Source organism: Bacillus sp. NP157 (genome assembly GCA_018889975.1).
Classification (GTDB): domain Bacteria; phylum Pseudomonadota; class Gammaproteobacteria; order Xanthomonadales; family Rhodanobacteraceae; genus Luteibacter.
Window position 1 is genome coordinate 2,238,516 of record CP076546.1, and the last position, 112,892, is coordinate 2,351,407.

A 112,892-nucleotide genomic window follows, 5' to 3' on the forward strand; every position below is an offset into this window, starting at 1 on the left:
CGATACCTTCGCGGCGGCCGGTGAACCCAAGCGTCTCGGTCGTGGTCGCCTTGATGCTGATCCGGTCGATGTCGACGCCAAGGTCGGCGGCGATGTTCTCGCGCATCGCCAGTGCGTGCGGAAGCACCTTGGGCGCCTCGCAGATCACCGTGATATCGGCGTTCCCCAGCACGTACCCGCGCTCGGCGACCAGCTCGCGCACGGCGCGCACGAAGGTACGGCTGTCCGCCCCGCGCCACTGGTCGTCCGAGGGCGGGAAATGCTTGCCGATGTCGCCCAGCGCCAGCGCGCCGAGCAGCGCATCGCACAGCGCATGCAGCACGACGTCGCCGTCGGAATGCGCCAGCACGCCCTGCTTGTGGGCGACGCGCACGCCACCCAGCATCACATGGTCGCCTTCGCCGAACGCGTGGACGTCGAATCCCTGACCGATGCGAATCATCTTGTCCTCCCGAGCAGGAACTCCGCCAGCGCGAAGTCGGCCGGCGTGGTTACCTTGATATTGTCTTCCGATCCCTCGACCAGCAGGGGCGCGATGCCGATGCGCTCCATCGCCATGGCTTCGTCACTGACCACGATACCGTCGGCAACGGCAAGGCGAAGTGCACGGGCCAGCGCCTCGCGCCGGAACATCTGCGGCGTGAAGGCGCGCCAGCGGCCATCGCGGGGCTCGGTCGCCAGGCTGTGACCGCCCTCGCCTGCCCGCTTGAGCGTATCGCGCAAGGGTGCGCCAAGAAGGCCACCCTCCTGCTGCCCGGCCTGCTGGATCAGCCGGGTGATGTCGTCGGCGCGGACACACGGTCGCGCCGCGTCGTGGACGAGGACGAAGGCATCCCCGGCCACGCTGGCCGGCAGGGCGTCGATGCCCGCCAGCACGGAGTAACTGCGTTCGCTGCCACCGACGGTTGTCAGCAGCGGCTTGCCATGGATCGCCTCGACGGCGGCGAAATGCTGGTCATCCGCGGCGATCACGACCATCAGGCCCGCCACCAGCGGATGGGCGGCGAGCCGTTCCAGGGTATGGTCCAGCAAGGGCCGGCCCGCCACGGACTGGTATTGCTTCGGCCGGTCACCACCGGCCCGGACGCCCTTGCCGGCGGCCGGAATCACGCACCACAGGGCATCCATTACTGGCCGCCGGCGGTCACGGGCGGCGGAGGCGGCGGCACGCTGGTCGCGGCCCCCGGCTCCACTACCTGGTAGAAGGTCTCACCCGGCTTGATCAGGCCCAGTTCCTGGCGCGCACGCGCTTCGGTGGCCTGCTCGCCATGCTTGAGGTCTTCCACGTCCGCGCCCAGCGCTTCGTTGCGCTTTTGCAGCACGGCGTTATCGTCGGCCTGCTTCTTGACCGCCGCGCGCAGGGATTCCACCTCGGCCATCCCCCCACCGCCGACCCACAGCTTCAGCTGCAGCGCGATGAGGATGACGACAAGGATCAGGCCGACCCAGCGCAGGAGTGCCGCGTTGCTCAAGGTGCCCCTTTAGCCCGGCAGCTTGGACAGGTTGGGGAACGCATCGCGGCCGGCGTACTTCGCCTTCGCGCCGAGGGCTTCCTCGATGCGCAGCAGCTGGTTGTACTTGGCGACGCGATCGGTACGGCACAACGAACCGGTCTTGATCTGGGTCGCGGTGGTCGCCACGGCGATGTCCGAGATCGTGGTGTCTTCGGTTTCACCCGAGCGATGCGAAACGATCGCCGCGTACTTAGCGCGGTCGGCCATGGCGATGGCTTCCAGCGTCTCGGACAGGGTGCCGATCTGGTTGACCTTGATCAGGATGGCGTTGGCGATCTTCTTGTCGATGCCTTCCTGGAAGATCTTCGGATTGGTCACGAACAGGTCGTCGCCGACCAGCTGGATGCGCCCATCCACCACCTTGGTGAGGTGTGCCCAGCCGTCCCAGTCGCCTTCGGCCATGCCGTCTTCGATGGTGACGATCGGGTACTGCTTCGCCCACGAGGCCAGCGTGTCGACCCACTGTTCCGGGGTGAACACCTTGCCCTCGCCTTCGAGGTCGTACTTGCCGTTCTTGAAGAACTCCGAGCTGGCGACGTCGAGGCCGAGCAGGATGTCGCTACCGACCTTGAAGCCGGCCTTGCCGACCGCTTCGAGGATCGTGTCGAGCGCTTCGACGTTCGACTTCAGGTTCGGCGCGAAGCCGCCCTCGTCGCCCACCGAGGTATTCAGGCCGCGGCCCTTCAGCACCGACTTCAGCGCGTGGAAGATCTCGGCGCCGTAGCGCAGGGCTTCTGCGAAATTCGGCGCGCCGACCGGCAGCACCATGAATTCCTGCACGTCGACGTTATTGTCGGCATGCGCACCGCCGTTGATGATGTTCATCATCGGCACCGGCAGCGAACCGCCGCCGTCGACCATCAGGTACTGCCACAGGGCCTGCTTCTTCGAAGCGGCGACGGCGTGCGCGGCAGCCATGGAAACGCCGAGCAGCGCGTTGGCGCCCAGCTTGCCCTTGTTATCGGTGCCGTCGAGGGCGATCAGCTTCGCATCGAGGCCCTTCTGGTCGGCCGCGTCGTAACCGGCCAGCGCCTTGGCGATGTCGGTGTTGACGTTGGCGACCGCCTTGGTCACGCCCTTGCCGCCGTAGCGCGACTTGTCGCCATCGCGCAGTTCCACCGCTTCGCGCGTGCCGGTGGATGCACCGCTGGGCACGGCCGCACGGCCGAACGAACCGTCCGCCAGGGTAACTTCGGCTTCGAGGGTGGGATTACCGCGCGAATCGAGGATTTCGCGGGCGTGGATTTTGGTGATCGAAGTGGTCATGCGGTTCCCGTTACGAGTTGGAATGACTGAGCGCGGTGCCGATCATCATCATGATGCCGGTACCCAGCAGGATGAAAACATTGAGCCCCAGGCCGATGGCGGCAAACGTGCGCCGGCGATCCTGGCGGCGTAGCGCCACCAGGCTCATCACGACGCCGGCCAGGGCCAGCAGCAGGAAGAATACGAGGATAAGGCCGATCAGGCCGAACAGCGGCATGTGCTCGGCACTGTTGCCTGCCTCGACCAGCAGTGCAGACAGCACGATGCCGCCGAGGACGGCGGCACCGGATAGCAATGCAATGACGAACGACGCGATGCCGAGACCCGACTGTGGCAGCTTCGCCGCAGGCGGCGCGGGCTCGGTCGCGAACGCCGTCACGCGGCGGACTCTTCCGAACGCGTGGCGAGCTTGTCACCCGTGCGGACGGCCTTGTACTCGCGCGCCGCGGTGACGAAACCGATGAACAGCGGATGGCCTTCGCGCGGCGTGGAGGTGAACTCCGGGTGCGCCTGGCAGCCGAGGTACCACGGGTGCACATGGCGCGGCAGTTCCACCACTTCCACCAGCAGGTCGTCCATCGACTTGCCCGAGATCACCAGGCCAAGGTCTTCGAACGTCTGGCGGTAGCGGTTGTTGAACTCATAGCGATGGCGATGGCGCTCACGCACCACGTCTTCGCCGTAAAGCTCGCGGGCCAGGGTACCGGCCTTCAGGCGGCATTCCTGCGCACCCAGGCGCATGGTGCCGCCCAGGTCGGAACGCTCGGTGCGCTGCTCGACTTCGCCGCCGGCGGTGGTCCACTCGGTGATGAGCGCGATGACGGGATCCGGCGTGTTGCGATCGTTCTCGCTCGAGTCCGCCTGCTTCAGGCCAGCGGTGTTACGGGCGAATTCGACCACGGCCGCGTGCATGCCGTAGCAGATGCCGAAATACGGGATGCCCGCTTCGCGCGCGAACTGGGCCGCGAGGATCTTGCCTTCAAAGCCGCGCTTGCCGAAGCCGCCCGGCACGAGGATCGCGTCCGCATTGCCCAGCACGGTACGCGCGCCGCGGGCTTCGACGTCCTCGGAATCCACCCACTCCAGCGTGACCCGGGTCGACTGCTTGATGCCGCCATGGCGCAGGGCTTCACCCAGCGACTTGTAGGCATCCTTGTGTTCGACGTACTTGCCGACGATGGCCACGGTGACTTCGTCGCGCGGATGCTCCACGGCTTCCACCGTGCGCACCCAGCTGGAAAGGTCGGCCGTGCCGGCATCGAGGCCGAGGCGCTTGATGACCAGCTCGTCCAGGCCCTGCTCGTGCAGCCACATCGGCAGCTTATAGATCACGTCGACATCGATCATGCTGATGACGGCGTTCTTCGGCACGTTGGTGAACAGGGCGATCTTGTGGCGCTCCGCATCGGGCAGCGCTTCTTCGGCGCGGCACAGCAGGACGTCGGCCTGGATACCGATCGAGCGCAGCTCCTTCACCGAATGCTGGGTCGGCTTGGTCTTGATCTCACCGGCGGCCTTGATATACGGCACCAGCGTGAGGTGCACGAACATGCACTTCTCCGCGCCGTGCTCGATGCGCAGCTGGCGGATGGCCTCGAGGAACGGCAGCGATTCGATGTCGCCCACGGTGCCGCCCACTTCCACCAGCGCCACGTCGTAACCGCGCGTCGCTTCGTGGATGGAGTGCTTGATCTCGTCGGTGATGTGCGGGATGACCTGCACGGTGGCGCCGAGGTAATCGCCACGGCGCTCCTTGCGGATCACCGACTCGTAGATCTTGCCGGCGGTGATCGAATTCTTGCCGGTAAGGCGAGTGCGGACGAAGCGTTCGTAGTGGCCCAGGTCCAGGTCGGTTTCGGCGCCGTCGTCGGTGACGTACACCTCGCCATGCTGGAAGGGGCTCATCGTGCCCGGATCCACGTTGATGTAGGGATCGAGCTTCATCATGGTCACGGAGAGCCCGCGCGCCTCGAGGATGGAGGCAAGCGACGCCGCCGCGATGCCTTTCCCAAGGGAAGACACCACACCGCCGGTGACGAAAATCAGGGGAGTCATGCGAGCAGCCAGTGCTGGAAATTTGTATTTTACATGAGTAGAGCGGGGGATGGGAGGTGGGTGGCTCTCGTCGTACCATGCGGACATGAGCACACCCGACACCAGCACTCTCCCCGTCTCCCAACGCCTTTCCGCCCTGCGCGCCGCCATGGCCCGCGCAGGCGTCGCGGCAGTCGTCGTACCCAGCGCCGATCCGCACCTCTCCGAGTACCTGCCGCCGCGCTGGCAGGCCCGCGAGTGGTTTTCCGGCTTCACCGGTTCCGCCGGCACGCTGGTCGTCACGGCCAGGGGCGGTGGATTGTGGACGGATTCGCGCTATTTCGCCCAGGCCGAGGCCGAGCTGGCCGGGAGCGGGCTGCCGCTGATGAAACTGAACGTGGCGCACACGCCCGAGCACGTGGCCTGGCTGGCCAGCGAGCTGGCCGATGGCGACACCGTGGCCGTGGCCGGCGACAGCATGTCGGTCTCGGGTGCGGAGAGCCTGGCCCAACGGCTGGCAAGCGGCGGCGCGACCCTGCGCACCGACCTCGACCTGCCCGGCGCCGCATGGGCGGACCGCCCCGCCCGGCCCTCCGCGCCGGTGTTCGCGCACGAGGCGCCGTTTGCCCCGGTGACCCGCGCTGACAAGCTGCAGCAAGTGCGCACGGCCATGCGCCGGGCCGGAGCCACCCATCACCTGGTCTCCAGCCTCGACGACATCGCCTGGCTGACCAACCTGCGTGGCGCCGACGTCGACTACAACCCAGTGTTCCTCGCCCACCTGCTGGTCGAGGACACCCGGGCCACGCTGTTCATCGACGCCGGCAAGCTACCGGCGGCCGTGAAGGCGGCGCTGGCCGCGGACGGCATCGGCGTGGCGGACTACGCCACCGCCGCCTCCGCGCTGGCTGCCCTGCCCGACGACGCCGCCCTGATGTTCGATGCCTCGAAGGTGGTGGTGGCGATCCTCGAAGGCCTGCCGGCCAGCGTGAAGCAGGTCCGCGGCCCGGCGCCGTCGACCGCCGCCAAGGCGCGGAAGACGCCGGAGGAACTCGAGCACATCCGCGAAGCCATGCGCCGCGACGGTGCCGCGCTGGCCCGCGCCTTCCGCCGGATCGAAACCGGCCTGGCCGCCGGCGAGCCGCTGACCGAACTGGACGTGGACACCCTCGTCCGCGAGGCGCGCGCCGCGCAGGATGGCTTCGTCGGCGAGAGCTTCTCCACCATCGCCGGCTACCAGGCCAACGGCGCCCTGCCGCACTACCGGGCCACCGAGGCGGGCTTCAGCCCGCTCGCAGCCAAAGGGCTGCTACTGGTCGATTCCGGTGGCCAGTACCTCGGCGGCACCACCGACATCACGCGCGTGCTCGCGCTGGGGCCGGTGACCGACGAGCAGAAGCGCGATTCGACGCTGGTGCTCAAGGGCATGATCGCGCTGTCGCGGGCACGCTTCCCCAAGGGTGCGAGCGGTCCGCAGCTGGATGCGCTGGCCCGTGCGCCGCTGTGGGCGGCCGGGATGGATTTCGGCCATGGCACCGGTCACGGCGTGGGCTACTTCCTCAACGTGCACGAAGGCCCACACGGCATCCGCCCGCCGGTCGCCGGTGGCGCACTTGTGCCGCTGGAGACCGGGATGATCACCTCGATCGAACCCGGCCTGTACAAGCCTGGCCGCCATGGCATCCGCCACGAAAACCTGGCCGTGGTGACCCAGGCCGACCAGACCGAGTTCGGCGAGTTCTATGCTTTCGAGACCCTGACCCTGTGTCCGTTCGACCGGCGCGGGCTGGAACCCCGGTTGCTGGAGCCATCCGAGCGCGCGTGGCTGGACGATTACCATGCCACGGTGCGCGCGGCGCTGTCGCCACTGCTTGACGGCGACGACCGGGCCTGGCTGGAGTGGCATTGCGCGCCGCTTTGAGTGGCATTGCGCGCCGCTTTGAGTGGCATTGCGCATCGCTTTCAGTGGCCAAGTCATCGCTTCGTGGGCTTTTCGCGCGCGAGCGCGCTCCTACACTCAATCTCGGCGCGTGATACCTGGGTGTGGCAGGCTTGACCGGCTTGCCAGCGTCACCCATCCTGCCCGGCTAACGAGAAACCGACCCGCCTGATGAATACCCGTTACAACGCCTCAGACATCGAAGTCCTCAGCGGCCTTGACCCGGTCAAGCGCCGCCCCGGCATGTATACCGACACCTCGCGGCCGAACCACCTGGCGCAGGAAGTCATCGACAACTCGGTCGACGAGGCGCTCGCTGGCCACGCGAAGAGCATCGACGTCACCGTCTTCAACGACGGCTCGGTCGAGGTCACCGACGACGGCCGCGGCATGCCCGTGGATATCCATCCCGAGGAAAAGGTCCCGGGCATCGAGTTGATCCTCACGCGCCTGCACGCGGGCGGCAAGTTCTCCAACAAGAACTATGCCTTCTCCGGCGGCCTGCACGGCGTGGGCGTCTCGGTGGTGAATGCGCTGTCCACCCGCGTGGATGTCACCATCCGCCGCGAGGGCCAGGAGTTCCGCATGAGCTTCGCCAACGGCGATCGCGCCAGCGAACTCGAAGTGATCGGCACGGTGCCGAAAAAGAAGACCGGCACCACGCTGCGCTTCTGGCCGGATCCGAAGTACTTCGATTCACCGCGCATCCTCGTGTCCAAGCTCAAGCACCTGCTCCGCGCCAAGGCCGTGCTCTGCGCGGGCCTCACCGTGCGCCTGCACGACGAAGCGGCCGGCGAAACCACCGAGTGGTATTTCGAAGACGGCCTGCAGGATTACCTGCGCGCCGAGTTGCAGGGTGCCGAAGCGCTGCCGGCCGACCTGTTCGTCAAGCACTTCGCGCGCGAGACGGACACGGTGGACGTGGCGCTGTGCTGGCTGCCGGAAGGCGAGCTGGTCCAGGAAAGCTACGTCAACCTGATCCCCACCGCGCAGGGCGGCACGCACGTGAACGGCCTGCGTTCGGGCCTCACCAACGCCATCCGCGAATTCTGCGACCTGCGCAACCTGCTCCCGCGCGGCGTGAAGCTCGCACCGGAAGACGTGTGGGAGCGTCTCGCGTTCGTGCTCAGCGTGAAGCTGCAGGATGCGCAGTTCGCCGGCCAGACCAAGGAACGCCTGTCCTCGCGCAACGCCGCCGGCGTGGTCGAGGGCGTGGTGCACGATGCCTTCAGCCTGTGGCTGAACCAGCACGTGGACCTCGGCGAGAAGATCGCCCAGCTCGCCATCGAGCGTGCCAGCGCGCGCCTCAAGGCCGCCAAGCAGGTCGTCCGTAAGAAGATCACCTCGGGCCCCGCCCTGCCCGGCAAGCTCGCCGACTGTGCCTCTACCGACCTGACCCGTACCGAGATCTTCCTCGTCGAGGGTGATTCGGCGGGTGGCTCGGCCAAGCAGGCCCGCGACAAGGATTTCCAGGCGATCATGCCGCTGCGCGGCAAGATCCTGAACACATGGGAAGTGGAATCCACCGCCGTGCTGGCGTCGCAGGAGGTGCACGACCTGGCCGTGGCGATCGGTTGCGATCCGGGCAAGGACGACCTCTCGGGCCTGCGCTACGGCAAGGTGGTGATCCTCGCCGACGCGGACTCCGACGGCCTGCACATCGCCACCCTGCTTTCCGCGCTGTTCCTGCGCCACTTCCCCACGCTGGTCCGCGAGGGCCATGTGTTCGTCGCCATGCCACCGCTGTTCCGCGTCGACGTGGGCAAGCAGGTGTTTTACTGCCTGGACGAAGAAGAGAAGCGCCTGATGCTGGAAAAGGTCGAGCGCGAGAAGATGAAGGGCGCCGTTTCCGTGACCCGCTTCAAGGGCCTGGGCGAGATGAACCCGGGGCAGCTGCGCGAATCCACGGTGCACCCGGATACGCGCCGGCTGGTGCAGCTCACGGTGGAAGCCGACGACGGCACGACCAGGCTGATGGATATGCTGCTGGCCAAGAAGCGCGCAAGCGACCGCAAGCAGTGGCTCGAGGAAAAGGGCGACCTCGCCAGCCTCGAAGTCTGAGCAACACCCATGTAGGAGCGCGCCTGCGCGCGAAATGGGGTACGCGTGAATGGCCTGTGCGCGATGGGAGTTCCAGTGAACCCCATCGCGCGCAGGCGCGCTCCTACAGGTTTTGGTTACCGGCGGTCGCGGATGGCGTTGATCAGGCCCTGCGTCGCCGCATCGAACTGACTCATGTCGCCCGCGTCCTTGTCGTTGCTCAGCGACGGGTAGATCTGCTTGGCGATGAGCTTGCCCAGTTCCACGCCCCACTGGTCGAACGCGTTGATGCCCCACAGGTGGCCGAGCAGGAATACCCTGTGCTCGTACAGCGCGATCAGCGCACCGAGCGAATGCGGCGTGAGCGAGTCCAGCATAAACACCGTACTCGGGCGGTCGCCCTTGAACGTGCGCTGCGCGGCGAGCGCGCGACGCTCTTCCTCGGTGCCGGTCTTCGCTTCGGCCAACGCTTCCTCGAAGGTCTTGCCCAGCGAAAGGGCCGCAGCCTGCGCGAGCAAGTTCGCCGTCAGCACGTCCTGGTTTTCACGCAACGGATGGGCCGGCTTGACCAGGCCGATGAATTCCAGCGGCACGATGTCGGTGCCCTGGTGCAGCGCCTGGAAATAAGCATGCTGCGCATTGGTACCGATGCTGCCCCACACCACCGGCACGGCGGACTGCGTCACCTCGGTACCGTCATCCGGATGCACATGCTTGCCGAGCGATTCCATCTCCAGCTGCTGCAGGTAGGACGGCAGGTCGGCGAGCGCGTCGACGTACGGAATCACCGCGCGGCTCGTGCGGCCGAGGATGTTGCGATTCCAGATTTCGGCGATGGCCAGCAGCACCGGCAGGTTGTCCTGCCATGCGGCCGTGCGGAAATGATCGTCGGCTTCGGCGGCACCGGCGAGCAGGTCGCGGAAACCGTTCATGCCGATCGCGAACGCGATCGACGCGCCGACTGCTGACCACAGCGAGTAACGGCCGCCCACGTAGTCCCACATCGGCAGCACCTGCGAGGCGCCCCACTTGTGCACGGCCTCGACGTTCGAGCTAACGGCGATGAAATGCTTCGCCGTCTTGGTGGCGTCGCCGTTGTTGGCCTTGAGGATCCAGTCGCGGAACACGCCGCCGTTGAGCAAGGTTTCCTGCGTGTTGAAGCTCTTGGACACCAGGATCACCAGCGTATGCGCGGGATCCAGGGAGTTCATCAGGTTGTACGCGGCCTGGCCATCGACGTTGGTCAGGAAGTGGCTCGTGATGCCGTCGACGTGGAACTGTTCGAGCGCGTGCACGGCGAGGCGCGGGCCAAGGTCCGAGCCCCCGATGCCGATGTTCACCACGTCGGTGACCCGACCGATGAGGCCAACCGATTCACCCTCGCCCTTGTGCACCGCGTTGACCAGCTTTTCCATCTGGTCCAGCGCGTCGGCAACGTCCTTGCGGACATCGGCGGGCGCCGCGGGGTGGCGCGAAGCACCGCCGCGCAGCGCGGTGTGCAGCACGGCGCGATCTTCGGAGGTGTTGATGTGCTTGCCTTCGAACATCGCATCGCGCGCGGCTTGCCAGCCGGTGCTTTCGATGTACTGGCCCACGGCGTCGAGCGCTGCGATATCCAGCTTCTGGCGCGTGATGTCGAGGAGGATCGGGCCCATCCGGCGACGCATCCGGTCGCCGCGGGAAGCGTCGTTGACCAGTGCGCGGAGGTTGGTGCCCGCAAGGCGGGAGGCATGCTCTTCGAACGAAGGCAGGGGGGCGTGCTTTGAATCCATGGCTTCCACTTGGCTGCGACGGAGGGAAGCCCCGATCTTACCGCACTGCAACGTAGGTGGATTGTATGGATCGCCGCCGTCGGGCGGCGATCCGGACGTTCTTACGCAGCCTGCTTCGGGATCGAATGGTTGGTATGCGTGATGCGGTTGTTCGCATCGACGTACACCAGGTCCGGCTGGTACTTCGCCATCTCGGCTTCGGACAGGCCGACGAACGCGGCGATGATGACCAGGTCGCCGGTGGAAACGCGGCGAGCGGCACTACCGTTCACGGAGATGATGCCCGAGCCCTCTTCCGCACGCAGCGCGTACGTGACGAACCGTTCGCCGTTGCTGATGTTCCAGGCGTGGATCTGCTCGTACTCGCGAATACCCGCGGCATCCAGCAGGTTGCCGTCGATGGCGATCGAACCTTCGTAGTTCAGCTCGGCGTGAGTCACCGTGGCACGGTGGATCTTGCACTTGAGCATGTTGAGGTGCATGGCGTTCTCTGGGGTCTGGCGGTTACAAAAACGCCCATTCTAGCGGAGGGTGGCCCATACCGTCTCGAAGGGGCTTCCTCGGTTCGAGGCGCTTTATGGGGTACCCGCGCCAGAAACGCAAGTGCCCGTTTGTGAAGGAGTTCAGTCGAAAGGCAGGTTGTCGATCAGGCGGGTGGTGCCCAGCCGGGCGGCAACCAGCGCCACGAGGCCCTCGCGCTCGTCCGGACCCGGCTCAGCGAGGTCCTCCGTACGGCGGATGGCGACGTAATCGGGGACGAACCCGGCCCGCTCCAGACGGGCCCTGGCGGCCTGTTCCAGCGCCTGCCAGGAGTGGCCCTGGCGAAACAGTTCACGCATCTGGCTCAGCGTGGACCAGATCTGCGGCGCCCGCTGGCGCTCCTGCGGCGACAGGTACTGGTTACGCGAACTCTTGGCCAGGCCGTCCTCGTCGCGCAGCGTGGGGCCGGACATGATCTTCACTGGCAGCGACAGATCGCGCACCATCCGCTCGATCACCTTCAGCTGCTGGAAATCCTTCTGGCCGAATACGGCGAAGTCCGGCTGGACCAGGTGGAACAGCTTGGACACCACGGTCGCCACGCCGTCGAAATGGCCGGGGCGGTGGGCACCTTCCAGCGTTTCGGTGACGATCGGCACGTGGATGCTCACGCTGGCCGCGGCACCGAACGGATACAGCGTGGCCACTTCCGGGGCGAACAGCACGTCGCAACCTGCCTCGGCCAGGCCGACCTGGTCCTGTGCCAGCGTGCGCGGGTAGCGCTCGAAATCCTCGCCCGGCCCGAACTGGGTAGGGTTGACGAAGACCGAGGCGACCACGCGGTCGGCGCGGGCGCGAGCCAGCTTCAACAGCGAATGATGACCCTCGTGGAGGTTGCCCATGGTGGGCACGAAGCCCACCGCCTGGCCAGCGGCGCGCCAGCCACGGATGGTGGCGCGCAGTGCGGCGGCGTCGGTTACGGTCTGCATGGCGGTGTCTCAGCTAAAGCTATGTTCAGGGCCGGGGAATGCACCCGAGCGGACGTCAGCGACATAGGCGCCGATCGCTGCCTGGATGGAATCACGTCCGGCGAGGAAATCCTTGGAAAACTTCGGCCGCTTGCCGGGGGTAAGCCCCAGCAGGTCGTACACGACCAGCACCTGGCCATCGCAGTCCACGCCGGCGCCGATGCCGATGACCGGAATCGAAAGCGCCCGGCTGATCCGCTCCGCAAGGGCAGAAGGCACGCACTCCAGCACCAGCAGGTCGGCGCCTGCGGCCTCGACGGCCTGCGCGTCGGCGAACAGCTTGCCGGCAGCGTCTTCCGTCTTGCCCTGCACCTTGTACCCACCGAATTTGTTCACCGACTGCGGAGTAAGGCCGAGGTGGCTGCAGACGGGGATGTCCCGTTCGGCCAGCGCGGCGATCACCTCGCAGATGCGGCCAGCGCCCTCGATCTTGACCATCGCCGCACCACCCTGCCCGACCAGCCGGGCCGCGGCTTCCATCGCCGTGGGCACGTCGCGGTCGCTCATGAAGGGCAGGTCGGCCACGAGCAACGTCGCCGACAGCCCGCGGGCGGTCGCCGCCGTGTGGTAGACCATCTCGTCGACGGTGACCGGCAACGTGCTGGCCCGGCCCTGCACGACCATGCCCAGCGAATCGCCGACCAGGGCCACGTCTACCCCAGCCGATTCCAGTTGCGCAGCGAAACTCGCGTCGTAGGCGGTGAGCATCACGATCTTCCGGCCGTCGGCTTTCATCGCCTTCAAACCCGGCACGGTCACCGGCTTGCGTGCCGGCGCACTCGTCTTTTCCACGTACACGCGGGGTGCCTCGTTGTGTGAAGAGGGGGATTGTTACGCCGTTGGGCGGTGGGGGTAAAGCTCAACCGAACACCCCGCCGTATCGACGGCCGCCAGCAAATCGGCCACCCGCCCCATGCCCGGCAGCAGCACGTCGGCTGCGATGTCGGCCAGGGGCAGCAGCACGAAGGCGCGCTCGGGGATACGAGGGTGCGGCAGGGAGAGCTGTTCGTCGTCCAGCATGGTGTCGGCATAGGCGAGCAGGTCGAGGTCGAGCGTGCGTGGTCCCCAGCGCTCGCCGTCACGGGTGCGGCCGAAGGCGCGCTCGGTGTCCAGCAACGCGGCCAGCAGTGCGTGCGGCTCGAGCGTGGTCTGCACGGCGATCGCGGCGTTGACGAAGTCGGGCTGGTCGACGTTGCCCCAGGGCGGCGTCCGATAGAAGCGCGAGCGGGCGGTCACCTGCACGCCCGGCACGTTGTCGAGGGCGCCGATCGCGGCGTCGAGCCGTGATCGCACATCCCCGAGGTTACCGCCCAGGCCGATCAGTGCGATGACGCTCACGCCCCGCCCGAATCGCCTTTGCCGCGGGTCGGCTTGCGCCGGCGCCGACGCTTGCGGGCGGGCGCCGTAGCGGACACGGTGTTGCCTTCGTGCACGGGCACGCCACCGCCGCCAAGCGCGGCCGCGAGCATTTCCGGCGGCAGCTGCTGGGCGTGGGCCCACCATTCGCCAAGCTCACGCATGCCGGTCGACTCCGGGGCACGCAGCAGCAGGAAGTCGAACGCCGCGCGGAAACGCGGATGCGACATCAGGCGGAACACCCGCTTGCGGTGGATCTGTTCGAAGCGCGGCTGCAGCGCCCAGATTTCTTCCATCGTGAAGGTGAAGCGGCGCGGGATCGCCACGCGCTGGCACTGTTCGCCCACCACGTGCACGGCGGCCCGCTGCCAGGCTTCGTTCATGTCGAAGCCCTGGGCGATCCAGCCATGTGCCTGGTCGCGCACTTCGCCCCACAGGAGCACGGCATAAAGGAAGGCCGGCGTCACCGACTTGCCTTCGGCGATACGCGCGTCGGTATTCGCGAGACCCTGCTCGACGAGCGCACGCAGCGCGTTGTCGCCGCGCTCCAGCGCCCGAGCCGTGGCCGGGAACAGGAACCCCAGCAGGCCGCAGGATTCGAGCATCTTGAAGCTCTTCAGGCCGTGCCCGGCGAGGAAGAGCTTCAGGGATTCGTCGAACAGGCGAGCCGGCGAGGCTTCGCCCAGCAGGTGGCCAAGCGTCTTGAACGGCGCCGAAGCCGCCTTGTCGATGGTGAAACCGAGCTTCGCGGCCAGCCGCGCGGCGCGCAACATGCGCACCGGGTCTTCGCGATAGCGCAGCTCCGGATCGCCGATGAGCCGCATGGTGCGGTCCTCGAGATCCTGCATGCCACCCACGTAGTCGCGGACGCTGAAATCGGCGATGTCGTAATAGAGGGCGTTGACCCGGAAGTCGCGGCGGACCGCATCTTCTTCGATCGAACCCCAGATATTGTCGCGGACGATCCGGCCATCGACGATGTGGCGGTCGCCATCCGAGCGATCGGCGCCCTCCTCCCCGGTCCCGCGGAAGGTGGCCACCTCGATGATCTCCGGGCCGAAGACGACATGGGCCAGCCGGAACCGGCGGCCGATCAGGCGGCAGTTGCGAAACAGCCCCTTGACCTCTTCCGGCGTGGCGTCGGTGGCCACGTCGAAGTCCTTCGGGTGCCCGCCCAGCAGCAGGTCGCGCACGGCACCGCCCACCAGGTACGCGGCGAACCCGGCGTCATGCAGTCGGTAAAGCACGCGCAGCGCGGCTTTGCTGATGTTCTTGCGGGAAATGGAGTGCTGTTCGCGAGGGATGATGCGCAGACCCTGCGGAACGTCGCTCCTGGTTTCGGAATTCAAGCTTTGATGTCCTGGCGGGCGCGTCCGCACCCGGTCAAGTGGCTGCCCCCACCGGCAGCCGGTGTTGGGATGAACGGGCCAAATGTAACGAATTCGACCCAATCCGACGAGCAGGCGGCAAAGTCGTTGCCAGCGGGCGGAATTTGGCTATACTAGCGCGCTTCGTACGTCTCGTACGACCCGCTCCCTTCGTCTAGTGGTCTAGGACACGGCCCTCTCAAGGCTGGAACACGAGTTCGAACCTCGTAGGGAGCACCACTTTCCTCTCCGGCGCTGAACCGTTCGCATGACCTTTGTCGTTACCGACAACTGCATCAAGTGCAAATATACGGACTGTGTCGAGGTTTGCCCGGTCGACGCCTTCCATGAAGGCCCGAACTTCCTGGTGATCAACCCGGACGAGTGCATCGACTGCACCCTTTGCGAGCCGGAATGCCCGATCAATGCGATCTACCCCGAGGACGACGTCCCCGCCGGGCAGGAGCAGTTCGTGGCGCTCAACGCCGACCTCGCGAAGGACTGGCCCGTCATCACCGAACGCAAGGACGGGATGCCGGACGCCAAGGACTGGGAAAACAAGCCCAACAAGATCGAGCTGCTGCAGAAGTAGGAGCGCGCCTGCGCGCGATAGCCCGGCACGAAGCCCCGGCCCGTCTCACGCCGCACCACCCCAACTCCCCCGCAGCGACCCTTACGGCCCGCTGACCGCCTGGTCACCCGGCTGGTAGTCAAAGCTCGCAGCGCCGGCCTGAACGGTCGGAAGCGTCAGCCGGATGATCGGCACCCAGCGCCCCGCCGTCGCCTTGAAATCCTTCTGGATGAACTGCGCGGTCGCCAGGCCCGGGGGCGACGAGCCCAGGTAGAAAAGCGCCTCCAAAGGCACCTTGTCATCCCGCCCCGGCGCCCAGCCATCCAGCACCAGTTCGTTGGGCTTGGAATCGTGCTGCTTCAGGTCGAGGATCGCCTCGGCTTTTATGACCTCTCTAAAGATTGCCGCCGACTCCCCGGCGTGCCGGGCGACGGTGAAGCTGCACTGGCGCTTATAGACACCCCCGGCAACCTCGGTGAAATGTCGCAACCAGGCAGTCGCCGTGGTGATCCCTTGCGGCTGGCACGGTCCGCTAGTGGCGATGCCACCGGACGGACCGCACCCCTTATCGGCGCGTGAGTCGGTGTCCCCATCGATCGGGAATGCACAAAGCACTTCGGGCGAATCGAACCCGTCACGATGGGCGTAGTAATCCGGGTAGAAGATGAGCCCTGCCCGGTAGGTGTAGGCCAGCCGCAACAAGGGTGCGTCACGGCGCAGGTACGAGAACGATACGCCGGGAAACTTTGCACTCCCCGGGTTGACGTCCCAGGAATGATAGTTGGGCGACGCGTCGACGCCGCGCAGCATGATGCCGTTGCAGACGAACGCTGGCGCGTTCGGATTCGCCCCGTCGCACGTACCCACGTCGTCATAGCGGCTTTGCAGGTGCTCGAGCACCGTGGGCCCGTCTTCCTCGAAGGCCGCGGTCGCGTGCGTGCGTACCGGCGGACTCGCGCAGCCGCCGAGAAATGTAACGAGGACCACGAACCAGGCAACGCGCCGGCTATCCATGTCTTGCCTCCCTGGCCACACCTTCCGTGGTGCACAGGCAGTGTGGTTCGTGCGCGAGCGCGGATGCAATCGGCCAACTGGCCGACTCGCCGCGCGCAACGCCAGGTCCATGCCGCCCATACGATCAGGCACCTCCACCAGCGTTGCCGAATCCACGCACGCCGCGCCTACGTCGTCAGGCGTATTTACGCCGTGGCAGGCCCGGGGGATCGTGGCCTCGCCGACGGCGCGAGCCGCGACGCCAGGGAGATCCATCATGAAAGGACGCGTCCACCTGCTGTGTATCGCTGCGACCGCATTGGCGGCTTGCACCACGGCACCTACCCGGCCGCCAGCCCATCAGCCCGCGGCTGCGCGCGAAGACCACAGCGTCGAAGGGCAAGCCGTGGCCGCTGACCTGCAGCTTCGGTTCGATTCCATAAACGACAGTGACCCGATCAACACGACATGCAACGGTCCCCGCATGCCGGTGTTCCTGTGCAGCGGCATCTTGCTGCGCGGCACATCCAATTTCAGCAGCGCCTACCACTCGTGGGACGTCAATCCGAACAGCACGAAGCCTGGCGGAGTTTCGTTTTCCTTCCTGCGCAAAGACGCCTCCTACAGCAAGCTGGCGTATGGCTATAACCACGGCTTCATGTTCTGGCCCGACCTGCACCTGCCGCCGGACAAGATGGAGATCGAGGTGCTGTGTTATTTCCCGATGGACGCGGCGAGCGATATCCGTGCCGACCAGGGGTGCGGTGCCAATCGAAAGTATCCGGAGGACAGCAAGCCTTGCCAGCAGCACGTGCCTCCCATCGTGACGGGTGACGCGTGGCTCCGGCTATACAACAGCGCACCCGAGGGCGAGAGCCAGCGCGAGCACTCCTGCGGCTTCACCATGATCACCGGCACGGCGAACTCCGCGCATATCTTCAAGGAAGCCATCGGCGTGATTGGCAGCGTACGCGGCGCCTTCTTCGAATCGCAGGATGAGGCCGTCCTGCAGGCGTGGCCGATCGGCCTCGGCGAAATGTTGCCGCTACAGAATTTCTTCTATCTGGCCGGCTCGGCTGGCCTCGCGCAGTCGCGGCTCGACCAGCGAGATTTCTACGCTACCACGAACCAGTGGCGGCCAGTGATCCGGGTCACGCTGCCAGGCGCCCGGGGCGCGGAAGCCAGGTTCGAGTACGTCCCCGCAGACCAGGACATACCGTGAGCAAGGAGGTCGGCCACCGTGCCCAACGGCTGGGTGTCGGGGCTGAGGACGCGAACGAAAATGCCGCCCTGGGGCGGCATTTTCACGTTACGGACCTTGCAGGTCCCAGCCGGGCTGGCGGGGACGATCGCGCGCAGGCGCGCTCCTACAGGGTTACTTCACGCCGAGGCGTGCGCGCAGTGCGTCGATCACGCGACGGACGCCGCTGGCGTCGCCCTGGGCGCGTACTTCCGAGCCGGCGCCGCTGGCGTTGACCGTGAGCACCACGGCGCGCTTGCCGCCGCCCTGCTGCGCGGCCTGCGGACCACCTTCGATGGCCTCGTCCGGGTTCTTGCTGCCGCCGCCGAACATGCGCTTGAAGAAGCCGCGATGCTCTTCCGGCGCGCCGGAGGTAGCGGCGATCTGGTAGGTGTGGGTTTCGTCGTCATGGGCGGTGACGGCACCGACATCACCCACGGACAGGACTTCACCGATGCGCTTGTAGGCGGCATCCGGCGCGTCGGCCAGGATGAAACCGTCCGAGACCGGGGCGGCGGCCGCGGCGGCGTCGGACGGAGCCCCACCCGCGCCTGAACCGGCATCGGGGATGACCAGCGCCGCGCTCGTCGACGGCGTATCCAGGCCCGGCGGAATCTCCAGCGGAGCTTCCTGCTTGGCCTTTTCCCACTGTTTCGTGGAGCGGAACGCGCCGCAGCCGGATACGACCAGGACGGACAGGAGCAGTGCCGGGACGACCAGCGCGTACGAGGTTTTCTTCATGAACAAAGGTTCCGTTGGAATCCGTTTTAAGGGGCCGTTCTAATCGGGTAGGTCAGGCGGCAGTCGCCAATGGTGCCAGAGCCGCGAGCGTTTCGCGCACTTTCGCCAGCGCCGGGCCGGGTTCGAGCTCGACCAGGGGCAGGCGGGGTGCCGCCGAGCCCAGCCCCAGCAAGGCCAGGCCGGCCTTTACGGGGATCGGGTTCGGCGCGCAGTTCAGCGCGTCGATCAGCGGTGCCAGCCGCGCCGTGGCGCTGGCCGTGCGCCCTGCGTCGCCCGAACGGGCAGCGTCGCAGAATTCACGGAAAGGCCCCGGCACCAGGTTGGCCACCACCGAGATGGTGCCCGCGGCGCCGGCCAGCATGGCCTGGTGGGCCGAACCGTCGTCGCCGCTGAGGTAGACGAAATCCGCGCGGATAAGTTCCGCCATGGCGCGAATGCGCTCGGCATCGCCGCGGGCCTCCTTGATGCCAAGGATGCCCGGATGCTCGCGCAGGGCCGCCACGGTCTCGGGCGCGATGTCGCTGCCGGTGCGCGGCGGCACATTGTAGAGGATGACCGGCAGGCCGCCTTCGTCCGCCACCGCAAGGAAATGTCGGCGCATGCCTTCCTGGGTGGGACGCACGTAGAACGGCGCCACGACCAGGGCGGCATCGGCACCCAGCGCCTTGGCCAGGCGGGTGGCGGCGATGGTTTTCGCGGTACCGGCCTCACCGGTGCCGGCGATCACCGGGATGCGCTTATCGATGTGTTTCACCGCGAACGCGAGCAGGCGCTCGAATTCGTCATGCTCGAGGAAGTGCGACTCGCCCGTGGAGCCGGCCACGACCACGCCCTGCGTGCCGCCAGCCAGCTGCTGGTCGAGCAGGCGGCCGAACGAAACCAGGTCGAGGGAACCGTCGGCGGCGAAAGGCGTCGCCAGCGCGGTGATGCTTCCGGAGATATCCAAGGTGAAACCCATTGAGGAACCAGCCCTTCGCATGTTACCGGGGCGTTTCCGGCGAGTCCATTCGGGGTGGACGCGCATGCGCGCGCGTCTTGCTACTGCCTCATGGCGCCCGTTAAGCTCGGGCCAACAGCGACGCCCCGCGCCCCGCGGGCCGCGCCATGGGTAGTGAAGGCCTTGAATCGTTCCGTAGCACGCAGCGCCGCCTCTGATAACCAGCTCCTCATCTCGACGCTGTCGCCGGCGCACCGCGCCCCTATCCTCGCCCTCGCCAAGCGCATCGCCGATTCGGGTTGCAACCTCGCCGACGCCCGCGTTTCCACGATCGGCAACGACACCTCGGTGATGCTGCTGGCCTCCGGCGCATGGGATGCCGTGGCCAAGCTGGAAACGGCGCTGGCCAAGCTCGCCCGCGACGAGGAATTGCCGGTGGTGCATTACCGCACCACGCCGCGCGAGCCGACCGCACACCTGCTGCCCTACCTGGTCGAGGTCATCGCCGCCGATCGCCCGGGCATCCTGGTCAAGATCATCGAATTCTTCTCTCGCCGCGACATCAGCGTCGAGCAGCTCACGTCCATGCGTTACCAGGCGATGCAGACCGGCGCCGAGATGTTCCAGGCGCAGATCACCATCGGCATCCCGTCCGAAACCCACATCGCCGCCCTGCGCGACGACTTCCTCGAACTGTGCGATGGCCTCAACCTCGACGCCATCATGGATCCGGTGAAGTTCTGACCCACAAGGATTGAAGCACGAAGCATGATCGGCAAGGGCAAGAAGGTTCCCAAACTCAAGGGCGCGCTCGGCGACGGTTCGACGCTGGCGCTGTCCTCCCTCTCCGGCAAGTGGGTGGTGGTGTTTTTCTATCCGAAGGACAACACCCCAGGCTGCACGAACGAGGCAAAAGACTTCCGCGACCGCTATGCCGATTTCCAGGCACGCAACGCGGAAGTGATCGGCGTCTCGCGCGACTCGGTCCGCTCGCACGCGAATTACGCGGCGAAGCACGAACTCCCCTTCCCACTCGTTTCCGACGCCGACGAATCCTGGTGCCAGGCGTTCGACGTCATCCACGAGAAGGTGCTCTACGGCAAGCGCTACATGGGTGTCGTGCGCAGCACGTTTCTCATCGACCCCGAGGGCAAGCTATTCGCCGAATGGCGAGGCGTGAAGATTCCCGGCCATGCCCAGGCCGTGCTCGAGAGTGTTCCCACCGCGTGACGGACACCGCGCCACGCGGCTCCTTCCCCCGGCCACTGCCGCGTGGCCGGGTTTTGCAACCTCCGCATGAGGTCACTTCCGCATGACCGGAAGCAAGCGCATCTACGCCCTCGACACCAACGTGCTGCTGCACGATCCGACCTCGCTGTTCCGCTTCGAGGAACACGATGTCTTCATACCGATGACGGTGCTGGAGGAACTGGACGAGAAGAAGAAAGGCGGGTCGGAAGTTTCACGCAACGGCCGCCAGGTAAGCCGCTTCATCAATGAGCTGATCGAACGCGGTGGCGGCGATGGATTGAAGAGCGGGCTTGAACTGTCCAACCCCGACGGCGTCAAGCTCAAACGCGGCGCGGTGGGCCGCCTGTTCTTCCAGCAGCGCACCGGCCACGGCAACGGCAAGGCCGACAACCAGATCCTGGCGGCGGTGATCGACCTGCGCGACCAGTATCCGGATCGCCCGGTGATCCTGGTCACCAAGGACATCAACCTCCGCATCAAGGCGTCGATCTACGGCATCACGGCCGAGGACTACGAGAACGATCGCGCGCTCGACGATTTCGCCCTGCTGTTCACGGGCTCCGAGGAGCTGCCCGAGGATTTCTGGACGCGCCATCCGGAGCTCCGCTCGTGGAACGAACGCGGCCGCACCTTCTATGAAGTGGACGTGCGCGAAGACGAGCACTGGTACGCCAACGAGTGCCTGTACATGCCCGGCGAGAACGACGTCGAGCTGCGCGTGGTGGAACTCACGGGCCCTGAAGATGCCCAGCGCGCCAGGCTGGTCCTGCTCGACGACCATACGCATGCGGCACATGGCGTGTGGGGCATCGCAGCGCGCAATCGCGAACAGAACTTCGCAATGAACCTGCTGATGGACCCCGACGTGGATTTCGTCACCCTGCTCGGCACGGCGGGCACCGGCAAGACCCTGCTCGCGCTCGCCGCCGGCCTGGCCCAGGTGATGGATCAGCAGCGTTATCGCGAGATCATCATGACCCGCGCGACGGTGTCGGTCGGCGAAGACATCGGCTTCCTCCCGGGCACGGAGGAAGAGAAGATGACGCCATGGATGGGCGCCCTCACCGATAACCTCGAGGTGCTGGCCAATCCCGAGGAAGGCGGTTCGTGGGGCCGGCAGGCCACCAACGACCTGCTCGCCTCGCGGGTGAAGATCCGCTCGCTCAACTTCATGCGCGGCCGCACCTTCCTCAGCCGCTACCTGATCATCGACGAGGCGCAGAACCTCACGCCGAAGCAGATGAAGACCCTGATCACCCGCGCCGGCCCCGGCACCAAGATCGTTTGCCTGGGCAACGTGGAGCAGATCGATACGCCGTACCTCACCGAGACCACCTCCGGCCTCACCTACGCGGTCGACCGCTTCAAGATGTGGGCCCATTCCGGGCACATCACCCTGCGGCGCGGCGAGCGCTCCAGGCTGGCCGACTTCGCCTCCGAGGCGTTGTAAGCACCACCGCCGGGGCGGTCCGCCGCCCCGGCCACCTTGCCGCACGCGCCCGCCTACCCCATGGGGGTAAACTATCGGCTGTTCCGGGCCGATCGTGCCGCCCGCCCCCTTGAGTGCAACCCCATGAATTTCCTCGGGCCCCGCTTCATCGTCCTGTACGTCCTGGTGCTGTTTTCGCTGTGCGTCCTGCTGGTGCACCTGCGCGGCCGCTCGCGCCTGCGCTTCGATCGCCAGCTGGTCGACCACTCGGCACTGTTCGCGCCCTACAACCTGCTGATGTACGCGTTTTCGGCCGTGCCGGCACGGCCGATCCTCGATCGCCGCGGCTTCCCCCAGCTCGACCTCCTGCAGGACAACTGGCAGGCGATCCGCGAAGAGGCGATGCACCTGTTCGACGAGGGCTATATCCGCTCGGCGGAAAAACACAACGACGCGTCGTTCAACTCGTTTTTCAAACAGGGCTGGAAGCGCTTCTACCTGAAGTGGTACGGCGAGCCGCTCGCATCGGCCGAAACGCTGTGCCCGGAAACGGTCAAGCTGCTCAACTCGATCCCCAGCGTGAAAGCGGCGATGTTCGCCCTGCTTCCGCCGGGCAGTAAGCTCAACCCGCACCGCGACCCGTTCGCTGGCTCGCTGCGCTACCACCTGGGCCTGATCACGCCGAACTCCGACGATTGCCGCATCTTTGTCGATGGGGAAATGCACGCGTGGCGCGACGGTAAGGACGTGGTCTTCGACGAAACCTACGTGCACTGGGCGGAAAACCGCACGGACCAGACCCGCGTCATCCTGTTCGCCGACGTCGAGCGTCCGTTGAAGAACCGGATGATGACGGCGATCAACAAGCGCGTCGGCGCGTTCATGGGTTCGATCACCGCATCGCCCAACAGCGACGATGGCAAGGAGCAGGTCGGCTTCGTCAATCGCATGTTCGCGCTGAACCAGCGCGGCCGCGAGCGGACGCGGAAGTTCAAGAAGGCCAACCCTAAGCTGTTCCGCGCGGTGAAGTATGTCGGCATCGTGCTGATGGTGTGGCTGATCTTCCTGGCGCCGTATCCGTTTTACCGCGGTTAGGCCGGGCGGCCGTCCATCGCCGCTTTTTACGCCGGGACGACGAAAGCGGCGTATGCTCCGGATCGGGGTGGGGCCTGACGGAGATACAGGCATGACACGGTACGGTTTGTTACTGGCTTGGCTCGTTCCCGTGGCGGCGTTCGCGTCGCCCCAACTGCTTACGCCACCCCCGCCGCCCGCCACGCGGGATCTTGGCCCGGTCGTGGCCCGGCTCGTCGACGACACCACGAAGGATCCGGCCAGCCAGGCCCGGGCCTTCCGCACCCTCATGGGCATGGGCCAGGCGGCCGTGCCGTATGTCGTGGCCCACCTGGGCGACGGGCGCAAGCTCGCCGAGCAATCGATCTGGGTCCAGGGCGTCACCGGGCGCGTGGACGTGCAGTACCACCCCTGGTACGTGCATGACGGCCTGCTCGCCGTGCTCAAGGAGATCACCGGCTTCTCGCGCGCGTCGCTGAACGGGCACGCCCTGCCCTCGCAGCGCGAGCGGAACACGCGCAAGTGGGTGTCGTATTGCGAGGAGCGTTACCCGGCCAAGGCTTCCGTGTGCCAGGAAGCGCTGGCGAATATCCCGTAGCGGGGAACGCATCGGCCGCCGCTGGCGACAGGCAAAAAGAAACCCGGCGCAAGGCCGGGTTTCTTTTTTGAATACTGGAGCGGGAAACGAGACTCGAACTCGCGACCCCGACCTTGGCAAGGTCGTGCTCTACCAACTGAGCTATTCCCGCGTCGTGAGCCCGCCATTATAGGGCGCTTTGCGAATAGCGCAAGCCCCTTCAGCCCATCCCGCGCGCAATGCGCATCGCGATCACCAGGGCGCCGATGCCGACGGCCACCGACGCCAGCACATAGGCCAGCGCCAGGCCGGGCTGGCCGCGCTGGTAGAGCACCACGCTTTCCAGCGAGAAGGTCGAGAAGGTGGTGAAGCCACCCAGCACGCCCGTGGCGACGAACAGGCGCACACCCTGCGGCGCGTTGCCATGCACGGCCAGCCAGCCGGTCAGCACGCCCATGCAGGCCGAGCCGACGATGTTGATCAGCAGGGTCGCCCAGGGGAAGTCCGGTCCGAGCGTGCGCATGCCGAGCACGCTGAGCCCGTAACGCGCCATCGAGCCCAGGCCACCGCCGATGAATACCCACAGATAGCCCACGTCGATCCCGCTGATGGCGCGCCAGATGCGATCGAGCCTACCGGCCCGCGGTTGCCCCACGCAACCGGCCGGGATGCCGCCGCGATCAGAACTCGATCCACACGGCGTCTTCGGCCTTCGCCGGCAGCGGGGCCCTGGCGACCGCCTGCGGAGCGGCGGCAGGTCCGTTGCGCGTTGGGGTCGTCGCCTCGACGACGTCCTCGCCGGCGATGCTGAAGAACGCGACGTGCCGCATCAGCTCCTCGGCCAGATCGAGCATCTGGCGGCTGGCGGCGCTGGCCTCTTCCACCAGCGCGGCGTTCTGCTGGGTGACCTCGTCCAAAGCCGTGACGGCGCCGTTGACCTGCTCGATGCCGGCGGACTGCTGCAGCGATGCCGCGGCGATGTTGCCGACGATGCCCGACACCTTCGTGGCGCCCTGGCCGATCAGCGCCAGTGCTTCGCCGGTGCGGGTGACCAGCACCGAACCGGTATCCACGCGCTCGGACGCATCGGCGATCAGCCGCTTGATGTCGCGCGCGGCAGTGGCGCTGCGCTGCGCCAGCGAACGCACCTCGCCAGCGACGACTGCAAAGCCGCGCCCCTGCTCCCCGGCACGCGCCGCTTCCACGGCGGCGTTCAGTGCGAGCAGATTGGTCTGGAAGGCGATCTCGTCGATCAATACCGCGATCTCGGCGACGCTGCGGCTGCTGCTGGTGATCGCCGCCATGGCGGTGATGGCTTCGTCCGCCACCGTGCGCCCGGAGACGGCATCGCCATGCAACGTGCTGGTGAGGTTGCGGGCCATCTCGGCGCCGTCGGCGTTTTCGCGCACGGTCGCCGTCATCTCTTCCATGGATGCCGCGGTCTCTTCCAGCGAGGACGCCTGCTCCTGGGTACGGCTGGAGAGGTCGTCGGTGCCGGCGGAGATGTCACGTGCAGCGTAGGTCACCTGCTGCGCATTACTACGGACCTGGCTGACGATGTGGGTCAGCTGGGCGTCCATCGCGGACAGGGCCCGAAGCGTATCGCTGAGTTCGTCCTTGCCGGTCACTTCCAGCTGGTGGTTGAGTTCGCCCTGGCTGATGCGGGCCGCGAGGTCGCGCGCGCGCAGCAGCGGGCGCATCACGGCGCGTTCGAGCAACAGGCCAAGCACCGTGACCAGCAGGGCCGCCACGATCAGCACGCCGAGCGTCACGTACACCGTGCGCTTCTCGCGCGCCGCGGCGGCGGCAAAGTCGTCACCGGCCTGTCGTTCGTTGATGGTGATGATCTGGCTGATACGTGCGGCGGCGTCATCCATGGCCGGGCCCACGTCCTTGATCAGGAAGGCCACGGCATCCTTGTCGCCGTGCTCGAGCTTGCCCAGCAGGTCCTGGATGCGCTGGTCCGACTGATTGCGCGCCGCGATAAAGGCCTTGCCCGCGGCAAGCTCATCGTCGCCGGTGACCAGTGCCGGGTAATAGGCCGACCAGTCCGCATTCAACTTCTTCTGGCTGGCGCCGATCCGCTCTTTGGCGTCGGCCAGCGCTTCGGGCGTGCCGCGGGCGATGGCGCGGTTCACCGCATTGCGCTCGTCCATGATGCCGGCGCGGACTTCGCCCACGTGGATGATCGGCGTGAGCGAGGTGCGATACATGCCTTCCAGGCTGGATTGGGTCTTGTCCAACGACACGAGACCCGTGAGGCCGATGACGATGGCGGCCAGCAGGGCTGCCGCCATGGTCGAGATAATGCGCCACCTGATTGTCATGGTACCGGTACTGTCCTAGGAAAAATTCCTAGAGGTTAACGGCACGTTTTCGGTGGGCTTTAGGCCGCAGCGCGCACGTAAGTCACTGTTTTAACTGATCGTCGTCAGATTTATTGCCGTTTTGTGAAACCGATCACGCCGGCGCGCCCCGGTCAGGGGTGTTTTACATCGGCCGCACGCTGCGCGTCGGTGCTGGAGTTGGTCCCCTGCCCCTTCGGCGCTTCGGGTACGGGCGTGCCGTATTCGTCCTTCCTGCGCGGATCCTTCTGGCCCTGGGTATTCATGGCGTCGGACCAGTGTTGTTGCTTGCCGTGTTCGACCGACCGCGGCGTTTCATGGACCGTCTGCCTGCCCGTGTTGGCCGTCTGGGTTTTCGTCTCGATGGGGGTGTCCTGGGACCGCGATGCATCCTGTGCAGCGGCGGCACCCATGGCAGTGGTGAGTCCGGCGAGAACGGCGAGCGTGGCCATGCGCATGTCGGAGGCTCCGGGTGGGAAAGCCTTACCGTCCCACCGGACGAATCAGCGGAACGGCCACGGCGTGTGAAGCCGCCATGAGGACGGGTGCCGGTGGCGGCTCGCCTGCCGGCGAATCACGTCCCCGGCACGACCAACGCCTGCACCGAATCGAGCAGCGTACGCGACCAGACGTCGTCGCCGTTGCCGTTGGTCAGGTAAACGACGACGTAGTGATCGTCGAGGTTGTCGCGATAAAGGATGCGCACGCGAACCTTGGTGCCGCCGTCGTGGCCGACCTCGTGCCAGCCACCCTCGGACTGGCCGAAGTCCCAGCCCGATTCGAAGCCACCCATGACGCCATCGCCCTGGGTGTTGGGCTGCCAGTAGCGCAGCCAGCCTGGCTTCGAGACGAACCTGCCATTCGCGACGGCCGAGACGAACGTCGCCACGTCGTCCAGTGATGCGTAGATGCAACCTTGTGCGATCGCGTAGTCCGGCCAAGCCACCGGGGCATCCGGGACGGGCTTGCCGCCTTCCGCATGGTAGCTGGCGACGATGTCACCTTTCGGCACCTTCGCTTCGTCCAGCCAGGTGTGCCGCAAGTGCAGTGGCTCGATGATGCGCTCGGTGAGCAGCTGCCGGTAAGGCTTATGCGTCACGGCTTCGAGCACGGCTTCAAGTACCAGGTAGTTGGTGCCCGTGTAGCGGGTCTTCATTCCAGTGTCGAACAGCATCGGCTGCTGGCCCAGTGTTTCGAACACTGCCCTGAGGGTCGGCGGAAAAGGCCGCGACAGGTCCTTCGGATCGAAGAAATCCGGAACGCCGGATTGATGGTTAAGGAACTGCTCGATGGTGATCGCGCGCCACGCCGGCGGAAGCTCGGGCACGTAGCGTGATGCGGGTGCAGCGAGGTCGATCTTCCCTTCCTCGGCCAACTGGTGGACCAGCGTGTTGGTGAACAGCTTGCTGACCGAGTAGATCGGGAAAACGGTGCGCGAGGTGACCGGCTTCCCGTCCCCCAACGATGTCGTGCCCGTGGTGCCACGGTAGACCAGCTCGGCGTTGTGCATGACCAGGACGGCCTGGGCCGGGATGCCGTGCGTTGCCGCGTTGGCCTGGAGCTGCGCATCGATGGCGGCGCGGCTGGGCGCCGGCGGGACGGGGGCGGCGTGCACTATGGAAGCGCTGCTGCCAAGTAGAAGACCGATCGCGACGAACCAGCGTTTCATGCGGATATCCTTTCCTGCCGATGGTAGGCAGAGAGTCTGCCACAGCCTGAGACCAGGAACGCAGCCTCACACCCGGGTAACCCATGGTGTGTCATACACGAGACACTAGAGGCCGTATCCCATGACCATTGCTAGATTCGTCGCTGCACCCGCAGACCTGACGAAGGTGAATGTCTGCCTTCGTTCCGATCTCAATTACTGGACCCGGGTCCTGGGCGTCACTGAAAGCAACCTCTGCAAAGCGGTATCGCAGGTGGGTGAAGCCTCGTGCGATGTGCGGGCTGAGCTGCGCAGGCTGCGTCGGAAGTGATCGACCAGGGCCGCAGGCGGGTTTTTATCTTCTATCCGGCGATGAACAGCCGCACGTGGCGTGTTCTCGCAGGATCTGTATCGGAACTGTTCGAATCGGAATGGCTCGCCGTCGAGTTCGCCCTGGGCGTGGCCGACAAGCATGGGGGCGCCCGGATGGTCGACGTGCTCAAAGAGACGATGTCGGGCGGGTGGATGCCCATTCCCCAGGCGGCGCGCTGATCATCGAACACTCCCGATCCTGACCGATCGCTCCAGCGCCATCGATCAGCGATGCCGCGGCTTCGCAGCGTCAAGCGAAGTTGCGAGGTGGTGTAGGCAGTCTCCGTAGGCACCGATCGGCCGCTCGCCCTTCGGCCCGAGCGCGAGGGCGAGATGCGCGGCCGACTCGGCGACCTTACGCATGCCTGCCCGATCCGCCGTACCGACCATCTCGACGGCGATCAGCCGTGCTTCGTCGAAGTCGCCCACCATCGTGGCTGCGTCGAGCGCTGCAGCGTCCATCATCAGGCCTGCGTGGGCCATGAGGGTCACTTCCAGGCTAGGCATTGGGGATGGCCTCATCGACGGAGTTCATTTGCCGACCGTGGCGGGCGGCGAGTGATGCGGAAGGGAGGGTACCGTTGGGTAGGTGTGATGACCGCTGGTTTCGTCATCTTCGTGAAGAGCGTGCCGCTGACACGGATTAGGTCAAACGCCTTCGCCGCGCGTCGGGCAACGCCTACTTAGCAACGTAGATCATCTGGCAATAATGACGACGCGGCCGGCGAGTTTGATCATCAGCTGGGCGGGATTCTCATTACACGCTCCGGACAGAAAGCATGCGCACCACGACTGAATTTTGCCTCACCTATGACGGCCCCGCGCTGGACACACATGAGGTGCATCCGCGTGACCTGTCGCCTGCATTGCTCGCCATGGCCGAGCTGCTCGAGTCGGCGACGCGCGTGCTCTACGGCGAAGAGGCCAAGGCCAAGGTGCAGGTAAAGGGCTCCTTTCGTACGGGAAGCTTCCATTTCGATTTCGTCACCTGCGTGCAACGGCTCAACGGGTTCCGGCGGTTGTTCGCAGGTCAGAAGGCGAGGGGTGCCGCTACCGGGATTGCCGTGCTCACCGCGCTTGGTGTCATTGGCCATGGCTTGTTCGGCCTGGTGAAGTGGCTGCGCGGTCGCTTACCCACATTGCTCGTCCCACTCGCCCCTGCAAGGGACGGGTCGCAATGGGTTCGCGTTTATGTGGACGACGAGTTCTACGATGTCGGCAAGAAGACTGTCGATCTCCTGCGCGACGCGGTGGTACGCGCAGCCGTCGAGCAGGTGTTGAAACCGCTCCAGCGCCCTGGCCTGGATACGCTCGCCCTCGGCGATGGAAACGGATTCAACATCATCATTCGCGACGATGAATGCCTCGGTTTCGTGTCGCCGCACTCTGGCGACACGCTACTCATCGATGAAGTCCGTACGATGTCTTTCGCGGTCGTGTCGACGGCCCGCTTGCCGAAGGCTGACTGGGTGCTGTCAGACGGATCGGCAACGATCCACGCCTCCATGTCCGATGCAGCATTCGTTGGATCGCTGGACGATACGATGCTCGGGCGCTTGCGTGGCGATTCCCTGGTCTGCCGGATGCACGTTCGTCAGTGGCAGACGGTGATGGGCATCCGGACCGAATACAACGTGGTGCTTGTGATGAGGCACATTCCAGTGCGGAATGCCTGTGAGATGTCTTAGCCCTTTAATCGGGCAAGCCTGGGATGGCCTTCCCGATCGCGCTCCGTTCGTTCCAGGCATCCACCTTGGCCTATCGACGTGGTCGAGGCTATGCGCGCCTTGTAGGAGCGGAGCCGGCACTAGGTTGCCGCGATGCGATCCTGGCCTTGGCGAAGCTTCTGGCAGTGTAACTGCTGACAACCTTTTCGATGCTGCCAAGTGACGCCTCATGTAGGACTTCCCTTACATCGGAAAGGGCTCTCGCCTACATACCTTGCCTGTTCCCCCAGTCATGATCGCCGCGCTGCGGAATTCGCCGCGGCACAAACAAGGGGATAAGCATGAAGAAGTTCTTCTTCGGCATTGCCACGGCAGTCGCCGCGGTCACGATGGCTGGCGCGGCTATTGCCGGCACGCAGTCTGGGCGCGTGACCAGCATCCATGTCCGCCACAACGATGGCTTGATCTATTTTACCCTGGAAGGAACCATTTCCAACCGGGCGGCCTGCGCTGCAAACGACCTATGGATTGTCCAGGCGGAAAATTCCGACAACGCCAACAAGCAGTTGGCTGCCCTTCTCGCCGCTCGTGCGTCGGATCTTCCGGTAACCGTTTCGGGTAACGGTCAATGCACCCGCTGGGTTAATAGCGAAGACGCAGACGAAATCATCTTCTGAGTTCGCCTAAGCATAGTCACATCGATGCATTAAGGGGAAAACAATGAAGATCACTACGTACGAGCGCCGCTCATTCGGGCTCTCCCTACGTCGTCTTGCTCGGGGCAGCCTGGCACTTGTCGCACTCTCCTTCGCCGGGTTTGCGGCTCCAGCATTCGCGGACAGCACCACTGGAACAACGGTAACGACCAGTGGGAAAGCCGTTCCAGGAAAGCAGATCGCAGTCACCGTAACCGTGACGGGGAAGCACCTTGTAAATGGCCCTCGCTACTCCGTTCCGGGCGGTGACGTCCAGCTAACTCTCAACGGAAACCTCGTTGCTCAGGTCCGCGCGACTGCGGCTAACTCCGACGTCTACGAATATGGCTGCGTGGACTCTGCATGCGGGCTTTTCGTATATCGCTCGCGCAGCACCGTTGTGACGATACCGGTTACGTTGCCCATGGGCGTGACGCCTTATCAGTTCGTCGGCACGTACACGGGAGACAAGGATTCCCATGGTTCCACGTCGGCAGCGGTGACGTTGAAGCCAGTCCATCCCTCCATCACAGCTGCGACCTCGCTACTGCTCAGAAACTGGTAGGACAGGCCGCCAGGCATACGTGAGTTAGATTGGAGCCGCAGGGATGCGGCTTGTTCGCTAATCCGGCTCGCCAGGCTTCCCCACGTGGCGGACCGGCCACCGCCTGCTTATGACGTCGCCACGCCCCGAGAGCCGTCAAGGGCGATCAGCGTGGGTGGATACTAAGATATGGGTTGATGGTGCCCGGACTGGGACTCGAACCCAGATACCCTTACGGATGAGGGATTTTAAGTCCCTTGCGTCTACCGGTTTCGCCATCCGGGCTGGAAAGAAAAAAGGCGCACCCGACTGAACGGGTGCGCCTTGGAATGCGATGGAGGCCGAGGTCGGAATCGAACCGGCGTACGCGGATTTGCAGTCCGCTGCATGACCACTCTGCCACCCGGCCATCGCTGGCGCACGCGGAGAGTATCCGCCTGACACCTAAAAAACAAAACCTCGGGTTACCGAGGTTTTGTGGAAACTTGGAGCGGGAAACGAGACTCGAACTCGCGACCCCGACCTTGGCAAGGTCGTGCTCTACCAACTGAGCTATTCCCGCGTCTTGGTCCGCCCATTTTAGGGAACTTGGCGAATGTGTCAACCGTTTTGCACGGAATTCTTTTCCGTGTCGTCGCTGGCGCGCACGTCCCCGCGCAGGGCCGGCCACGCGGCGCGCAGGTAGTCCAGGCCAGACCAGATCGTCAGGATGCCGGCGATCACCAGCAGCGCTTCGCCGATGTGATAAAGCCGCAGGGTTTCGGCGTCGTGCTGGAGCAGCAGCACCACCAGGGCGACCATCTGCATCGCGGTTTTCAGCTTGCCGAGGAACGCGACCTTGACCTTGGAGCGGGCGCCGATCTCGGCCATCCACTCGCGAAGGGCCGAGACGCTGATCTCGCGGCCGACGATCACCGCGGCCGTCACCGCCAACAGGATCCCCGGCCACCCCGTGGGCGCGGACTGCACCAGCAGGAACAGCGTGATCGCGACCATCAGCTTGTCGGCCACCGGGTCGAGGAAGGCGCCGAAGGCCGAGGTCAGGTCCAGCTTGCGGGCGAGGTAGCCGTCAAGCCAGTCGGTGATGCCGGCCAGGACGAAGACGATCGCTGCGACCAGGCTCGCGTAGCGGAATGGCAGGTAGTAGACGACCACCATCACCGGCAGGAGCAGTACGCGGAAAAGGGTGAGCCAGGTAGGCAGGTTGATGCGCATCGTGTCAGCCGGTTACGGGAAGCGCCGCGATGGCTGGCGCTTCCACTCGTTCAGGGGTGCAGCATGGCATAGATGCGCTCTGCGAGGCCGCGATCAATACCCTTCACGCTCATGAGTTCTTCGACACCGGCCGCCTCGACGCCCGCGAGGCCGCCGAAGGCCTTCAGCAAAGCCGCCCGGCGGCGCGCGCCGACGCCCGCCACGTCTTCCAGCGTACTGCGTTCGCGTGCTGCTTCGCGCCTGCGCCGGTGCCCACTGATCGCAAAACGGTGCGCTTCGTCACGCACCGCCGCGACCAGGTGCAGCGCCGGCGACGAGGTGCCGGGGTGCAGGGTCTTGCCGCTTTCCGCCAGCACCAGGGTTTCTTCGCCCGCGCGGCGGCCGGGCCCCTTGGCCACGCCGACCACCCGGATGCCTTCCACGCCGAGCTCGCGCAGTACGTCCACGGCCTGCGCGACCTGCCCCGCGCCACCGTCGATCAGCAGGATGTCCGGCCTCGCCCCGCCCTCCACGACCTTCTTGAAGCGCCGGGTCAGGGCCTGGTGCATGGCCGCGTAGTCGTCGCCGGGAGTAATGCCAGCAATATTGAATCGCCGGTAGTGCGACTTTTCCGGCCCCTCCGGGCCGAACACGACGCACGAGGCAACGGTGGCCTCGCCACGGGTATGGCTGATGTCGAAGCACTCGATGCGGCGCGGCGGCTCGCTCAGCTCGAGCACTTTCTGCAGGTCGTCGAAGCGCGCCAGCAGCGTGTGCCGGCTGGCCAGGCGTGAGGTCAGTGCGGCACTGGCATTGCGCTGGGCCATTTCGAGGAAGCGGGCGCGCTCGCCACGCACGCTCGGCTTCAGTTCCACCTTGTAACCGGCGTGCTCCGAAAGCACGTCGGCCAGCACGTCGATGTCTTCCACGGGGTCGCTCAGGACCAGCTCGCGCGGCACCTGCCGGTCGAGGTAGTACTGCGCGATGAACTGCGCAAGCACGTCGCCGACCGAGGCATCCGTCGGCAGGCGCGGAAAGAAGTCACGAGAGCCCAGGCTCACGCCATTGCGGAAGAACAGCACGCTGACGCACGCCATGCCGCCCTCAAGGCAGCAGGCGATCACGTCCATGTCGGCGCTGGCGCCCTGGACGAAGTGCTGGGCCTGCAACTTGCGCAGCGCCGCCACCTGGTCGCGCAGGGTCGCGGCGCGCTCGAAGTTGAGGTTCATGCTGGCCGCTTCCATCGACTTCGCCAGCTCATCGATGACCGCACTGCTGCGGCCCTCGAGGAACATCTCGGCGTGGCGCACGTCGTTGCGGTAGTCCTCGACGTTGATCAGCTGCACGCAGGGCGCGCTGCAACGGCCGATCTGATGCTGCAGGCAGGGCCGTGAGCGATTCTTGAAGTAGCTGTCCTCGCACTGGCGCACCTTGAACAGCTTCTGCATCAGGCCGAGGCTTTCGCGCACGGCGAACGTACTCGGATAAGGGCCGAAGTAGCGGCCTGTCCCACTCTTGGCACCGCGGTGGAAGGCCAGCCGCGGATAGTCCTCGCCACCAGACAGGAAAATGTACGGATAGCTCTTGTCGTCGCGCAGGACAATGTTGTAACGCGGCTTGAGCGACTTGATCAGCTGCGATTCGAGCAGCAGCGCTTCGCCCGCCGTGCGGGTCAGCGTGACCTCGGCGCGGTCGATCTGCGACACCATCGAGGCGATGCGCGGATCCATCGGCGGCTTGAGGAAGTAGTTGCTGACGCGCTTCTTGAGGTTCGCGGCCTTGCCGACGTACAGCAGCTCGCCGTCCACGTCGAAATAGCGGTAGACGCCGGGCGAGGTGGTCAGGTGGCGGACGAAGGCCTTGCCGTCGAACGGGTGCGACTCGATGTGCTCCATCCGGCCATTTTAGCCGTTCAACGGCAACCGCGAATGAAAAACGCCGGCATGGAGGGGGGCCCATGCCGGCGTTCAGCCTTCCCTGGAGCGTCGCCTCCGTCCGTGGCGGTGTTTCCGGCGACAGGGAAAGATTACGGCGGCGCCCTCGTCAGCGCGCCCGGCGAACGTCGGCTATCCGTGTCGGCGCTGCCCGCGACCCGGTGTGGGCGAAACCCTACAAACCGCCCTGCCCGGCCACCCAGCGCTCCGCGCGAGCCAGGTCGTCCGGGGTATCGATGCCCGGCGGGAAGGGTTCCGGCGTCAGGCTGACGGAAATGGCATAGCCGTGCTCCAGCGCCCGCAGCTGCTCCAGCGACTCGGTCTGTTCCAGCGGCGTGCGCGACAGCGCGGCCATCCGCCGGAGAAACCCGGCGCGGTAGGCATAGATCCCGATGTGGCGCAGGAACGGGACGCCCGCTGGCAGGACGTGCCGGTCCTGGGCGAACGCGTCGCGCGCCCACGGTGCCGGCGACCGGGTGAAATACAGCGCACGGCCCTTGCCGCTGCGGACCACCTTGACGATGTTCGGGTCGAACAACTCGTCGGCGTCCGTGATCGGGGTGGCCAGGGTGGCCATCGGCGCCTCGTCGCCGGCCAGGGTGTCCACCACGGCCCGGATGCCGGCCGCCGGGGCGAACGGCTCGTCGCCCTGCAGGTTCACCACGATGGTGTCTTCGGGCCAGCCGAAGTGATCGGCCACCTCGGCAATCCGGTCGGTGCCCGAGGCGTGGTCCTCGCGGGTCATGCAGACCAGGATGTCACCCTCGCAGCCGCGCATCTCGGCGGCCACGCGCGGATCGTCCGTGGCCACGACCACCTGCGCCGCGCCGGCACCGGACGCCCGCTGGGCCACGCGGCGGACCATCGAAACGCCGCCGATCTTCAGCAGCGGCTTACCCGGCAACCGGGTGGAACCGAAGCGCGCGGGGACGACAACGACGAAGGGCGGGGTCTTGGGGGCCATGGGGGACGTCCGGTGCGATGGGCAGGCGGGGATTATGCCGTCAGGTTGAAGCCGACATGATTGGCCAATTCCATGAAACCGGGGAACGAGGTGGCGACGTTGGCGCAGTCGCCGATCGTGATGGGCGCGGTGGCGACGAGGCCGGCGATGGCGAAGCTCATCGCGATGCGGTGGTCGCCGTGACTGTCCACTTCCCCGCCGCCGATGGCACCGCCACGGATGATGGCGCCGTCGGGCAGTTCGTCGATCAGCACGCCACACGCCTTCAGGCCGTTGGCCATCGAGGCGATGCGGTCCGATTCCTTGACCCGCAGTTCGGCCGCGCCGCGGATCGTGGTCATGCCTTCGGCGCTCGCCGCGGCGACGAACAGCGCGGGGAATTCGTCGATCATGTCCGGCACGATATCCAGCGGCAGCGCGACGCCGTGCAGGCGGCGATAGCGCACGACCAGGTCCGCGATGTCTTCGCCACCACTCTGGCGTTCGTTCTCGACCGTGATATCCGCGCCCATCAGCTCCAGGGCGGCGAGCAGGCCGGTCCGGCGCGGATTGAGGCCGACGCCCTTCAAACGCAGTTCCGAGCCGGGAACCACGCACGCGGCAACGATGAAGAAGGCGGCCGAGGAAAAGTCGGCCGGCACGTCGACATCCACCGCGCGTAACACGTGGCCACCTTCGACCTTGGCCTTGCCGGGCGAATACTCGATCGGCCAGCCGAACGCCTTGAGCATGCTTTCGGTGTAGTCGCGCGTGGGATGCGGCTCGATCACTTCGGTCGTGCCCTCGGCGTACAAGCCGGCCAGCAACAGGGCCGACTTGATCTGCGCGCTGGCCACCGGCGAGTGGTAGGTGATGCCTTTCAGCGGCTGGCCACCGTGGATGCGTAGCGGCGGCTTGCCGTCGTGGGTGTCGATCTTCGCGCCCATCTGGCCCAGCGGATCGGTGACCCGGCGCATCGGCCGCCCCGACAGCGAGGCATCGCCGACCAGGGTCGCATCGAACGCTTGCCCGGCGAGCAAGCCCGACAGCAGGCGCATGCCGGTGCCGGCGTTGCCGCAGTCGAGCGGCTGGTCGGTGCCACGCAGGCCATGCAGGCCGACGCCATGCACGACGCGCTCGCCCGGGGCCGGGGTGTCGAAACGCACGCCCAGCTGACCGAGGATGGCGGCGGTGGCGCGGGTGTCCTCACCCTCGAGGAAGCCACGGATATGCGTTGTGCCCTCGGCGATCGCGCCGAACATCAGCGCGCGGTGTGACACGGATTTGTCGCCGGGAACGACGACGTCGCCACGCAGGGCGGTCCCGGCGCGGCTTACCCAATCCTGGCGGGTCATGGCAGGTTCTCCAGAAGGCGGTGTAGCTCGGCGCGGCTGCCGACGCTGACGCGCACGGTGTGCGGCAGGCCATAGCCACCCATCGGGCGGACGATCACGCCGTGTTCGAACAGATGCTTCTCGAACGCAGCTGCGTCCTTGCCCAGGTCGACGAGCAGGAAATTGGTTTGCGAAGGCAGGACGCGGAAGCCGCGTGCGGTCAGTTCGTCGGCCAGCCATGCGCGGTCGCGGCGGTTGACGTCGCGTACGCGGGCGCGGTGTTCGTGGTCGCCCAGCGCCGCCTCGGCCGCGGCGAGCGCCACGCCGTTGACGTTGAACGATTCGCGCAGGCGTTCCGCCACGGCGGCCACGCTGGGATGGCTCAGCATGTAGCCGATGCGCAGGCCGGCGAGCGCATACGCCTTGGAGAACGTACGCGTCACGATCAGGTTCGGGAAACGGTTGAGCAGGTGCAGGCCCGTGCTCAGCCCCGGCGCGTCGACGTACTCGTGGTAGGCCTCGTCGACCACCACCAGCGTCTCCGCGGGCACCTTTTCCAGGAACTGCTCGAGCGCGGCGTCGGTGAACCAGGTGCCGGTGGGATTGTTCGGGTTGGCGAGGTAGACCAGCCGTGCCTCGGGCACCAGCGCCGCGGCGATGGCATCGAGATCGTGGCCGTAGGGCGCCGTCGGATGATCCGCGGGCAAGGCCGGCACGCTGATGGCGCGCGCACCGGCGGCGGCCGCCGCGATCGGGAACACGGCGAAGCCGTACTGCGAATGGACCACGGGATGGTCGGCATCGGCGAAGCACTGCGCCAGCAACATCAACAGTTCATGCGAGCCGTTGCCCAGCGTGATGCACGCCCGGCCGATGCCAAGCTCACCGGACAACTGCTGCTTGAGCGATGCCCCGAGCGGATCGGGATAACGCCAGATTTCTTCCACGGCGCGGTTGGCCGCACGGATGGCGGCCGCGCTGGGGCCGAGCGGGTTCTCGTTGGAACCCAGCTCCGAGAGCACGGCGCCAAACTGCAGGCGCAACGCGGGAAGATCGTGACCGGGATCGTAGGCACGCAGGGCCGACGTCGCCCGGTTGGCGAGCGCCGCTGCGTCGAACACGCCGGTCATGGCAGGGCGACGGGGTAGGAGCCGAGCACGCGCACGTCGGCGGCGGCAGGCTTCATTTCGTCGAGCGCGGCCTGCAGGGCCGGGTCTTCCACGTGGCCGGACACGTCGATGAAGAACGCGTACTGCCATTTCCCCGTATGCGCCGGGCGCGATTCGATCCGGTTCATGCTGATGCCGTGGTGGGCCAGCGGGCTCAGCACGTCGTAGAGCGCACCCGGCTTGTCGCGCACGGCCACAAGCAGCGAGGTGCGATCGTTGCCCGACGGCGGGAAGATGCTGCGGCCGATGACGAGGAAGCGCGTGGTGTTGTCGCTGCGATCCTCGATCGGCCCGGCAATGATCTTCAGGCCGTAGACGCGGGCCGCGGTCTCGCCGGCGATGGCCGCGGATTCCGGCGCAAGGCGAGCCATGCGCGCCGCTTCCGCATTGCTCGACACCGGGATGCGTTCGGCGTTCGGCGCGTTCACGCGCAGCCACGCCTGGCATTGCTGCAGCGACTGCGGATGGGAATAGATGCGCTTGACGTCTTTCAGCTCGCCGCTGAGCGACAACAGGTTCTGGTGCACGCGAAGCTCCACTTCGCCGCAGATCGTCGCCTTCGACACCAGGAACATGTCGAGGGTCATCTGGATCATGCCCTGCCCCGAATTTTCCACCGGGACGACGCCGAAATCGGCGTTGCCGGCGGCCACTTCCTGGAACACTTCCTCGATGCTGCCCAGCGGCAAGCCGTAGGCGGCGTGGCCGAAGTGCTTGCGCACGGCCTGCTCGCTGAAGGTGCCTTCGGGGCCGAGGAAGCCGATCTTCAGCGGCTGCTGCTGCGACAGGCACGACGACATGATTTCGCGGAACAGGCGCACCAGCTCCGCGTTCGGCAGCGGGCCGTCGTTGCGATCGATAACGCCGCGCAGCACCTGGGCTTCCCGTTCGGGTCGGTAATACTCCACCGCCGCCTTCAACGGGCCCTTGGCCCGGCCGACCTGCTGTGCCCAACGGGCGCGCTCGCTGATGAGCGACTGCAGTTGCTGGTCGATGTTGTCGATGCGCTGGCGCGCCTCGGTCAACGTGGCTTGCTTATCGGTGGAGCTACTCTTACTCATGGACGTCCAGGCGGCTAAGTGGTTGCAATTGAAACAGTTATCACCGCAAACGCATGCTGCATTGCGGTGATCCCCGACTTTAACCGTGCCGCGTTGCAAAGTCCCGCATGAAATTCACAAGCACGTCCACGGCCTCGGGTGGAACGGCGTTGTACAGCGATGCGCGCATGCCGCCGACGGCCTTGTGGCCCTTGAGCGCAAGCAGTCCCGCCGCCTCGGATTCCTGCAGGAAAACCGCGTCCAGCGCGCTGTCGTGCAAGGTGAACGGCACATTCATGCGCGAGCGTGCCGACACCTCCACCGGGCTGCGATAGAAGCCATTGGAGCCATCGATCGCGTCGTAAAGCGTCTTCGCCTTCAACGCATTGCGCTCGCCCATCGAGGTGAGGCCGCCGTTGGTTTCAAGCCACTCGAAGGTCAGGCCAGCGAGATACCAGCCCCAGGTGTTCGGCGTGTTGAGCATCGAATCGTTCGCGGCGTGCTCGGCGTAGCGAAAGATCTTCGCCATCGGACGCCCTGCCCGTTCCAGCAGGTCGTCGCGGATCACCATCACGACGAGGCCCGAGGGCCCGATGTTTTTCTGCGCGCCAGCATAGATCAGGCCGAAACGGGAGACGTCCACCGGCTCGCTGAGGATGTTGGACGACATGTCGGCCACGAGCGGCACGTCGCCGACGTCGGGCACCGCGTGGAATTCTACGCCGTGGATCGTCTCGTTCGGCGTGTAGTGCACATAGGATGCATCGCCACTGAGTTGCCACGTGGCGCGCGGCGGCAAGCCGAGGTAGTTGCGATCGACCAAGCTGGCCGCGACGCGCGCATCAATGTAGGGCGCGGCCTCGCGCACGGCTTTTTCGCCCCAATGGCCGGTCACGATGTAATCGGCATGGTCGCCGGGACCGGCGAGGTTCATCGGGATCTGCGCGAAGTGCTGCGTGGCGCCGCCCTGCAGGAACAGCACCTTGTAGCCGGCGGGCACGCCGAGCAGGCGGCGCAGGCGCTGCTCGGCCGCGGCGGCGAGCTCCATGAAACGCTTGCCGCGATGCGACAGCTCCATCACGGACGCACCGGATCCGTTCCAGTCGAGCATCTCAGCCTGCGCACGGGCCAGCACGGCCTCCGGCAGTGCCGCGGGTCCGGCACTGAAATTCCAGGCTCTGCTCACGGGGTGTCCTCTCGCATGGGTGGACGGCCATTATGCCGCCGCCTGCGGGCGAAACGGGGCGTCAGAACTGGACGAACAGCACCACGGCGATGCCCAGCGCGAGCAGCGCGGCGGTCAGGATCAGCCACCACACATCGCCGCGCGAACCGGGATTGTCGTCGTCGGCCTCGGCCTCGGGCTCGGCTTCCGGCAGCGGGATGGCAGGCTCGGCCGACCAGCCCGGCGCTTCGAGGATGAAGCGATGCGTGGCCAGTCCGATCTGGTCACCCGGCTGCAGCGATGCGCGCACGGTGCGTACGCCGTTGACGCGGACCGCGTGGCGCGCGGGCACGCGCGAGGCGTCGAGGATCAGTTCGCCCTCTTCCCAGGCCAGGGTGATAAGGGCCGCATCGTTGCCGGGCAGTTCCAGGGGCAATGCACCGTGGGTGGCGCCGAGCTCGAGCCGGTCACCGATCGCGACAAGCCGGCCGGACAGCGGACCCGCCACGGGGCGCAGGGCCGCGGTGCAGCGTGCGTCGGTGGGCTCGACGATGTCGCGGGCTTCGAGGTCGTCGTCATCGCGGATCAGCATGCGGCAGTCACCCAGCGACAGGCTGTCGCCGGGACGCAGCAGGGCCTTTTCGCGCACGGGCCGGGCATTGACGTAGACCCGGCCGACGCCGGGAGCGACGTCCAGGACCATGCCGCGACGGTCGCGCTGGATCGTCACGTGCCGCGGGGCGACCTGGACTTCCGAGACGACGAGGTCGTTGTCGTCGGCGCGGCCGATCGTAAGCACGGGCCGGGACCAGTGGAAATCACCGCGAGCCGAGCTGACGAATTCGATGCGCATGGAGGAACCGACGAGATGACGACGCAACTTTAGCAGAGTGCGGTATCTGATTGAACGCAAACAAATCAGCCGGGTTCATCGTGGCGGCCTGTTAAACTCGCGCCCTTTCACACGGGAGTCACGCCATGGCCAAGATCGACATCCACCGCCCACACGACAAGGGCGCCGCCGAAGCCCGCGCCGTGGTCGACAAGGTCGCGGCGAAGATGGCCGAGAAGTTCGGGACGAAGGGCGCCTGGCAGGGCGACGCGTACGCCTTCTCGGGCTCGGGCGTGAAGGGCACGATCGCCGTATCGGATAGCGACGTCCACGTCGTGGCCGAGCTCGGCATGATGCTGTCGGCCTTCAAGGGCAAGATCGAAGACGAGATCCGCGGCAAGCTGGACCAGTACTTCGCCTGAGGCCGGGGCTGGCCAGCCGGGTCACCACGACGACCGCGGCCGCGACCTTCCCTGAGGGGGCGGGTGGCCTTGGTGGGGTGGGCATGCCATAATAGGGGACTTATGCGGCCACGACGGCCTCTTACTCGACCCGGAACACATGGCAAAAGACGACGTCATCGAAATGGAAGGCACGGTCCTCGAGACCCTGCCCAACACCATGTTCCGCGTGCAGCTCGAGAACGGGCACGTCATCACCGCCCATATCTCCGGCCGTATGCGCAAGCATTACATCCGTATCCTCACCGGCGACAAGGTGAAGGTCGAGATGACCCCCTACGACCTGACCAAGGGTCGGATCACTTACCGCATGAAGTAAGCGCTTTGCGCTGCTCCACCGGTAGACCAGAAAGCCGCGGTTTCCGCGGCTTTTTTGTTGCCCCATGCTTTTGTAGGAGCGCGCCTGCGCGCGATGGGATGTGCCTATGACCCCCATCGCGCGCAGGCGCGCTCCTGCACAACGCAAGCTTTACTGCAGGTCGCTGCGGCGTTCAATGATCCTCGACACCAGGCCGTAGGCCAGGGCTTCTTCGGCGGACATCCACAGGTCGCGTTCGATGTCGTGGCGTACCCGCTCGATCGGCTGGCCGCTTTCACGGGAGATGACCCGGGCGATGCGCTCGCGCGCCTTGATGATCTCCTGGGCCTGGATCGCCACGTCGGTGGCCTGGCCGCCGGCACCACCGCTGGGCTGGTGGATGAGGAAGCGGGTCTGCGGCAGGCATACCCGGCGCTCCAGCGGCGCGCCCAGGTACAGATGCGTGGCGGCGCTACCGACCCAGCCCGTGCCGATCATGTTCACCGGCGCATTGATGAAGCGGACCACGTCGTGGATGACGTCGCCCGATTCCAGGTGGCCGCCGGGCGAGGAGACGATCATATCGATGGGCGCACTGGAATCGGCATCCAGCGCCAGCAGCCGGCGCACGGTTTCCGACGCCACGCTGTCGTTGATGGTGCCGAATACCAGCACGGTGCGGGCGCGGAAGGCCTTCTCTTCGAGGAAGGTGCTGCCCTGGCCGGAACCGGCGGAAGGCGCGTTGTCAGGATCGCGGGCTGCGTACATGGGATGGATCTCCGTGGCGTGTTAGGTTCAACCCGTATACGAACGGGCGACCACCAACGTGACATCCCCCTCCCCTTTTCATCCGCTGGCCAGCGATCCCACCCTGCGCAGGCGCCTGGTCAAGCTGGCCCAGCGCTGGCTGCACGCGGGCAACGACGCCGAAGACCTCGTCCAGGAGACCTACCTGCGCACCGCCGATGCCGGCGCGCCGGAGCATCACGGCCATGAAGCGTGGATGGTGACCGTGCTACGCAACCTTTGCATCGACGTCATGCGGCGCAGGACGCGCTACGACGCGATCCTCGCGGACCATGCCGAGGCCTTCGTGCCCGGCGCCACCGACGCGGGGCCGGAGGCGTGGTTGGACGGGACCCAGGATGTGGAGCGTGCACTTCGGGTGCTGGTCGGTGCGCTTCCCGCGGGCGATGTCGCCACCGTGCTTTTGCACGAAGTGTTTGGCTTCGACCACGCGCAGCTGGGCGTGATCGCCGGGCGTAACGAAGCGGCGTCGCGCCAGCACCTGCGCCGGCTGCTGTTGCGCGTGCGTGCGGCGGGCGATTCGCGGGACGCCGATCGGACGGGGGAATGCCTGGATCGCGAGGGGAACGACGCGACCGACCTGGTCGCGCTTTGCCGGCTTGCGGTGACGCGGCGGGATCCGGCGGGGCTGATCGCCACGCTGCGGGTGTCGCGGCCGATGGCGCTGGCAGCGGGGTCGTGGATGTCGTTGGGCGAGGCAGCTTGATGTAGGAGCGCGCCTGCGCGCGATTGGCTCACCAAGCAATTGGCGTAACCGCATCACGCCTGATTGGCCAATCACGCGATCGGCGTTGCCGCGTCACGCGTGATGGGCTTTTCGCGCGCAGGCGCGCTCCTACATGGTGCTTAGGCTTCTGCCGTGGCGGGCTCGGCCGACTCGGTTTCCACGTGGAGCTCGTCGCCGTCGACCGAAAGCGTGACCTTGCCGCCTTCGGCCAGCTTGCCGAAGAGCAGTTCGTCGGCGAGCGCACGCTTGACCTTGTCCTGGATGACGCGGGCCATCGGACGTGCACCCATCTGCGGGTCGAAGCCGTGCTCGGCCAGCCAGCGGCGTGCGTCCGGGGTCACGTCCACGCTGACCTTCTTCTCGGCCAGCTGGGCTTCCAGCTCGATCAGGAACTTGTCGACCACGCGCAGGATGTGTTCGAAGTCCAGCGCGTTGAACTGGATCACGGCGTCGAGGCGGTTGCGGAACTCCGGCGTGAACATCCGGCGGATCGTCTCCATCGCGTCCGGCGAATGGTTCTGCTTGACGAAGCCGATACCGCGACGCGAGGCCAGCTGGGCGCCAGCGTTCGTCGTCATGACCACGATGACGTTCTTGAAGTTCGCCTCGCGACCATTGGTATCGGTCAGCACGCCGCGGTCCATCACCTGCAGCAGGATGTTGTACACATCCGGGTGCGCCTTCTCGATTTCGTCCAGCAGCAGCACGCAGTGCGGATGCTTGGTGATCTGCTCGGTGAGCAGGCCGCCCTGGTCGAAGCCGACGTAACCCGGGGGCGCACCGACCAGGCGCGAGACCGAATGCGCTTCCATGTACTCGGACATGTCGAAGCGGACCATCTCGATGCCCAGCTGCATGGCGAGCTGGCGGGTCACTTCCGTCTTGCCGACGCCCGTGGGGCCGGCCAGCAGGAAGCTGCCGATCGGCTTGGACGGATCGCCCAGGCCGGAACGGGCCATCTTGATCGACGAGGACAGGGCCTCGATCGCCGCATCCTGGCCGAACACCACCATCTTGAGGTTGCGCTCGAGGTTACGCAGCACGTCGCGGTCGGAGGCGGACACCTGCTTGGCAGGGATGCGCGCCATCTTGGCCACGATGTACTCGATCTCGGCCACGTCGACCTTGCCGGTACGCTCGTCTTCGGGCAGCAGGCGCTGGCGGGCACCGGCCTCATCGATCACGTCGATGGCCTTGTCCGGCAACAGGCGGTCGGGGATGTGCTTGACCGACAGGTCCACCGCCGCACGCAGGGCCTCACCGGTGTATTCCACCGAGTGGTGCTCTTCGAAGCGGGTCTTGAGGCCCTTCAGGATCTCGATGGAGTCGGCCACGGTGGGCTCGACCACGTCGATCTTCTGGAAGCGGCGAGCCAGGGCGCGGTCCTTCTCGAAGATGCCGCGGAATTCCTGGAACGTGGTGGAACCGATGCAGCGCAGCTCACCCGAGGCCAGCATGGGCTTGATCAGGTTGGAGGCGTCCATGGTGCCGCCCGACGCCGAACCCGCACCGATGATGGTGTGGATCTCGTCGATGAACAGGATGGCGTTGGGCTGCTTCTTCAGCTGGCCGATGACCGCCTTCAGGCGCTTTTCGAAGTCGCCGCGGTACTTGGTGCCGGCCACCAGGGCGCCCAGGTCCAGCGACCAGATCGTGCAATCTTCCAGCACTTCCGGCACCTGGCCTTCGACGATCCGCTTGGCCAGGCCCTCGGCCAGAGCGGTCTTGCCCACGCCGGCCTCACCGACGTAGAGCGGGTTGTTCTTGCGCCGGCGGCAGAGCACCTGGATGGTGCGCTCCACTTCGTCCTGGCGACCGATCAGGGGGTCGATCTTGCCCTGGATGGCCAGTTCGTTGAGGTTCGAGGCGTATTCGCTGAGCGGGTTGCCCTTGCCCTCCCCACCGTCTTCACCGTCGCGCTCGCTATTGGAGGGCGCCGCGGCCGACTCGTCGCTGATCTTCGCGATGCCATGCGAGATGTAGTTGACGACGTCGAGGCGGGTGATCTCCTGCTGATGGAGGAAATAGACCGCGTGGGAGTCCTTTTCGCCGAAGATCGCGACAAGGACGTTGGCCCCGGTGACTTCCTTCCGGCCCGAGGACTGGACGTGGTACACGGCGCGCTGGAGCACGCGCTGGAAGCCCAGGGTGGGCTGGGTGTCCCGCTCGTCGCCGGCCGGCAGCACCGGCACGGTTTCGGCGATGATCCGCTGGAGATCGGCCGCGAGGCGCGGCAGATCGACGCCGCAGGCACGCAGGGCGGCCAGGGCGGAGGTGTTTTCCGTGAGCGCGAGCAACAGGTGCTCCACGGTCATGAATTCGTGGCGCTGTTCCCGGGCCTGCTTGTAGCAGTGCCCAATGGTGACTTCGAGATCCTTGCTGAACATACGGACCGTCTCCGATAGCTGTGGGCGGCGAGGTCAAGCCCCTTGTGAGTGCCGCATGAACTCCAGATGGGGGATCGGCTACATCTTTTCCATAGTGCACAACAGCGGGTGCTGATGAGACCGTGAGTACTCGTTGACCTGGGTCACCTTCGTTTCTGCCACCTCGCGGGTGAACACGCCGCACACGCCCTTCCCCCGTGTGTGGACATGGAGCATCACCTGGACCGCCCTCTCCTGGTCCATGCCGAAGAAACTGCGCAATACCTCAACCACGAAATCCATCGGCGTGAAGTCGTCGTTCAGCAGGACCACCTGGAACAGCGGCGGCCGCGCCGTTTCGGGACGGGACGTTTCGACTGCCAACCCGTGCCCGCGGTCGCTTTCCTGATCGTGTTCGTGTTCCTGGGACATTAATTAAGAACCTTCGGTACGCGATTCGATTATATACACCTGATTTCGCCCCCTTTCGGGGTCGATTTCCACAGGTGATGGCACAATATGTCTTTTTCCAGAGCCATCTCTTCCTTTCGTCAGATGACCCAGACCGACGTCCCGGCCGAAAACGTGTGGTGCCCCCGTGTCACGGTGGCGTGCGTCGTCGCGCACGGCGATCGCTACCTGATGGTGGAAGAGGAGGTATTTGGCGAGGTGGCCTACAACCAGCCCGCCGGCCACCTCGATCCCGGCGAGACCCTGCAGGCCGCCGCCGTCCGCGAGGTGCTGGAAGAAACCGGGCATACGGTGGTGCTCGACGCCTTCCTCGGCGTCTGGCAGTGGATGAGCCACGAGCACGGCGAACAGGTGCTGCGCTTCGGCTTCAGCGGCCATTCGGTCGCCCACGATGCCTCGCGGCCCCTCGACACCGGCATCCGCAAGGCGATCTGGCTGCGGCGCGACGAGATCGAAGCGCTGGGCGAGCGCCTGCGCAGCCCGCTGATCCTCGACACCATCGACGCCTGGCTCGATGGCCGCCGCCTGCCCCTCGACACCGTCGCCAGCCTCCTGGTCCCGGCATGAAGGTCATCCTGGGCGTCTCCGGCGGCGTCGACTCCTCCGTCGCCGCCATCCTCCTGCAGCAAGCCGGCCACGAGGTGGAAGGCATGTTCATGCAGAACTGGGAAGAGGACGACCGGTCCGGCCCGTGCACCACGGACGATGACCGCCGCGATGCCGTCGCCGTCTGCGGCCGGCTGGACATCCCCTTCCACGCCCGCAATTTCGCCGGCGAGTACTGGGACGGCGTGTTCGAGCATTTCCTGGCCGAATACGCGGCCGGCCGCACGCCCAACCCCGACGTGCTGTGCAACCGCGAGATCAAGTTCAAGACCTTCCTGGACCATGCCCAGGCCCTCGGCGCGGAGAAGATCGCGACGGGCCACTACGCACGGGTGGATTTCCATGAAGGCCGCTACCGCCTGCTGCGCGCGGTGGACACGGCGAAGGACCAGACCTACTTCCTGCACGCCCTCGGCCAGAAGCAGCTGTCGGCCACCCTGTTCCCGGTGGGCGAGATCGAAAAGCCGCTGGTCCGCGAGATGGCCCGCGAGGCCGGCTTGCCCACGGCCGCCAAGAAGGATTCCACCGGGATCTGCTTCATCGGCGAGCGCGACTTCCGCGCCTTCCTCGCGCAATACCTCCCGGCGAAGCCCGGCCCGATGGTCGACCCCGAGGGCCGCGTCGTCGGCGAGCACCAGGGCGTGATGTATTACACCCTGGGCCAGCGCAACGGGCTCGGCATCGGCGGACGCGCGGACGCGCCGAACGAACCCTGGTATGTCGTCGGCAAGGACGTCGCTACCAACACCCTCGTGGTCGCCCAGGGTGGCGAGAACCGCTGGCTGCAGTCGACCCGGCTCACCGCGACGGACGCCACCTGGGTCGCGGGCGAACCGCCCGGCCTGTCGCTGCGCTGCACCGCGAAGACCCGCTACCGCCAGGCCGACCAGGCCTGCACGGTCGAGGTTCGCGCCGACACGCTGCACGTCACCTTCGATGAGCCCCAGCGTGCGGTCACGCCGGGGCAGTCGGTGGTGCTTTATGACGGTGATGTATGCCTCGGTGGTGCCGTGATCGCGGCGACCGATGCGATTTATGGTGGGCTCGCGTGATGGCTGGGGTTTGGCTCGGTCGCGCGCGGGCGCGCTCCTACACAGAGTTTTTTCGATGAATGAAGAGCGCGTCCTGGCCCTGGCCGGGGTCTTCCAGGGTGCCGCCCTGGCCCACCAGCTTGCCAGCGAAGGCCGCTGCGACGAGGCCGCCTACGAGGCGAGCCTTGCCAGCGTATTCCGGATCGACGCCGATACGGTCGCGGGTGTGTACGGTGGCGTGGCCGGCGTGCGCCGCGGCCTGCGCACGCTGGTCGGCCAATTCGAGGAGCAGACCCGCGAAGTCGCGGTGATGCGCATGGGCGTGACCGTGCTGCGGCTGGAGCGCGCGCTATCCCGCCAGCGCCCGCTGGTCACCCGCCTGCACGACGGCATCGTTTCCGCGCAGCGCCAGGTGGAACACTTCGGCCTCGCCCACCCCAACGTGGCGGCCCGGCTGGCCGAGCTCTACGCGAGCACGCTGTCGACCCTGAAGCCACGCGTGATGGTGACCGGCAACCCGCCGCACCTGCAGCAGAAGGCCAACGTGGACCGGGTCCGCGCCTCGCTGCTGGCTTCGGTGCGCTCGGCGGTGCTCTGGCACCAGCTCGGTGGCCGCCAGTGGCAGATGCTGTTTCAGGGCAAGCAGTGCGCGATGCTTGCACGCGGGTTGCTGACTGGGTCGACGCTGGATAACGGGTTTTAGGCGGGGTCGTGGCACATCCCGTCGCGCGCAGGCGCGCTCCTACACTGTGAGGGGGACGGCGGCGTCGAGGCCGGGGATGGTCTCGGCCAGGCCGCGGAGTAGCTCGGCGAAGCCGACCAGGTCGTCGCGCCAGGGCGAGGCACTGCGCCAGTAGAGGGCGATGTGCCGCCCGGGCCGTGCGCCCTCGACGGCGGCCAGCACCACGTTCGGGATCGAACGAAGCCGCTCGTGGGCCAGGATCGGCACCAGCGTATAGCCCCCGCGCAGGGCCACCAGCGTGGCCAGGCTTTCGATGCTGAGGTCCTGGATGCGTTCCGGCCTTGCCGCGCCAGGCATGCCCAGGTCGGACACGCCGTTGCCGTGGCTTTCCGCCATCAGCGTCGCGTCCGCGGCGTCCAGCTCGGTGAGGGCCACGGCCGGCTGCCCCGCCAGCGGATGGCCCTTGTGCAGCATCAGTTCGTAGGGCTCGAAGAACAGCGCGGTCGAATCCAGCCCCGTCACCGTGGCGCTCGGCGGCGCCAGCACGGCATCCAGCTCGCCCTCGCCCAGCCGGCGCAGCAGCCCGCGCGGCTTGCCCTCGGAAATGGTCAGGCGAGCGCCGGGGAACCGCTGCGGAAAGGGTTCGATCACGTGCGGTAGCAGGTAGGGGCCCAGCGTCGAGGGCACGCCGACCCTGAGCTCGCCGCCAAACGCGATGTCGCCGGCACGCGCCGCGTGCTCCAGGTGCTCGGCGGCGGCCAGCACGCCCTCGATATAGCCAAGCAGGCGTTGCCCGGCCGAGGTCGGCACGACGCGGCGGCCGCCGCGCTCGAACAGCGGCATGCCCAGCGCCTGTTCCACCTTCTGCACCTGGTGCGAGAGGCCCGAAGGGCTGATGTACATGGCGCGCGCGGCGCTGTTGAAGCTGCCCTCGCGGGCCACGGCCTGGACCAGCGCGAGGTCGCGCAGGGACACCGACGACAGGGCCATCGAAATCATCGAACGCTGCGTGCCATCAAATACGTTTGCGCCCATCCGCCCCCGCCCTCATCCTTTTGCCGCCGAAATCCGCGCGGCCTGCGCCACGAGGGGTCATTCTAACGGACCCATGGTCTCAAGGCGGTCGCATACCAGCGGCAGACTGCGCGATAATCGACGCTTTGGCGCCCCCCTCCCTGGGCCGCCAGGCCTCCCCAGCTAAAGAAAGCCACGCCAGGAGTACAGCATGAAAGACTCGTTCTCGGTCCGCGACTCAATCGAAGTCGACGGCAAGCGCCACACCATCGCCAGCCTGGCCAAGTTCGGCGAAAAGTTCGACCTCAAGCGCCTGCCCTACTCGATGAAGATCCTGCTGGAGAACCTGCTCCGCCAGGAAGACGGCGTGAACGTCACCTCGAAGGAAATCGAGGCCGTGGCCAAGTGGGATTCCAAGGCCGAGCCGGACATCGAGATCTCCTTCATGCCCGCCCGCGTGGTCCTGCAGGACTTCACCGGCGTGCCCTGCGTGGTCGACCTGGCCGCCATGCGCGACGCCGTGGCCAAGCTGGGCGGTGACCCGAACAAGATCAACCCGCTGGCGCCCGCCGAACTGGTCATCGACCACTCGGTGCAGGTCGACGCGTTCGGTTCGGAAAGCGCCCTCGAGCAGAACGTCGAGATCGAGTTCGAGCGTAACCAGGAGCGTTACTCGTTCCTGCGCTGGGGCCAGAAGGCCTTCAACAACTTCAAGGTCGTGCCGCCGCGCACCGGCATCGTCCACCAGGTGAACCTGGAGAACCTCGCCCGCGTCGTCTTCACCAACGAAGTGGACGGCGAGTCGTTCGCCTACCCGGATACCGTGTTCGGTACCGACTCGCACACCACGATGATCAACGGCATCGGCGTGCTGGGCTGGGGCGTGGGCGGTATCGAAGCCGAAGCCGCCATGCTCGGCCAGCCGTCGTCGATGCTGATCCCGCAGGTCGTCGGCTTCCGCCTGAAGGGCAAGCTGCCGGAAGGCGTCACCGCCACCGACCTCGTGCTCACCGTGACCCAGATGCTGCGCAAGCTCGGCGTCGTCGGCAAGTTCGTCGAGTTCTTCGGCCCGGGCCTGCAGAACCTGCCGCTGGCCGACCGCGCCACCATCGCCAACATGGCCCCGGAATACGGCGCCACCTGCGGCATCTTCCCGATCGACCAGGAAGCGCTGAACTACATGCGCCTGTCCGGCCGCGACGAGAGCCAGATCAAGCTGGTGGAAACGTACGCCAAGGCACAGAACCTGTGGCACGACGCCAACACGCCGGAAGCCGAGTTCACCACCGTGCTCGACCTGGACATGGCCGACGTCAGGCCGTCGCTGGCTGGCCCGAAGCGCCCGCAGGACCGCGTCCTGCTCGAAGGCGTGCAGCAGAGCTTCCTCGACGTGGTCGGCCCGCTCACGGCCAACCGCAAGACGAAGAATGGCGACACCTCGCGCTTCAGCAATGAAGGCGGCGGCACCGCCATCGGCAACGAAGCCAACGGCATCAATGAAGAAGGCGTGCTCGTCCACAAGGATGGCGCCAACTTCCGCATCAACGACGGTTCGGTGGTCATCGCCGCGATCACCTCGTGCACCAACACCTCCAACCCGGCCGTGATGCTTGCCGCCGGCCTGGTGGCGAAGAAGGCCGCCGCGCGTGGCCTGACCTCCAAGCCGTGGGTGAAGCCCTCGCTCGGCCCGGGCTCGCTCGTGGTCACCGAATACCTGAAGAAGACCGGCCTGCTCGCCGAGCTGGAGAAGGTGAACTTCTACGTGGTCGGCTACGGCTGCACCACCTGCATCGGTAACTCCGGCCCGCTGCCGGCCGAAATCAGCAAGGGCATCGCCGAGGGCGACCTGGCCGTGGCGTCGGTGCTCTCGGGCAACCGTAACTTCGAAGGCCGCGTGCACCCGGAAGTGAAGATGAACTACCTGGCCTCGCCGCCGCTGGTGGTCGCCTACGCCCTGGCCGGTACGCTCAACATCGACCTGACCAAGGACGCGATCGGCACGGGCAGCGATGGCCAGCCGGTGTTCCTCAAGGACATCTGGCCGAGCAACCAGGAAATCTCCGACCTCATCGCCGGCGCGATCAGCCCGCAGATGTTCAAGGACAGCTACGCCGACGTGTTCAAGGGCGACAGCCGCTGGAACCAGATCGCCTCGCCGGATGGCCAGACCTACGCGTGGGACGATTCGACCTACATCAAGAACCCGCCCTACTTCGACGGCATGTCCGCCGAAGCCGGCACCATCGAAGACATCCACGGTGCGCGCGCCATGGGCATCTTCGGTGACTCGATCACCACCGACCACATCTCGCCGGCCGGCTCGATCAAGAAGGACAGCCCGGCGGGCCGCTTCCTGATCTCCAAGGGCGTGGAGCCGAAGGACTTCAACTCCTACGGTTCGCGTCGCGGCAACGACGACGTGATGGTGCGCGGCACGTTCGCCAACATCCGCATCAAGAACCTGATGCTGGACGGCGTCGAGGGTGGCTACACCAAGTACATCCCGACCGGCGAAGAAATGGCGATCTACGACGCCGCCATGAAGTACAAGGCCGACGGCACGCCGCTGGTGGTCCTGGCCGGCAAGGAATACGGCACCGGTTCGTCGCGTGACTGGGCGGCCAAGGGCACCCTGCTGCTCGGCGTCAAGGCCGTGATCACCGAGAGCTTCGAGCGCATCCACCGCTCCAACCTGGTCGGCATGGGCGTGCTGCCCTGCCAGTTCCAGGAGGGCGAGAACGCGCAGACGCTCGGCCTGAAGGGTGACGAGACCTTCGACATCACCGGCCTCAACGGCGGCGAGTCGAAGACCGCGACGGTCAAGGCCACGCGCCCGGACGGCTCGGTCAAGGAGTTCACCGTGAAGGTGCTGCTGCTGACCCCGAAGGAACGCGAGTTCTTCCGCCACGGCGGCATCCTGCAGTACGTGCTTCGCCAGCTGGCCAAGGCGGCTTAAAAAAAAGGCCCGGGAAACCGGGCCTTTTTTCATGCGGCATTCAATGCATATCTTCCACGCGTCCTATTTCCGGCCCTGCATTTCCAGGAACGTGGCCCTCCTGGCCGTTTCCTGGACTTCGCAGTCGGCAGACGCCACCTGATCCGCCGTGCCGCCATCGGCGGGAAGCGCACACCGCTTTTTCTTCGAGTCGAGCCAGCGACGCTCATCGTCACGAAGAGCCAGCCTTCGATCCGCGGACATCAAGGACATAGCCAGTTTGTACTGGCGGTTCAACCGCTTATCCTGGAACTGAAACTCGTCGTGGGCGCATTTGAGCAGTGCCGCGGTGGTCGCACCCCCGCCGCCCATGCAATCGACGTAGGACTGCCTCAGGTGCACTGCTTCGCTGGATTGCTGGATGTCGTCGGATTGCGCGTCCTGGGCTCGCGCCGACAACGCTGCTGAGAACAGACCTAACCCCACGAGCAACGCCAAAACGGATCGCTGCGGACGCCCGTCTGCTGGAGCATGTCGCACAGCGTTCAAAGCCATTCCTGCCTGCTGCATTGCCTATCCTTAGCCGGTGGGTGCGGGGACGTCAGATTAAGGTAATGGGGAGACTGCGGCGCAAGATGGGTCGCCGCTGTTTAGTCAAAGGGCACGCTTCCATGTCGCCGTGAAACAAACCCACTTCCCGCCGTCTTTGCGCCACCCCGTCTCCACCCGATACGCCCCGGCATCGTCCGGTAGCACGCCCGAGCTCGCGGCCAGGGTGGCAGTGAACGTCGCCACCTGGCGCTCGCCGCGTTTCTCGACCGATACCGGCCCAAGCAGGACGTGGACCTTCTGCCCGCGCAAGGCAAACAGGCGGACCAGGTTGGCCAGCGCTCGCTTATCCATTTGCCCCCCGTTGCCATCGAAGTCGTCCGAGAGGGCCGCTACGGTGTCACTGGCGCTGCCAGTCTCGGTCGCCGCGGCCGCGGCGGCGATCGCCGCGCGGACCTGCTCGTCGTCCGGCGTGTGGTGGCAGGCCGCCACCCCGGCGAGGGCGATCAGGAGTAAGGTGCGGTAGATCGTTGATAGCTGCATGATTTGCCCTGTTTCGCCTCGTTGCGCTGCGGCTTGCCGCTATACGCACGCGTATGCTCCAATTCTTCCGATCGTACGACGGCTGTGCCGTGCGAGTGTCACACTTCCAGGAGCCTGTCCCGTACATGAGCAACGAGCGCCCGTGGCTTGACCACTATCCGGCCGGCGTCCCCGCCGACATCGACGTCAACGCGTACCGCTCCGTTGCGGCGGTCTTCGAAGAATCGTTTCAGAAATTTCGTGACCGTCCTGCCTTCTCGAATTTCGGGAAGGTCCTGACCTACGGCGAGATCGACCAGCTCTCGGCGGCCTTTGCCGGCTTCCTGTCCGGCGAACTCGGCCTGAAGAAGGGTGACCGGCTGGCGATCATGCTGCCGAACCTCCTGCAGTACCCAGTGGCCCTGTTCGGCGCGCTGCGCCTCGGGCTCACCGTGGTCAACACCAATCCGTTGTACACGGCCCGCGAGCTGCACCACCAGCTGGAAGATTCTGGCGCGAAGGCGCTGCTGGTGCTCGACAATTTCGCCCACACCGCGCAGGAAGCCCTTGCCGGCACCCGCGTGAACCACGTGATCACCACCGCCGTCGGCGACCTGGTCGGCTTTCCCAAGGGCAGCATCATCAACTTCGTGGTCAAGCATGTCCGCAAGGAAGTGCCGGCCTACAAGCTGCCGAAGGAAACCCGCTTCAACGACGCGATCTCCCGTGGCAAGGCCCACCCGCTGCCCACGGTCGAGGTCACCCACGACGACATCGCCTTCCTGCAGTACACGGGCGGCACCACCGGCGTGGCCAAGGGCGCGATGCTCACCCATCGCAACATGATCGCGAACATGCTCCAGGCCGACGCCTGGATCAGCGGCTCGGCGGTCGCGGGCGAAGAGATCATCGTCACCGCGTTGCCGCTGTACCACATCTTCTCGTTGACGGCGAACGGCCTGGTCTTCACCCGCATGGGCGCGAAGAACCTGCTGATCACCAACCCGCGCGACATGAAGGGCTTCGTCAAGGAACTCTCCAAGGAGAAGTTCACGGCGATCACCGGCGTCAACACGCTGTTCAACGGCCTGCTGAACACGCCGGGCTTCGCCGAGCTGGACTTCTCGCGCCTGCACCTGTCGCTCGGTGGCGGCATGGCCGTGCAGCGCAGCGTGGCCGACCGCTGGAAGAAGACCACCGGCGTGACCCTCGCCGAGGCCTACGGCCTCACCGAGACCTCGCCGGCCGCGTGCATCAATCCGCTCGACCTGAAGGAATACAACGGCTCGATCGGCCTGCCGATCCCGTCGACCTACGTGCAGATCTGGTCCGACGACGGCACGGTGCTGGCCACCGGCGAAGTCGGCGAGCTCTGCATCAAGGGCCCGCAGGTGATGAAGGGCTACTGGAACCGCCCCGACGAAACGGCCAAGGTGCTCGACGGCAACGGCTGGCTGCGCACGGGCGACATCGCGAAGATGGACGCCAGCGGCTACGTGTACATCGTCGATCGCAAGAAGGACATGATCCTGGTCTCGGGCTTCAACGTGTACCCGAACGAGATCGAAGACATCGTCATGAGCCACCCGGGCGTTGCCGAAGTGGCGGCCGTGGGCGTCGAGGACGAGCACTCGGGCGAGGTGGTGAAGATCTTCGTGGTGCGCAAGGATCCGGCGCTCACCGAGGAGGACCTCAAGGCGTTCTGCCGCGAGAAGCTCACCGGCTACAAGCGGCCCAAGCACATCGAGTTCCGCGACGCGCTGCCCAAGTCCAACGTCGGCAAGATCCTGCGTCGCGAGCTGCGCGATGAGGACCGCGCGAAGCGCAAGGCTGCGCAGGTCTGAAGAACATCGCGCGCAGGCGCGCTCCTACAACGTTGCATAGGTACATGTAGGAGCGCGCCTGCGCGCGACCCAAATATACAGCGGCGCAGCCGCAACGACGTAACGCGCCTGCGCGCGAATCAAAGACACGGCGGCGCAGCCGCAACATCGAAACGCGCCTAAGCGCGATCGGCCCGCCTACTCGTCCGACCAAGCCTCAAGCGTATCCGCATACCCGCCCAGCAGCTCCCACAGCGGAGCCTGCTTGTCTTCCGGGATCAGCGAATACTCCATGCCGATCTGGCGGGCGGAGGCGCGCACGACGCGCGCTTCCACGTTGATGTGCAGGTCGTGCCCGAACACCATGTCGAGGATCCAGGTCTGCCCGGCTTCGCCGCGCCAGCCCGAGGGGCGGCGCAACAGCGCGCCGGTGGCGGAGATATCCACCAGGTCGGTCGGGTGTGCTTCCCCGCCGCGGCTCATCAGCACCGCGGTCTGCACCTTCATCCTTGCGTGGCGATAACGCACGTTGGGGCCTTCCTTGTCAGCCATCAGCTGTTCTACCCATCCCGGTTCCCGGCGATTGACGATCACGGTCGGCATGACCGCACTCCACGAAACTTACCTTCCGTGTCACAAACGGACACATTAGCGCAGTCCCGGCTCGGGCGGCAGCACCGCCATCACTCTCGTCCGCGCGTCTTCAGCACGCCAGCCCGCACCAGTGAACCTGCGCCGAAGCGCTCGTTGATGCGGTCCTGCACGCCATCGGAGCGTTTTTCCGCGACTGGCGCAGCGAACATGTCCTGTTGTTCGTCGCCGTGCCGCGCGTCGAAGCCCGACAGCGTGACACCAAGCAAACGCAGCCGTGGCCGCGGATGCTGGTGCCACCAGACGTTTAGCAAGCGTCGTGCCACGACATAGATATCCGGCGTGGCGTTACCCGGGGTCGGCAACTGCGCCTGGCGGCTGTGGGTGACGAAGGGCGGCTCGCGCAACTTCACCGATACCGTACGCGCCTGTATGTCGCGTCCGCGCGCACGTGCACCGACACGCTCGCACTGGCGCAGCAACCAGGCCTCGGCGATGGCGAGGTCGTCCACGTCCTGCTCGAAGGTCCACTCCGAACCGATCGAGACTTCGGGCGCATCGGTGACCACCGCGCGCTCGTCCTCGCCAAGGCAGAGCCGCCGCAGCTGGGCGGCGTGGCGCTCGCCCACGGCCCGGTTCAGCCGCCACGCGTCCGCGCGCAGCAGGTCGCCGATGGTGCGGATGCCCACATTGTGCAATGCCTCCTCGGCGACCTTGCCCACCGTCCACATCCGGCCGATCGGCAGCGGGTCGAGATACCCGCGGACCTCGTCGGGGCGGATCAGCAGGAAGCCGTCCGGCTTGGACAGCTCACTGCCCAGCTTGGCCAGCAACTTGTTGTGCGCCATGCCCACCGAGGCGTTCAGGCCAGTGCGCTCGCGGATGCTGTCCTTCACCTTGCCGCCGATGGCCTCAATGGATGAGAACAACCTCAGGCTACCGGTGACGTCGAGGAAGGCCTCGTCCAGCGACAAGCCCTCGATCATCGGGGTGACTTCGGCGAAGACCCCGAACACCACCGCCGAGATGGCCGCATAGCGGTCGTGCCGGGGGTAGATGTACACGGCCTGGGGGCAGCGGCGACGCGCCTCGGCGGTCGGCATGGCCGAACGAACCCCGTACTTACGGGCTTCGTAGTTCGCCGTGGAGACCACCCCGCGGCGGCCCAGGCCCGCCACCACCACCGGTTTGCCGACCAGCGAGGGGTCGTCCAGCTCCTCCACGGACGCGTAAAAAGCGTCCATGTCGACGTGGATGATGGCTCGCGCGTCCTGGGGCATATGCGTATTCTGCCGGAATGCCCGGCGCGGCACAGGCGGCCGCTGGACTTGCACCGGCGCACGCTATACCCTGTGCGTCAATCGGGTGAATATTTCGGGCGAACAGCCCTCCCGGCCTGCAGTCAGGGCCGGCGATGGCGTGCTTCCCGACCCAGCTCACAGACGATGACCCTCCTGGGGTGTCCAGCGGCCATGCCTTCCGCCCGTCAGCGACGATGCGCGGCATGCCCGGCGAGGTGGCGGTGGAGCCGCCGGACAGCATCGATGGTTGCTTGCGTTCCCGGCCGCTTGAATGCGGCCCTTCTGACGTGTGCCGATGACTAACGAGACAACCGACGTCCAGGTGGTCGAGACAACCGAAACCGCGCGGAACGCTTTTGCCGGCGTGCCGCAGCAGCAGGAGATGCCCCTGGCGGTGGTCCGCGGGCAGCCCGTGCTGCAGATGCCGCAGGACCTCTACATCCCGCCGGATGCGCTCGAAGTCATCCTGGAATCGTTTGAGGGTCCGCTCGACCTGTTGCTGTACCTGATCCGCAGGCAAAACCTCGACATCCTCGACATCCCTGTCGCCGAGATCACCCGGCAGTACATGGATTACATCGAGATGATGCGCGAAGTGATGCGCCTGGAGCTGGCGGCCGAGTACCTGCTGATGGCCGCGATCCTCGCGGAGATCAAGTCCAGGCTGCTGCTGCCCCGTCCGCCGGCCGAGGAAGGCCTGGAAGACGATCCCCGGGCGGAACTGGTGCGCCGCCTGCAGGAGTACGAACGTTTCAAGAAAGCGGCGCTCGATATCGAAGAGCTGCCGCGACTGGAACGCGACACCACCGTGGTCCACGCCTTCGTCGGCGAGCACAACGTGGTACGCGTCCCGCCCCCGCTCGACCTCAAGGAAATGCTGCTCGCGCTCAAGGATGTGCTCAAGCGCGCCGACCTGTTCACGCACCATGCGATCCAGCGTGAACCGCTCAGCGTCCGCCAGCGCATGGGCGACCTGCTGAACACCCTGGGGATCGGCGGTTTCCACCGGTTTGAAACGCTGTTCGACGTCAACGAGGGTCGGCTCGGCGTCGTGGTGACCTTCCTGGCCATGCTCGAGCTGGCCAAGGAAATGCTCGTGGAGATCGTCCAGGAAGAAAGCCTGGGCCCGATCTACCTGAAAACGAAGGTACAGACGGAGGCCGCGCGCGAAGAAGCGCTCGCCTGACGGCCCACACGAGGCCACGAACCGGGAGTGGGCCTGCCTAGCCGCGGCCACCCCTGAGCAGCAAACCGAACGCGCCGTGCCTGGCACGGCCCATCCGAAGGCCTATGCAACCCGAGCAACTCAAACCCATCGTGGAAGCGGCGCTGCTGGCGTCGACCCAGCCGATGACGATCGTGCAACTCAAGGCGATCTTCGGCGAGGAAGAGGAAGTCGGCACGGACGAACTGGCCGCGGCGCTACAGGCGCTCACGGTGGATTGCGAAGGACGCGGCGTCGAACTGGTGGAGGTCGCCTCCGGCTGGCGCTATCAGGTACGCCGCGACGTCCACGGGTGGGTCTCGCGGATGTGGGCGGAAAAGCCCAGCCGCTACTCCCGCGCCCTGCTCGAAACGCTGGCACTGATCGCCTACCGCCAGCCGATCACCCGCCCGGAGATCGAACAGATCCGCGGCGTGGTGGTCTCCTCGAACATCATCAAGACGCTCGAGGAGCGCGAATGGATCCGCGTCGTGGGATACCGCGACGTCCCGGGACGGCCGGCCCTGTTTGGGACCACCCGCACCTTCCTGGACTATTTCAACCTCAAATCGCTGGATGCCCTTCCCCCGCTTTCCGAAATCCGCGATCTGGACGAACTGAACCCGCAGCTGCGCCTTGAAGGCGATGCGGACAGCATGCCGGCCCGCGCCGCCCTTCCCGACGTGGAAGAAGGCGACGAGCCCGCGAACGAACTGCCCGCCGACGAAACCGTCGCCGAGGCCCCCCACACTGCCGACGAGGCAGGGAACCCCGAAGGCGCCGACGAAAACGACGGCGCCGAGAAAGATACCGAGGAGTCACGCGCATGAATGCGCCACAACGTTCCGTACTCAGCCTCAAGCGCGGCGATAGCGGCCGCACCGAAGACAACACGCAGCTTGAAGAGCGCCTGCACAAGGTCCTGGCCAATGCCGGACTGGGCTCGCGCCGCATGCTCGAACAGCGTATCCAGGCAGGCGAAGTGGAAGTCAACGGCGCCGCCGCCACCATCGGCGCCAGCGTCCACGCCGGCGACCGCGTCGTCCTCGACGGCAAGCAGTTCGTGGTGTCCACCGACAGCCGCGACGACGCCGAAGTGCTGATCTACCACAAGCCGGAAGGCGTGGTGACCACGCGCGACGACACCGAAGGCCGTCCCACCGTGTTCGAACAGCTGCCGCGCCTGAAGGGTGCGCGCTGGGTCGCCGTGGGCCGCCTGGACATCAACACCACCGGCCTGCTGCTGCTCACCACCGATGGCGAGCTTGCCAACGCGCTGATGCATCCCAAGAGCGGCCTGGAGCGTGAATACCTCTGCCGCGTGCACGGCGAAGTGCCCGACGAAATGATCGAGCGCCTCAAGGCCGGCGTGGAGCTGGAAGACGGCCCCGCCCGCTTCGACGAAATCGCGGTGATCAGCCGCGGCGGCAGCCATAGCTGGTTCCGCGTCACCATCCGCGAAGGCCGCAACCGCGAAGTACGTCGCCTGTGGGATTCCCAGGGCTTCCTCGTCAGCCGCCTGAAGCGTATCCGCTATGGCACCGTGGAACTGCCGCGCGCACTGCGTCGTGGCGACAGCGAGTCGCTCGACGAAACCGCGATCAAGGCCCTGCGCGAGCGCGCTGGCCTGGGTGCACCGGCCCCGGTGCTGACCCTCAGCGCCGTCGTGCACCAGCGTCGCGCCCCGCGCCACGTCACCGAGTATCGTCCGGACAAGGGCACCAGCGCCGGTGGCTGGAGCTCGGCGCGCCATGACGAAGCCCGCGAGCTCACCGCGTTCGATCGCCTGCGTGACGACGGCCCGGCCCGCGGCCGTGGTGGTCGCGGTGGTGCAGGCGGTGGCCGTGGCGCTCCCGGTGGCCAGGGTGGCCGTCGCGAAGTGAACGGCAACGTCGACCGTCCGGACCGCGCGTCCAAGGTGCGCAAGCCGTCGTCGCGCCGCGTCGCGCCCGGCCAGGAACTGCCGGCCATGCGCACGTGGTTCGCTGGCGACAGCCGCACCGGTGGTGGTAACGCCAACGGCAACGTCGCAGGCAACGTCGGCAATCGCGTCGGCGGTGGCGGCGGTGCCGGTGGCAACCGTGGTCCGCGTGGCGGCCAGGGCGGCCAGGGTGGCCAGGGCGGTGGTGGCTACGGCAACCGCGCGCCGGGCCAGGGTGGCGGTGGCAATCGCGCAGCGGGCCAGGGTGGCGGCGGTAACCGCGCCTCCGGCCAGGGCGGTGGCTACGGCAACCGTGCACCGGGCCAGGGTGCCCCGGGCGGTCGCCCGGGTGGCAACCGCAGTGCAGGCGCGGGCGGCAAGCGTGGCCCGGGTGGTCCCGGTGGCGCTGGCGGTCGCGGCGGCCAGGGCGGCCCCGGCGGCGGCAATCGCGGTCCGCGCGGTGGTAACCGTGGCGGCGGCGGTGGCAACCGCGGCGGCAACCACTGAGTTGAAGTCGCTTTAGGGTTAGCGGTGGCGCGAAGCCAGCTTCGTCGCCACCTGCGCAAACCCGATCCCGCGCGCACGCAACACCACCATCAGGTGAAAGACCAGGTCGGCGGCTTCGCCGACCAGCGCGTCGTCGTCTTCGGCGACGGCAGCGAGGGCGGTTTCCACGCCCTCCTCGCCCACCTTCTGCGCCATCCGCCGGATGCCGCCTTCGAACAACGACGTCGTGTAGCTGCCCTCAGGGCGTTCGGCATGACGCGATGCGACCAGCGCATCCAGTTCCGCAAGAAAGCCCAGCGATGGCGCGACGTCGTCGCCGAAGCAACTGGACGTCCCCGTGTGACAGGTCGGCCCTGCCGGCAGCGCGCGCACCAGCAAGGTGTCCGCGTCGCAGTCGAGCCGGATGTCGACCAGTGCCAGCGTATCGCCCGAGGTCTCGCCCTTCGTCCACAGCCGTTGCTTGCTGCGGCTGAAGAAGGTCACCAGCGCGGTGTCCTGGGTCTTTGCGAGCGCGGCCGCATCCATGTAGCCAAGCATCAGCACTTCACCCGTGCGTGCGTGCTGGACGATGGCGGGCACCAGGCCATCGCCCTTGCCGAAGTCGGGAGTCATACGCGTACCTCGATGCCTTGCGCGCGCAGTTCGCGCTTCAGGGCCGGAATGGCGATATCGCCGGAATGGAAAACACTGGCGGCGAGTGCCGCGTCGGCATCGGCATCGCGGAACACCTCATAGAAGTGCGCCGGGATGCCCGCGCCACCCGAGGCCACCAACGGCACGCGGCAGACCGCGCGCGCCGCCGCCATCTGCCCGAGGTCGTAGCCACGGCGCACGCCGTCGGTGCCCATGCAGTTCAACACGATCTCGCCCGCGCCGAGCGCCTGCACTTCTTCGATCCAGTCGAGCGTGCGTTTGCGCAGCGCCTGCGTCCGCGAGGGATCGCCGGTGTACTGACGCACGCGCCATTCGCCGTCGTCGTCGCGCAGGCTATCCACGCCGACCACCACGCACTGCACGCCGAACGCATCGGCGATCTCGCCGACCAGGGCCGGGCGTTCGAGTGCCGGTGAATTGATCGAGACCTTGTCGGCGCCGGCATGCAAGACCTCGCGCGCATCGTCGACGGAACGGATGCCGCCGGCCACGCAGAACGGAATATCGATCTCGCGCGCCACGCGCTCAACCCAATCGCGGTCGACGCGGCGGCCTTCGGGGCTCGCGGTAATGTCGTAGAACACCAGCTCGTCCGCGCCTTCATCGCGATAACGCAGGGCCAGCTCGACGATCTCGCCGACCACGACGTGGTCGCGGAAGCGCACACCCTTCACCACCTGGCCGTCGCGTACATCGAGGCAGGGAATGATCCGCCGGCTCAGCATGATGCGTCCGCCTTCGCCGTCACCGCCACGGCGTCGGCCATGCTGTACTCGCCCTGCAAAAGCGAACGGCCGAGGATCACCCCCGCCACGCCCTGCAAGGCCAGCCCGGCGATGTCGGCGAGCGAACGCACGCCACCGGATGCCTGCACGGCGAAGGTCGGGGCCACGCTCGCGATGTGTCGATACAGCGCCGTGTTCGGCCCGGTCATCGTGCCGTCGCGGTCGATATCGGTGCACAGCAAATGGCGCGCGCCGGCATCGGCATAGAACGGCAGCAGCTCGTCCAGCGTGCGCCCTTCGTCCGCTGTCCAGCCGGCACTCGGCAGTTGCCACTGGCCGTCGCGGAAGCGTGCATCCAGCGCCAGCACGATGCGTTCCGCACCATGGCGCCCGATCCACGCGGCGACCGCGTCCGGATCGCGGATCGCGATACTGCCGACCACGACACGCTCGACACCCGCGTCGAGCAACCGGCGTACGCCGTCTTCGTCGCGGATGCCGCCACCGGCCTGGACGCGCAACGATGCGCCCGCGGCGATCGCCTGCACGGTCGGCAGGTTTTCAAAGCGACCGGAACGCGCGCCGTCGAGGTCGACCACGTGCAGCCACGTGGCACCGTCGCCTGCGTATACCGCGGCGAGTTCCACGGGATCGTAGGCAAACGTGGTCTGCTGTTCGTAGTCGCCCTTGAACAGCCGGACGACCTTGCCGTCGCGCAGGTCGATAGCGGGGATCGGTAGCGTCATAGCAGGAGGAAGTTCCGAAGTAGCTGGGCGCCCACGCTGGCCGATCGCTCGGGGTGGAATTGCATGCCCATGAAGTTGCCGGCCGTGACCACGGCGGAGAACGGCACGCCGTGCTCGCTGGAAACCAGCGTGTAGTCACCGACCGGTACGGCGTAGCTGTGCACGAAGTACGCGGTGTCGCCTTCGCGCAAGCCGGCGGTGAGGCAATGCGCGCCGGTGGCGTGCAGCGTGTTCCAGCCCATGTGCGGTACGCGCAGGCCAGGGGTATCCGGCAGGTGGCGCACGCTGGCAGGGACCACGCCGAGGCATTCGGTGTCGCCCTCTTCCGAGCGCTCGCACAGCAACTGCATACCGAGGCACACGCCGAGCACCGGCTGCGTGAGGCCGCGCAACACCTCGACCAGGCCGGCTTCGCGCAGGCGGCGCATGCCCGGGCCGGCGGCGCCGACGCCGGGCAGGATCACGTGGCTGGCCGCACGGATCCGCACCGGGTCTGCCGTGAGTTCGGCATCGGTGCCCAGCCGTTGCAGGGCGTAGCGGACGGAGCCGATGTTGGTGCCGCCGGCATCGACGAGGACGACGCGCATCAGAGGCTACCCTTGGTGCTGGGCAACTCGGCCCCTTCGCGGCGGACCGCCTGGCGCAGCGTGCGCGCGACCACCTTGAAGCATCCTTCGACCATGTGGTGCGCGTTTTCCCCGTGCACGGTCAGGTGCAGGTTCGCGCCCAGCGTCTCGCACAACGAACGGAAGAAGTGCGGCACGAGTTCGGTCGGCACGTCGCCCACGCGCTCGCGCGGAAACTCCCCGTCGAAGACGAAATACGGCCGGCCGGAGAGATCGAGCTCCGCACGGGCCGCACTCTCGTCCATCGGCAACGCGAAGCCGTAACGGCCGATGCCGCGTTTGTCGCCGAGTGCCTGGCGCAGGGCCTGGCCAAGCGCGAGGGCGCAATCTTCGATGGTGTGGTGTTCGTCGATGTGGGTGTCGCCATCGCAGCGCAGGCTCAGCGCGAAACCGCCGTGCTTGCCGATCTGCTCGAGCATGTGGTCGAAGAAACCCAGGCCGGTGTGCACCGCGGGCTCGGCGACGCGATCCAGGTCGACCCGCACGGTGATGGCGGTCTCCTTCGTCTTGCGAACCACCTCGGCAATGCGCGGGGCGTCGAGCACCTCGTGCGCCACCGTCGCCCAGTCGATGCCCTCGGGGCCGACGCGGAAGCCACGCACGCCGATGTTCGCGGCGAACACGATGTCGGTTTCGCGGTCGCCGACCATCGCCGACTGCGTGCGGCTCCAGCTATCGTCTGCCAGCCAGTGCCGGGCCAGGCCGGTGCGCGGCTTGCGGGTGTCGGCCTCTTCATGCGGAAAGCTGCGGTCGATCAACTGCTCGCGGAAGCGGATGCCCTGCGACGCGAGGATCTGTAGCAACAGGTTGTGCGGACCGTTGAAGGCGGCCTCGGGGAAGGACGACGTACCCAGCCCATCCTGGTTGCTGACCAGCACCAGCTCGTATCCCGCGCCGACGAAACGCTGCAGGGCGGCGATCACGCCCGGCACCAGGGCAAGCTTTTCGAAGCTATCGACCTGCTGGTCGGCCGGTTCCTCGATGATGCACCCGTCACGGTCGACGAAAAGGATCTTGCGACTCATGCCGTTGCCCCGCTGCGCAGCACCGCAAGCACGCGGTCGTTTTCGTTCCCGGTGCCGATGGTGATGCGCAGCGCGTCACCTAGTCCGGGATATTTCGTGATGTCGCGAACGACGACGCCAGCGGCGAGCAGGCGCTTGTACGCCGCCCCCGCGTCGTCGAAACGCACGGCGAGGAAGTTCGCATGCGACGGCAACACCTCACGCACGCCCGGCAACTGCGCCAGCGCGCCTGACATCCGCGCACGTTCGTTCAACAGCTCGTGCACGTGGTGGCGTTGTACCCGGCGACCTTCGTACGCCAGCGCCGCCAGCGCCGCGTCCACGCAGGGCGACGGCAGCGGATAAGGCGGGATGATCCGGCGCAGCAGGCCAATGACTTCGGGCCGCGCGACCAGGCTGCCCACGCGTGCACCGGCGAGCGACCATGCCTTCGACAGGGTGCGCAGCACGCCCACATTGTCGTATTGGTCGATCAGCCGCGTGGCGCTTGGCGTGCCAGCGAACTCGGCATAGGCCTCGTCGACGATCAGCAGCGCCCTGTCCTGCAAGGCCGCGGCGAGCGATTCCAGCGTGTCGAGGGTGACGAGGTTGCCGGTCGGGTTGTTCGGCGAACACACGTACACGAGCCTGGTTTCAGGGGTCACCGCGGCGAGCAGCTTGTCGGCGTCGAGCGAACCGTCGGCCTCCAGCGGGGCCTCGATCACCGCCGCACCCTGGATCCGCGCGCAGACGGCGTACATGCCAAAGGTCGGCGGCGAGACCAGCACGGCATCCTGGCCGGCGCGGCAGAACGCGCGCGTCAGCAGGTCGATGGCTTCGTCGCTTCCGCGGGTCACCAGCACGCGATCCGGTGCGGTGTCGTAAAGCTCGGCCAGCCCCTCGACCAGCGCCGTCGGTTGCGGATCGGGGTAGCGATTCAGGCCATCGCCGCCGGGGATGCTGGGTGGCCGGGCCGACTCGTTGGCGTTCAACAGCACGGTGCCACCGGAGGCTTCCATGCGTGCGCTGGAATACGGGGTGATCGCACGGATGTCCGGGCGCGCAAGGTCGAGGACGCTCATGCCGGCGCTCCCATGGCGTCGAGCCGCAGGGTGACCGCCAGCCGGTGCGCGTCGAGTTGTTCGGCGGCAGCCAGCGTCGCGGCGCAGGGACCGATCGCGCGCAGGCCCTCCGCCGTCGCTTCCTGCACGGTCACCTGCTTCTGGAAGCTGGCGACCGACACGCCGCTGTAGCTGCGCGCATAGCCGTAGGTCGGCAGCACGTGGTTGCTACCGCTGCAGTAGTCGCCGAGCGATTCGGGCGTCCACTCGCCGAGGAAGACCGAGCCGGCCGATTCGACGCCGTCGAGCAGCTCGCGCGGCGCAGCGGTCTGGATGATCAGGTGCTCCGGTGCGTAACGGTTGCTGACGTCGAGCGCCTCGTCGAGGTCGCCGACCTTCACGAGACGGCTTTCGGCAAGCGCTCGCGCAGCCACCGCGGCGCGCGGCAATTCGCGGCGCTGGCGTTCCACTTCGATCTCGACCGCGTCCAGCAGCGCGGCGGACGGACTGACCAGCAACACCTGGGAGTCGGGGCCGTGCTCGGCCTGCGAGAGCAGGTCGGCGGCGATGAAACGGGGATTGGCATCGGCGTCGGCGATCACCAGCACTTCGGAAGGGCCCGCCGGCATGTCGATCGCGGCGCCTTCCGGATCGCCGCTGACCTGCAGCTTGGCTTCGGTCACCCAGGCATTGCCGGGGCCGAACAGCTTGTCGCAGGGAGGCACGGTGTCGGTGCCGTAGGCCATCGCCGCGATCGCCTGCGCACCGCCGAGCTTGAACACCGCCTGCACGCCAGTCGCCTTCGCCGCGAACAGCACGGCATCGTCGCATCGTCCGTTGGCCTGGATCGGCGTGGACAACACCACCTCGCGGCAGCCGGCGATCGCGGCGGGCACGCCGAGCATGATCGCCGTCGATGGCAGTGGCGCGCCGCCGGCAGGCACGTACAGGCCGACCCGGCGGATCGGGCGGAGCACGCGTTCGACGCGCACGCCAGGGGCCGTCTCGACACTGACCTCGGTGGGCGCCGCGGCGCGGTGGAAGCGTTCGATGCGACCCGCCGCTTCGAGGACCGCCGCCTTCAGTTCCGGCGAAAGGCGCGCTTCCGCTTCGGCGAATTCGCGCTCGCTGACCTGCAGGGTGTCGAGCGTCGCGCCGTCGTAACGTGCGGTGAGCTCGCGCAGGGCGGTGTCGCCACGCGTGCGCACGTCGGCGATGATCGCCTCGACGCCGCTGCGCAGCGAGGCTTCGCGCGACTGCGCGGGCCGTGCCAGCGCGATCGTTCGCCCCGCTTCGTCGAGGCTGTTCCAGTCGATCCGCTTCATGCCAGCATCTTCTCCACCGGCAGCACCAGCATGTCGCGGGCACCCGCACGTTTCATGTCTTCCAGCTGGCGCCAGCTCACGCTGCCGGCGCAGAGGGCCTGCAGGACCACCTGGTCGGGCTCGCCGTCCACCGCCGTGAGCGTGGGCACGGGCAAGCCGGGCAGGAGCCGGGTGATCGCCTGCAGCGCGTCGCGCGGCGCCTGCATCAGGATCAGCCGCGAGTCGCGGACCTGGATCACGCCGTCGAGGCGGCGCAGCAGCAATTCGGCGATCTCACCGCGCTCGTCGCGCGGCAGTTCGCGGTGCCCGGCGAGCACGGCTTCGCTCTCGACCACGATGGCGGCTTCGCGCAACTGATTCGCCACCAGGGTGGCGCCACTGGAGACGAGGTCGCAGATGGCGTCGGCGGTGCCGAGGCGCGGGGCGATCTCCACGGAGCCTGCGAGGTAGACGACTTTCGCGTCGACCCCGTGCACCCTCAGCCACTCGCCGAGCAGGCCGGGATACGAGGTGGCGATGCTCTGCCCTTCCAGCTGCGACGGGCCTTCGTAGGCGTCTTCCTGCGGCACGGCGATGGACAGGCGGCAGCTGCCAAAGCCAAGCGAACGCAGCTCGCTGAGGTCGGCGCCGGGCGTCGGGTTGGAGAGCTGGAATTCGCGCAGGACGTTGCGGCCGACGATGCCGAGATCGCACACCCCGTCGGCGATCAGGCCGGGGATGTCGTCGTCGCGGACCAGCAGCAGGTCCACCGGCTCGCCCTCGCCGAAGCAGAACAGCTTGTCGCGGCTCTGGCGGAACTTGAGGCCACAGCGCGCCAGCAATTCCTGGGCGGGCTCGGTGAGCCGGCCGGACTTCTGCATGGCGATGCGCAGGCGGTCGCGTGATTTCATGCCGTGGTACCTCGGTTACGACGGGCCGCCGCGGCCATGTAGCCGCCTGCTCCCTGGTTCAGGTAACGGGCGACGCGCCCGATGGTGGTGATGCTGACCGCGGTGCGCTCGTGGATCTCACGATAGGAGCGGCCCTCGAGCAGGTACGGGACCACCCGCCAGCGGTCCACCATCACCTCGATTTCGGCCGGAGTGCAGAGGTCGTGCAGGAACGCACGCATCTCATCCACCGTTGAGAGGCTAGACAGGGCCTCGCATAGACTGGTCTCAGCCGAATCGGAGGGGGTGTCGGGATCGAGGGAGCGACGCTTCATAATGTACTAACGCGTTAATACGATAGTTCATTGTAAGCCGGCAACTACACCGTGGCAACCACGCCCAGAATTCGACTACAGAAAATTGCGCCTTTCTTCCATATACCGGCGTCGGCACGGTCGCCAAGATGAAGGCTGTTCCCACGGAGACGCGAGCCGAGCCCATGCTGAGTTCAGTGATCATCGCCGACGACCAACCGGTCGTCATTGCCGGAGTCGAAGCCGTCCTTAAGAAACATCGTTACGACGTGGTAGCCCGCGTCCACGATACCGACACCCTCCTCCACGCCGTGGAAGAGGCCGAATGTGATGTCGTCATTACTGAATTCTGCTTGCCCGAAGGCGTGCACCCCGACGGGGTCGCGATGATTCGCAAGATCCGCACGGTGCGGCCGGACATCGGCATCGTCGTCATGACTTCGCTGACCAACAGCGGCCTGCTGCGTCGCCTGCTCGACATGGGCGTGGCGTCGCTGTTCGACAAACGGAGCAGCATGCGTGACATGCCGCTGGCGGTGCACTCCGCCACCATGGGCCGCACCTTCCTCAGCCCGGCCATCCGTCGCCTGTTCTACGACACCGATTGCCAGGCGACGCACAGCCCGTTTCCCCGCCGGCTCTCGCCACGCGAGGTCGAGGTGCTACGCGCTTACGCGCAGGGGCACACGCTGATGGAAATCGGCGCCATGATGACGCGCAGCATCAAGACCATCAGCCGGCAGAAGCGGTCGGCGATGGCCAAGCTGGGTCTGCAGAACGATGCGCAGTTCTACCAGTACCTGGCGAATGCACGCGCAGGCGTCGTGGACGACTGGGAGATCGACGAAGATGCCGTCGAGGTGGAGGACGATGACGACGGCGACGAGGCCGACGAGGTCAAGGAGCCACTGGATGAGTCGGTAGCCGCTGCGAAGGCAGCGACCACCTACACCATCCTTTGTCCTCGCCCGCCGCCTTAAGCGCGGTCGGCGACCAGGCGGCCCGATGCCACCAGGTCGCACACGGCACGCACGTCACCATCCATGGGACGGTCGCGCTGCATGAAGGCTACATGCGCACGCAGCGCGGCCAGGGCCTCGCGCACGGCCACGCCACCGTGGAAGTCCTCGGCGCTGGCCAGCGCACCCATCAGGGCCCGCACTTCCTGTTCGAAGCGCGGGTAATGGGGCGAGTCGGCACGCGGGGCGCCGGCGATCTTCGACGCCAGCGCTTCCCAATCGCCGCGCAGCGCGAGGGCACGTGCCGCGTTGAGCATGTCCTGGCGGTATTCCAGGGCCTGCGCAGCGGTGTACAGCTCCATGGCCAGCACATGGCCCAGGTCCTCGGTCATCTCGAGCACGTGGCGTGCTTCGTTCGCGCCCATGGACACATGGTCTTCCGCGTTTGCGCTGGTCGGCACCGAATACACCGAGGCAGGGTGCGCACGCGTGGCAAGGTCGTTGACCAGCGCGGCAGCGGTGTACTGCACGATCATGAAACCCGAGTCGGTCGCGTCTTCGTTACCGATCAGGAACGCCGGCAAGCCGTCGTTGTTGGCCGGGTCGACCAGCTTGGCGGTGCGGCGCTCCGAGATGGACGCGAGCACCGGGATGGCGGCCTTTACGTAGCTCATGGCCAGGGCCAGCGGCATGCCATGGAAGTGGCCGGCCGAGATCACCTGGTCTTCGATCACGGCCGCTTCGGCGTCCGGGAACACCAGCGGGTTGTCCGTCACGGCGTTGAGTTCGACGTCGAACACGCGGCACGCCTGGTCCCACGCGTCGCGCACGGCGCCATGCACCTGCGGTGCACAGCGCAGGCAATACGCATCCTGCGGCTGGTGCTTCTTGCCGCCCTTGAACGGGAGGAAGCGCGAATAGAACGCTTCCTTGCCATGGCGCTGGGTCGCCGGGACCCAGTCCCAGCCGATGTCGAAACGGTAGGCCTGTTCCGCCGGGTCCGCCCACGAATCGGACAGCCAGGGACGGAAGCGCGGCACCATGTGGTACGGGATATCGGCGAGGGTGGAGCCCTCGAGCAGCCGGCGGAATTCGGTGGCCGCGGCGACCTGGCCCGGGTGCGGACGTAGCGCATGCACTTCGGGCGCGTAGGCGCCGGTGCGGCCGGCAAAGGCGTCCAGCGTCATCGCCAGCGCGAGGTCGGCGGTCCGGATCAGGGTATCCAGCGTATCCAGCGCGAGCACGCCGGTCGCAAGCATCTGCGTCGTGCCGTTGTTCAGCGCGAGGCCTTCCTTGAAGGACAGGCGGATCGGCGCCAGGCCGGCACGCTTCAGCGCCTCGGCACCGGTGACGCGCTCACCTTCGTAGAACGCTTCGCCACCACCGAGCAGCACGATCGCCAGGTGCGACAGCGGCGCGAGGTCGCCGCTCGCGCCCACCGAGCCCTTCTCGGGGATGACCGGGATCACGCCGCGATTGAGCAGCTCGGCCAGCGCACGCAGGGTCTCGACGCGAATGCCCGAGTGACCGCGCATCAGGGTGTTCACGCGGATGGCGAGCATCGCGCGGACCACGTCCACGGCAAACGGCTTACCCACGCACACGGCGTGGGTGATGATCAGGTTGTGCTGCAGCTCTTCCATCAGCGTGCCGTCGCGCGGCTCGGGGTTGCCGCCCGGCAGCTCGTCGCGCACGCGATGCGCGCCGAGCAACTTGTCGGCATTGCTGCCGAAGCCGGTGGTCACGCCATAGATCGGCTCACCGCCGCCGACCTTCTCGGCGAGGAAATCCGCGGCGCGCTTCACCTTCAGCAGCTGCGTTTCGTCGAGCGTGATGGACGCGCCCTGGCGGGCGATGGCGGCGACCTGCGCGCGGGTGAGGCTGCGGCCGTCGAGAAGAATGCTGGTCATGGCGAACTACCGTAAAAGAGAGCGTCAGCGGCCGATTTCGGCCTGGGCAAGCTCAACGCGAAGGGTCTTGACGAGGTCTTCGCGCGACACTTCGAACTGATCTTCGCGGCGAAGATCCTTCACCGTCACCACGCCCTTGGCGATTTCGTCTTCGCCCAGCACCAGCACGAAGCGGATGCCGGCGCGGTCGGCGTACTTGAACTGCTTACCGAGCTTGCCGCCTTCGAGGACGACCTCGGTGGCGATGCCCGCGGTGCGCAGCTCGTTGGCCACGGCGAGGTAGGCCGGAAGCTGTGCCGCATCCATCTGGGTCACCAGCACGTCCACGGTGCTCTGCGCGGTCGAGACCAGGCCCGCGTCGCGCAGCTGCCAGTACAGACGGGTGAGGCCGATGGAGATACCGACGCCGGGCAGGTGCGACTTGGTGTACTGGCCGGCGAGGTTCTCGTAGCGGCCGCCCGAGCAGATCGAGCCGATCCCCGGGTGGTCGTTGAGCGTGGTTTCGTACACGGTGCCCGTGTAGTAATCCAGGCCGCGCGCGATCGACAGGTTGAGCGCGAAGTGCGTCTCGGGCACGCCGAAGTCGCGGATCATCGCCAGCACTTCCTTCAGCTCCGCCCTGCCCTGCTCGAAGGTCTCCGAACCGGAGCCCAGCGCATCGAGCTTCGCGAACGCGTCGTCCACCGAGGTGGAACGCACCTGCACGAAGTCGAGGATCTTGCCGGCGACCTCGTCGGTGAGGCCAAAGGCCTCGCCGGTTAGGGTATCGCGCACGTACTGCGGGCCACGCTTGTCGAGCTTGTCCACCTCGCGCAGCACGAGCATCTGCTGCTCCGCGTCGGCCACGCCCAGGTTCTCGAAGTAGCCGCGCATCAGCTTGCGGTTATTGAGCTGGATGGTGAACGCGCCGATGTTCAGTTCGCGGAACACGCTGTAGATGACGGCCGGGATCTCGGCGTCGTAGCGGACCGACAACGAATCCTTGCCGATCACGTCGATGTCGCACTGGTAGAACTCGCGGAAGCGGCCACGCTGGGCGCGTTCGCCGCGGTAGACGCGCTGCATCTGGTAGCGGCGGAACGGGAAGCTGAGGTCGTGCTCGTGCTCGGCGACGTAGCGGGCGAGCGGCACCGTCAGGTCGAAGCGCAGGGCCAGCTCGGGTACGCCCGCGGCATCCTTGTCGGCGGCGTTGAGCGCACCGGTGGATTGCACGAAGTACACCTGGCGCTCGGTCTCGCCACCGGTCTTGGTGAGCAGGACGTCGCTATGCTCGATCACCGGCGTTTCGATGGGCAGGAAACCGAACCGCTCGTAGTTACGGCGGATGGTGTCCAGCATGCGCTGGAAGGCGATCTGATCGAGCGGCAGGAGCTCGAGGACACCAGGCATCGTGCGGGCCGGGGTGAGTGCCATGCAATTCCTCTTCGGGCTGTACGTGGGGCGCCATGCGGCAGCCCCATAGAGTAACAGATGGCCATGGACGGCCCTGCGCGGCCCGTGTGAAAAATTTGCGCGGACCTGTTGCTAACTGCCCCGGTCATGGCTAATATACGCGGCTCCCGTCGGGGTGTAGCTCAGCCTGGTAGAGCGCTACGTTCGGGACGTAGAAGTCGCAGGTTCGAATCCTGTCTCCCCGACCAATATTCAAGTAGTTACGTCGCTTGACGATGAAAGGCCCGCCCTCAAAGCGGGCCTCTTTTCGTTCTGGGGTCGGGGAATTCCTCGGGGGTTATCGTGGGGATGCCTTCCCGATGGCGACGGTACCCGTTTCGTCGTATCAATCAGCTACGACGGCGGGGGCCGGAAAAAACGTAACGGCACTACCGCTGACGACTACCCCCGGGACATCGGCGCAGCCCGCGACAAGTGCCCGGAACCCGCTGGCGTATCGCAAAGGATCCGTCCGCCACCGTGACACCGCAGGGACGCAAAGCCAGTCGATGTCCGAGTAGTAGACCGGGCCAGACCCGAACCCCGGATCCGCCAGGCCGTCGATTCCGACAGCCCCCTCAAGGAAGTGCGACCATTCGTCGTACACGGATCGCCCTCCCCGATATTTCACGCAAACGTCGAGCGCCACATCAGAGGCAGGTCCTGCGTTCACGAGTGCACGCAGGAATGATCTCGTAGCGGCAATGTTCAATGAGCGAGCGTCGCTTGCTGCCACGTCAGAAACTTCCTTCGCGTGACATTCGAGCCTCAGGCCGAGCCCGAGAGCACCCAGCTCACTGATCAGCGCTGGCGGAAACGCTACGCACGCATCGAAGACAGGGCCAACATCGATGGCTACCTCCGCGGTGTCGCTCAGGCCTGCAAATCCTCGCAAGACGTCGCGATGACCGGACAATTCATGTAGTGCTTTCTCCAAGGCGTCCGCCGGCGTGACATTCCCGCCTTGGAAAACGTCGAAAACCACAAACGAGTCCTTCCGGAATCCCGCCATGTGTTTCCCGTCAGAGCTAAAGCGGTGATCGCCCGGACCCCAACGGAAACTAGGTCGACGCCCCAGGGCCAACTCGACATCGTCGACGGTCAGACGCGTACTTTTCAGGCGGAGGCTGGTCGTAACGATCATTGATGCGATCCTAAGTTTTCCGAGCCGGACACCAGGTGCAACTGGCGGATTCTCGTGACGCATCCCTTCCAGAAATACATTCCGAATGCGCCACTGATGAACACGAGTAGGGTTGTCAGGACATCGCCAAGCTGAACCTGCACGCGACATACGGAACAAGGATATGGGTCGCAACCAGCTCCCCGGCGTCGAACGGTTTCACTCTGCGCATGGCAAATTCCAGCTCGAGTTCACCATAGCGGTCGAAGTCAAACAGCTCCTCAAATGCAAGCTCCTCTCGCACGATGGACGGTATCGGCCTGGTATCGAGCCACTGAAAGTACCCATTAACGTGGGCACCCGGCATGCACTCGGTATTTTCAGGGACGGAGACGGATATGGCGACATTGCAGTCGCCACGCGCGCCCGGTGGGGCATGCCCTTCCAGGACCAGCCCGGTGAAAAGGAGCTTGTCAATCTGCTCAAACTGGTCAAGCGGACCGCAGTGATAAAGCGAACGGAGCCGTCGCCTGAACTGCTCGTTCCAGAGAGACGTCAGCGAGGCACGGTAATCGGACATTCTATCGGTGATGTCGGTGGTCATCGTCTTAACAGCTTTTCGAGTGCCCTGAGATCAGCTTCGGCGATGTCCGTGCGACGACGCAGCACGTCTACGCCCAACGCAATTCCTTCGAACCCTTGCCTCGTTGCATTCATCGCTACGGCTGAAAAGAACCTGGCAGAAAGCGTTGCCGAAAACCGTGTAGCGATAAAATCCGACACGACCCAACTCACGTCATGAGTCACTATTGAGTGGAAGGCCTCGCCCATCGCCGAGTATAACTTCCGCATGTGCGTCGGTGAAAACCTTGTGGCCTCATGTAACGCGTTTGAAAGAAACACATCAAAGTGCTTCTTGTTAAGCAATTCAGGAAAGGAAATAGCCTCGATCAACAGATCGAGACATTCGTCAGGTGTGACGGCTGGCCCCAAAGACACCTGCTCATAGAGTCCAACCAGCCTGTACATATCATCTTGAGACACCGCTCTTCGGATGTCGCCAATGGTGGGTAGCATCTCGCGCCTCACGGGATCGGTGCCAAGTTCCTGGGAGTGAAAAGCCGACTGAGCTCGCTCATTGGCCAGTATGCCGCAGTGAGAGCAACCGCCTTGATCGCCATGTCGTCGTTCGGCTCCTTCTGTGATGCACCGACTTCCGCTTCAGCCACCGGGATTGCGCAGCAGCGCCTCCAGGCGAACCAAGAACCCGGAGTGACCACACAGTCGCGCTACGTCCGCCGGTGTCTCGCCGAATTCGTTCTTCTCGCCTGTTTTTGCCCCGTGGCCAACAAGCATTTCAGCAATCTGCCAGTGACCTTCCAACGCCGTGTAGTGGAGCGGCGTATATCCAAGATCCCCACGCGCGTTGATGTTCGCAACTAGATTGATGAGAGCAGCCACTTGGGCGAGATCGCTCGACCTTGAGGCGATATGCAACGGAAAATCGTCGACAGCCCCGGGCTGGTTAACGTCCAGAAGATCGATGCCCAAGTAGTCTAGATGGGCCCGGTATCGGTCAAGGACCTCGGTCACCGTCAAGGCGTTTGTCCGTGCCTTTCCGTTTGTGGCCGTCATTTTGGCTGCTCCACGCCGCCCGCGCGAGAGAGCAAATCAAGCGTGTCAAAACACCTGGCCAAAACAACATCGTCGAGACCGAAATCGTCGGATGAGGCCATAAACACGAGCCATCCCTTCACAGCGTCGTATTCCGCAATGGTCATACCAAGCCAAAAGTCCCTGAAGCAATCGCTCCAATAGGTTTCATCTGGCCCGGAATCCAACATTTGAAGAATCGGTGATATGAACAGCGGGGTGATATCGCTGCGCTCCATAGCTATCACCATGAACCGGGGAAGATAGTATCTGAACGCCGCGGGCGTCATGGCGTATAGCGCATCCGCATGCTTCTGTAACAGTGGCCAATCAAGCCGCTCTCGCGAGAAGTGATTCAGGCTTTCAGCGTCTTCCCTATCGGAAATGCGCGGGCGCGATGTGTCGGCGACCCATTCCGGCATCTGCCTGGTCGCGAAAGCCTCAGTTATTTGATGAGCTAGGTTCATGGTCGCTACCATCCGCCTGCTTCCTCATCCACCACAAAGTAGTTATCGAGGAACAATGGCACTCGGAACTCGGCGAGCTTGCTGAGAAGGCTTGCTGAGAAGGTGGGGCCACCGTCGAAACTTGTTTGAAAATGGCCACACCACCAGACAGCCTTAAACGTCTCAGCAAGACTGTGGATCAAATCCTTCTTCGACCACAACTTGCCAAGAAGAAACATCAACCCGTCTTCAAGGGATGACCATTCCTTTTGACTCTCGTCTTCGTCGCCATCGTAAGACCAAAGCGACTCACTCCAGATACCCTTTTGACCCCGCTTTTGGCCCGCAATACGAGTTTGATTTGGCCGAAGTTCCAATAGGTCGGAAATTTCATCTGGCACCAAACCCTCGCCAGCTATACGAAATTGGACAGAGTATTGGTGCATCGCGATCACCCTTTAGCGTGTCACCGGCCATTGGCCGGTGTTTTCGTCTGCGCGCAGGAAAAAACGCCGTCAGTTGGCCTGACGGCATTCCTTGAGGTGAATCCCAGACAGGTCGATCCGATCTACGGTGCCTTCGAGCTTGGCGAAGTCGTGGATGCGAAGCGTCATGACCAGCGGGTTCTGGTCGGTCGCCACGGCGCACGTCACGGTGAACTGGCCGTTGTTCATGTCGTCATCCTGGCGGATGCCGAGCAGGCCGCGGGTCTTGGTCACGAGCCAGGCGACTTCGCCGACGCCGTTGTACGGGTTGATCGAGGCGGTGTAGACCTCGCCATCGATCCGGTACTTGCGACCGGTGTACTTCACCACCAACGGCATGAACATCGCATCGCGGTCGCGTAGCTGGTCGGGACTGGTGTGGGTGCCGAGCAGCAGGTCCTTGAAGGACCCGCCATTCATCGCGCGACTGAGTTTCTGCGTTTCCTTGCCGAGGCTCTGCGACAGATCCACCGCCGTGGTGTCGGTGACGCGGCCCATGTCGGAATGGCTGCGGGCCTGCGCGGCGATCGCCTCGCCTTCCTTGCCCGTCTTCAGCTTGTTGAGCATGCCGCACATGTACTGCTTGCCGGCCTCCGCATCCATTTTCTGGCCGCGTGCCAGCTTGGTCGCGAGGCCGACGGTACCGTCGGCACGTGCGGTGAAGGACACGACCACCGGTGGGTTGCTCGAATCCTGCAGCAGGTAGACCTGGCCATTCTTGCCGTCCATCGTGTCGGCGCCGACCGTGAACTTCTCGTCCGTGCCGTACTGGCGGATCTGGCCCAGTGCGCTGTCGACGGTGAGCCCCGGCATCGTGCGCTCGGCGAGGAAGGCAAGGCCATTGCGAGGGTCGCCGATGGACTTGAAGGTTTCCTCGCAGGTCGCTGCCAGCGTACCGAAGGAAGAGAACAACAGCGCCGCACCGGCAGACGCAACCAACGCCTTGCGGCGGGAAAGAACTCGATTCATATCCTATGCTCCATGTGATCCATAAAACGCGCACACCGGGCCGCGACCGTTCCTGTCGACGGCGATCTGAATGACATCGATCACGGGCGCCCCTCCCCCAAGAATACGGGGGCTTTTCCATCCGGTGCAAGGAAGGCACGCACAAAGCAGCCTGGGGGCCTACGCCACCACGCCGCTTCTGTCAGGCCGCATCATTCCCACGCCCCTCCTCCCCTGCAACACGATGTAAGCCGCCATCATTGCCTGGGTCAGCGCCATCCCCCAGCCGAATTCCGTGGTCACGAACACGGCGTGGCCGTCCCGTGCGGTCATCGCATCGAGCACGCCCTGGACCAGGATGTTATGGCTGGCATGAAGGACGACGCACGGCCAGACGCTGGGGGATGCCTCGCGCAACCAGGCCATGATCACGCCCATGCTGACGACCATGACGGTAAAGCAGCTGACCGCATAAACCGGAGGCGTGCCTGAGTTGTAGTCGGCGCCCAGCAAGACGGGGTAGTGCCACACCGCCCAGATGAGGCCGACGACGAGACCTGCCCTGATCACGCCGATCCGTTCGGCAAGACGAGGGGAGAGAAATCCGCGCCAGCCGAGCTCTTCTCCTAGCGTCCACATCACGGTGGAGAGAAAGCCGAAGGTCAGGGTCGAGGAAACGCCGAATAGTGCAGAGAAAAGGTCCTGGTGCGTGGCAATGTGGTACGTCCCCGCCTGCGCGACCACGTATGACGCCCAGTCCCATGCGCCGGGCACGAAGACCCACACAAGCACGTAAACCGGGATGGCATACACCCACGGAATGAAGTAGCCCGCCAGCCAGTAGCGGCGCACCGGGACCCGCCATCCAAGGGAGGCAAACGGCAGGCGGAGCTGCAACGTGGTGATGAGAGCCGCAAGGCCGGGGCACCACATGTTCATGCGGGAGAGCATCGGCGGGGTGACCCCTGCATGGACGCTCAAGACGTCGACCGGGGTGCTCAGGACGACGAGCCAGAACAAGAACCAGCCGATGGGCTTCCAGGAATTGTGCGGAGTCACAGATGGGCCTGCATGCGGGACTGACACGCACATGGTCTCTCTGGCGGATACACCCCGCGCCTGCCGATGGTCACCTCCCTGCCCGACCGGGACGCCATCAATGCGCATGCCCACAGGTGTTCACGTCGAGAGCGCGCACAAAAAAGCCCGCGTGAGCGGGCTGTTTTGTAAGACTGGCGGAGAGTGAGGGATTCGAACCCTCGATAAGGCTTTTGACCCTATACTCCCTTAGCAGGGGAGCCCCTTCGGCCTCTCGGGCAACTCTCCGTTTTTTGATCGATCGATTGATCGGTCGAGAGGTTCGCACCTCAACGAGCCAGCAAGGATACCGATCCTTGCATCAACCGTAAAGCCTTTTACTGGTCGTCGCCCGTGTGGCCGGCGGGATCGTTCTCGTTCTTGATGCGCTGGTAAATCTCTTCGCGATGGACCGCGACATTCTTCGGTGCGTTGATACCGATGCGCACCTGGTTACCTTTGACACCCAGAACGGTGACCGTCACCTCGTCGCCGATCATCAGGGTTTCACCGACCCGGCGGGTCAGAATCAGCATGATTGATACTCCATAAAATCAGGTATTAGCTTCCCCACCAACGACAACTCACCCCGAGTCTTGTCGCCGATGGATCGACGTTTCGACCATCGAAGGCCGATCCGCCTTCCCCGGCTTAGTTGTGTGTGTGTGTCGCTGACCAGCTGTCCTGCCAATTACGACCCGACTGATCGATGTCGAATTATGCGTTCCGACATTCACATGATACTAGCTGAGCCAATCCTTGTGGCGCAACGCAGGCAGCTGGGAAACCTTGTAGCGGGGCGCCTTTACGGCACCCCGTCGCATGTCCGGGCCGGATTCGTTCAGCCAAGCCTGGCTTCGACCCAGCCCGGGATACCGGCCAGGATGCCGGGCAACGCCGGACTGTCCACGCCGCCGCCCTGGGCCATGTCCGGACGGCCGCCGCCCTTGCCCTCGATCTTCGCCGCGACTTCGGCGACCAGGTCGCCGGCCTTGACCCGCCCAAGCGCCGCACCGCCCACGCCAGCGACCAGGGAGACGCGGCCATCGGCCGCACCCGCCAGGATCACCGCGCAGTCGCCCAGCTTCTGCTTGAGGACGTCAAGGCTGTCACGCAGGGACTTGGCATCCAGGCCTTCGAGGCGAGCCGCCACGACCTTGATGCCGGCCACGTCGACCGCCGCGCTGGCGAGGTCCGCCGACGCCGAGCTGGCCGCCTTGGCCTTGAAGGATTCGACTTCCTTTTCGAGTTTCTTCTGCTTGTCGAACAGCTGGCGAAGTTTCTCAACGACGTCGTCGCCACTGGCGGCGAGCAGGCCGGAAACCTCGCCGAGGATGCGCTCTTCCTCGGCGACGCGCGCCATGGCGCCCGCCCCCGTCACCGCTTCGATGCGGCGGATGCCGGCGGCGACGCCCGACTCGGAAACGATCTTGAACAGGCCGATGTCACCCGTGCGACCCACATGCGTGCCACCGCAGAGCTCGGTCGAGAAATCGCCCATCTTCAGCACGCGCACTTCAGCGCCGTACTTCTCGCCGAACAGTGCCATGGCACCGAATTCGATGGCTTCGTCGTAGCCCATCTGGTGGACTTCCGCAGCGGCGTTGCGACGGACTTCGTCGTTCACCATCCGCTCGACCTCGGCCAGCTCTTCACCGGTGACCGCCTTGAAATGCGAGAAGTCGAAGCGCAGGCGCTCCGGCGCCACCAGCGAGCCCTTCTGGGTCACGTGGTCGCCGAGCACGGTACGCAGCGCCGCGTGCAGCAGGTGGGTGGCCGAGTGGTTCAGGACCGTGGCCTGGCGCTGGGCGCCATCCACCGACGCCCCGACCAGGTCGCCCTTGCGCAGCGGAGCCGAGCCCTGCCACGTGCCGAAGTGCGCGAAGAACGCGCCGCCGACCTTCTGCGTGTCCTGCACGGCCAGCGCACCCGAGGGATTGCGGATCATGCCGGTGTCGCCGACCTGGCCGCCGGATTCGGCGTAGAACGGCGTGCGGTCCAGCAACAGGAAGCCTTCTTCGCCGTCTGCCAGGGCGTCGACGGCCTTGCCCTCGCGGACGATCGCGACCACCGCGGCATCGGCCAGCTCGAGGCTGTCGTAGCCGGTGAAGACGGTCGGCTGCAAGGCGCTCGCGACCTCGGCCGGCAGCGCTGCCTTGGTCGCGAAGTTGCTCGCGGCACGGGCGCGCGCACGCTGCTCACCCATCGCCCGCTCGAAGCCTTCCATGTCCACGCTCATGTCGCGCTCGCGCGCGATGTCGGCGGTGAGGTCGACCGGGAAACCGTAGGTGTCGTAGAGGCGGAACGCGTCCGCACCCGGGATGATCTTGCCCGAGCGCGAGGCGATGTCGTCGAACAGGCGCATGCCGTGCTCAAGGGTTTCGCCGAAACGCTCTTCTTCCATCTTCAGCGCCTGCTCCACGAAGCCCTGCTTCGCGGCGATTTCCGGATAGGCCTCGCCCATCTCGGCCACCAGCGGCGCAACCATCTTCCAGAAGAAATCGCCGCGCACGCCGAGCATCCAGCCGTGGCGCAGCGCGCGACGGATGATGCGGCGAAGCACGTAGCCACGACCTTCGTTCGACGGCAGCACGCCATCGACGATGAGGAACGACGCGGCACGGATATGGTCGGCGATGACGCGCAGCGACTTGTTTCCGAGGTCGGCCGTGCCGGTGAGGCGCGACGCTTCGCGGATCAGGTGCGCGAACAGGTCGATCTCGTAGTTCGAGTGCACGTGCTGCAGCACGGCGGCGAGGCGCTCCAGGCCCATGCCGGTATCGACGCAAGGCGCCGGCAGCGGGCTGAGCGTGCCGTCCGGCGCGCGGTCGAACTGCATGAACACGAGGTTCCAGATCTCGATGTAGCGATCGCCGTCTTCGTCCGGCGAACCCGGCGGGCCACCGGCGACGTCGGCGCCATGGTCGAAGAAGATCTCGGTGCAGGGACCGCAGGGACCGGTATCGGCCATCTGCCAGAAGTTGTCCGAGGCGAACGGCGCGCCCTTGTTGTCGCCGATGCGGACGATGCGGTCCGCCGGCACGCCGACTTCCTTGTTCCAGATGTCGAACGCTTCGTCGTCGGTGTGGTAGACGGTGACCCACAGGCGCTCGGCCGGCAGCTTGTAGACGTCGGTCAACAGCTCCCACGCGTAGCGGATCGCATCGCGCTTGAAGTAGTCGCCGAACGACCAGTTGCCAAGCATCTCGAAGAAGGTGTGGTGTCGGGCCGTGTAACCAACCTGGTCGAGGTCGTTGTGCTTGCCGCCGGCGCGCAGGCAGCGCTGGACGTCGGCCGCACGCACGTAACCCGGCTTTTCGCTGCCGAGGAACACGTTCTTGAACGGGACCATGCCCGAGTTCGTGAACAGGAGCGTGGGGTCGTTCGACGGCACCAGCGATGCCGAAGGAACAATGGTGTGATCCTTCGAGCGGAAGAAGTCGAGGAAGGTCGAGCGAATGTCGGCGGTTTTCATGAGCGATCGTGGCTGGGAGCGGCTAGGATCGCGAAAGGCGCCCAGTCACGGAATCAAGGCTCGTGCCTTCAGTCGTCGTCGGGGTCTTCCGCATCGGCGTGGGTAAGAACACGTACTGTGGCGGCGGCGAAGCCGCGACGCAAGAGGAATTGCGCCCGCCGGGCCCGTTCAGCCGTGTCAGCGGTGGCCCCGCCGTAGCGTCGGCGAAGCTGCTCAGCCGCCAGCGCATGCCAGTCGACGTCGACATTGTCGATCAGTTCGCGGATCCGGGCATCCGGGATGCCCTGGCTGCGCAGCTCGGCCTTCAGCCGTGCCGGGCCATAGCCCTGCCCCACCCGGCTACGGACCAGGGATTCGGCGAAGCGCCCATCATCCTGGTAGCCCTGGTCGCCCAGCCGCTCGATGGCGGTGGCCGTCTCTTCACGTGAAAAACCGCCGCGCCCGAGCTTCTGCCCGAGTTGGCGGCGGGAATGTTCGCGCCGGGCCAGCAGGCCCAGCGCCTTGTCGTAGGCGGTGCGGGTCGGGCGACCGGCCGTGCCGTCGCCCTTCCCCGTGCCTTTATCAGACTTCCTCAAGCTCGTCGGCCTCGGCCGAGGCTTCGGTCTTCGGACCCGCCTTCACCAGCAGGCGGGCACGCAGCTCGGTGTCCACTTCGTTGGCGATGGCCGGGTTGTCGCGCAGGAACTGGCGGACGTTTTCCTTGCCCTGGCCGATGCGGTCACCCTTGTAGCTGTACCAGGCGCCCGACTTGTCGATCAGGTTCTCGCGCACGCCCAGCTCGATGATTTCGCCTTCGCGCGAGGTGCCTTCGCCGTAGAGGATCTCGAACTCGGCCTGGCGGAACGGCGGGGCCACCTTGTTCTTCACGACCTTGACGCGGGTCTCCGAACCGATGACTTCGTCGCCCTTCTTCACCGCGCCGATGCGGCGGATATCCAGGCGCACCGAGGCGTAGAACTTCAGCGCGTTACCACCGGTGGTGGTTTCCGGGCTGCCGAACATCACGCCGATCTTCATGCGGATCTGGTTGATGAAGATGACCAGGCAGTTGGACTTCTTGATGTTGGCCGTGAGCTTGCGCAGCGCCTGGCTCATGAGGCGGGCGTGCAGGCCGACATGCGAGTCGCCCATTTCGCCTTCGATTTCGGCCTTCGGCGTCAGCGCCGCCACCGAGTCGACCACCACCATGTCCACGGCGCCCGAGCGCACCAGCATGTCGGCGATTTCCAGCGCCTGCTCGCCGGTGTCCGGCTGGCTGACGAGGAGGTCGGCGACGTTCACGCCGAGCTTCTCGGCGTAGCTCGGGTCCAGGGCGTGCTCGGCGTCGACGAAGGCCGCCGTACCGCCGTTGCGCTGGCAGGACGCGATGGCCTGCAGGGTCAGCGTGGTCTTGCCGGACGACTCCGGACCGTAGATTTCCACGATGCGGCCACGCGGCAGGCCACCGATGCCCAGGGCGATGTCCAGGCCCAGGGAACCGGTGGAGACGGTGTCGATCTGGTCGTCCACGCGGTCGCCAAGACGCATGACGGCACCCTTGCCGAACTGCTTTTCAATCTGGCCGAGGGCACTCGCCAGCGCCTTGCGCTTATTGTCGTCCATCGTAGTTATCCGGTGTGCTTGTGTAGGTAGGTATCTTGCCGGAGCGGGGTCTCAGGGACTGCGATCCGTCAAAAGTCGATTTTGCCACAGCGCCGGGGGTTACCCCTGCAACTCGGTGACCATTCCAGCAAGTGCGGCGGCCACCGTCTGTCGGCGGACGTCTTCGCGATCCCCGCCGAAATGGAACATTTTCGCGTGGGCGTAGCCGCCGCGGCGCTTCCAGCCGATCCAGACCGTACCGACCGGCTTGTCGGGCGTGCCGCCGGACGGCCCCGCGATGCCGGTCACCGCCACGGCGATGCCGGCGCCGTAACGGGCCAGCGCACCCGAGACCATCTCCAGGACGGTTTCCTCGCTCACCGCGCCGGTCCGCTCCAGCGTACGCGGATTCACCCCGAGCAGGGCCTCTTTCGCGCTGTAGCTGTAGGTGACCACGCCAGCCTCGAACCAGGCCGAGCTGCCGGCGAGGTCGGTGAGGGCCTTGGAGATCCAGCCGCCGGTGCATGACTCAGCGGTGGCGACCATGACACGCTTCTCCAGGGCGGCGGCAGCAACCTGCTGCGCCAGCACCAGCAATGCGGCGTCGTCGGGGGTGACAAGGGAATCCATCGAGGGTCCTGACGGTAAAAGGGGAGTTCTACCCCGCACAGCGATCGCTGTCGATGCGGAAGGGCATTCTCCTACGCAAATGGAGGGCGCGGGAGGACAGTGCAACCCTCGCGAGCGATCCGTGCCCTCGATATACACGTGTAAATAGCAGAATTCGGTGCGGGCAGCGTCGATACTACGGGCTCACCCCACCCTACCGCCAAATCGCCATCCGCAGTGCAACAAGGATCGAACGCCAGGCCCCATCGGGATGATCCGGCACCGCCGACATACACGCCGCTCGGGCTACGTGCACCAGCCCACTTACTTCGACAGATTGGATGAGTCGATTCGCAAACCGCACGCAAAGTCTCCTCGCACGCAAGTCATCGCACTCGTCGAGTCATGCATACAAAACCGCGTCACACCTGACGAATCGCCCTGTCAACTTTTCGTCTTACGTTTTGTGGTCTAATTCCACGTACGCAGCCGCATGGTTGCGTGTGCAACCATGTTCCGTGTGTTTTTTCCGTGAATTTCGTCACTTTAATGCACATCGATACTGCTTTTCATTTGCGCGTTCATGCAGTATTTTTTTGACGCGGATTGCGGTCCGCAACGATGAGGGGGACAACCTGCTAACCAAGGGCGCCGAGCCGATGTCGATGACATCGTTTGCTCGCGGGGGTTGAGCAGGTGCCACTTCGATACATCGATTGGCAGGGCGGCAGTCTCGCCCGGACAGGAAGTTTGAATGGATAGCTTGCACATGGTGCGGGGCAGCGATGTCTCCCGCATGTACGGACAACCAGGGGCACGCCTTCACGCTATGCCGCCCTCCCCAAGGCCACGCCTCCCGGCGGGTGCACGTATTCGTGCGCGCCGAGGCTATTCCTTGCCGAATACGCACTAACTGAGCTCGCCGGGCCCATGCCCGTCGCGAGGCGGACGCACGCGTCCGCCTTTTGAATTGTTGTTATTGCTTTTCAACGACTTATGAGCGAAACGTGAAGACTGGCCAGCCCTCCATACGCCTTATTGGCACGATATTGTTGATTTCGTCAGCGCTTACGGGTTGTGGCACACCGCCCGCGCGCGACTTCGGTGGCTCCTGGAAGCCGGTCAACCACTTCGAAGACAAGACCACCGAGATCCCGCTCGCGGTCCCCTACACGTACTACGCGGCGCCGATGGACGGCACGCTGAAGACGATGTTGACCCGTTGGACGTCGGATAACGGCATGAAGCTGCAGTACAAGCTGCGCTCCGACTTCACGCTGACCAAGTCCGCTTCCGCGATCCACACCTCGGAACTGCGCGACGCGACGTCACAGCTCAGCACCATCTATGCCCCGCAGGGTGTGGCCATCACGGTCAACGGCCCGGATCTCGTCGTGGAAGAAGTCAGCGCGATCACGGGCGGCCAGCCCGCTGCGACCGTCGCGCCGGCAACCCACGGCCCCGACGCCAAGTGACGAGGGCCTGACCATGCTCGGAAAGAAAGCATCCCCGAAGATCGACGAGGCCGTGGCCAAGGCGGTCAATTACGAAATCAGCGTCGCTGACCTCGCCAAGCGCAGCGAGCGCCGGGCGTGGATCGTCGCGTCGGTATCGGTCGTCGTGTCGCTGATCCTCATCGGCGGCTACTTCTATATCCTGCCGCTCAAGGAAAAAGTCCCGTACCTGATCATGGCGGACGCGTACACCGGCACGAGCTCGGTATCGCGCGTCGTGGAAGATGTGAGCGACCAGCGGCTGTCGGCTAACGAAGCCATCAACCGCAGCAACATCACGCACTTCGTGTTGGCCAGGGAGTCCTATGACGCCAACATGATCCAATTGCGCGACTGGGACACCGTGCTGACGATGTCGTCGCCCACCCTCGCGACGGCGTACACCGCGCTCCACGCACCCACCAATCCCGCTCGCCCGTTTGCAATCTACGGACGCGACCGGGCGCTCAGGGTAAAGGTCCTTAGCATCCAGCTTATCCCGAGCCTGACTCCCGGCGCGGCTCCGATCGGCGCGACGGTGCGCTTCCAGCGCAGCATCTACAACAAGCAGAATGGTGCGACGACGCCGCTCGACAGCAAGATCGCCACGCTGGCATTCAAGTACAAGCCCAACCTGCGCATGGACGACCGCTACCGCGTGGAGAACCCGCTCGGTTTCCAGGTGTTCGATTACCGGGTCGACAACGACTACTCGGATGCTCCGCCCGCCGAAGTACCCGCGACAGCGGACGCGACAACCGGAGCAGCCGCCCCCGCGCCGGCAGCATCGACAGCACCGCCGGAAGGCACACTGCCGCCGGCCAACGCAGCCGCCCCACCGACTGAAGGCGCACCGGCCTATGCCGTGCCGGCGACGGCCCCCGCTGCCCCGGTCGCAACGCCCAATCCACCGAATGCCCAGCCCGCCAACGCCGCACCCGCGGCCGCGGGACGTCCTGGCAGCGTGAACGGAGTCCGCCGCTGATGATCGCTCGATCCACCCCGCTCATCCTTGCCCTCGCGCTGGCCGTCGCCAGCGCCAGCGCGACCGCTCAGCAGGCCGCGCCCGCGGGCTCGGCGACGCCGACGCTCGGTTCGCCCGTCGGCATGCCGCAGCCCATGGCCACGTATGAGTTCCAGCCCAACCACATCTACACCGTGCGTACCGGCCTGGGTATCACTACGCAGATCGAGCTGAGCCCGAACGAGAAAATCCTCGACTACAGCACTGGCTTCAGCAGCGGCTGGGAGCTGACCCGTCGCGACAACGTCTTCTACGTGAAGCCGAAGAACGTCGACGTCGACACCAACATGATGATCCGCACGGCGACGCACTCGTACGTGTTCGAACTGAAGGTCGTCGCCACGGACTGGAAAACGCTCGACCAGGCTCGTCGCGCCGGCGTGCAGTACAAGGTGAACTTCACCTACCCGTCCGATACCAGCTTCATGGCCGAAACCAAGAAGGTGGAGGACGCTCCGGCGCTGGACACCGCGCTGGTGAAGGGGCGCGACTACAACTTCGACTACGACTTCTCGAAGACGCGCAAGACCGCGGTGTGGCTCGTGCCTGTCAACGTCTACGACGATGGCCGCTTCACCTACATCAAGATGCCGGACCTCAAACAGTTCCCGACGGGCAACTTCCCGACGGTATACATGCGTGAGAAGGAACACGGAGAAGACTCGGTGGTGAACACCACCGTGGAAGGCAACACCATCGTCGTCCACGGCACGTATCCCTACCTGGTCATTCGACACGACGACAACGTCGTGGGTCTGCGAAGGAACACGAAGAAGTGAGCCCGAATAATCCCTACCAGCCCGACGACGAAGCCAACCGTCGCGACGTGCCGCCGAACGATCCGCGCGGTGCGCACGACCCGCTTGCGGGTAACCCGTATTCCGCCAACCAGCGCCAGGCCCAGCCGGATCTCGACGAGGGCGCGCCCACGCTCGCCGCCGCAGACATGCGACGCATGAATCGCCGCGCGCTGGCTTTCCTCGCCGGCATCGTGGTGCTACTCGTCGCGGTCGGCTACTTCCTGCTCAGCAGCGGTGGCTCCGGAAACGCCACACCGCCCAAGCCGCAGCGGGAAGAAACGGTCCACATCCCCGAGGCGCCCAAGCCGGTGCTTCCGCCCGAGCGCGCGCCCGAGCAGGCCGCCCAACCGATTGCGCTCGCTCCGCCGCCGCCGCTGCCGACGCCTGAGCAGCTGCGCCCGGCGAGCATGCAGGGCCCGTCGCGCCAGCAAGGCCCGTCGCTGCTCGAACGCCGCATGGCTTCGGCCGAAGGGTCCGCCGCAACCGGCGTGGGTGCCAATGGCGGATACGGCCAGGCCCCGGGTCCGGGCGGATTCGGTTTTCCGGGCATGCAGCAACAGCAGCCGCCACAGTCATTCAATGGCGTGCCGATCAACCCGGCCTACGGTGGCAAGCCCCTCCCCGAGGTGTCCAGCGCCGACCCGTTGATCCATCCCGATACCCTCATGCTGCGCGGCACGTACATCCGCTGCGTGCTCGAGACGCGCATCATCACGGACATCCCTGGCTTTACGTCCTGCGTGGTGACCGAGCCGGTCTACTCGTTCTCCGGAAAGCGGCTCTTGCTGCCGAAGGGCTCGAAGGTGCTGGGCAAGTACGATACGGAGCCCAGCGGCCCGCGCGTCGCCGTCATCTGGGACCGCATCGTCACGCCCACCGGCATCGACGTGAACATGGCCAGCCCGGGCGTGGACAACCTCGGCGGCGCAGGCCATCCGGGCATGTACGACGCGCACTGGGGTAGCCGCATCGGCGCCGCCTTGATGATCAGCCTGCTCAGCGACGCCTTCAAGTACGAAGCTGCCGAACACGGCCCGCGGCAGACCACGATCAGCAACGGCGTGGTCACGCAGAGCCCGTTCGAAAGCAATACCGCGCAGTCGATGCAGCAGCTGGCGAACGATGCGGTCCGCCGCGCCGTCAACCGCCCGGCGACCGTGACCATCAACCAGGGCACCGTGGTCTCCATCTACGTGGCGAAAGACGTCGACTTCTCCGGCGTGGTGGCGCGCTACTAATCATGATGAACGAACCCGCCATCGCCGCGGTCGGCAACGAATTCCTGGACTACCAGTACGAAGTGCTGGGCGTCCGGGACTTCCTTGCCTCGCCGGATGTGACGGAAATCTGCATCAATCGCCCGGGCGAGCTTTATCTCGAGTCGCGTGGCGAATGGCGCAAGGTGGAAGTGCCGGGCCTGACCTTCGAGCGTGCCCGGCAGTTCTGCACGGCCGTGGTCAACGAGAGCAACACCGGCCAGCGCATCACGGACACCGATCCGGTGGTGTCGCTGACCTTCCCCACCGGCCAGCGTGCGCAGTTCGTGATCCCGCCGGCGTGTGAGGCGGGTCGCGTCTCGATCACCATCCGCCTGCCCTCGCGCCAGACCAAGACCCTGGGGCAGTACCAGCAAGACGGCTTCTTCGACGAGATCATCGAAGGCGCCCATGCGATCAGCGATGTCGATCGCGAACTGCTCGAACTGCGCGCCGAGCGCCGTTACGCCGACTTCTTCCGCCATGCCGTGCTTGGCAAGAAGAACATCGTCGTGGCGGGTGCGACCGGCAGCGGCAAGACGACGTTCATGAAATCGCTGGTCCACCACATTCCGAACGACGAGCGGCTTGTCACCATCGAAGATGCCCGCGAGCTCTTCATCGACCAGCCGAACGTCGTCCACCTGCTTTACTCGAAGGGCGGCCAGAGCGCCGCGAACGTCACCGCCAAGAGCTGCATGGAAGCCTGCCTGCGCATGAAGCCGGACAGGATCATCCTCGCCGAGTTGCGCGGTGACGAATCGTTCTACTTCATCCGAAATTGCGCATCCGGACACCCGGGCTCGATCACAAGCTGCCATGCAGGCAGCGTGGAGCAGACCTGGGACCAGTTGGCACTGATGGTGAAGGCATCGACGGAAGGCGCGGGCCTCGAGTTCGCGACGATCAAGCGGCTACTGATGCTCACGATTGATATCGTGGTGCACATCCGCGCGCACGCCGGCCGGCGGCATATCACCGGCATCGATTTCAACCCGTCTCGCGCACTCAGCGGAGGCGGGGGATAGCACGCACGAAACTCGGTCATAAGACAGGAGCTCCAAGGTGTTACCAGGACTTGAAATGATGGGTTGCCAAAACCTTGCCGTTCCGGCTGAGGTGATGCAGCACGTCGTCAATGTCGAATCGAGCCACAACCCCTACGCCATCGGCGTGGTGGGCGGACAGCTCGTGCGCCAGCCCCAGAACCTGGGCGAGGCGGTGGCGACCGTGCGCATGCTCGAGACCAAGGGCTACAACTATTCGCTGGGCGTCGCCCAGGTGAACCGCTCCAACCTCGGCAAGTACGGCCTGGATACCTACGAGAAAGCCTTCGACCTGTGCCCCAACCTGCGGGCCGGCTCGCAGATCCTGGCCCAGTGCTACGCCAGCGCCAGCGGAGACTGGGGCAAGGCGTTCAGCTGCTACTACTCGGGCAACTTCACCACCGGTTACCAGGACGGTTACGTCCAGAAGATCTTCGACTCGATGGCACGCGCCGCCGGCGCGGCCTCGGTCACGCCCATCCCCATCGAGGTGATCAAGACCGGCGCCGTCGCGGTGGCGAAGGCCGCACCCACGACGCCTTCGGAAGGCATGGCCCGCGTCGCGATGCGCAGCGTTGGCGATGCCGCCCTCGCCGCCGCCATCGATTCGAAGGTGAGCCGCGTCGCCGCCATCGACCCACAGCAACAGCAGCCGTTCGTGGTGCCGGGGACGCTTTCCAATGACGACCTGCGCATGCTGAACGATGCGCAGACCCAGGCCGACATGCAGCAGGCCCGCGGCGCCGCCGGCCAGTCCGCGGTCGGCGCAGGCACGCCGCAGCTGTCGCCCCAGCAGATGCAGCAGTGGCAGCAAATGCAGCAGTCGCAGATGCAGGGAGTGCCCGATGCGCCGCCGGGAAAGATCCCGACCGACCCGGGTACCGCCGCCATCATGAGCCAGATCGGCCCGCAACTGCCCAACGTGCCCGCGGTGCAGCCCGGCCGGATCCCGACCGATCCGACGACGGCGGCGCTGATGTCGCAGGTGGGCGTGTCCGCTCCCCTGCCCCAGGCTCAAGCCCAGGGCGGCCAGATGAACAACGGTGTGTTCGAGCCGCAAGTGCGCGGACCGAACGACCCGGTCCCGACCACTGGTGTTCCGCAGCCGCAGGCGCCCACGCGCCCGGCCGTCGATAACGCCGACCTACGTAACGGAGGTGGCGATGGCGCCTTCGTTTTCTGACTTCGTCGACGGTGCCCCATGCGCCGCCGCGTTGAATCGCACCGAGGTTCGTCCCGTGATACCTCCGCGATGTCTCCACCCTGGCTACCCCTGTCGTAGCCAGCTTGGCGCGATTGCCGCCCGCAATCGCATTCACTGACTTGATCGTAGACAAAGGAACTACCGCGATGGCCCAGCCGTCTTTCAACCACACCATTGACCCGGCGAACGCTCCGCTCTCCCGGAAGATCGCCTTCTGCATCATTGCCGCCGTGCTCATGCTGCCCACCATCGCCCTCGGCCAGGACGCCGTGGCCACGGGTGAACGCGTGTGCGGCTTCTTCCAGAACGTGAACAGCCTGCTCAACGCTGCCTCGATCGTGGTGGTGACGATCGCCGTGATCTTCTCGGGCTACCAGATCGCTTTCGCCCACAAGCGCATTGCAGACGTCGCCCCGGCGATGATCGGTGGCGTGCTGATCGGCGCCGCGGCCCAGGTCGCCAAGATGGTCGTCGGTGGCAACGGTTCCAACGGCGTCACCGCTTGCACTTCCAGCAGCGGCCAGGCCGGTGGCACCACCTTCCTGATGGACGCCGCCACGACCCTGATGCACCTGCTCCACTTCCATGCATAAAAACCCGCTATTTCGCGGTTGCACCCGCCCGCCCATGTTCATGGGGGTGCCTTACATCCCCTTCTTCATGGGAGCGGGCGGTGGCTTGCTGGCCGCGATGTACTTCAATTTCTGGTACATCCTGTCGATCCCGATCATCATTTTCGTGATGCGCCAGATGGCGAAGCGCGACGAGATGATCTTCCGGTTGCTGGGGCTGCGATTCCAGTTCCGCACACGGGTCAGGAACCTGCAGGCACACGATGGGATGTGGGCATTCACGCCCAACGCCTACCGTGACCCGAAAGCGAAGAAGAAGCGCTAGACGACCAAGGCGCCCTGGCAGTCCATCGCCAGGGCCATTTCGCGTTACACCGGTAATCGACCATGTTCACACCCGACGCTCCCATCGCCGAACACCTGCCCTTGTCGACCCACGTCTCGCCGACCGTCGTCAAGACGACCGCGGGCGACTTCCTGCTGACCTGGCGCCTGGGCGGACTGCCCTTCGTCGGTCGCGAGGAATGGGAGCTCGAACACCGCCACAATACGTTCAACCGCATGCTGCAGACGCTGCGCGCCCCGGACTTCGTCAACGTGGCCTTCTGGGTCCACGACGTCCGCCGTCGGCGCAAGCTCAAGGACAACAGCCGGTTCGAACACGATTTCAACCAGCACATGTCCGACGCGTACTATGGCGCCCTGTCGGCACAGAAGCTGATGCAGAACGAGCTTTACCTGACGATGATCTATCGCCCGATCGTCGAAGGTAAGCGCTTCATGGAGAAATCCAGCGACGTGGCCCGCCTCGAATCCGAGCAGGCGCAGTCCATTGCAAAGATCCTCGAGCTGGCAGGCAACGTTGAAGCGGTCCTCAAGGACTACGCGCCGTACCGCCTGGGCATGTACGAAGCCTCCAACGGCATCGTGTTCTCCGAGGTGCTGGAACACTTTGGCTACATCCTCAACCGCATCGACGAACCCGTCCCGGTGCTGCAGGCCGCCGTGAAGGATTACCTCGCGGTCAGCCGCCAGCGGTTCTCCAGCCGCACGGGCGACTTCGTGCTGACCACGCCCTCGGGCGTGAATCACTTCGGCGCCATCCTCAACGTGAAGGAATACCCCGAGGGTACCTACCCCGGCATCCTCAACGGCCTGAAGTACCTTGATTTCGAATACGTCATCACCCACTCGTTCAGCCCGATGGGCCGCCATGACGCGCTCAAGGCGCTGGAGCGGACCAAGGGCATGATGATCTCCTCCGGCGATAAGGCCGTGAGCCAGATCATCGAGATGGACCAGGCGATGGACCACCTGGCCTCGGGTAACTTCGTGCTCGGCGAGTACCACTTCTCGCTCGCCATCTACGCGCCGACCCAGGAGACCCTGGCCCAGCAGATCGCGATGACCCGTGCCGAGCTCTCCAACGCGGGCTTCGTCTCGGTGAAGGAAGACCTCGCCGTGACGGCCGCCTTCTTTGCCCAGTTCCCGGGTAACTGGAAGTACCGCACGCGCATGGCCAACGTCAGCTCGCTGAACTTCCTCGGCCTGTCGCCGCTGCACAACTTCGCCGGCGGAAAGAAGGACCTGAACCCGTGGGGCGATTGCGTCACCACCCTGCAGACGACCAACGGCCAGCCCTACTACTTCAACTTCCACGCCACCCACCCGTCGGAAAACTCGCTGGGTGAAAAGGCCATCGCCAACACCATGGTGATCGGTAAGTCGGGTACGGGTAAGACCGCGCTGATCAACTTCCTGCTCAGCCAGGTGCAGAAGCTCGACCCGGCACCGACCATCTTCTTCTTCGACAAGGATCGCGGCGCGGAGATCTTCGTGCGCGCCTGCGGCGGCAACTACCTCGCGCTGGAAAACGGCAAGCCCACCGGCTTCAATCCGTTCCAGTGCGAGCGCACGGAAGAGAACGCCCAGTTCCTGGCCGACCTGATGAAGGTGCTGGCCGGCAAGAGCGTGTACAGCTCGCGCGAGGAGGAAGACATCTTCCGCGCCGTCGAGAACATGCTCGACACGCCGATGCACCTGCGCAACATGACCAACTTCCAGAAGAGCCTGCCGAACCTGGGCGACGATGGCCTGTTCATCCGCATGCGCAAGTGGACGGCGGGCAACTCGCTGGGCTGGGTGTTCGACAACCCGCAGGACACCGTCGACCTGACCCATGCCAACATCATCGGGTTCGACTACACCGACATCATCGATAACCCGGAAGTCCGTGCGCCGGTGATCAACTACCTGCTGCATCGCCTCGAGGCGCTGATCGATGGCCGTCGCCTGATCTACGTCATGGACGAGTTCTGGAAGATCCTCGACGGCAAGGGCGGCCTGAAGGAATTCGCCAAGAACAAGCAGAAGACCATCCGTAAGCAGAACGGCATGGGCATCTTCGCGACGCAGAGCCCGGAGGATGCGCTCGCCAGCGACATCTCCTCGGCCCTGATCGAGCAGACCGCGACGATGATCCTGCTGCCCAACCCGAACGCCAGCCGCGAAGACTACGTGGAAGGCTTGAAGCTCACCGACGCCGAATACCAGGTCGTGGTCAGCCTCGACGAGCGTTCACGTCGCTTCCTGGTCAAGCAGGGCCATGCGTCGGCGGTGTGCCAGCTCAACCTGCGTGGCATGGACGATGCGCTCGCGGTGATTTCGGCCTCGACCGACAACATCGAGATCATGCACGAGGTCCTCCAGGCAACCGGCGAGACCCTGGGCATCCATCCGGACCAGCTCAAGCCCGACCAGTGGCTGCAGACCTTCTACGACAACCGCAAGGGCAGCGGCAAAAAGCCCACCCCCAGCACCCCCCAACCCACCCGCACCGCGCGCTCGGCCGCGCGCTGATCGTCGATCGATTGGAGACATACCATGCCTGCGATCAACTTTAACCGCCTGCGCAGCAGTGCCTTCCTTGCCGCGGCCCTCGTCGCCAGCTGCCTTTTCGCGCCTGGCGCGCACGCCCAGTGGGCCGTGCGCGACGACGACGCCAACACGAAGCTCCAGCAGATCGAGCAGCACACCAATGACCTGAAGACGGCTACGGGCGATACCCAGGCTGGCGGCGGCAAAACCGTCAACGGCAATCTTGATGCCATCCACAACATCATGAAGATCGGCACCTACAACAAGGACTGGCCGGGCGCGCGCGTCAAGGATCCCGAGCAAAAGCTGCCGGCCGACTCCACCAAGCTCGACGACGGCGCCAACTGCAACACCGTCAACCAGAACCAGCAGACGCTGTGCAAGCAGATCGTCGACATCGAGAACGCGCAGTACCAGTACATGCTGACCATGTACGCCAACACCGAGGAACGCAACAAGATCCTCACGGCCTTGCTGGACGAGCGAAAGAACATCACCGCCGACGACGTCAACCAGTACGGCAAGCTCGAAGACAACACGAACAAGCTCACCGCCCTGTACAACCTGATGCAGCTCGACCAGCAGCAGATGCAGTCGGTGAACTACGCCTATGAGGCCAACCTGCGCTATCTGCGCGCGAAGCAGGCCATGGCTGCCAATACCGCAAACACCGGAAGCGATCCGACCAGCAGCGGATCGTCGATCTCGCTCCCGGGCATCGGCAACATCAGCGTCGGCCAGGTTATCAGCGGCCTGATCACGGGTGCTGCGCTCCAGCTTGCGCTCGACGGCGTGGCGACCACGCCACCCAGCGACATGAAGAAACTCTCCATCAGCAAGTCAAACGGCTACGGCCTTTGAGCAGCGACCACTGCATGACACAGCAAGGATTAACGCGTCATGGTTGACCTGATCAGCATCTTCTCCGGATCATCGGCGGTCGCCCTCGCCGGGCCGCTCGATTCGGCCACGCAGTTCGTCTTCTTTACGACGATCAACAACTTCCTGCGGGACGAAATCGACGTCGTCCAATGGAACCTGTTGTCGCGATCGGCTTATATCGTTGGCTACATCGCGACGGTCGTCCTGACGGTATGGATCATCTTCCAGGGCTGGCGCATCGTCAGTGGCCAGTCGCGGCAGCCCATGATGGCGCTGGTCGGCGACGCACTGAAGGCGACGCTGATCGTGTTCATCGCCTCGACGGCAGCCTATGCGTCGTCATCGGTCTATTGGACGCTGAGCGATGGCCTGGCGACAAATATCGCGTCCTACGTCACAGGTGAAAACAACACCACGCCTTTTGAACAGATCGACCGCAACCTGGCCGGCATGGAGCTGGCCATGGGCACGATCGACTCACTCGATACGGGTGGCAACCAGGCCATCCAGGACGCGAAGGATCGTAACCGATGGTTCACTGGCATAGGCATTGCTGGTCCCAGCGTCATCGCCGGCGCCATGCTGCTTCTGAATAAGATCGCCCTGGCACTCTTCGTCGGCTTCGGGCCCCTTTTCATCCTTTGCCTGCTGTTTGAGCAGACCAAATCACTTTTCCAGAAGTGGCTGCTTTACGGCATAGGCACCGTGTTCTCCCTGGCCGTGCTCAGCATCATGGTGACGATAGCCATGAAGATGATGGCCGCGGTGACGGCCGCCTTCATCGCCAAATACCTCATTTCGTTCCCCGGGCTGGGCATTTCCCCCAATAGCACCGACGGCATCAACAGCATGGCCCTCCAGCAGGGCGGCCTCGGCCTGCTCCTGACCACCATGATCATCAGCGCCCCGCCCATGGCAGCGACCTTCTTCCAGGGCACGCTGGGCCAGTTCAGCGCGTATTCGCCTTTTGGGCGTATACAACCTGAGAAGTCGGGTGGTGGTGGCGCCGGGTATCCGGGGCAGTATCCATCCGCCCCAAGTTCGAGCCAGGACGCCAATCGCCAGAATAATGTGCAGAACCCACAACCGAGTAGCGCTAACCTCGACGCAATCGCGGGCAATCGCAATTCCTATGCACCTCTCTCTGACCAGACCAAGCAGCGAGATCCGAAATTCGACGCATGAAAGCAAAACTCATTCTAGCCACCGGTCTTGCGTTAGCCTCGGCACTCCCTGCCGTCGCTTCCGCGCAGTGCGCAACAGGTGTCGACACGGGCGGCGGCAATTGCATACCGCCGGAAGCCCTGCCGGGCGCTCAGTCCAACACGGCGCAACCGGGTCCTCCGCAACCAGCGTGGATCAATAAATTTGGCATCGTTGTAATCGACACGAAGACATCGGCTATTGGCGTGGCTGACAACATGGATTCGGAGCGATCTGCCCTGGCAAAGGCCGTTGCCCAATGTGAGAGTTTCGGTGGAAAACAATGTGACGACCGAATGCCCTATTCCAACCAATGTATTGCCCTCTCATGGGGCTCCGGTGGCTACGGCGTATCGCGCAAGGACGACAGCGCCTCAGCGGCGTCGCAAGCAATGAGCCAGTGCGAAGGTGTCGCACCTGGTTGCAGGATCGTGTATCAGGCGTGTAGCAAGGCGATCCGCCTCCGCTGAGATAGGCACACGCCAAGGGTCACAACGAGCCAAGGGTCCACAACATGAAGGAGCTGAGGGTCCTGCCCTGCCTGACAATGGGTTTGCGAGCTATACGCCAGTTACTGACGAGACCAAGCAGCGTGATCTAAGCATGGACGCACAATGAAGATCAGGTACCGACTTATCTCCGCCATCGCAGTATTTGTCCTGCCGATGATCTCCTACGCCCAGTGCGCTACGGGCGTCGATACAGGCGGTGGTAGTTGCGTTCCGCCGGAAGCGGTTGGCATGGGCAACTCAAATCAACCGCAGGCTACAGGCCCCTTGTGGCAGGACAAGTGGGGCGCCATCGTTGTTGACGACAGCACCGGCAGCACGGGTACGTCAAAGGAGATGAACACGAGGGAGGATGCGATCGCTGCCGCAACGAAAGATTGCCGCAGTGACGGCTCAACGAAATGCAAGGTCAACAATGCCTATCGCAACACGTGCGTCGTCATCGTCTCAGGCGATGGAGGCGATAGCATTGCAACCAATAACGATATCGCCCGTGCCGAAGCAGATGCGGGATCGAAGTGCTCTTCAGTGGCCAGAGACTGTCGCCCGGTCTATCGCGCGTGCAGTCTGCCCGTTCGCGTTAGATAAGACCGAACAAGGCGATCCGAGATTCGATGCATGATATCCAAGCCGACTACCGCAATTTGCCTGGCTGTCTTCTTTATGCCGGCACTCGCCGTCGCTCAATGCGCGACGGGCGTAGACACCGGTGGAGGAAACTGCATTCCACCCGAGCAGCTTGGTGTGAATGGTAGTCAGCCGGCGGCCAATGTCCCGCCGCCTCCTTCCTGGGAGAGCCGTTGGGGCGCCGTTGTCATGGACAAGGGAACGGGGAACACGGGCGTCGCTAACGATATGTCTAGCGAGCGCGACGCTGTCTCCAAGGCAACTGCTGACTGTCGATCTGATGGATCCCGGGACTGCGAAGTTGTTCAATCGTTTAAGAACACTTGCGTCGGCATCGCGTCAGCACCTCAGTACTTTGGCAAGGCAACGAATACTGACCTTGAGAAGGCACGATCGGATGCAATGATGGCGTGTGAAGGCGGAAGCAAGGCATGTACGCTTATTTATAGCGCTTGCAGCTATCCGGTTCGCCTGCGCTGACTGTCGACCCTTGACGCATGAGTATCCGCACTTCCCTGCTTAACATGGTCCTCGGCATCGCCTTGATGCCCGTGGCCGCGTGGGCTCAATGCTCAACAGGGGTGGATACTGGTGGCGGCAACTGCCTGCCACCCGAGCAACTTGGCCTAACGGCAGGCGGCGCCCAGCAAGATGCTGCACCACTGCCGTCATGGGAAAGCCGATGGGGAGCGGTCGTCTCGGATCAAGCCACAGGCAACACGGGCGTCGCGGAAGGCCAACGGAGCAAAGACGATGCGGTCGATAGCGCCATGAAGGACTGCAAGTCTGACGGATCGCGTAATTGCCGCGTAGTCGAAAGTTTCAGAAATACCTGTGTTGCGGTGGCAGCTGCTCGAAGGTACTCCGGATCCGCAGTGAACACGGATCTAGGCAAAGCACGTGCGAAGGCCATGAATGAGTGCTCCAAAGGCGGGACGTCGTGCACGATCATCTACAGCGCCTGCAGCTATCCCGTTCGAACTCAATAGACGTACACCGGACAGCATCATGAAAAGGACGCTTCAGACACGCTACATCCTTGGCGCACTGGCACTCCTTACTTCGGTCGCGCACGCTCAGTGCGCGACCGGTGTAGATACGGGTGGCAGTGGCTGCATTCCACCAGATGCATTACCAGGCGCAAATGGGGCCAACACCAATGCTCCGGCCGGACCGGCATGGATGAATAAGTACGGCGCGGTCGTGATCGACACCGCCACGTCTGCAATCGGCGTGGCCGACAACATGGACAGCCCGCAAGCCGCCTCATCAAAAGCAGTCGCGCAGTGCGAGAGCTTTGGTGGCAAGAGTTGTGACGACCGCTTGCCGTATAGCAACCAATGCGTAGCTCTTTCGTGGGGCACCGGCGGGTACGGGCTCTCTCGCCATACCGACGAAGGAACGGCCGAGTCGATGGCAAACCAGGGTTGCTCCAAGCATGCAACTGGATGCAAAACGGTCTATCACGCATGCAGCATGCCCGTCCGAGTTCGCTGACAATGCCAACGGACAGCCACCCGATGATGAAAAAACGCATCCTGATGATCACCGCGCTCATCTCCGTTGCCGCGTCCACTGATGCGTTCGCTCAGTGCGCCACGGGCGTAGATACTGGCGGGGGTAACTGCGTGCCGCCGGAGGCCCTACCCGGCGCCCAGGCCAACACGGCTCCCCAAGGTCCGCCCCCTCCCGCTTGGCTGGGAAAGTTCGGGGCCGTCGTGATCGACTCCAAGACGTCAGCGCTCGGCGTCGCTGACAACATGGATTCCCAGCGGGCCGCATTCTCGAAGGCCGTGGCGCAATGCCAAGCTTTCGGAGGAAAGGACTGCGACTACCGCCTTCCCTACGCCAACCAATGCGTTGCCCTGTCCTGGGGCAATGGGGGTTACGGCATCGCGCGAAACGATGACGAACAGGAAGCCGAAAACCAGGCGACAGCAAGTTGCAAAGCCGAAGGCGATGGTTGCCGCACGGTCTATCGGGCATGCAGCAAGGCGATTCGACTCAGGTAGCCAGGGAGACAAGGATGCCAAAGGGAAAAACAAACAGGGCGGAGCGCGTGAAAGGCTTAGCGGCATGGCTATCGATTACCGCTTGCCTCATTGCGATCCCATCCGTGTGCGGAGCTCAGTGTGCGACCGGCGTAGACACCGGTGGCGGCAACTGTGTCCCACCGGAATCCCTGGGCGTGAACGGAAACGCGGCTGAAGGCCCGGCTGCTCCAGGGCCGCTATGGGAGGATCGCTGGGGTGCGGTCGTGCACGACACATCCGGAAGAACGGGCGTCGCCAACGACGAGCGCTCGAAGTCCGACGCGATCGCAAAGGCCACCAACACCTGTACGGCCGATGGCTCTAGCCACTGCAAGGTCATGATCTCTTTCAGGAACACGTGTGTCGCATATGCAACTGGCGACAGCGGCTACAACACAGCGTTCACCAACCCTTCCGAGGACACGGCGAAGCGCGACGCCCTGAGCGACTGCAAGGGTCGAGACACGGGCTGTGAAGTCATCTATTCGGCTTGTAGCGTACCGGTGCGTGTCCGATGAACAACTTCCATTCGAATCGACGCATGAAAACGAAACTGATCCTGGCGCTTGGATGCGCATTGGCAACAGCCCTTCCCGCCGTGGCGGCTGCTCAATGCGCGACTGGCGTTGACACGGGCGGCGGTAACTGCGTGCCGCCAGAAGCCCTTGGCGTCAATGGAAGCGAGCCGTCCGGAAATGCCGCGCCATTGCCGTCCTGGGAAAACCGCTGGGGCGCGGTAGTGGTCGACAACAGTAGTGGCAATGCGGGCGTAGCCAAGGACATGCCTGATAGATCCACCGCGGTATCGAAGGCGACCAGCGACTGTCGATCGGATGGATCTTCGCACTGTGAAGTCGTTGCCGCGTACAGGAATACCTGCGTCGCGGTTTCCGTAGCCCCCAGATTCTACGGGCATGCAACGAATATCGACCTGGAGAAAGCCAAGGCTACCGCAATGACCGAATGCGCCAAGGGCGGCACAGCGTGCACGCTCCTGTACAGCGCGTGCAGTTATCCGGTTCACATTCGATAGGTTCGGGAATTCAATGCTTATCGTTACTCCCAAAGGCCAATCAACCATGCCCAAATTCCCCGTATGAACAGAAAGCTCGTGATTGGACTTTGGCTAGCATGCACCGCACTACTGCCTGCTGTTGCGATCGCGCAGTGCGCCACCGGCGTCGACACCGGTGGCGGCAACTGCGTGCCACCCGAGCAACTCGGAGTATCCGGCAATGGGACCAATGGCAACGCCGCGCCTGGACCGCTATGGGAAGACCGTTGGGGTGCCGTGGTCAACGACAAGTCGGGCCGCACCGGCGTCGCAAACGACGAACGATCGCGAGCCAGCGCTATAGAGAAAGCAACACAGACATGCAAGGCGGATGGCTCCGCGAACTGTCGGGTGCTCGTAGCATTTCGGAACACCTGCGTCGCCTTCGCCACCGGAGACAAAGGCTATGCATCTGCGTTTACGAACACAGACCTTGACGCGGCCAAGCGCAACTCGCTCGATTCCTGCAGCGCACATGATGTCCGGTGCGAAGTCATCTATTCGGCATGCAGTGCACCTGTCCGAGTCCGCTGAAAGAACGACATAGCACTCCCTTACTCACAGATTACTCACCAATTGATCGCCAACCCATGATGACGAGAACCCTGATCTTCCTTGCTGCCGCTGCATGGATCCTCCCGTTCGCCGCCTTCGCCCAGTGCGCCACCGGCGTCGACACGGGTGGAACAGGCTGCGTCGCTCCCGAAGCCCTGGGTGCGAATGGGAACAGCGCCGGCCCAGCGGTTCCCGGCCCGCTGTGGGAGGACCGCTGGGGAGCGGTCGTCAGCGACGCAGACGGCAGGGTTGGCGTTGCCAACGAAGAGCGAACGAGGGAGGCGGCCATTGCTGTTGCCTCAGGCAAGTGCTCGTCCAATGGTTCAAAAACCTGCAAGGTGGACATCGCTTTTCGCAACACTTGCGTCGCCGTGGCCGGCGGCGACAAGGGATCGTTCTCTGCGGTGACGGACCTCAAGGAGGACACCGCGAAGCACGATTCGCTGTCGTCGTGCAACGGCCGTGATTCCAGGTGCGACGTCGTCTACTCAGCCTGCAGCGCGCCGGTGCGTGTGCGATGAGCCCCAATCCGAGAATCGACGCATGAAGAAGATCCTGGGCTCCATGGTGGTCATCCTTTGCTGCCTCGGGCTGTCGACGGCAGCGATAGCCCAGTGCGCCACGGGCGTCGACACGGGAGGCGGCGGTTGCGTCCCACCCGAGGCCCTGGGGGTCAACGGGAACCAGGCAGCCGGCAATACGGACCCACTTCCGGCATGGGAGAGCCGGTGGGGTGCCGTGGTGATGGATAAAGGAACCGGTAACACAGGTGTCGCGGAGAATTCGGCATCCAGGAGCGACGCTGTCGCCCGGGCCACCCACGATTGCCAGTCCGACGGCTCGCGCCACTGTGATGTGATCGCCGCGTTCCGGAATACGTGCGTGGCGGTGTCCGCAGCGGACCAGTACTTCGGCTCATCCACGAACATCGACCTGGACAGGGCGCGAAGGGAGGCGATGGAATCATGCTCGTCACACGCTCGCTCCTGCTCCATCATGTATGCCTCGTGCAGCTATCCGGTCCGAGTCCGCTGAACTCCCCCATAGGCACCCCATGGATGACCTGAAATCCTTCACCTCCAACGGCGCCCGCATCCTCGATGCGACGGCGGGCGACCTCACGGGCGCCGGTTGCGATGGCATGGTGCTGGTCCTCGACCAGGCGGGAGCGCAGCGCAGGCTGGGCGAAGGCCCGGCGCGCAGCGTCGTGCTGGTGGTGCGCGATGGCGCCAGCCCGGCCAGGGAAGTGGCATCCAACCCCTGCCTCGTGCCCTCGGCCACCAGTGGCGGCGTCGCGGGGGATCCATTCGGCTATGTGTCGGTGCGCGCAGGCCAGGTCACCATCGTCAATGGCGGCGGAAGCCGCGAGCGCTGGTCGGATGAGTTCGTCTTCGCCTACGACCCGGCGAGCGACGACTGGCTCGCCCACGGCGTGGTGCGCCAGGTGATGGACACCGAAACCGGCGTGGAAACGCGTATCGAACTAGGCGCGGCGGATCTGGGCGGCGTATCGTTCAGGGACTTCGATCCATCGAAGCTGCCTGAGGCCACCCTCCCCTGAACCGGGGATCCGCCAGCCAGGTGCACGACAGGCAGTACGGAGTGACTGCCGACCCAGCAAGTGAAACAGGAGCTTTACATGGCGATTGATCGTGAAACCCAGGTCCTGACCGACGCCTACACGGCGGGTATCCGGTCGCCGCGGGAACTGGCCAATTTCATGGCGCATGTCACGCATGAATCCAACGGATTGAACCGTCTCGAAGAAGGCTTTCGCTACACGCGCGACATCACCCAGATCCCCACGCCCTCGGCCTGGCGCGAGGGTACGGCCGTGCTCGATTCGGCGCGGCGCGACGCCTTGCAGGGTAAGCCGGAGAAGCTCGCGGAGCTGATGCACGGCGGCCGCAACGGCAACGACCAGCCCGGCGATGGCTGGGCCTACCACGGGCGTGGCTACCTTCCGCTCAACGGCAAGGACAACTATCAGGCGGCCGGCGATGCGCTGAAGCTCGACCTCGTCGGCAAGCCGGAGCTCGCCGCCGACCCCGCCACGGCCTCGAAGATCGCCACGTGGTACTGGCAGAACAAGGTGCCCGACGTCGCGAAGGAAGACGTCAAGGGCGCGACCCAGGCGCTCAACGGCAAGCTCAACGGCCTGGAAGACCGCGAAAAGCGCTTCGTCGACTGGCAGCGCCGGCTCACCCCCGAGGTGATGGACCGCCTTGCCCAGGGCCAGGTCGGCCAGCCCGTCGACGAAAAGAAGGCAGCCCCGGCGCTCAACGACCCCAGCCACCCCGACCACGCCCTTTACAACCAGGCACGTACCGCCGTGCACGCCCTGGACGCACGCCACGGCCGTACGCCCGACCAGCAGAGCGACAACCTGGCCGGCTCGCTCACCGCCGCGGCCCGGCGCGAAGGCATGCAGCGGATCGACCATGTCGTCCTGAGCGACGATGCGAGCAAGGCCTGGGCCGTCCAGGGCGCGCTGGATTCACCACACAAGCAGATGGCCCAGGTCGCCACGGCCGAGGCCGTCACCACCCCGCTGGCGCAGAGCGCCGCCGCCCTCGAGGCAACCCGACAGGCCACCCAGCCACAGGCCCACGAGCAACAGCAGCCACAGCAAGCCCAGCCGCCCAAGCCACCGGGTCACTGAGCCACCGGATGAGAATTGCCGAATCAGACACAAAAGAGTCAGGTTCGGTAGGTTATGGTCCAGAACGTACTCGCCTGGATTGGCGAGGTGTCGGCACGCCGGATGCGACGCCGAGGGAAAGTCAGCCAGGAGTTACACATGGCAATTGATCGTGCACATCCCGCGCGGGCCGCGTTCGTGGCCGCGCATGCACTGCCGTCTAGGAAGCCCGCCACGGGCCGCCTCGGTGTCGTTTTGGCCATCGCCACGACACGTCACAGGGAGGCCCCGCATGGATCGTGAAACCGAAGTTCTCCTCGAAGCCCGCAAGGCCGGCATCACCCAGCCGCGCGAGCTGGCCAATTACATGGCCCAGGTCACCCACGAATCCAACGGCCTCAGCCGCCTCGAAGAAAGTTTCCGCTTCCTGCGCAACATCTCGCAGGTGCCCGTGCAGGCCGCCTGGCGCAACGGGCCCGACGCGCTGGATGCCGCGCGCAAGGAAGCCCTCGCCGGCCGCCCCGAAGGCCTCGCCGAACTCATGTACGCCGGCCGCCACGGCAACCACGAACCCGGTGACGGCTGGCAGTACCGCGGCCGCGGCTACATCCGCCTCGTCGGCCGCGACAACTACCGTGCCGCCGGCGACGCGCTGGGCCTCGACCTCGAAAACCAGCCCGACCTCGCCGCGGAACCGCGCCACGCCGCCCGCATCGCGGCATGGCTGTGGCGCGAGCACGTGCCCGAGCAGGCACGCGGCAACGTCGAGGAAAGCACCCGCGCCATCAACGGCAAGCTGCACGGCCTGGACGATCGCCAGCAGCGCTTCAACGACTGGCAGCGACGCCTTTCGCCCGAGGTGATGCAACGGATCGAGGGTGGCAACCTCAACGCCCCCGTGCCGTCGCACGACCGCGCCACGACCGTGGCAGCCACCGCGGCTACCGTCGCCGCCGGTGCAGCCGCCACGGCGGCCGCGCGCGAAGCGTCCGGCCCGACCATCACGCGCAAGGTCTCGCGCCTGCCGCGGGCGAAGGAAGAGCTCACCGAGCACGGCCTGACGCGCGACGCCATGGCCGCGGTGGAACATGCCGAAGACCTGCGTGAAGAACGCAGCTACCGCCGGCACCACTGCCACCACATGGCCGACGCGGCCCACCCGCAGCACAAGCTGTTCGAGAGCACGCGCGACGCCGTCCGCCAGCTGGACGCGCGCCACCATCGCCAGCCCGACCAGCAAACCGAGAACATCGCCGGCGCACTCAGCGTGGAAGCACGCAAGCACGGCCTCGACCACATCGACCACGTCACCCTCAGCGACGACGCCAGCCGCGTCTACGCCGTGCAGGGCGACCTGGATTCACCGTTGAAGAAAGTCGTCGAGCTGGACACCGCCAGGGCCGCCGCCACCCCGCTGGAACAGAGCGACAAGGCGATGGCCACGCTGGACAAGGCCGACGACGCCAAGGCCGCCCAACCCGAACCGCCCAAGCACGACCACGACCAGGCCCAGCAGGCCGCCGCGCCCGTGCAAGGGCATGGCCATCCCCGCTGACCGCGACCGCACGACATCCCTGCGCCGAAGGAAACACGCATGACCCACACATCGAAGTTCCTGCTACTTGCCGCGATCGCGCTGGCGTTGCCGGCAACGCCCGCGCTGGCCGCGCCCGCCGCCACGATGTGCGGCGCTGGCGACAAGCCGGTGCTCTCCTGCCCGCTCGCCAGCGGTGGCAAGACGGTCTCGGTCTGCGCGGCGGCGAACAACCGCTTTTACTACGCATACGGCAAGCCCGGCGCCAAGGCTGACATGACCTGGCCCGCCGACGGCGCGAACGCCGATGGCCTCACCCGTACCCACCTCGGCTTCGCCGGCAACAACGGTGGTTACGCCTTCGCATTCACCAACGCAGGCTTCAAGTACGTCGTGTACGCCACCTCCGGCTCACGCGGCGCGCAGGACGGCGGCATCATCGTCCTGCACGGCGACGACGCGAAGCCGGTGAAGAACACCCGTTGCCAGGCCGGTGCGATCACCGAGTCCGACGACGACGCCCTCCTCGATGCCACCCTGAAACTACCGAAAGACCCGACGATCCAGCAGCACGGACTGCCCCCTCATTAAGGAGTTACACATGAGTGCGAAAGAGAACGCCGATTACCTGATGACCTACGCCCAGGCGCATGGCATCACCGATCCGAAAGAACTGGCCAACTTCATGGGCCAGATGCAGGTCGAATGCGGTGGCTTTGGCCGCATGAACGAAAACCTGAATTACTCCGGCGACCGGCTGCTTGCCGTGTTCCCGGGACGCAACGGCATGGACACGCTGGCCGAAGCCAATCGCGTGGCTGCCGGCGGCGAAGAAGGCGTGGCCAACCAGATCTATGGCGGCGCGTGGGGCAAGCGCAACCTCGGCAATACGGAACCCGGCGATGGCTGGACCTTCCATGGCCGTGGCTACGTCCAGCTCACCGGCCGCGACAACTACGAAGCAGCCGGCAAGGCGCTGGGGCTCGACCTGGTGAACCATCCCGAGCTCGCCTCCAACCAGGAAAACGCGGCGAAGATCGCCGTGTATTACTGGAACTCGCGCGTGCAGGCCAATGGCCACCAGCAGAACGTGCACGACGCCGCGGTCGACATCAATGGCGGCACCAACGGCCTGCCCGAGCGCCGCACCGCGGCTGCCGCGTGGGAAGCCGCGCTCGACAAGGGCTATAAGCCCGGTGGCCCGGAACCGATCCCGGGTGGCGCCGGTGGCGGTGGCCACTCGCGTGAGTCCGTGCGCCACGTGCAGGAACTGCTCAACAAGCAGGGCTACCACGACAGCAACGGCAAGCCGCTTGGCGAAGACGGCCGCATGGGTGCGCAGACCAAGGGCGCGATCGAAGCCTTCCAGCGCGACCACGGCCTGAAGGCCGACGGCGTGGCCGGTCCGGCGACGTTGAAGGAACTGGAAAAGGGCCAGCCGCAGCAGGGCACCACCGCCAAGCCGGCGACGACCCCGCCGGCCCAGCCCGCCGCCACGGACGCGAAGCACACCACCGCCGAGCCGAAGCACGCCGCCACCCCGGCCACGCTGCGCGAAGGCAGCCGCGGCGACGACGTGCATTCGTTGCAGGCATCGCTGGCCGCCGCGGGCTACAAGGACGCCAACGGCAAGCCGATCAAGGCCGACGGTGACTTCGGTGCGCACACGAAGGAAGCGTTGCAGTCGTTCCAGCGCGACCGCGGGCTGAAAGACGACGGCATCGCCGGCAAGGCCACGTTCGCCGCGCTGCAGTCGAAGGAAGCCGCCGCACCGCGCATGGACCAGGCCGGCCATCCGGACAACCCGCTCTATCGCCAGGCGCTGGACAACGTGCAGAAGCTCGACGCACAGGCCGGGCGCGCGTCGGACCAGTACAGCAGCCAGTTCGCCGGCTCGCTCGCCACGGCGGCACGCGCGCAGGGCATGACCGGCATCGACCACGTCACGCTCAGCAACGACGGTTCGCGTGCCTGGGCCGTGCAGGGCGAGCTCAACTCGCCGTTCAAGCAGATGGCCGAAGTGCAGACCCAGCAGGCGGTGAACACCCCGCTGGAACAGAGCACGCGCCAGGCCGAACAGCACGCGCAGAACGCACAGCAGTCGCAGCAAACGCAGCAGGCCCAGCAAGCACAGTTGCAGGCCCAGCAGCCGCCGCAGCCCCAGCCCACCCAGCCGCACGGCCCCTGAACCCGGCCACCCTGCCCCGATAAGGACACCGCATGAAATCCATCGCCACTTCCCTGGTCTTCTCCCTCGGCTTGCTCGCCATGGCTGGCGTACAGGCCGAACCGGTCCCCGTGGCCGTGGTGAAGAAACAGATCGAAGCGATCACCCCGGGATCGGTCGTCACCTGCACGACCACCTCGACCGGAGCCGCCTCGTGCAAGGCCGACGGATGGCGCGCGGATGTCGCAGGATGCGGCGAGGGTGCCGAGTACGGGGCAGTTACCAACAAGGCCGGCGTCGACCTGCACGCCGGCCTCAACGGCAAGGGCGCGGTCACCGCGCACCTGCAGAAGGGGCAGTTCGTCTGCGTCGCGGCGAGTGCCCACCAGGGCGAGGACAACCAGCGTTTCATCGTCGCCGTGGCAACGTCCTCGGTCGCCGACTGCAAGGGCAAGGACCTCTGCCGCAACGCCGACCACCCGATCCAGTGGAAGGCTGCACAGCCGAAGGCGACCTGCAACGCGGCCCGCGGCGACTACGCCGCCTGCGCCGCCGGCTGGGTCAGCCTCGACGACGTCGACAGTTATTCCAACGGCCTCTAACACCACGCACAGGAGTTACACCGCATGAGCAAGGACATCTACGACGCCGCACGCGCCCACTTCATCGATGGCGACGACAAGTTCGAATACGGTCGCCCCGACATGCGCATGCACAACAAGACCGACAATAAGCCGGGCTATACCGACAGCAGCCGCACCGAGCAGGACAACGACCACGACGGCTACAAAGGCGTCGATTGCTCGTCCTTCGTCTGGCGCGGCCTGAAGGAAGCCGGTTACAACGTCGGCAACACGCCGTTCGCGACCAGCGACCTGTTCAACGGCAAGCACGTCACGCCGTACGCGAAGGAACACTTCGACGTCATCCCGGCCGACGAAGCCAGGAAGACCCCGGGTTCGCTGCAGCCCGGCGACGTCATCATGTGGAAGGAAAAATCCGGCACCGGCCAGCACGTCGGCATCTTCGGCGGCTATGGCAAGGACGGCTCCATCCACTTCATCGGCTCGCAGGTCACCAAGGGCCCCAGCGACGCCGTCGCCACCCAGGGCGGCTACTGGAACGGCGGCAAGATGGAAATCGAAGGCGCCCTCCGCGCCAAGCAGTCATTCCGCGTTCCCGGCCACCAGGCTGGCGCGCCCGACGCACACACGCCGGCGCCCGCCCATGCCGCGACGCCGGCCAATGCCGCGACGCCTGCCCATGCAGCTACTCCGGCCCATGCAACCACGCCGGCCCATGCAGCCGCACCCGCCCATGCAGCCGCAGCCGCCACCGCCGCTGGTGCGGCACACGCGGCCACCACGCATGCCGCGGGAGCGCAGGGCGCCACCCTGCGCCACGGTGACGAAGGCAGCCACGTCCGCGAGTTGCAGGAACGCCTCAACCACCTGGGCTACCGCGACGAGAACGGCAAGGCGCTGAAGCCCGACGGCGATTTCGGCGGCCACACCAAGGCGGCCCTCGAGCGCTTCCAGGAAGCCCACGGCCTGGAGAAGGACGGCATTGCCGGCCGCGACACCCAGGGCGCACTGGCCAAGGCCACGCCGCGCATGGATAGCCCGGCGCATCCGGACCACACGATGTTCAACCAGGCTCGCGAAGCGGTGCACAAGCTGGACGCAGCGCATGGCCGCCCGCCGGATGGCACCAGCGACCGGATCGCCGCCGCGGCGACGTTCGCCGCCCGCCAGCACGGCATGACCGGCGTCGACCACGTCGTGCTCAACAAGGACGCGAGCAGTGCGTACGCCGTGCAGGGCGACCTCAACTCGCCGTTCAAGCAGGCCGCCGAAGTGAACATGCAGCAGGCCGTCGCCACGCCGGTGGAGAAGAGCAGCGAAGCGGCGATGCAGCACCAGGCCAGCCAGGCCCAGCAGGCCCAGCAAGGCCAGCAGGTGGCGCAGCAACAGCAGCATGCACAGCAGCAACAGACGGCCCAACAGCAAGCCCAGCAGCCGCACGGTCCGTGACCTGCCCCGTAAGGAGTACGCATTGAAAACCGGAACACGGCGCCTGCATGGCGCCACTGTCACCGCCCTCCTCGCGCTTTCCCTACCCGCTTTTGGTGCCGCCATGAACAAACCCGACGTCAAGCTCAACCCGAACCCGCGCATGCGTTACGAGATCACCGTGAAGGTGGACGGCGCCCCGGGCCCGTTCGATCGCATCGAGGGTTCGGTCGACTACAAGGTCGCCAACGCGAACTGCGTGCCGCTGACCAAGGTCACCGGCGCCACCGTGCCGCCGGAGAAGCGCGTGCCCGTGCAACTGCACGCGGCGGGCGGCAATACGTACAAGGGCGAGATCTTCGTCGACCTGCTCCAGGACGAGGACTACTTCGGCATGGGCGTGTGCCACTGGAGCATCGTCGGCGCCAGCGCCGACCTGTTCGCGCACAAGGTCGACTTCAGCCCGGCGATCTACAAGGACGACATCCTCGCCGGCAAAACGGTCACCCGCTACTTCGCCAACGGCTCCTACAAGGATGCCGACCTCGATCGCGTGGACATCGGCGAGCAGAGCCCGGCGGGCTACAAGAATGCCTCCGACGTGTTCTCCATCTCGCTCACGTCGCAGGAGAAGCATCCGTGACCCTGCAATCGACGGACTATGCGCTGCTCGCGCAGGATGCCTACGAAGACCCCCAACTCAATAAGAAAGTCGAACTGGGCGGCATCGCCTACCGCGCCATCGACACCATGAACAACCCGGTGACCGGCTTCCAGGCCACCGCCTACCAGCGCGAAGACACCCACGAAGTGATCATCGCCTACCGTGGCACCGAGTTTGATCGCGAGCCGGTCCAGGACGGTGGCGTGGATGCCGCGATGGTGCTCGCTGGCGTGAACCTGCAGGCCGCCGATTCCAACGCGTTCACCCAGCGCGTGCTCGACCGGGTGCAGAAGGAAAACGAGCGTTCCGCGCAGCCGATCGACGTCTCCGTGACCGGGCACTCGCTGGGCGGCACACTCGCCGAGATCAACGCGGCGAAGTTCGGCCTGCACGGCGAAACCTTCAACGCCTATGGCGCCGCCAGCCTGAAGGGCGTGCCCGCGGGCGGCACCACCGTCATCGACCATGTCCGCGCCGGCGACCTGGTCAGCGCGGCCAGCCCGCATTTCGGCCAGGTGCGTGTCTACGCGGCCCAGCAGGACATCGACACCCTGTCCAAGGCCGGCTACCGCGACGACAGCGGCCTGTTCAGCCTGCGCAACCCGATCAAGGCAACCAACTTCGACGCCCACGCGATCGACAACTTCGTGCCCGACAGCAAGTTGCTGGGCAAGTCGATCATCGACCCGGAAAACGTCGCTCGCTACGACGCGCACAAGGGCATGGTCGACCGCTACCGCAACGACGTCGCCGACATCCGCCTCGGCCTCTCCGCGCCCTGGGAGATCCCCAAGGCGATCGGCGAACTCAAGGACAACCTCGAGCACAAGGCCGTCGAAGCCATCGGCGGCGGGATCCTGGCCGTGGAGCACGGGATCGAAAACGTGGTGCACGAGGCGAAGGATGGCTTCGCCCACCTCAAGGAAGGCTTCGAGCACCTCAAGGAAGGCGTGCACCATATCAAGGAGGAGATCGGCGAAGGCATCCATGCCGTGGAAGAAAAGGCTTCCAGCGCATGGCACACGCTCACCCACCCCAAGGAATGGTTCGAGCACGACACGCCCTCCGTGGCGCTCAACGACCCCGCGCATCCGGACAACGGGCTGTTCAAGCAGGCGCGTGATGCCGTGCACCAGCTCGATGCCGCGCACGGCCGTACACCCGACGGGCGCAGCGACAACCTGGCCGGCGCCGTGACGGTGGCCGCCCGCCGCGACGGCCTCGAGCGGGTCGACAGCGTGGTGCTGGGCGGCGGCGGTGAGAAGGCCTTCGCCGTGCAGGGCGACGTCGCCTCGCCGTTCAAGAAAACCGCCGAGGTGTCCACGCAGGTCGCGGTCGACACCTCCGTGGAGCAAAGCAGCAAGGCATGGAACCAGGAGCAGGCGCGCCAGCAAGCCGCGCAGGCCCAGCAGCAGGCCATGCAGACCCCGCCACCGGCCCAGCCGGGGATCGATCCCCATGCGCGGCACGCCTGATTCCCTTATGATTTTCCCATCCACGAAGGAACTGCGATGAAGAACAGGATTTTCTTGCTGGGCCTGCTGGTGTGCGGCCCGACGTTAGCCCAGGTGGGGCCGGCGAACCTCACCTACCGCGATAGCGATCCCTTCCTGTTCTGCACCTACGGACAGGACATCCAGAAAAACCCCGACCGTTGCTGGTGGCCCTTGCCGCCGTTCACCGGCGGCGCGGCCTGGATGAATGCCCCCTACTGTGAACCGGTCGATCCCTACGGGATCCCCTGGGACGCCGACGACTACGCGTCGTTCGAGCAGTACCAGACCGTCTGCCCGGTGGCGCTGCGCCCCGGCGGCTGGGATTCCAAGAAGGGCCAGGCCGACATGGTTCCGTACAAGCACTGATCACTCCATCGTTCCAGACGTTTTCCAAGGCTCAGGTACATGCAGAAAAACAGGGGATACTGGGCGGCTGGCCTTTTCGTGGCCGCGCTCATCGGGGGCGAGTACTTCGCCGGCTGGCTTTCGTACATGTTCATCGGCGTGCACGACGCACCGCTGACGTGGCACACGTTCTACGACTACGTGCGCGCGCTGGACCTTCCACAGGTGCAGCCCTACGTGTGGAAGATCAAGACAGCCGGCATCGTCGGCTTCCTGCTGCCGCTGGTGGCCTGGCTGGTCGTGCTCTACCTGCTCTATCGCAAGAAGAAGCAGGCCATGCACGGCGACGCCCGCTTCGCCCGCTCCGGCGACCTGCGCAAGCAGAAGATGCTCGACCCCGCGCCCAACGGCGTGCTGGTCGGCCGCTTCAACGGCGACCTGGTTCGCCTGCCGGGCCAGCAGTTCGTGATCCTCGCCGCACCCACCCGCTCGGGCAAGGGTGTCGGCGTGGTGATCCCGAACCTGCTCGACTACCAGGAATCGGTGGTGGTGCTCGACATCAAGCAGGAAAACTTCGACCTGACCAGCGGCTGGCGTGAAAGCCAGGGACAGGAGATCTACCTGTTCAACCCGTTCGCGGAAGACCGTCGCACGCATCGATGGAATCCGCTGAGCTACGTGTCGAAAGACCCGGCATTCCGCGTCTCCGACCTGATGAGCATCGCCTCGATGCTCTACCCCGACGTGTCCGACGACCAGAAGTTCTGGGTCAGCCAGGCGCGTAACGCCTTCATGGCCTTCTCGCTCTATCTCTGCGAAAAGTGGGAGCACGACGAGAAGAACGGCCTGCCCGAGGTGCTGCGCGACAAGCCGACGCTGGGCATGATCTACCGCCTCTCGTCCGGCGATGGCACCGACCTGCGCGAGCTTTACACGAAGCTGTCGCAGCGGCCGTTCCTCAGCGCCAACGCGAAGTCCGCCTTCGCGAACATGCTGTCGCAGGCCGCGGAGACCTTCGCGTCCATCCTCGGCACGTTCAAGGAACCGCTCAACGCGTGGATCAACCCGGTGCTCGACGCCGCCACCAGCGAAGACGATTTCCTGCTCACCGACGTGCGCAAGAAGCGCATGACCATCTACATCGGCATCCAGCCGAACAAGCTGGCCGAGAGCCGGCTGATCGTGAACCTGTTCTTCAGCCAGCTGATCAACCTCAACACCAAGGAGCTGCCGCAGAACAACCCCGAGCTGAAGCACCAGTGCCTGCTGCTGATGGACGAGTTCACCTCGATCGGCAAGGTGGAGATCATCGCCTCCGCCGTGTCGTACATGGCCGGCTACAACATCCGCCTGCTACCGATCATCCAGAGCATGGCCCAACTCGACGCGGTCTACGGCAAGGACGTCTCGCGCACGGTGATCACCAACCACGCGCTGCAGATCGTCTTCGCCCCGCGCGAACAGCAGGACGCGAACGACTACTCCGAAATGCTCGGCTACACCACGGTGAGCAAGACCAACGTCACCAAGAGCAAGCGCGGCGACGTCACCCGCAGCAAGACCGAAGAGA

General features: G+C 65.5%; 117 protein-coding genes and 7 tRNA genes (2 of these 124 cut by a window edge). 60 read left to right on the forward strand and 64 right to left on the reverse strand.

The features are described 5' to 3' along the window. The 6 genes in view from ispF to KPL74_10255 are tightly spaced (at most 10 nt apart) and all read right to left on the reverse strand, a layout consistent with a single transcriptional unit that may run on beyond the window. On the reverse strand, positions 1-442 hold the 5' portion of the coding sequence (ispF, locus tag KPL74_10230) for a 2-C-methyl-D-erythritol 2,4-cyclodiphosphate synthase (protein QWT22357.1). 35 nt of this gene lie to the left of the window's left edge; 442 of the gene's 477 nt are visible here — the first part of the coding sequence; its start codon is at positions 440-442; the stop codon falls past the left edge of the window. Beyond that, a complete protein-coding gene (gene ispD / locus KPL74_10235; protein QWT22358.1) occupies positions 439-1,128 on the reverse strand; it encodes a 2-C-methyl-D-erythritol 4-phosphate cytidylyltransferase in 690 nt (229 codons plus the stop codon). The genes ispF and ispD overlap by 4 nt, the downstream gene beginning before the upstream one ends. After that, positions 1,128-1,472: a cell division protein FtsB gene (gene ftsB, locus KPL74_10240; protein ID QWT22359.1), complete on the reverse strand. Its 345-nt coding sequence runs from the start codon at positions 1,470-1,472 to the stop codon at positions 1,128-1,130. The genes ispD and ftsB overlap by 1 nt, the downstream gene beginning before the upstream one ends. A 9-nt stretch (positions 1,473-1,481) precedes the next feature. Then, positions 1,482-2,780 carry a phosphopyruvate hydratase gene (gene eno / locus KPL74_10245; protein ID QWT22360.1) on the reverse strand — a complete coding sequence of 433 codons (1,299 nt, stop codon included), beginning with the start codon at positions 2,778-2,780 and terminating at the stop codon, positions 1,482-1,484. A 10-nt stretch (positions 2,781-2,790) separates the two neighbouring features. After that, positions 2,791-3,159: a hypothetical protein gene (locus tag KPL74_10250; protein ID QWT22361.1), complete on the reverse strand. Its 369-nt coding sequence runs from the start codon at positions 3,157-3,159 to the stop codon at positions 2,791-2,793. Continuing rightward, positions 3,156-4,835: a CTP synthase gene (locus KPL74_10255; protein QWT22362.1), complete on the reverse strand. Its 1,680-nt coding sequence runs from the start codon at positions 4,833-4,835 to the stop codon at positions 3,156-3,158. The genes KPL74_10250 and KPL74_10255 overlap by 4 nt, the downstream gene beginning before the upstream one ends. An 85-nt stretch (positions 4,836-4,920) precedes the next feature. Here KPL74_10255 and KPL74_10260 point away from each other — a divergent pair, with 85 nt between their 5' ends. Together KPL74_10260 and parE are read left to right on the forward strand one after the other, a co-directional pair. Next, positions 4,921-6,735 carry an aminopeptidase P family protein gene (locus KPL74_10260; GenBank protein QWT22363.1) on the forward strand — a complete coding sequence of 605 codons (1,815 nt, stop codon included), beginning with the start codon at positions 4,921-4,923 and terminating at the stop codon, positions 6,733-6,735. A 189-nt stretch (positions 6,736-6,924) separates the two neighbouring features. Then, positions 6,925-8,814 (forward strand): DNA topoisomerase IV subunit B, encoded by a 1,890-nt coding sequence (gene parE / locus KPL74_10265; GenBank protein ID QWT22364.1) that lies wholly within the window; start codon positions 6,925-6,927, stop codon positions 8,812-8,814. Between the two features lie 116 nt (positions 8,815-8,930). Here parE and pgi read toward each other — a convergent pair whose 3' ends face one another. The 6 genes from pgi to pcnB form a co-directional block, all read right to left on the reverse strand. Continuing rightward, entirely contained in the window at positions 8,931-10,565 is a 1,635-nt protein-coding gene (pgi, locus tag KPL74_10270; protein ID QWT22365.1) for a glucose-6-phosphate isomerase, read from the reverse strand. Positions 10,566-10,666: 101 nt separating this feature from the next. Beyond that, positions 10,667-11,047: an aspartate 1-decarboxylase gene (locus KPL74_10275; protein QWT22366.1), complete on the reverse strand. Its 381-nt coding sequence runs from the start codon at positions 11,045-11,047 to the stop codon at positions 10,667-10,669. 141 nt (positions 11,048-11,188) lie between these two features. Then, positions 11,189-12,034 (reverse strand): pantoate--beta-alanine ligase, encoded by an 846-nt coding sequence (panC, locus tag KPL74_10280; GenBank protein ID QWT22367.1) that lies wholly within the window; start codon positions 12,032-12,034, stop codon positions 11,189-11,191. A gap of 9 nt (positions 12,035-12,043) precedes the next feature. Further along, positions 12,044-12,808 carry a 3-methyl-2-oxobutanoate hydroxymethyltransferase gene (gene panB, locus KPL74_10285; protein QWT22604.1) on the reverse strand — a complete coding sequence of 255 codons (765 nt, stop codon included), beginning with the start codon at positions 12,806-12,808 and terminating at the stop codon, positions 12,044-12,046. Between the two features lie 96 nt (positions 12,809-12,904). Next, positions 12,905-13,411 carry a 2-amino-4-hydroxy-6-hydroxymethyldihydropteridine diphosphokinase gene (folK, locus tag KPL74_10290; protein QWT22368.1) on the reverse strand — a complete coding sequence of 169 codons (507 nt, stop codon included), beginning with the start codon at positions 13,409-13,411 and terminating at the stop codon, positions 12,905-12,907. Beyond that, positions 13,408-14,778, reverse strand: a complete 1,371-nt coding sequence (pcnB, locus tag KPL74_10295) for a polynucleotide adenylyltransferase PcnB (protein QWT22369.1) — start codon at positions 14,776-14,778, stop codon at positions 13,408-13,410. Before pcnB ends, folK begins: the two co-directional genes overlap by 4 nt. Positions 14,779-14,960: 182 nt before the next feature. Here pcnB and KPL74_10300 point away from each other — a divergent pair. Continuing rightward, positions 14,961-15,036 (forward strand) — tRNA-Glu (locus KPL74_10300). A 28-nt stretch (positions 15,037-15,064) separates the two neighbouring features. Next, a complete protein-coding gene (locus KPL74_10305; protein ID QWT22370.1) occupies positions 15,065-15,388 on the forward strand; it encodes a ferredoxin family protein in 324 nt (107 codons plus the stop codon). An 81-nt stretch (positions 15,389-15,469) separates the two neighbouring features. Here the strand turns inward: KPL74_10305 and KPL74_10310 are convergent, their stop codons facing one another. Then, positions 15,470-16,381: a hypothetical protein gene (locus tag KPL74_10310; GenBank protein QWT22371.1), complete on the reverse strand. Its 912-nt coding sequence runs from the start codon at positions 16,379-16,381 to the stop codon at positions 15,470-15,472. A 385-nt stretch (positions 16,382-16,766) separates the two neighbouring features. On the opposite strand from KPL74_10310, the gene KPL74_10315 reads away from it, so the two are divergent. After that, on the forward strand, positions 16,767-17,582 hold the full coding sequence (locus tag KPL74_10315; protein QWT22372.1) for a hypothetical protein: 816 nt from the start codon (positions 16,767-16,769) through the stop codon (positions 17,580-17,582). 153 nt (positions 17,583-17,735) lie between these two features. On the opposite strand, the gene KPL74_10320 is transcribed toward KPL74_10315, so the two are convergent. Further along, the gene (locus tag KPL74_10320) at positions 17,736-18,341 is read right to left on the reverse strand and encodes a hypothetical protein (protein ID QWT22373.1); all 606 of its coding nucleotides are present in this window, start codon (positions 18,339-18,341) and stop codon (positions 17,736-17,738) included. A gap of 52 nt (positions 18,342-18,393) precedes the next feature. Next, positions 18,394-19,299 carry a 4-hydroxy-tetrahydrodipicolinate synthase gene (gene dapA / locus KPL74_10325; GenBank protein QWT22374.1) on the reverse strand — a complete coding sequence of 302 codons (906 nt, stop codon included), beginning with the start codon at positions 19,297-19,299 and terminating at the stop codon, positions 18,394-18,396. 162 nt (positions 19,300-19,461) lie between these two features. Here dapA and KPL74_10330 point away from each other — a divergent pair, with 162 nt between their 5' ends. From KPL74_10330 to KPL74_10350, 5 genes are all read left to right on the forward strand, one after another. Beyond that, positions 19,462-20,022, forward strand: coding sequence for a hypothetical protein (locus tag KPL74_10330; GenBank protein ID QWT22375.1), 561 nt, complete (start codon positions 19,462-19,464; stop codon positions 20,020-20,022). Positions 20,023-20,046: 24 nt separating this feature from the next. Beyond that, a complete protein-coding gene (locus tag KPL74_10335; GenBank protein QWT22376.1) occupies positions 20,047-20,508 on the forward strand; it encodes a peroxiredoxin in 462 nt (153 codons plus the stop codon). 82 nt (positions 20,509-20,590) lie between these two features. After that, complete coding sequence (locus tag KPL74_10340) at positions 20,591-21,979, forward strand: PhoH family protein (GenBank protein QWT22377.1); 1,389 nt, start codon at positions 20,591-20,593, stop codon at positions 21,977-21,979. Positions 21,980-22,102: 123 nt separating this feature from the next. Next, positions 22,103-23,053 (forward strand): aspartyl/asparaginyl beta-hydroxylase domain-containing protein, encoded by a 951-nt coding sequence (locus tag KPL74_10345; protein QWT22378.1) that lies wholly within the window; start codon positions 22,103-22,105, stop codon positions 23,051-23,053. 91 nt (positions 23,054-23,144) lie between these two features. Further along, entirely contained in the window at positions 23,145-23,630 is a 486-nt protein-coding gene (locus KPL74_10350) for a hypothetical protein (GenBank protein ID QWT22379.1), read from the forward strand. Between the two features lie 75 nt (positions 23,631-23,705). Here KPL74_10350 and KPL74_10355 read toward each other — a convergent pair. The 5 genes from KPL74_10355 to KPL74_10375 form a co-directional block, all read right to left on the reverse strand. Continuing rightward, positions 23,706-23,781, reverse strand: a tRNA-Gly gene (locus KPL74_10355). Between the two features lie 48 nt (positions 23,782-23,829). Continuing rightward, entirely contained in the window at positions 23,830-24,204 is a 375-nt protein-coding gene (gene crcB / locus KPL74_10360; protein ID QWT22380.1) for a fluoride efflux transporter CrcB, read from the reverse strand. An 85-nt stretch (positions 24,205-24,289) separates the two neighbouring features. After that, positions 24,290-25,936, reverse strand: coding sequence for an MCP four helix bundle domain-containing protein (locus KPL74_10365; GenBank protein ID QWT22381.1), 1,647 nt, complete (start codon positions 25,934-25,936; stop codon positions 24,290-24,292). A gap of 152 nt (positions 25,937-26,088) precedes the next feature. Further along, a complete protein-coding gene (locus tag KPL74_10370; protein QWT22382.1) occupies positions 26,089-26,412 on the reverse strand; it encodes a hypothetical protein in 324 nt (107 codons plus the stop codon). Between the two features lie 116 nt (positions 26,413-26,528). Continuing rightward, complete coding sequence (locus KPL74_10375) at positions 26,529-27,623, reverse strand: beta-lactamase family protein (GenBank protein QWT22383.1); 1,095 nt, start codon at positions 27,621-27,623, stop codon at positions 26,529-26,531. A gap of 121 nt (positions 27,624-27,744) precedes the next feature. Between KPL74_10375 and KPL74_10380 the strand changes: the two genes are divergently transcribed. Together KPL74_10380 and KPL74_10385 are read left to right on the forward strand one after the other, a co-directional pair. Further along, entirely contained in the window at positions 27,745-27,933 is a 189-nt protein-coding gene (locus KPL74_10380) for a DUF3606 domain-containing protein (GenBank protein QWT22384.1), read from the forward strand. Beyond that, positions 27,930-28,154 carry a hypothetical protein gene (locus tag KPL74_10385; protein QWT22385.1) on the forward strand — a complete coding sequence of 75 codons (225 nt, stop codon included), beginning with the start codon at positions 27,930-27,932 and terminating at the stop codon, positions 28,152-28,154. Before KPL74_10380 ends, KPL74_10385 begins: the two co-directional genes overlap by 4 nt. 45 nt (positions 28,155-28,199) lie before the next feature. Here KPL74_10385 and KPL74_10390 read toward each other — a convergent pair whose 3' ends face one another. Beyond that, positions 28,200-28,457: a hypothetical protein gene (locus KPL74_10390; protein ID QWT22386.1), complete on the reverse strand. Its 258-nt coding sequence runs from the start codon at positions 28,455-28,457 to the stop codon at positions 28,200-28,202. Positions 28,458-28,753: 296 nt separating this feature from the next. On the opposite strand from KPL74_10390, the gene KPL74_10395 reads away from it, so the two are divergent. Together KPL74_10395 and KPL74_10400 are read left to right on the forward strand one after the other, a co-directional pair. Beyond that, the gene (locus tag KPL74_10395) at positions 28,754-29,662 is read left to right on the forward strand and encodes a hypothetical protein (GenBank protein ID QWT22387.1); all 909 of its coding nucleotides are present in this window, start codon (positions 28,754-28,756) and stop codon (positions 29,660-29,662) included. 320 nt (positions 29,663-29,982) lie between these two features. Next, the gene (locus KPL74_10400; GenBank protein ID QWT22388.1) at positions 29,983-30,318 is read left to right on the forward strand and encodes a hypothetical protein; all 336 of its coding nucleotides are present in this window, start codon (positions 29,983-29,985) and stop codon (positions 30,316-30,318) included. A 760-nt stretch (positions 30,319-31,078) separates the two neighbouring features. On the opposite strand, the gene KPL74_10405 is transcribed toward KPL74_10400, so the two are convergent. From KPL74_10405 to KPL74_10455, 11 genes are all read right to left on the reverse strand, one after another. Continuing rightward, positions 31,079-31,165, reverse strand: a tRNA-Leu gene (locus KPL74_10405). 50 nt (positions 31,166-31,215) lie between these two features. Further along, a tRNA-Cys gene (locus KPL74_10410) sits at positions 31,216-31,289 on the reverse strand. Positions 31,290-31,366: 77 nt separating this feature from the next. Next, positions 31,367-31,442 (reverse strand) — tRNA-Gly (locus KPL74_10415). A 38-nt stretch (positions 31,443-31,480) separates the two neighbouring features. After that, a complete protein-coding gene (pgsA, locus tag KPL74_10420; protein ID QWT22389.1) occupies positions 31,481-32,095 on the reverse strand; it encodes a CDP-diacylglycerol--glycerol-3-phosphate 3-phosphatidyltransferase in 615 nt (204 codons plus the stop codon). Positions 32,096-32,145: 50 nt separating this feature from the next. After that, positions 32,146-33,969: an excinuclease ABC subunit UvrC gene (gene uvrC, locus KPL74_10425; protein QWT22390.1), complete on the reverse strand. Its 1,824-nt coding sequence runs from the start codon at positions 33,967-33,969 to the stop codon at positions 32,146-32,148. Positions 33,970-34,183: 214 nt separating this feature from the next. Then, entirely contained in the window at positions 34,184-34,972 is a 789-nt protein-coding gene (gene kdsB / locus KPL74_10430; protein QWT22391.1) for a 3-deoxy-manno-octulosonate cytidylyltransferase, read from the reverse strand. A gap of 32 nt (positions 34,973-35,004) precedes the next feature. After that, a complete protein-coding gene (gene aroA / locus KPL74_10435) occupies positions 35,005-36,306 on the reverse strand; it encodes a 3-phosphoshikimate 1-carboxyvinyltransferase (GenBank protein QWT22392.1) in 1,302 nt (433 codons plus the stop codon). Next, positions 36,303-37,415: a histidinol-phosphate transaminase gene (locus tag KPL74_10440; GenBank protein QWT22393.1), complete on the reverse strand. Its 1,113-nt coding sequence runs from the start codon at positions 37,413-37,415 to the stop codon at positions 36,303-36,305. The genes aroA and KPL74_10440 overlap by 4 nt, the downstream gene beginning before the upstream one ends. Beyond that, a complete protein-coding gene (pheA, locus tag KPL74_10445) occupies positions 37,412-38,515 on the reverse strand; it encodes a prephenate dehydratase (protein ID QWT22394.1) in 1,104 nt (367 codons plus the stop codon). The genes KPL74_10440 and pheA overlap by 4 nt, the downstream gene beginning before the upstream one ends. Before the next feature lie 79 nt (positions 38,516-38,594). Beyond that, positions 38,595-39,680: a 3-phosphoserine/phosphohydroxythreonine transaminase gene (serC, locus tag KPL74_10450; GenBank protein QWT22395.1), complete on the reverse strand. Its 1,086-nt coding sequence runs from the start codon at positions 39,678-39,680 to the stop codon at positions 38,595-38,597. Between the two features lie 61 nt (positions 39,681-39,741). Then, complete coding sequence (locus KPL74_10455; GenBank protein ID QWT22396.1) at positions 39,742-40,512, reverse strand: FHA domain-containing protein; 771 nt, start codon at positions 40,510-40,512, stop codon at positions 39,742-39,744. Positions 40,513-40,637: 125 nt separating this feature from the next. On the opposite strand from KPL74_10455, the gene KPL74_10460 reads away from it, so the two are divergent. Both KPL74_10460 and infA read left to right on the forward strand, forming a co-directional pair. After that, on the forward strand, positions 40,638-40,913 hold the full coding sequence (locus KPL74_10460; GenBank protein ID QWT22397.1) for a polyhydroxyalkanoic acid system family protein: 276 nt from the start codon (positions 40,638-40,640) through the stop codon (positions 40,911-40,913). Between the two features lie 139 nt (positions 40,914-41,052). After that, positions 41,053-41,271, forward strand: a complete 219-nt coding sequence (infA, locus tag KPL74_10465; GenBank protein QWT22398.1) for a translation initiation factor IF-1 — start codon at positions 41,053-41,055, stop codon at positions 41,269-41,271. A gap of 150 nt (positions 41,272-41,421) precedes the next feature. Here infA and KPL74_10470 read toward each other — a convergent pair whose 3' ends face one another. Further along, positions 41,422-42,018: an ATP-dependent Clp protease proteolytic subunit gene (locus KPL74_10470; GenBank protein QWT22399.1), complete on the reverse strand. Its 597-nt coding sequence runs from the start codon at positions 42,016-42,018 to the stop codon at positions 41,422-41,424. 58 nt (positions 42,019-42,076) lie between these two features. Here KPL74_10470 and KPL74_10475 point away from each other — a divergent pair, with 58 nt between their 5' ends. Then, positions 42,077-42,763, forward strand: a complete 687-nt coding sequence (locus KPL74_10475; GenBank protein ID QWT22400.1) for an RNA polymerase sigma factor — start codon at positions 42,077-42,079, stop codon at positions 42,761-42,763. Positions 42,764-42,903: 140 nt separating this feature from the next. Here KPL74_10475 and clpA read toward each other — a convergent pair whose 3' ends face one another. Together clpA and clpS are read right to left on the reverse strand one after the other, a co-directional pair. Then, positions 42,904-45,171: an ATP-dependent Clp protease ATP-binding subunit ClpA gene (clpA, locus tag KPL74_10480; protein ID QWT22401.1), complete on the reverse strand. Its 2,268-nt coding sequence runs from the start codon at positions 45,169-45,171 to the stop codon at positions 42,904-42,906. Positions 45,172-45,249: 78 nt separating this feature from the next. Continuing rightward, positions 45,250-45,582, reverse strand: a complete 333-nt coding sequence (gene clpS, locus KPL74_10485; protein QWT22402.1) for an ATP-dependent Clp protease adapter ClpS — start codon at positions 45,580-45,582, stop codon at positions 45,250-45,252. A gap of 123 nt (positions 45,583-45,705) precedes the next feature. Between clpS and KPL74_10490 the strand changes: the two genes are divergently transcribed. Genes KPL74_10490 through hflD form a run of 3 tightly spaced genes read left to right on the forward strand, consistent with a single transcriptional unit; the run spans position 45,706 to position 47,961 of the window. Then, on the forward strand, positions 45,706-46,188 hold the full coding sequence (locus KPL74_10490; protein QWT22403.1) for an NUDIX hydrolase: 483 nt from the start codon (positions 45,706-45,708) through the stop codon (positions 46,186-46,188). After that, the gene (mnmA, locus tag KPL74_10495) at positions 46,185-47,279 is read left to right on the forward strand and encodes a tRNA 2-thiouridine(34) synthase MnmA (protein QWT22404.1); all 1,095 of its coding nucleotides are present in this window, start codon (positions 46,185-46,187) and stop codon (positions 47,277-47,279) included. The genes KPL74_10490 and mnmA overlap by 4 nt, the downstream gene beginning before the upstream one ends. Before the next feature lie 55 nt (positions 47,280-47,334). Then, positions 47,335-47,961 (forward strand): high frequency lysogenization protein HflD, encoded by a 627-nt coding sequence (hflD, locus tag KPL74_10500; GenBank protein ID QWT22405.1) that lies wholly within the window; start codon positions 47,335-47,337, stop codon positions 47,959-47,961. 39 nt (positions 47,962-48,000) lie between these two features. On the opposite strand, the gene KPL74_10505 is transcribed toward hflD, so the two are convergent. Continuing rightward, positions 48,001-48,939, reverse strand: coding sequence for a LysR family transcriptional regulator (locus tag KPL74_10505; GenBank protein ID QWT22406.1), 939 nt, complete (start codon positions 48,937-48,939; stop codon positions 48,001-48,003). Positions 48,940-49,165: 226 nt separating this feature from the next. Between KPL74_10505 and acnA the strand changes: the two genes are divergently transcribed. Further along, positions 49,166-51,910, forward strand: coding sequence for an aconitate hydratase AcnA (gene acnA, locus KPL74_10510; protein ID QWT22407.1), 2,745 nt, complete (start codon positions 49,166-49,168; stop codon positions 51,908-51,910). Between the two features lie 63 nt (positions 51,911-51,973). Here acnA and KPL74_10515 read toward each other — a convergent pair whose 3' ends face one another. Next, entirely contained in the window at positions 51,974-52,459 is a 486-nt protein-coding gene (locus KPL74_10515; GenBank protein QWT22408.1) for a DUF1311 domain-containing protein, read from the reverse strand. A gap of 84 nt (positions 52,460-52,543) precedes the next feature. Beyond that, complete coding sequence (locus tag KPL74_10520; GenBank protein QWT22409.1) at positions 52,544-52,981, reverse strand: hypothetical protein; 438 nt, start codon at positions 52,979-52,981, stop codon at positions 52,544-52,546. Between the two features lie 125 nt (positions 52,982-53,106). Here KPL74_10520 and KPL74_10525 point away from each other — a divergent pair, with 125 nt between their 5' ends. Continuing rightward, the gene (locus tag KPL74_10525) at positions 53,107-54,804 is read left to right on the forward strand and encodes an AMP-binding protein (GenBank protein QWT22410.1); all 1,698 of its coding nucleotides are present in this window, start codon (positions 53,107-53,109) and stop codon (positions 54,802-54,804) included. A gap of 177 nt (positions 54,805-54,981) precedes the next feature. Here the strand turns inward: KPL74_10525 and KPL74_10530 are convergent, their stop codons facing one another. Beyond that, positions 54,982-55,386 (reverse strand): PilZ domain-containing protein, encoded by a 405-nt coding sequence (locus tag KPL74_10530; protein QWT22411.1) that lies wholly within the window; start codon positions 55,384-55,386, stop codon positions 54,982-54,984. Positions 55,387-55,466: 80 nt separating this feature from the next. Then, the gene (gene dinB, locus KPL74_10535; protein QWT22412.1) at positions 55,467-56,654 is read right to left on the reverse strand and encodes a DNA polymerase IV; all 1,188 of its coding nucleotides are present in this window, start codon (positions 56,652-56,654) and stop codon (positions 55,467-55,469) included. Between the two features lie 316 nt (positions 56,655-56,970). Here dinB and KPL74_10540 point away from each other — a divergent pair, with 316 nt between their 5' ends. The 3 genes from KPL74_10540 to KPL74_10550 all read left to right on the forward strand — a co-directional run bounded on the left by KPL74_10540 (position 56,971) and on the right by KPL74_10550 (position 60,307). Continuing rightward, positions 56,971-57,861: a segregation/condensation protein A gene (locus tag KPL74_10540; protein ID QWT22413.1), complete on the forward strand. Its 891-nt coding sequence runs from the start codon at positions 56,971-56,973 to the stop codon at positions 57,859-57,861. Positions 57,862-57,992: 131 nt separating this feature from the next. After that, positions 57,993-58,709 (forward strand): SMC-Scp complex subunit ScpB, encoded by a 717-nt coding sequence (gene scpB / locus KPL74_10545; protein ID QWT22414.1) that lies wholly within the window; start codon positions 57,993-57,995, stop codon positions 58,707-58,709. Continuing rightward, positions 58,706-60,307: an rRNA pseudouridine synthase gene (locus KPL74_10550; protein ID QWT22415.1), complete on the forward strand. Its 1,602-nt coding sequence runs from the start codon at positions 58,706-58,708 to the stop codon at positions 60,305-60,307. Before scpB ends, KPL74_10550 begins: the two co-directional genes overlap by 4 nt. An 18-nt stretch (positions 60,308-60,325) precedes the next feature. Here the strand turns inward: KPL74_10550 and KPL74_10555 are convergent, their stop codons facing one another. Genes KPL74_10555 through KPL74_10595 form a run of 9 tightly spaced genes read right to left on the reverse strand, consistent with a single transcriptional unit; the run spans position 60,326 to position 67,568 of the window. Beyond that, positions 60,326-60,919, reverse strand: a complete 594-nt coding sequence (locus KPL74_10555; protein ID QWT22416.1) for a bifunctional phosphoribosyl-AMP cyclohydrolase/phosphoribosyl-ATP diphosphatase HisIE — start codon at positions 60,917-60,919, stop codon at positions 60,326-60,328. Then, positions 60,916-61,686, reverse strand: a complete 771-nt coding sequence (gene hisF, locus KPL74_10560; GenBank protein QWT22417.1) for an imidazole glycerol phosphate synthase subunit HisF — start codon at positions 61,684-61,686, stop codon at positions 60,916-60,918. The genes KPL74_10555 and hisF overlap by 4 nt, the downstream gene beginning before the upstream one ends. Then, positions 61,680-62,432, reverse strand: a complete 753-nt coding sequence (locus KPL74_10565; GenBank protein ID QWT22418.1) for a 1-(5-phosphoribosyl)-5-[(5-phosphoribosylamino)methylideneamino] imidazole-4-carboxamide isomerase — start codon at positions 62,430-62,432, stop codon at positions 61,680-61,682. The genes hisF and KPL74_10565 overlap by 7 nt, the downstream gene beginning before the upstream one ends. Then, the gene (gene hisH / locus KPL74_10570) at positions 62,429-63,019 is read right to left on the reverse strand and encodes an imidazole glycerol phosphate synthase subunit HisH (protein QWT22419.1); all 591 of its coding nucleotides are present in this window, start codon (positions 63,017-63,019) and stop codon (positions 62,429-62,431) included. Before hisH ends, KPL74_10565 begins: the two co-directional genes overlap by 4 nt. Further along, complete coding sequence (gene hisB, locus KPL74_10575) at positions 63,019-64,083, reverse strand: bifunctional histidinol-phosphatase/imidazoleglycerol-phosphate dehydratase HisB (protein QWT22420.1); 1,065 nt, start codon at positions 64,081-64,083, stop codon at positions 63,019-63,021. Before hisB ends, hisH begins: the two co-directional genes overlap by 1 nt. Further along, positions 64,080-65,144: a histidinol-phosphate transaminase gene (hisC, locus tag KPL74_10580; GenBank protein ID QWT22421.1), complete on the reverse strand. Its 1,065-nt coding sequence runs from the start codon at positions 65,142-65,144 to the stop codon at positions 64,080-64,082. The genes hisB and hisC overlap by 4 nt, the downstream gene beginning before the upstream one ends. Then, positions 65,141-66,448, reverse strand: coding sequence for a histidinol dehydrogenase (hisD, locus tag KPL74_10585; GenBank protein ID QWT22422.1), 1,308 nt, complete (start codon positions 66,446-66,448; stop codon positions 65,141-65,143). Before hisD ends, hisC begins: the two co-directional genes overlap by 4 nt. Next, positions 66,445-67,338 (reverse strand): ATP phosphoribosyltransferase, encoded by an 894-nt coding sequence (locus KPL74_10590; GenBank protein QWT22423.1) that lies wholly within the window; start codon positions 67,336-67,338, stop codon positions 66,445-66,447. The genes hisD and KPL74_10590 overlap by 4 nt, the downstream gene beginning before the upstream one ends. Continuing rightward, positions 67,335-67,568: a trp operon repressor gene (locus KPL74_10595; protein ID QWT22424.1), complete on the reverse strand. Its 234-nt coding sequence runs from the start codon at positions 67,566-67,568 to the stop codon at positions 67,335-67,337. The genes KPL74_10590 and KPL74_10595 overlap by 4 nt, the downstream gene beginning before the upstream one ends. 248 nt (positions 67,569-67,816) lie before the next feature. Here KPL74_10595 and KPL74_10600 point away from each other — a divergent pair, with 248 nt between their 5' ends. Further along, the gene (locus KPL74_10600; protein QWT22425.1) at positions 67,817-68,611 is read left to right on the forward strand and encodes a response regulator; all 795 of its coding nucleotides are present in this window, start codon (positions 67,817-67,819) and stop codon (positions 68,609-68,611) included. On the opposite strand, the gene KPL74_10605 is transcribed toward KPL74_10600, so the two are convergent. Beyond that, a complete protein-coding gene (locus KPL74_10605) occupies positions 68,608-70,500 on the reverse strand; it encodes an aromatic amino acid lyase (GenBank protein QWT22426.1) in 1,893 nt (630 codons plus the stop codon). The two genes, KPL74_10600 and KPL74_10605, sit on opposite strands and share 4 nt — an antisense overlap. 24 nt (positions 70,501-70,524) lie before the next feature. Next, entirely contained in the window at positions 70,525-71,913 is a 1,389-nt protein-coding gene (gene hisS, locus KPL74_10610; protein QWT22427.1) for a histidine--tRNA ligase, read from the reverse strand. A 150-nt stretch (positions 71,914-72,063) separates the two neighbouring features. On the opposite strand from hisS, the gene KPL74_10615 reads away from it, so the two are divergent. After that, positions 72,064-72,140: transfer RNA gene (locus KPL74_10615), tRNA-Pro, on the forward strand. A 1,050-nt stretch (positions 72,141-73,190) separates the two neighbouring features. Here KPL74_10615 and KPL74_10620 read toward each other — a convergent pair. The 13 genes from KPL74_10620 to KPL74_10680 form a co-directional block, all read right to left on the reverse strand. Beyond that, on the reverse strand, positions 73,191-73,658 hold the full coding sequence (locus KPL74_10620) for a hypothetical protein (protein ID QWT22428.1): 468 nt from the start codon (positions 73,656-73,658) through the stop codon (positions 73,191-73,193). Further along, positions 73,655-74,131: a hypothetical protein gene (locus KPL74_10625; GenBank protein ID QWT22429.1), complete on the reverse strand. Its 477-nt coding sequence runs from the start codon at positions 74,129-74,131 to the stop codon at positions 73,655-73,657. Before KPL74_10625 ends, KPL74_10620 begins: the two co-directional genes overlap by 4 nt. Positions 74,132-74,275: 144 nt before the next feature. Next, positions 74,276-74,653 carry an ankyrin repeat domain-containing protein gene (locus tag KPL74_10630; GenBank protein ID QWT22430.1) on the reverse strand — a complete coding sequence of 126 codons (378 nt, stop codon included), beginning with the start codon at positions 74,651-74,653 and terminating at the stop codon, positions 74,276-74,278. A gap of 32 nt (positions 74,654-74,685) precedes the next feature. Beyond that, a complete protein-coding gene (locus tag KPL74_10635) occupies positions 74,686-75,174 on the reverse strand; it encodes a hypothetical protein (GenBank protein ID QWT22431.1) in 489 nt (162 codons plus the stop codon). 5 nt (positions 75,175-75,179) lie between these two features. Continuing rightward, complete coding sequence (locus tag KPL74_10640; GenBank protein QWT22432.1) at positions 75,180-75,554, reverse strand: DUF4279 domain-containing protein; 375 nt, start codon at positions 75,552-75,554, stop codon at positions 75,180-75,182. Positions 75,555-75,668: 114 nt separating this feature from the next. Continuing rightward, on the reverse strand, positions 75,669-76,607 hold the full coding sequence (locus tag KPL74_10645) for a hypothetical protein (GenBank protein ID QWT22433.1): 939 nt from the start codon (positions 76,605-76,607) through the stop codon (positions 75,669-75,671). A gap of 159 nt (positions 76,608-76,766) precedes the next feature. Further along, positions 76,767-77,606 carry a CPBP family intramembrane metalloprotease gene (locus KPL74_10650; protein QWT22434.1) on the reverse strand — a complete coding sequence of 280 codons (840 nt, stop codon included), beginning with the start codon at positions 77,604-77,606 and terminating at the stop codon, positions 76,767-76,769. A gap of 213 nt (positions 77,607-77,819) precedes the next feature. Beyond that, a tRNA-Ser gene (locus KPL74_10655) sits at positions 77,820-77,912 on the reverse strand. Between the two features lie 89 nt (positions 77,913-78,001). Further along, on the reverse strand, positions 78,002-78,199 hold the full coding sequence (gene csrA / locus KPL74_10660) for a carbon storage regulator CsrA (GenBank protein QWT22435.1): 198 nt from the start codon (positions 78,197-78,199) through the stop codon (positions 78,002-78,004). A 305-nt stretch (positions 78,200-78,504) separates the two neighbouring features. Beyond that, positions 78,505-81,138 (reverse strand): alanine--tRNA ligase, encoded by a 2,634-nt coding sequence (gene alaS / locus KPL74_10665; GenBank protein QWT22436.1) that lies wholly within the window; start codon positions 81,136-81,138, stop codon positions 78,505-78,507. Between the two features lie 68 nt (positions 81,139-81,206). Further along, on the reverse strand, positions 81,207-81,713 hold the full coding sequence (locus KPL74_10670) for a recombination regulator RecX (protein ID QWT22437.1): 507 nt from the start codon (positions 81,711-81,713) through the stop codon (positions 81,207-81,209). After that, complete coding sequence (gene recA / locus KPL74_10675) at positions 81,700-82,740, reverse strand: recombinase RecA (protein ID QWT22438.1); 1,041 nt, start codon at positions 82,738-82,740, stop codon at positions 81,700-81,702. The genes KPL74_10670 and recA overlap by 14 nt, the downstream gene beginning before the upstream one ends. A gap of 99 nt (positions 82,741-82,839) precedes the next feature. Further along, positions 82,840-83,349, reverse strand: coding sequence for a CinA family protein (locus tag KPL74_10680; protein ID QWT22439.1), 510 nt, complete (start codon positions 83,347-83,349; stop codon positions 82,840-82,842). A gap of 1,031 nt (positions 83,350-84,380) precedes the next feature. Here KPL74_10680 and KPL74_10685 point away from each other — a divergent pair. From KPL74_10685 to KPL74_10845, 33 genes are all read left to right on the forward strand, one after another. Next, on the forward strand, positions 84,381-84,803 hold the full coding sequence (locus KPL74_10685; protein QWT22440.1) for a toxin co-regulated pilus biosynthesis Q family protein: 423 nt from the start codon (positions 84,381-84,383) through the stop codon (positions 84,801-84,803). A gap of 13 nt (positions 84,804-84,816) precedes the next feature. After that, complete coding sequence (locus KPL74_10690; GenBank protein QWT22441.1) at positions 84,817-85,806, forward strand: type IV secretion system protein; 990 nt, start codon at positions 84,817-84,819, stop codon at positions 85,804-85,806. Then, positions 85,806-86,624, forward strand: coding sequence for a TrbG/VirB9 family P-type conjugative transfer protein (locus KPL74_10695; protein ID QWT22442.1), 819 nt, complete (start codon positions 85,806-85,808; stop codon positions 86,622-86,624). Before KPL74_10690 ends, KPL74_10695 begins: the two co-directional genes overlap by 1 nt. Next, a complete protein-coding gene (locus KPL74_10700; protein QWT22443.1) occupies positions 86,621-87,883 on the forward strand; it encodes a hypothetical protein in 1,263 nt (420 codons plus the stop codon). The genes KPL74_10695 and KPL74_10700 overlap by 4 nt, the downstream gene beginning before the upstream one ends. A gap of 2 nt (positions 87,884-87,885) precedes the next feature. After that, complete coding sequence (gene virB11, locus KPL74_10705; protein QWT22444.1) at positions 87,886-88,929, forward strand: P-type DNA transfer ATPase VirB11; 1,044 nt, start codon at positions 87,886-87,888, stop codon at positions 88,927-88,929. Positions 88,930-88,984: 55 nt separating this feature from the next. After that, positions 88,985-90,130 (forward strand): lytic transglycosylase domain-containing protein, encoded by a 1,146-nt coding sequence (locus KPL74_10710; protein QWT22445.1) that lies wholly within the window; start codon positions 88,985-88,987, stop codon positions 90,128-90,130. A 167-nt stretch (positions 90,131-90,297) separates the two neighbouring features. Further along, a complete protein-coding gene (locus KPL74_10715; protein QWT22446.1) occupies positions 90,298-90,744 on the forward strand; it encodes a TrbC/VirB2 family protein in 447 nt (148 codons plus the stop codon). Positions 90,745-90,778: 34 nt separating this feature from the next. Beyond that, on the forward strand, positions 90,779-91,048 hold the full coding sequence (locus tag KPL74_10720) for a VirB3 family type IV secretion system protein (protein QWT22447.1): 270 nt from the start codon (positions 90,779-90,781) through the stop codon (positions 91,046-91,048). A 62-nt stretch (positions 91,049-91,110) separates the two neighbouring features. Further along, positions 91,111-93,582, forward strand: coding sequence for a VirB4 family type IV secretion/conjugal transfer ATPase (locus tag KPL74_10725; GenBank protein QWT22448.1), 2,472 nt, complete (start codon positions 91,111-91,113; stop codon positions 93,580-93,582). Positions 93,583-93,606: 24 nt separating this feature from the next. Beyond that, positions 93,607-94,461, forward strand: a complete 855-nt coding sequence (locus tag KPL74_10730; GenBank protein QWT22449.1) for a hypothetical protein — start codon at positions 93,607-93,609, stop codon at positions 94,459-94,461. A 39-nt stretch (positions 94,462-94,500) separates the two neighbouring features. Then, positions 94,501-95,667, forward strand: a complete 1,167-nt coding sequence (locus tag KPL74_10735) for a type IV secretion system protein (protein QWT22450.1) — start codon at positions 94,501-94,503, stop codon at positions 95,665-95,667. Continuing rightward, positions 95,664-96,155, forward strand: coding sequence for a DUF4189 domain-containing protein (locus KPL74_10740; protein ID QWT22451.1), 492 nt, complete (start codon positions 95,664-95,666; stop codon positions 96,153-96,155). The genes KPL74_10735 and KPL74_10740 overlap by 4 nt, the downstream gene beginning before the upstream one ends. Positions 96,156-96,299: 144 nt before the next feature. Further along, entirely contained in the window at positions 96,300-96,782 is a 483-nt protein-coding gene (locus tag KPL74_10745) for a DUF4189 domain-containing protein (protein QWT22452.1), read from the forward strand. Positions 96,783-96,812: 30 nt separating this feature from the next. Then, complete coding sequence (locus tag KPL74_10750) at positions 96,813-97,301, forward strand: DUF4189 domain-containing protein (GenBank protein ID QWT22453.1); 489 nt, start codon at positions 96,813-96,815, stop codon at positions 97,299-97,301. A 17-nt stretch (positions 97,302-97,318) separates the two neighbouring features. Further along, on the forward strand, positions 97,319-97,810 hold the full coding sequence (locus tag KPL74_10755; GenBank protein ID QWT22454.1) for a DUF4189 domain-containing protein: 492 nt from the start codon (positions 97,319-97,321) through the stop codon (positions 97,808-97,810). A 19-nt stretch (positions 97,811-97,829) separates the two neighbouring features. Beyond that, on the forward strand, positions 97,830-98,318 hold the full coding sequence (locus KPL74_10760; protein ID QWT22455.1) for a DUF4189 domain-containing protein: 489 nt from the start codon (positions 97,830-97,832) through the stop codon (positions 98,316-98,318). A 23-nt stretch (positions 98,319-98,341) separates the two neighbouring features. Further along, the gene (locus KPL74_10765) at positions 98,342-98,833 is read left to right on the forward strand and encodes a DUF4189 domain-containing protein (protein QWT22456.1); all 492 of its coding nucleotides are present in this window, start codon (positions 98,342-98,344) and stop codon (positions 98,831-98,833) included. Between the two features lie 245 nt (positions 98,834-99,078). Then, positions 99,079-99,372 (forward strand): DUF4189 domain-containing protein, encoded by a 294-nt coding sequence (locus tag KPL74_10770; protein QWT22457.1) that lies wholly within the window; start codon positions 99,079-99,081, stop codon positions 99,370-99,372. Positions 99,373-99,395: 23 nt separating this feature from the next. Continuing rightward, positions 99,396-99,887, forward strand: a complete 492-nt coding sequence (locus KPL74_10775; GenBank protein QWT22458.1) for a DUF4189 domain-containing protein — start codon at positions 99,396-99,398, stop codon at positions 99,885-99,887. A gap of 63 nt (positions 99,888-99,950) precedes the next feature. Further along, on the forward strand, positions 99,951-100,442 hold the full coding sequence (locus tag KPL74_10780; GenBank protein QWT22459.1) for a DUF4189 domain-containing protein: 492 nt from the start codon (positions 99,951-99,953) through the stop codon (positions 100,440-100,442). Between the two features lie 56 nt (positions 100,443-100,498). After that, the gene (locus KPL74_10785) at positions 100,499-100,984 is read left to right on the forward strand and encodes a DUF4189 domain-containing protein (GenBank protein QWT22460.1); all 486 of its coding nucleotides are present in this window, start codon (positions 100,499-100,501) and stop codon (positions 100,982-100,984) included. Positions 100,985-101,006: 22 nt separating this feature from the next. Next, positions 101,007-101,498 carry a DUF4189 domain-containing protein gene (locus KPL74_10790; GenBank protein ID QWT22461.1) on the forward strand — a complete coding sequence of 164 codons (492 nt, stop codon included), beginning with the start codon at positions 101,007-101,009 and terminating at the stop codon, positions 101,496-101,498. 19 nt (positions 101,499-101,517) lie between these two features. Further along, positions 101,518-102,024: a hypothetical protein gene (locus tag KPL74_10795; protein QWT22462.1), complete on the forward strand. Its 507-nt coding sequence runs from the start codon at positions 101,518-101,520 to the stop codon at positions 102,022-102,024. A 78-nt stretch (positions 102,025-102,102) separates the two neighbouring features. Next, positions 102,103-103,125 (forward strand): hypothetical protein, encoded by a 1,023-nt coding sequence (locus KPL74_10800; GenBank protein QWT22463.1) that lies wholly within the window; start codon positions 102,103-102,105, stop codon positions 103,123-103,125. Between the two features lie 271 nt (positions 103,126-103,396). Then, complete coding sequence (locus tag KPL74_10805; GenBank protein ID QWT22464.1) at positions 103,397-104,659, forward strand: hypothetical protein; 1,263 nt, start codon at positions 103,397-103,399, stop codon at positions 104,657-104,659. Between the two features lie 39 nt (positions 104,660-104,698). Further along, positions 104,699-105,229 (forward strand): hypothetical protein, encoded by a 531-nt coding sequence (locus KPL74_10810; GenBank protein ID QWT22465.1) that lies wholly within the window; start codon positions 104,699-104,701, stop codon positions 105,227-105,229. Between the two features lie 10 nt (positions 105,230-105,239). After that, positions 105,240-106,826 (forward strand): peptidoglycan-binding protein, encoded by a 1,587-nt coding sequence (locus KPL74_10815; GenBank protein ID QWT22466.1) that lies wholly within the window; start codon positions 105,240-105,242, stop codon positions 106,824-106,826. 32 nt (positions 106,827-106,858) lie between these two features. Next, positions 106,859-107,407 carry a hypothetical protein gene (locus tag KPL74_10820; GenBank protein QWT22467.1) on the forward strand — a complete coding sequence of 183 codons (549 nt, stop codon included), beginning with the start codon at positions 106,859-106,861 and terminating at the stop codon, positions 107,405-107,407. A gap of 24 nt (positions 107,408-107,431) precedes the next feature. Next, a complete protein-coding gene (locus KPL74_10825; GenBank protein ID QWT22468.1) occupies positions 107,432-108,838 on the forward strand; it encodes a peptidoglycan-binding protein in 1,407 nt (468 codons plus the stop codon). A 103-nt stretch (positions 108,839-108,941) separates the two neighbouring features. After that, a complete protein-coding gene (locus tag KPL74_10830; protein ID QWT22469.1) occupies positions 108,942-109,460 on the forward strand; it encodes a hypothetical protein in 519 nt (172 codons plus the stop codon). Beyond that, a complete protein-coding gene (locus KPL74_10835; protein ID QWT22470.1) occupies positions 109,457-110,956 on the forward strand; it encodes a hypothetical protein in 1,500 nt (499 codons plus the stop codon). Before KPL74_10830 ends, KPL74_10835 begins: the two co-directional genes overlap by 4 nt. Before the next feature lie 36 nt (positions 110,957-110,992). Continuing rightward, complete coding sequence (locus KPL74_10840) at positions 110,993-111,343, forward strand: hypothetical protein (GenBank protein ID QWT22471.1); 351 nt, start codon at positions 110,993-110,995, stop codon at positions 111,341-111,343. Positions 111,344-111,382: 39 nt separating this feature from the next. Beyond that, a protein-coding gene (locus tag KPL74_10845; GenBank protein QWT22472.1) for a type IV secretory system conjugative DNA transfer family protein crosses the window boundary here: on the forward strand, positions 111,383-112,892 show its 5' portion. It continues 173 nt past the right edge of the window; only the first 1,510 of its 1,683 coding nucleotides appear in the window; it begins with the start codon at positions 111,383-111,385; the stop codon falls past the right edge of the window.

Bases quoted from the DNA above. Each gene is read 5' to 3' on its own strand.
- ispD (QWT22358.1), bottom strand. From the start codon at position 1,128: ATGGATGCCCTGTGGTGCGTGATTCCGGCCGCCGGCAAGGGCGTCCGG.
- eno (QWT22360.1), bottom strand. From the start codon at position 2,780: ATGACCACTTCGATCACCAAAATCCACGCCCGCGAAATCCTCGATTCG.
- KPL74_10255 (QWT22362.1), bottom strand. From the start codon at position 4,835: ATGACTCCCCTGATTTTCGTCACCGGCGGTGTGGTGTCTTCCCTTGGG.
- KPL74_10260 (QWT22363.1), top strand. From the start codon at position 4,921: ATGAGCACACCCGACACCAGCACTCTCCCCGTCTCCCAACGCCTTTCC.
- parE (QWT22364.1), top strand. From the start codon at position 6,925: ATGAATACCCGTTACAACGCCTCAGACATCGAAGTCCTCAGCGGCCTT.
- pgi (QWT22365.1), bottom strand. From the start codon at position 10,565: ATGGATTCAAAGCACGCCCCCCTGCCTTCGTTCGAAGAGCATGCCTCC.
- KPL74_10275 (QWT22366.1), bottom strand. From the start codon at position 11,047: ATGCACCTCAACATGCTCAAGTGCAAGATCCACCGTGCCACGGTGACT.
- panC (QWT22367.1), bottom strand. From the start codon at position 12,034: ATGCAGACCGTAACCGACGCCGCCGCACTGCGCGCCACCATCCGTGGC.
- panB (QWT22604.1), bottom strand. From the start codon at position 12,808: ATGAAAGCCGACGGCCGGAAGATCGTGATGCTCACCGCCTACGACGCG.
- KPL74_10305 (QWT22370.1), top strand. From the start codon at position 15,065: ATGACCTTTGTCGTTACCGACAACTGCATCAAGTGCAAATATACGGAC.
- KPL74_10310 (QWT22371.1), bottom strand. From the start codon at position 16,381: ATGGATAGCCGGCGCGTTGCCTGGTTCGTGGTCCTCGTTACATTTCTC.
- KPL74_10320 (QWT22373.1), bottom strand. From the start codon at position 18,341: ATGAAGAAAACCTCGTACGCGCTGGTCGTCCCGGCACTGCTCCTGTCC.
- dapA (QWT22374.1), bottom strand. From the start codon at position 19,299: ATGGGTTTCACCTTGGATATCTCCGGAAGCATCACCGCGCTGGCGACG.
- KPL74_10335 (QWT22376.1), top strand. From the start codon at position 20,047: ATGATCGGCAAGGGCAAGAAGGTTCCCAAACTCAAGGGCGCGCTCGGC.
- KPL74_10340 (QWT22377.1), top strand. From the start codon at position 20,591: ATGACCGGAAGCAAGCGCATCTACGCCCTCGACACCAACGTGCTGCTG.
- KPL74_10345 (QWT22378.1), top strand. From the start codon at position 22,103: ATGAATTTCCTCGGGCCCCGCTTCATCGTCCTGTACGTCCTGGTGCTG.
- KPL74_10350 (QWT22379.1), top strand. From the start codon at position 23,145: ATGACACGGTACGGTTTGTTACTGGCTTGGCTCGTTCCCGTGGCGGCG.
- KPL74_10365 (QWT22381.1), bottom strand. From the start codon at position 25,936: ATGACAATCAGGTGGCGCATTATCTCGACCATGGCGGCAGCCCTGCTG.
- KPL74_10370 (QWT22382.1), bottom strand. From the start codon at position 26,412: ATGCGCATGGCCACGCTCGCCGTTCTCGCCGGACTCACCACTGCCATG.
- KPL74_10375 (QWT22383.1), bottom strand. From the start codon at position 27,623: ATGAAACGCTGGTTCGTCGCGATCGGTCTTCTACTTGGCAGCAGCGCT.
- KPL74_10380 (QWT22384.1), top strand. From the start codon at position 27,745: ATGACCATTGCTAGATTCGTCGCTGCACCCGCAGACCTGACGAAGGTG.
- KPL74_10390 (QWT22386.1), bottom strand. From the start codon at position 28,457: ATGGCCCACGCAGGCCTGATGATGGACGCTGCAGCGCTCGACGCAGCC.
- KPL74_10395 (QWT22387.1), top strand. From the start codon at position 28,754: ATGCGCACCACGACTGAATTTTGCCTCACCTATGACGGCCCCGCGCTG.
- KPL74_10400 (QWT22388.1), top strand. From the start codon at position 29,983: ATGAAGAAGTTCTTCTTCGGCATTGCCACGGCAGTCGCCGCGGTCACG.
- pgsA (QWT22389.1), bottom strand. From the start codon at position 32,095: ATGCGCATCAACCTGCCTACCTGGCTCACCCTTTTCCGCGTACTGCTC.
- uvrC (QWT22390.1), bottom strand. From the start codon at position 33,969: ATGGAGCACATCGAGTCGCACCCGTTCGACGGCAAGGCCTTCGTCCGC.
- kdsB (QWT22391.1), bottom strand. From the start codon at position 34,972: ATGGCCCCCAAGACCCCGCCCTTCGTCGTTGTCGTCCCCGCGCGCTTC.
- aroA (QWT22392.1), bottom strand. From the start codon at position 36,306: ATGACCCGCCAGGATTGGGTAAGCCGCGCCGGGACCGCCCTGCGTGGC.
- KPL74_10440 (QWT22393.1), bottom strand. From the start codon at position 37,415: ATGACCGGCGTGTTCGACGCAGCGGCGCTCGCCAACCGGGCGACGTCG.
- pheA (QWT22394.1), bottom strand. From the start codon at position 38,515: ATGAGTAAGAGTAGCTCCACCGATAAGCAAGCCACGTTGACCGAGGCG.
- KPL74_10455 (QWT22396.1), bottom strand. From the start codon at position 40,512: ATGCGCATCGAATTCGTCAGCTCGGCTCGCGGTGATTTCCACTGGTCC.
- KPL74_10460 (QWT22397.1), top strand. From the start codon at position 40,638: ATGGCCAAGATCGACATCCACCGCCCACACGACAAGGGCGCCGCCGAA.
- infA (QWT22398.1), top strand. From the start codon at position 41,053: ATGGCAAAAGACGACGTCATCGAAATGGAAGGCACGGTCCTCGAGACC.
- KPL74_10470 (QWT22399.1), bottom strand. From the start codon at position 42,018: ATGTACGCAGCCCGCGATCCTGACAACGCGCCTTCCGCCGGTTCCGGC.
- clpA (QWT22401.1), bottom strand. From the start codon at position 45,171: ATGTTCAGCAAGGATCTCGAAGTCACCATTGGGCACTGCTACAAGCAG.
- clpS (QWT22402.1), bottom strand. From the start codon at position 45,582: ATGTCCCAGGAACACGAACACGATCAGGAAAGCGACCGCGGGCACGGG.
- KPL74_10490 (QWT22403.1), top strand. From the start codon at position 45,706: ATGACCCAGACCGACGTCCCGGCCGAAAACGTGTGGTGCCCCCGTGTC.
- mnmA (QWT22404.1), top strand. From the start codon at position 46,185: ATGAAGGTCATCCTGGGCGTCTCCGGCGGCGTCGACTCCTCCGTCGCC.
- hflD (QWT22405.1), top strand. From the start codon at position 47,335: ATGAATGAAGAGCGCGTCCTGGCCCTGGCCGGGGTCTTCCAGGGTGCC.
- KPL74_10505 (QWT22406.1), bottom strand. From the start codon at position 48,939: ATGATTTCGATGGCCCTGTCGTCGGTGTCCCTGCGCGACCTCGCGCTG.
- acnA (QWT22407.1), top strand. From the start codon at position 49,166: ATGAAAGACTCGTTCTCGGTCCGCGACTCAATCGAAGTCGACGGCAAG.
- KPL74_10515 (QWT22408.1), bottom strand. From the start codon at position 52,459: ATGCAGCAGGCAGGAATGGCTTTGAACGCTGTGCGACATGCTCCAGCA.
- KPL74_10520 (QWT22409.1), bottom strand. From the start codon at position 52,981: ATGCAGCTATCAACGATCTACCGCACCTTACTCCTGATCGCCCTCGCC.
- KPL74_10525 (QWT22410.1), top strand. From the start codon at position 53,107: ATGAGCAACGAGCGCCCGTGGCTTGACCACTATCCGGCCGGCGTCCCC.
- KPL74_10530 (QWT22411.1), bottom strand. From the start codon at position 55,386: ATGCCGACCGTGATCGTCAATCGCCGGGAACCGGGATGGGTAGAACAG.
- dinB (QWT22412.1), bottom strand. From the start codon at position 56,654: ATGCCCCAGGACGCGCGAGCCATCATCCACGTCGACATGGACGCTTTT.
- KPL74_10540 (QWT22413.1), top strand. From the start codon at position 56,971: ATGACTAACGAGACAACCGACGTCCAGGTGGTCGAGACAACCGAAACC.
- KPL74_10550 (QWT22415.1), top strand. From the start codon at position 58,706: ATGAATGCGCCACAACGTTCCGTACTCAGCCTCAAGCGCGGCGATAGC.
- KPL74_10555 (QWT22416.1), bottom strand. From the start codon at position 60,919: ATGACTCCCGACTTCGGCAAGGGCGATGGCCTGGTGCCCGCCATCGTC.
- hisF (QWT22417.1), bottom strand. From the start codon at position 61,686: ATGCTGAGCCGGCGGATCATTCCCTGCCTCGATGTACGCGACGGCCAG.
- KPL74_10565 (QWT22418.1), bottom strand. From the start codon at position 62,432: ATGACGCTACCGATCCCCGCTATCGACCTGCGCGACGGCAAGGTCGTC.
- hisH (QWT22419.1), bottom strand. From the start codon at position 63,019: ATGCGCGTCGTCCTCGTCGATGCCGGCGGCACCAACATCGGCTCCGTC.
- hisB (QWT22420.1), bottom strand. From the start codon at position 64,083: ATGAGTCGCAAGATCCTTTTCGTCGACCGTGACGGGTGCATCATCGAG.
- hisC (QWT22421.1), bottom strand. From the start codon at position 65,144: ATGAGCGTCCTCGACCTTGCGCGCCCGGACATCCGTGCGATCACCCCG.
- hisD (QWT22422.1), bottom strand. From the start codon at position 66,448: ATGAAGCGGATCGACTGGAACAGCCTCGACGAAGCGGGGCGAACGATC.
- KPL74_10590 (QWT22423.1), bottom strand. From the start codon at position 67,338: ATGAAATCACGCGACCGCCTGCGCATCGCCATGCAGAAGTCCGGCCGG.
- KPL74_10600 (QWT22425.1), top strand. From the start codon at position 67,817: ATGCTGAGTTCAGTGATCATCGCCGACGACCAACCGGTCGTCATTGCC.
- KPL74_10605 (QWT22426.1), bottom strand. From the start codon at position 70,500: ATGACCAGCATTCTTCTCGACGGCCGCAGCCTCACCCGCGCGCAGGTC.
- hisS (QWT22427.1), bottom strand. From the start codon at position 71,913: ATGGCACTCACCCCGGCCCGCACGATGCCTGGTGTCCTCGAGCTCCTG.
- KPL74_10620 (QWT22428.1), bottom strand. From the start codon at position 73,658: ATGACCACCGACATCACCGATAGAATGTCCGATTACCGTGCCTCGCTG.
- KPL74_10625 (QWT22429.1), bottom strand. From the start codon at position 74,131: ATGCTACCCACCATTGGCGACATCCGAAGAGCGGTGTCTCAAGATGAT.
- KPL74_10635 (QWT22431.1), bottom strand. From the start codon at position 75,174: ATGAACCTAGCTCATCAAATAACTGAGGCTTTCGCGACCAGGCAGATG.
- KPL74_10645 (QWT22433.1), bottom strand. From the start codon at position 76,607: ATGAATCGAGTTCTTTCCCGCCGCAAGGCGTTGGTTGCGTCTGCCGGT.
- csrA (QWT22435.1), bottom strand. From the start codon at position 78,199: ATGCTGATTCTGACCCGCCGGGTCGGTGAAACCCTGATGATCGGCGAC.
- alaS (QWT22436.1), bottom strand. From the start codon at position 81,138: ATGAAAACCGCCGACATTCGCTCGACCTTCCTCGACTTCTTCCGCTCG.
- recA (QWT22438.1), bottom strand. From the start codon at position 82,740: ATGGACGACAATAAGCGCAAGGCGCTGGCGAGTGCCCTCGGCCAGATT.
- KPL74_10680 (QWT22439.1), bottom strand. From the start codon at position 83,349: ATGGATTCCCTTGTCACCCCCGACGACGCCGCATTGCTGGTGCTGGCG.
- KPL74_10690 (QWT22441.1), top strand. From the start codon at position 84,817: ATGCTCGGAAAGAAAGCATCCCCGAAGATCGACGAGGCCGTGGCCAAG.
- KPL74_10695 (QWT22442.1), top strand. From the start codon at position 85,806: ATGATCGCTCGATCCACCCCGCTCATCCTTGCCCTCGCGCTGGCCGTC.
- virB11 (QWT22444.1), top strand. From the start codon at position 87,886: ATGATGAACGAACCCGCCATCGCCGCGGTCGGCAACGAATTCCTGGAC.
- KPL74_10710 (QWT22445.1), top strand. From the start codon at position 88,985: ATGATGGGTTGCCAAAACCTTGCCGTTCCGGCTGAGGTGATGCAGCAC.
- KPL74_10715 (QWT22446.1), top strand. From the start codon at position 90,298: ATGGCCCAGCCGTCTTTCAACCACACCATTGACCCGGCGAACGCTCCG.
- KPL74_10720 (QWT22447.1), top strand. From the start codon at position 90,779: ATGTTCATGGGGGTGCCTTACATCCCCTTCTTCATGGGAGCGGGCGGT.
- KPL74_10725 (QWT22448.1), top strand. From the start codon at position 91,111: ATGTTCACACCCGACGCTCCCATCGCCGAACACCTGCCCTTGTCGACC.
- KPL74_10730 (QWT22449.1), top strand. From the start codon at position 93,607: ATGCCTGCGATCAACTTTAACCGCCTGCGCAGCAGTGCCTTCCTTGCC.
- KPL74_10735 (QWT22450.1), top strand. From the start codon at position 94,501: ATGGTTGACCTGATCAGCATCTTCTCCGGATCATCGGCGGTCGCCCTC.
- KPL74_10740 (QWT22451.1), top strand. From the start codon at position 95,664: ATGAAAGCAAAACTCATTCTAGCCACCGGTCTTGCGTTAGCCTCGGCA.
- KPL74_10745 (QWT22452.1), top strand. From the start codon at position 96,300: ATGAAGATCAGGTACCGACTTATCTCCGCCATCGCAGTATTTGTCCTG.
- KPL74_10750 (QWT22453.1), top strand. From the start codon at position 96,813: ATGATATCCAAGCCGACTACCGCAATTTGCCTGGCTGTCTTCTTTATG.
- KPL74_10755 (QWT22454.1), top strand. From the start codon at position 97,319: ATGAGTATCCGCACTTCCCTGCTTAACATGGTCCTCGGCATCGCCTTG.
- KPL74_10760 (QWT22455.1), top strand. From the start codon at position 97,830: ATGAAAAGGACGCTTCAGACACGCTACATCCTTGGCGCACTGGCACTC.
- KPL74_10765 (QWT22456.1), top strand. From the start codon at position 98,342: ATGATGAAAAAACGCATCCTGATGATCACCGCGCTCATCTCCGTTGCC.
- KPL74_10775 (QWT22458.1), top strand. From the start codon at position 99,396: ATGAAAACGAAACTGATCCTGGCGCTTGGATGCGCATTGGCAACAGCC.
- KPL74_10780 (QWT22459.1), top strand. From the start codon at position 99,951: ATGAACAGAAAGCTCGTGATTGGACTTTGGCTAGCATGCACCGCACTA.
- KPL74_10785 (QWT22460.1), top strand. From the start codon at position 100,499: ATGATGACGAGAACCCTGATCTTCCTTGCTGCCGCTGCATGGATCCTC.
- KPL74_10790 (QWT22461.1), top strand. From the start codon at position 101,007: ATGAAGAAGATCCTGGGCTCCATGGTGGTCATCCTTTGCTGCCTCGGG.
- KPL74_10795 (QWT22462.1), top strand. From the start codon at position 101,518: ATGGATGACCTGAAATCCTTCACCTCCAACGGCGCCCGCATCCTCGAT.
- KPL74_10800 (QWT22463.1), top strand. From the start codon at position 102,103: ATGGCGATTGATCGTGAAACCCAGGTCCTGACCGACGCCTACACGGCG.
- KPL74_10805 (QWT22464.1), top strand. From the start codon at position 103,397: ATGGATCGTGAAACCGAAGTTCTCCTCGAAGCCCGCAAGGCCGGCATC.
- KPL74_10810 (QWT22465.1), top strand. From the start codon at position 104,699: ATGACCCACACATCGAAGTTCCTGCTACTTGCCGCGATCGCGCTGGCG.
- KPL74_10815 (QWT22466.1), top strand. From the start codon at position 105,240: ATGAGTGCGAAAGAGAACGCCGATTACCTGATGACCTACGCCCAGGCG.
- KPL74_10820 (QWT22467.1), top strand. From the start codon at position 106,859: ATGAAATCCATCGCCACTTCCCTGGTCTTCTCCCTCGGCTTGCTCGCC.
- KPL74_10825 (QWT22468.1), top strand. From the start codon at position 107,432: ATGAGCAAGGACATCTACGACGCCGCACGCGCCCACTTCATCGATGGC.
- KPL74_10830 (QWT22469.1), top strand. From the start codon at position 108,942: ATGAACAAACCCGACGTCAAGCTCAACCCGAACCCGCGCATGCGTTAC.
- KPL74_10840 (QWT22471.1), top strand. From the start codon at position 110,993: ATGAAGAACAGGATTTTCTTGCTGGGCCTGCTGGTGTGCGGCCCGACG.